The sequence below is a fragment of the Gilliamella sp. B2824 genome, assembly GCF_026536245.1.
In the GTDB taxonomy this organism is placed as follows: domain Bacteria; phylum Pseudomonadota; class Gammaproteobacteria; order Enterobacterales; family Orbaceae; genus Gilliamella.
In genome coordinates this window covers 57,672-173,014 of record NZ_JAFNON010000004.1, presented here as the reverse complement: position 1 = coordinate 173,014, position 115,343 = coordinate 57,672, and the positions used below count along the sequence as shown (strand labels likewise).

The 115,343-nt window shown below is 34.5% G+C and carries 101 protein-coding genes and 5 tRNA genes (2 of these 106 cut by a window edge); 50 read left to right on the top strand and 56 right to left on the bottom strand.

What is annotated here, in order from left to right; genetic code table 11:
- On the top strand, nucleotides 1-862 hold the 3' portion of the coding sequence (locus tag J3U56_RS05590; RefSeq protein WP_267344227.1) for a sugar diacid recognition domain-containing protein. The gene continues 293 nt to the left of window position 1, outside the view; the window shows 862 of its 1,155 coding nt (coding positions 294-1,155); the start codon falls outside the window, past its left edge; the stop codon is at nucleotides 860-862.
- A 31-nt stretch (nucleotides 863-893) separates the two neighbouring features.
- Here the strand turns inward: J3U56_RS05590 and J3U56_RS05585 are convergent, their stop codons facing one another.
- Nucleotides 894-1,085, bottom strand: a complete 192-nt coding sequence (locus J3U56_RS05585) for a hypothetical protein (protein ID WP_267344228.1) — start codon at nucleotides 1,083-1,085, stop codon at nucleotides 894-896.
- 981 nt (nucleotides 1,086-2,066) lie between these two features.
- Here J3U56_RS05585 and J3U56_RS05580 point away from each other — a divergent pair.
- The 3 genes from J3U56_RS05580 to J3U56_RS05570 all read left to right on the top strand — a co-directional run bounded on the left by J3U56_RS05580 (nucleotide 2,067) and on the right by J3U56_RS05570 (nucleotide 3,985).
- A complete protein-coding gene (locus J3U56_RS05580) occupies nucleotides 2,067-2,252 on the top strand; it encodes a S24 family peptidase (RefSeq protein ID WP_267367000.1) in 186 nt (61 codons plus the stop codon).
- A 246-nt stretch (nucleotides 2,253-2,498) separates the two neighbouring features.
- Complete coding sequence (locus J3U56_RS05575; protein WP_267366998.1) at nucleotides 2,499-3,470, top strand: hypothetical protein; 972 nt, start codon at nucleotides 2,499-2,501, stop codon at nucleotides 3,468-3,470.
- A gap of 41 nt (nucleotides 3,471-3,511) precedes the next feature.
- Nucleotides 3,512-3,985, top strand: a complete 474-nt coding sequence (locus J3U56_RS05570) for a hypothetical protein (RefSeq protein WP_267366996.1) — start codon at nucleotides 3,512-3,514, stop codon at nucleotides 3,983-3,985.
- Between the two features lie 611 nt (nucleotides 3,986-4,596).
- Here the strand turns inward: J3U56_RS05570 and J3U56_RS05565 are convergent.
- Nucleotides 4,597-4,670, bottom strand: a tRNA-Cys gene (locus J3U56_RS05565).
- 405 nt (nucleotides 4,671-5,075) lie between these two features.
- On the opposite strand from J3U56_RS05565, the gene atoD reads away from it, so the two are divergent.
- The 12 genes from atoD (at nucleotide 5,076) to J3U56_RS05505 (ending at nucleotide 17,446) form a co-directional block, all read left to right on the top strand.
- Complete coding sequence (gene atoD, locus J3U56_RS05560; RefSeq protein ID WP_267366994.1) at nucleotides 5,076-5,732, top strand: acetate CoA-transferase subunit alpha; 657 nt, start codon at nucleotides 5,076-5,078, stop codon at nucleotides 5,730-5,732.
- 11 nt (nucleotides 5,733-5,743) lie between these two features.
- Nucleotides 5,744-6,400: a 3-oxoacid CoA-transferase subunit B gene (locus J3U56_RS05555; protein WP_267366992.1), complete on the top strand. Its 657-nt coding sequence runs from the start codon at nucleotides 5,744-5,746 to the stop codon at nucleotides 6,398-6,400.
- Nucleotides 6,401-6,406: 6 nt separating this feature from the next.
- Nucleotides 6,407-7,753, top strand: a complete 1,347-nt coding sequence (locus tag J3U56_RS05550) for a TIGR00366 family protein (protein ID WP_267344231.1) — start codon at nucleotides 6,407-6,409, stop codon at nucleotides 7,751-7,753.
- 23 nt (nucleotides 7,754-7,776) lie between these two features.
- Complete coding sequence (locus J3U56_RS05545) at nucleotides 7,777-8,958, top strand: acetyl-CoA C-acetyltransferase (RefSeq protein WP_267344232.1); 1,182 nt, start codon at nucleotides 7,777-7,779, stop codon at nucleotides 8,956-8,958.
- A gap of 195 nt (nucleotides 8,959-9,153) precedes the next feature.
- Nucleotides 9,154-10,974, top strand: a complete 1,821-nt coding sequence (gene atoS, locus J3U56_RS05540) for a two-component system sensor histidine kinase AtoS (RefSeq protein ID WP_267366990.1) — start codon at nucleotides 9,154-9,156, stop codon at nucleotides 10,972-10,974.
- 14 nt (nucleotides 10,975-10,988) lie between these two features.
- Nucleotides 10,989-12,383, top strand: a complete 1,395-nt coding sequence (locus J3U56_RS05535) for a sigma-54-dependent transcriptional regulator (RefSeq protein ID WP_267366987.1) — start codon at nucleotides 10,989-10,991, stop codon at nucleotides 12,381-12,383.
- Nucleotides 12,384-12,689: 306 nt separating this feature from the next.
- A complete protein-coding gene (locus tag J3U56_RS05530; RefSeq protein ID WP_267332641.1) occupies nucleotides 12,690-13,529 on the top strand; it encodes a MurR/RpiR family transcriptional regulator in 840 nt (279 codons plus the stop codon).
- 279 nt (nucleotides 13,530-13,808) lie between these two features.
- A complete protein-coding gene (locus J3U56_RS05525; RefSeq protein WP_267344235.1) occupies nucleotides 13,809-14,240 on the top strand; it encodes a PTS sugar transporter subunit IIA in 432 nt (143 codons plus the stop codon).
- A gap of 10 nt (nucleotides 14,241-14,250) precedes the next feature.
- On the top strand, nucleotides 14,251-14,724 hold the full coding sequence (locus J3U56_RS05520; RefSeq protein ID WP_267332639.1) for a PTS system mannose/fructose/N-acetylgalactosamine-transporter subunit IIB: 474 nt from the start codon (nucleotides 14,251-14,253) through the stop codon (nucleotides 14,722-14,724).
- Between the two features lie 44 nt (nucleotides 14,725-14,768).
- Nucleotides 14,769-15,563, top strand: coding sequence for a PTS mannose/fructose/sorbose/N-acetylgalactosamine transporter subunit IIC (locus J3U56_RS05515; RefSeq protein WP_267332638.1), 795 nt, complete (start codon nucleotides 14,769-14,771; stop codon nucleotides 15,561-15,563).
- Complete coding sequence (locus tag J3U56_RS05510) at nucleotides 15,560-16,375, top strand: PTS system mannose/fructose/sorbose family transporter subunit IID (protein ID WP_065635003.1); 816 nt, start codon at nucleotides 15,560-15,562, stop codon at nucleotides 16,373-16,375. The genes J3U56_RS05515 and J3U56_RS05510 overlap by 4 nt, the downstream gene beginning before the upstream one ends.
- 9 nt (nucleotides 16,376-16,384) lie before the next feature.
- Nucleotides 16,385-17,446 (top strand): tyrosine-protein phosphatase, encoded by a 1,062-nt coding sequence (locus tag J3U56_RS05505; protein WP_267366985.1) that lies wholly within the window; start codon nucleotides 16,385-16,387, stop codon nucleotides 17,444-17,446.
- A gap of 142 nt (nucleotides 17,447-17,588) precedes the next feature.
- Here the strand turns inward: J3U56_RS05505 and J3U56_RS05500 are convergent, their stop codons facing one another.
- The 8 genes from J3U56_RS05500 to uvrA all read right to left on the bottom strand — a co-directional run bounded on the left by J3U56_RS05500 (nucleotide 17,589) and on the right by uvrA (nucleotide 28,088).
- Nucleotides 17,589-20,660, bottom strand: a complete 3,072-nt coding sequence (locus tag J3U56_RS05500) for an FAD-binding and (Fe-S)-binding domain-containing protein (RefSeq protein WP_267366983.1) — start codon at nucleotides 20,658-20,660, stop codon at nucleotides 17,589-17,591.
- A 119-nt stretch (nucleotides 20,661-20,779) separates the two neighbouring features.
- Entirely contained in the window at nucleotides 20,780-21,391 is a 612-nt protein-coding gene (locus J3U56_RS05495) for a YiiX/YebB-like N1pC/P60 family cysteine hydrolase (RefSeq protein WP_267332635.1), read from the bottom strand.
- An 88-nt stretch (nucleotides 21,392-21,479) separates the two neighbouring features.
- Nucleotides 21,480-21,896, bottom strand: coding sequence for a DUF4878 domain-containing protein (locus tag J3U56_RS05490; RefSeq protein WP_267332634.1), 417 nt, complete (start codon nucleotides 21,894-21,896; stop codon nucleotides 21,480-21,482).
- Nucleotides 21,897-22,042: 146 nt separating this feature from the next.
- Complete coding sequence (truC, locus tag J3U56_RS05485; RefSeq protein ID WP_267366981.1) at nucleotides 22,043-22,750, bottom strand: tRNA pseudouridine(65) synthase TruC; 708 nt, start codon at nucleotides 22,748-22,750, stop codon at nucleotides 22,043-22,045.
- A 21-nt stretch (nucleotides 22,751-22,771) separates the two neighbouring features.
- Nucleotides 22,772-23,590 (bottom strand): pyridoxal phosphatase, encoded by an 819-nt coding sequence (locus J3U56_RS05480; RefSeq protein ID WP_267366979.1) that lies wholly within the window; start codon nucleotides 23,588-23,590, stop codon nucleotides 22,772-22,774.
- Nucleotides 23,591-23,681: 91 nt separating this feature from the next.
- On the bottom strand, nucleotides 23,682-24,287 hold the full coding sequence (gene recR / locus J3U56_RS05475) for a recombination mediator RecR (RefSeq protein ID WP_267332631.1): 606 nt from the start codon (nucleotides 24,285-24,287) through the stop codon (nucleotides 23,682-23,684).
- Nucleotides 24,288-24,498: 211 nt separating this feature from the next.
- Nucleotides 24,499-25,098, bottom strand: a complete 600-nt coding sequence (plsY, locus tag J3U56_RS05470) for a glycerol-3-phosphate 1-O-acyltransferase PlsY (RefSeq protein ID WP_267332630.1) — start codon at nucleotides 25,096-25,098, stop codon at nucleotides 24,499-24,501.
- 149 nt (nucleotides 25,099-25,247) lie between these two features.
- The gene (gene uvrA, locus J3U56_RS05465; RefSeq protein WP_416380298.1) at nucleotides 25,248-28,088 is read right to left on the bottom strand and encodes an excinuclease ABC subunit UvrA; all 2,841 of its coding nucleotides are present in this window, start codon (nucleotides 28,086-28,088) and stop codon (nucleotides 25,248-25,250) included.
- Nucleotides 28,089-28,409: 321 nt separating this feature from the next.
- Between uvrA and J3U56_RS05460 the strand changes: the two genes are divergently transcribed.
- The gene (locus J3U56_RS05460) at nucleotides 28,410-29,147 is read left to right on the top strand and encodes a cyclase family protein (RefSeq protein WP_267344305.1); all 738 of its coding nucleotides are present in this window, start codon (nucleotides 28,410-28,412) and stop codon (nucleotides 29,145-29,147) included.
- 104 nt (nucleotides 29,148-29,251) lie between these two features.
- Here the strand turns inward: J3U56_RS05460 and J3U56_RS05455 are convergent, their stop codons facing one another.
- Both J3U56_RS05455 and J3U56_RS05450 read right to left on the bottom strand, forming a co-directional pair.
- Entirely contained in the window at nucleotides 29,252-30,190 is a 939-nt protein-coding gene (locus tag J3U56_RS05455) for a sugar kinase (protein WP_267344307.1), read from the bottom strand.
- 27 nt (nucleotides 30,191-30,217) lie between these two features.
- Nucleotides 30,218-30,688, bottom strand: a complete 471-nt coding sequence (locus J3U56_RS05450) for a YhcH/YjgK/YiaL family protein (protein ID WP_267344308.1) — start codon at nucleotides 30,686-30,688, stop codon at nucleotides 30,218-30,220.
- 715 nt (nucleotides 30,689-31,403) lie between these two features.
- Between J3U56_RS05450 and J3U56_RS05445 the strand changes: the two genes are divergently transcribed.
- Together J3U56_RS05445 and J3U56_RS12120 are read left to right on the top strand one after the other, a co-directional pair.
- Nucleotides 31,404-31,838: a hypothetical protein gene (locus J3U56_RS05445; RefSeq protein ID WP_267366975.1), complete on the top strand. Its 435-nt coding sequence runs from the start codon at nucleotides 31,404-31,406 to the stop codon at nucleotides 31,836-31,838.
- 977 nt (nucleotides 31,839-32,815) lie between these two features.
- Complete coding sequence (locus J3U56_RS12120; RefSeq protein ID WP_416379713.1) at nucleotides 32,816-33,112, top strand: hypothetical protein; 297 nt, start codon at nucleotides 32,816-32,818, stop codon at nucleotides 33,110-33,112.
- Nucleotides 33,113-33,471: 359 nt separating this feature from the next.
- On the opposite strand, the gene J3U56_RS05435 is transcribed toward J3U56_RS12120, so the two are convergent.
- A complete protein-coding gene (locus J3U56_RS05435) occupies nucleotides 33,472-33,804 on the bottom strand; it encodes a DMT family transporter (protein WP_065634991.1) in 333 nt (110 codons plus the stop codon).
- 930 nt (nucleotides 33,805-34,734) lie between these two features.
- Nucleotides 34,735-34,810, bottom strand: a tRNA-Lys gene (locus J3U56_RS05430).
- 237 nt (nucleotides 34,811-35,047) lie between these two features.
- On the opposite strand from J3U56_RS05430, the gene J3U56_RS05425 reads away from it, so the two are divergent.
- Nucleotides 35,048-35,719 (top strand): OmpW/AlkL family protein, encoded by a 672-nt coding sequence (locus tag J3U56_RS05425; protein ID WP_267344312.1) that lies wholly within the window; start codon nucleotides 35,048-35,050, stop codon nucleotides 35,717-35,719.
- A 50-nt stretch (nucleotides 35,720-35,769) separates the two neighbouring features.
- On the opposite strand, the gene J3U56_RS05420 is transcribed toward J3U56_RS05425, so the two are convergent.
- The 7 genes from J3U56_RS05420 to J3U56_RS05390 all read right to left on the bottom strand — a co-directional run bounded on the left by J3U56_RS05420 (nucleotide 35,770) and on the right by J3U56_RS05390 (nucleotide 45,476).
- A complete protein-coding gene (locus J3U56_RS05420) occupies nucleotides 35,770-38,628 on the bottom strand; it encodes a valine--tRNA ligase (RefSeq protein ID WP_267366970.1) in 2,859 nt (952 codons plus the stop codon).
- A 182-nt stretch (nucleotides 38,629-38,810) separates the two neighbouring features.
- Nucleotides 38,811-39,656: a pantoate--beta-alanine ligase gene (gene panC / locus J3U56_RS05415; protein WP_267366968.1), complete on the bottom strand. Its 846-nt coding sequence runs from the start codon at nucleotides 39,654-39,656 to the stop codon at nucleotides 38,811-38,813.
- An 18-nt stretch (nucleotides 39,657-39,674) separates the two neighbouring features.
- The gene (gene panB, locus J3U56_RS05410; RefSeq protein ID WP_267366966.1) at nucleotides 39,675-40,517 is read right to left on the bottom strand and encodes a 3-methyl-2-oxobutanoate hydroxymethyltransferase; all 843 of its coding nucleotides are present in this window, start codon (nucleotides 40,515-40,517) and stop codon (nucleotides 39,675-39,677) included.
- Nucleotides 40,514-41,356, bottom strand: a complete 843-nt coding sequence (locus J3U56_RS05405; protein ID WP_267332611.1) for a Rossmann-like and DUF2520 domain-containing protein — start codon at nucleotides 41,354-41,356, stop codon at nucleotides 40,514-40,516. The genes panB and J3U56_RS05405 overlap by 4 nt, the downstream gene beginning before the upstream one ends.
- Before the next feature lie 293 nt (nucleotides 41,357-41,649).
- On the bottom strand, nucleotides 41,650-43,188 hold the full coding sequence (locus tag J3U56_RS05400) for a hypothetical protein (protein WP_267366963.1): 1,539 nt from the start codon (nucleotides 43,186-43,188) through the stop codon (nucleotides 41,650-41,652).
- Between the two features lie 338 nt (nucleotides 43,189-43,526).
- A complete protein-coding gene (locus J3U56_RS05395; RefSeq protein ID WP_267348181.1) occupies nucleotides 43,527-43,982 on the bottom strand; it encodes a DNA polymerase III subunit chi in 456 nt (151 codons plus the stop codon).
- Between the two features lie 12 nt (nucleotides 43,983-43,994).
- Nucleotides 43,995-45,476: a leucyl aminopeptidase gene (locus J3U56_RS05390; protein ID WP_267366961.1), complete on the bottom strand. Its 1,482-nt coding sequence runs from the start codon at nucleotides 45,474-45,476 to the stop codon at nucleotides 43,995-43,997.
- A gap of 138 nt (nucleotides 45,477-45,614) precedes the next feature.
- Between J3U56_RS05390 and lptF the strand changes: the two genes are divergently transcribed.
- Together lptF and lptG are read left to right on the top strand one after the other, a co-directional pair.
- Nucleotides 45,615-46,715, top strand: coding sequence for an LPS export ABC transporter permease LptF (lptF, locus tag J3U56_RS05385; RefSeq protein ID WP_267332607.1), 1,101 nt, complete (start codon nucleotides 45,615-45,617; stop codon nucleotides 46,713-46,715).
- Between the two features lie 12 nt (nucleotides 46,716-46,727).
- Entirely contained in the window at nucleotides 46,728-47,792 is a 1,065-nt protein-coding gene (gene lptG, locus J3U56_RS05380; RefSeq protein ID WP_267366959.1) for an LPS export ABC transporter permease LptG, read from the top strand.
- 723 nt (nucleotides 47,793-48,515) lie between these two features.
- Here the strand turns inward: lptG and msrB are convergent.
- Genes msrB through msrA form a run of 3 tightly spaced genes read right to left on the bottom strand, consistent with a single transcriptional unit; the run spans nucleotide 48,516 to nucleotide 50,077 of the window.
- Entirely contained in the window at nucleotides 48,516-48,953 is a 438-nt protein-coding gene (msrB, locus tag J3U56_RS05375) for a peptide-methionine (R)-S-oxide reductase MsrB (RefSeq protein ID WP_323849451.1), read from the bottom strand.
- A gap of 54 nt (nucleotides 48,954-49,007) precedes the next feature.
- Nucleotides 49,008-49,526 carry a cytochrome b gene (locus J3U56_RS05370; protein ID WP_267366957.1) on the bottom strand — a complete coding sequence of 173 codons (519 nt, stop codon included), beginning with the start codon at nucleotides 49,524-49,526 and terminating at the stop codon, nucleotides 49,008-49,010.
- Nucleotides 49,526-50,077: a peptide-methionine (S)-S-oxide reductase MsrA gene (msrA, locus tag J3U56_RS05365; protein WP_267332604.1), complete on the bottom strand. Its 552-nt coding sequence runs from the start codon at nucleotides 50,075-50,077 to the stop codon at nucleotides 49,526-49,528. The genes J3U56_RS05370 and msrA overlap by 1 nt, the downstream gene beginning before the upstream one ends.
- 149 nt (nucleotides 50,078-50,226) lie before the next feature.
- Between msrA and J3U56_RS05360 the strand changes: the two genes are divergently transcribed.
- Entirely contained in the window at nucleotides 50,227-50,499 is a 273-nt protein-coding gene (locus J3U56_RS05360; protein ID WP_267332603.1) for a DksA/TraR family C4-type zinc finger protein, read from the top strand.
- Between the two features lie 62 nt (nucleotides 50,500-50,561).
- On the opposite strand, the gene J3U56_RS05355 is transcribed toward J3U56_RS05360, so the two are convergent.
- Nucleotides 50,562-51,203: a DUF421 domain-containing protein gene (locus J3U56_RS05355; RefSeq protein WP_267366954.1), complete on the bottom strand. Its 642-nt coding sequence runs from the start codon at nucleotides 51,201-51,203 to the stop codon at nucleotides 50,562-50,564.
- 470 nt (nucleotides 51,204-51,673) lie between these two features.
- Between J3U56_RS05355 and J3U56_RS05350 the strand changes: the two genes are divergently transcribed.
- Nucleotides 51,674-52,210: a DUF2165 domain-containing protein gene (locus J3U56_RS05350; RefSeq protein ID WP_267332601.1), complete on the top strand. Its 537-nt coding sequence runs from the start codon at nucleotides 51,674-51,676 to the stop codon at nucleotides 52,208-52,210.
- Between the two features lie 97 nt (nucleotides 52,211-52,307).
- Here J3U56_RS05350 and J3U56_RS05345 read toward each other — a convergent pair whose 3' ends face one another.
- The 3 genes from J3U56_RS05345 to J3U56_RS05335 all read right to left on the bottom strand — a co-directional run bounded on the left by J3U56_RS05345 (nucleotide 52,308) and on the right by J3U56_RS05335 (nucleotide 54,428).
- Nucleotides 52,308-53,057 (bottom strand): SDR family oxidoreductase, encoded by a 750-nt coding sequence (locus J3U56_RS05345; protein ID WP_267366952.1) that lies wholly within the window; start codon nucleotides 53,055-53,057, stop codon nucleotides 52,308-52,310.
- A 22-nt stretch (nucleotides 53,058-53,079) separates the two neighbouring features.
- Nucleotides 53,080-53,787, bottom strand: coding sequence for a carboxymuconolactone decarboxylase family protein (locus tag J3U56_RS05340; RefSeq protein WP_267366950.1), 708 nt, complete (start codon nucleotides 53,785-53,787; stop codon nucleotides 53,080-53,082).
- 146 nt (nucleotides 53,788-53,933) lie between these two features.
- Entirely contained in the window at nucleotides 53,934-54,428 is a 495-nt protein-coding gene (locus J3U56_RS05335) for a cupin domain-containing protein (protein WP_267332598.1), read from the bottom strand.
- 176 nt (nucleotides 54,429-54,604) lie between these two features.
- Here J3U56_RS05335 and J3U56_RS05330 point away from each other — a divergent pair, with 176 nt between their 5' ends.
- Together J3U56_RS05330 and J3U56_RS05325 are read left to right on the top strand one after the other, a co-directional pair.
- Nucleotides 54,605-55,510: an AraC family transcriptional regulator gene (locus J3U56_RS05330; RefSeq protein ID WP_267366948.1), complete on the top strand. Its 906-nt coding sequence runs from the start codon at nucleotides 54,605-54,607 to the stop codon at nucleotides 55,508-55,510.
- 311 nt (nucleotides 55,511-55,821) lie between these two features.
- On the top strand, nucleotides 55,822-56,199 hold the full coding sequence (locus tag J3U56_RS05325; RefSeq protein ID WP_267332596.1) for a carboxymuconolactone decarboxylase family protein: 378 nt from the start codon (nucleotides 55,822-55,824) through the stop codon (nucleotides 56,197-56,199).
- 285 nt (nucleotides 56,200-56,484) lie between these two features.
- Here the strand turns inward: J3U56_RS05325 and J3U56_RS05320 are convergent.
- The 3 genes from J3U56_RS05320 to erpA all read right to left on the bottom strand — a co-directional run bounded on the left by J3U56_RS05320 (nucleotide 56,485) and on the right by erpA (nucleotide 57,226).
- Nucleotides 56,485-56,560: transfer RNA gene (locus tag J3U56_RS05320), tRNA-Gly, on the bottom strand.
- 17 nt (nucleotides 56,561-56,577) lie between these two features.
- Nucleotides 56,578-56,665, bottom strand: a tRNA-Leu gene (locus J3U56_RS05315).
- A gap of 222 nt (nucleotides 56,666-56,887) precedes the next feature.
- Nucleotides 56,888-57,226 carry an iron-sulfur cluster insertion protein ErpA gene (gene erpA / locus J3U56_RS05310; protein ID WP_267332595.1) on the bottom strand — a complete coding sequence of 113 codons (339 nt, stop codon included), beginning with the start codon at nucleotides 57,224-57,226 and terminating at the stop codon, nucleotides 56,888-56,890.
- A gap of 156 nt (nucleotides 57,227-57,382) precedes the next feature.
- On the opposite strand from erpA, the gene hemL reads away from it, so the two are divergent.
- Both hemL and bcp read left to right on the top strand, forming a co-directional pair.
- Nucleotides 57,383-58,696: a glutamate-1-semialdehyde 2,1-aminomutase gene (gene hemL / locus J3U56_RS05305; protein WP_267344341.1), complete on the top strand. Its 1,314-nt coding sequence runs from the start codon at nucleotides 57,383-57,385 to the stop codon at nucleotides 58,694-58,696.
- Nucleotides 58,697-58,744: 48 nt separating this feature from the next.
- Nucleotides 58,745-59,221, top strand: a complete 477-nt coding sequence (gene bcp / locus J3U56_RS05300) for a thioredoxin-dependent thiol peroxidase (RefSeq protein WP_267332593.1) — start codon at nucleotides 58,745-58,747, stop codon at nucleotides 59,219-59,221.
- 21 nt (nucleotides 59,222-59,242) lie between these two features.
- On the opposite strand, the gene J3U56_RS05295 is transcribed toward bcp, so the two are convergent.
- Nucleotides 59,243-60,331 carry an AI-2E family transporter gene (locus tag J3U56_RS05295; RefSeq protein ID WP_065633015.1) on the bottom strand — a complete coding sequence of 363 codons (1,089 nt, stop codon included), beginning with the start codon at nucleotides 60,329-60,331 and terminating at the stop codon, nucleotides 59,243-59,245.
- Between the two features lie 55 nt (nucleotides 60,332-60,386).
- The gene (locus tag J3U56_RS05290) at nucleotides 60,387-61,907 is read right to left on the bottom strand and encodes a helicase HerA-like C-terminal domain-containing protein (protein ID WP_267366946.1); all 1,521 of its coding nucleotides are present in this window, start codon (nucleotides 61,905-61,907) and stop codon (nucleotides 60,387-60,389) included.
- A 108-nt stretch (nucleotides 61,908-62,015) separates the two neighbouring features.
- Between J3U56_RS05290 and J3U56_RS05285 the strand changes: the two genes are divergently transcribed.
- Nucleotides 62,016-62,231: a YdcH family protein gene (locus J3U56_RS05285; RefSeq protein ID WP_267332591.1), complete on the top strand. Its 216-nt coding sequence runs from the start codon at nucleotides 62,016-62,018 to the stop codon at nucleotides 62,229-62,231.
- 358 nt (nucleotides 62,232-62,589) lie between these two features.
- On the opposite strand, the gene mgtA is transcribed toward J3U56_RS05285, so the two are convergent.
- Complete coding sequence (gene mgtA, locus J3U56_RS05280) at nucleotides 62,590-65,298, bottom strand: magnesium-translocating P-type ATPase (RefSeq protein WP_267348185.1); 2,709 nt, start codon at nucleotides 65,296-65,298, stop codon at nucleotides 62,590-62,592.
- Between the two features lie 696 nt (nucleotides 65,299-65,994).
- Between mgtA and J3U56_RS05275 the strand changes: the two genes are divergently transcribed.
- A complete protein-coding gene (locus J3U56_RS05275; protein WP_267366944.1) occupies nucleotides 65,995-66,693 on the top strand; it encodes a hypothetical protein in 699 nt (232 codons plus the stop codon).
- Nucleotides 66,694-66,756: 63 nt separating this feature from the next.
- Here J3U56_RS05275 and J3U56_RS05270 read toward each other — a convergent pair whose 3' ends face one another.
- From J3U56_RS05270 to hutW, 8 genes are all read right to left on the bottom strand, one after another.
- Nucleotides 66,757-68,649 carry a DNA topoisomerase III gene (locus J3U56_RS05270; RefSeq protein ID WP_267366942.1) on the bottom strand — a complete coding sequence of 631 codons (1,893 nt, stop codon included), beginning with the start codon at nucleotides 68,647-68,649 and terminating at the stop codon, nucleotides 66,757-66,759.
- 15 nt (nucleotides 68,650-68,664) lie between these two features.
- Nucleotides 68,665-69,432: a GNAT family N-acetyltransferase gene (locus J3U56_RS05265; RefSeq protein ID WP_267366941.1), complete on the bottom strand. Its 768-nt coding sequence runs from the start codon at nucleotides 69,430-69,432 to the stop codon at nucleotides 68,665-68,667.
- Nucleotides 69,433-69,468: 36 nt separating this feature from the next.
- Nucleotides 69,469-70,470 (bottom strand): zinc transporter ZntB, encoded by a 1,002-nt coding sequence (zntB, locus tag J3U56_RS05260; protein WP_267344349.1) that lies wholly within the window; start codon nucleotides 70,468-70,470, stop codon nucleotides 69,469-69,471.
- A gap of 82 nt (nucleotides 70,471-70,552) precedes the next feature.
- Nucleotides 70,553-71,329, bottom strand: coding sequence for a heme ABC transporter ATP-binding protein (locus tag J3U56_RS05255; RefSeq protein ID WP_267332585.1), 777 nt, complete (start codon nucleotides 71,327-71,329; stop codon nucleotides 70,553-70,555).
- Nucleotides 71,330-71,345: 16 nt separating this feature from the next.
- The gene (locus J3U56_RS05250) at nucleotides 71,346-72,335 is read right to left on the bottom strand and encodes a FecCD family ABC transporter permease (protein ID WP_416379528.1); all 990 of its coding nucleotides are present in this window, start codon (nucleotides 72,333-72,335) and stop codon (nucleotides 71,346-71,348) included.
- Nucleotides 72,336-72,381: 46 nt separating this feature from the next.
- Nucleotides 72,382-73,020, bottom strand: coding sequence for an NAD(P)H-binding protein (locus tag J3U56_RS05245; protein WP_267332583.1), 639 nt, complete (start codon nucleotides 73,018-73,020; stop codon nucleotides 72,382-72,384).
- Nucleotides 73,021-73,028: 8 nt separating this feature from the next.
- Complete coding sequence (gene hutX / locus J3U56_RS05240) at nucleotides 73,029-73,529, bottom strand: heme utilization cystosolic carrier protein HutX (RefSeq protein WP_267344353.1); 501 nt, start codon at nucleotides 73,527-73,529, stop codon at nucleotides 73,029-73,031.
- Nucleotides 73,530-73,557: 28 nt separating this feature from the next.
- Nucleotides 73,558-74,958, bottom strand: a complete 1,401-nt coding sequence (gene hutW, locus J3U56_RS05235; protein WP_267332581.1) for a heme anaerobic degradation radical SAM methyltransferase ChuW/HutW — start codon at nucleotides 74,956-74,958, stop codon at nucleotides 73,558-73,560.
- 226 nt (nucleotides 74,959-75,184) lie between these two features.
- Here hutW and J3U56_RS05230 point away from each other — a divergent pair, with 226 nt between their 5' ends.
- The 5 genes from J3U56_RS05230 (at nucleotide 75,185) to J3U56_RS05210 (ending at nucleotide 82,442) form a co-directional block, all read left to right on the top strand.
- On the top strand, nucleotides 75,185-76,036 hold the full coding sequence (locus J3U56_RS05230; RefSeq protein ID WP_267366940.1) for a heme/hemin ABC transporter substrate-binding protein: 852 nt from the start codon (nucleotides 75,185-75,187) through the stop codon (nucleotides 76,034-76,036).
- A 104-nt stretch (nucleotides 76,037-76,140) separates the two neighbouring features.
- Nucleotides 76,141-78,444: a TonB-dependent receptor domain-containing protein gene (locus tag J3U56_RS05225; RefSeq protein ID WP_267366939.1), complete on the top strand. Its 2,304-nt coding sequence runs from the start codon at nucleotides 76,141-76,143 to the stop codon at nucleotides 78,442-78,444.
- A 687-nt stretch (nucleotides 78,445-79,131) separates the two neighbouring features.
- Nucleotides 79,132-80,382, top strand: coding sequence for a nucleoside permease (locus J3U56_RS05220; RefSeq protein WP_267332578.1), 1,251 nt, complete (start codon nucleotides 79,132-79,134; stop codon nucleotides 80,380-80,382).
- Nucleotides 80,383-80,452: 70 nt separating this feature from the next.
- Nucleotides 80,453-81,487 (top strand): ADP-ribosylglycohydrolase family protein, encoded by a 1,035-nt coding sequence (locus J3U56_RS05215; protein WP_267332577.1) that lies wholly within the window; start codon nucleotides 80,453-80,455, stop codon nucleotides 81,485-81,487.
- On the top strand, nucleotides 81,465-82,442 hold the full coding sequence (locus tag J3U56_RS05210) for a PfkB family carbohydrate kinase (RefSeq protein WP_267366937.1): 978 nt from the start codon (nucleotides 81,465-81,467) through the stop codon (nucleotides 82,440-82,442). Before J3U56_RS05215 ends, J3U56_RS05210 begins: the two co-directional genes overlap by 23 nt.
- Before the next feature lie 168 nt (nucleotides 82,443-82,610).
- Here J3U56_RS05210 and J3U56_RS05205 read toward each other — a convergent pair whose 3' ends face one another.
- The 4 genes from J3U56_RS05205 to dusA form a co-directional block, all read right to left on the bottom strand.
- Nucleotides 82,611-83,348: a GntR family transcriptional regulator gene (locus J3U56_RS05205; protein WP_267332575.1), complete on the bottom strand. Its 738-nt coding sequence runs from the start codon at nucleotides 83,346-83,348 to the stop codon at nucleotides 82,611-82,613.
- A 573-nt stretch (nucleotides 83,349-83,921) separates the two neighbouring features.
- Nucleotides 83,922-83,998: transfer RNA gene (locus J3U56_RS05200), tRNA-Arg, on the bottom strand.
- A gap of 449 nt (nucleotides 83,999-84,447) precedes the next feature.
- Complete coding sequence (gene rep, locus J3U56_RS05195; RefSeq protein ID WP_267348194.1) at nucleotides 84,448-86,466, bottom strand: DNA helicase Rep; 2,019 nt, start codon at nucleotides 86,464-86,466, stop codon at nucleotides 84,448-84,450.
- Nucleotides 86,467-86,568: 102 nt separating this feature from the next.
- Complete coding sequence (dusA, locus tag J3U56_RS05190) at nucleotides 86,569-87,549, bottom strand: tRNA dihydrouridine(20/20a) synthase DusA (RefSeq protein ID WP_416380288.1); 981 nt, start codon at nucleotides 87,547-87,549, stop codon at nucleotides 86,569-86,571.
- 62 nt (nucleotides 87,550-87,611) lie between these two features.
- Here dusA and J3U56_RS05185 point away from each other — a divergent pair, with 62 nt between their 5' ends.
- The gene (locus tag J3U56_RS05185) at nucleotides 87,612-87,983 is read left to right on the top strand and encodes a DUF5362 family protein (protein ID WP_267332572.1); all 372 of its coding nucleotides are present in this window, start codon (nucleotides 87,612-87,614) and stop codon (nucleotides 87,981-87,983) included.
- A gap of 81 nt (nucleotides 87,984-88,064) precedes the next feature.
- Here J3U56_RS05185 and bamE read toward each other — a convergent pair whose 3' ends face one another.
- Nucleotides 88,065-88,508, bottom strand: coding sequence for an outer membrane protein assembly factor BamE (bamE, locus tag J3U56_RS05180; RefSeq protein WP_267332571.1), 444 nt, complete (start codon nucleotides 88,506-88,508; stop codon nucleotides 88,065-88,067).
- Nucleotides 88,509-88,718: 210 nt separating this feature from the next.
- Between bamE and J3U56_RS05175 the strand changes: the two genes are divergently transcribed.
- Nucleotides 88,719-89,330 carry an FKBP-type peptidyl-prolyl cis-trans isomerase gene (locus tag J3U56_RS05175; RefSeq protein ID WP_267332570.1) on the top strand — a complete coding sequence of 204 codons (612 nt, stop codon included), beginning with the start codon at nucleotides 88,719-88,721 and terminating at the stop codon, nucleotides 89,328-89,330.
- 50 nt (nucleotides 89,331-89,380) lie between these two features.
- Here J3U56_RS05175 and J3U56_RS05170 read toward each other — a convergent pair whose 3' ends face one another.
- Nucleotides 89,381-90,577: an MFS transporter gene (locus J3U56_RS05170; protein ID WP_267366935.1), complete on the bottom strand. Its 1,197-nt coding sequence runs from the start codon at nucleotides 90,575-90,577 to the stop codon at nucleotides 89,381-89,383.
- A gap of 129 nt (nucleotides 90,578-90,706) precedes the next feature.
- On the opposite strand from J3U56_RS05170, the gene dapB reads away from it, so the two are divergent.
- The 5 genes from dapB to J3U56_RS05145 all read left to right on the top strand — a co-directional run bounded on the left by dapB (nucleotide 90,707) and on the right by J3U56_RS05145 (nucleotide 99,266).
- Complete coding sequence (gene dapB, locus J3U56_RS05165) at nucleotides 90,707-91,528, top strand: 4-hydroxy-tetrahydrodipicolinate reductase (RefSeq protein ID WP_267332568.1); 822 nt, start codon at nucleotides 90,707-90,709, stop codon at nucleotides 91,526-91,528.
- Nucleotides 91,529-91,538: 10 nt separating this feature from the next.
- Nucleotides 91,539-92,039, top strand: a complete 501-nt coding sequence (tadA, locus tag J3U56_RS05160) for a tRNA adenosine(34) deaminase TadA (protein ID WP_267348202.1) — start codon at nucleotides 91,539-91,541, stop codon at nucleotides 92,037-92,039.
- A 525-nt stretch (nucleotides 92,040-92,564) separates the two neighbouring features.
- Nucleotides 92,565-93,104, top strand: a complete 540-nt coding sequence (gene hpt / locus J3U56_RS05155; RefSeq protein ID WP_267332566.1) for a hypoxanthine phosphoribosyltransferase — start codon at nucleotides 92,565-92,567, stop codon at nucleotides 93,102-93,104.
- Between the two features lie 674 nt (nucleotides 93,105-93,778).
- Entirely contained in the window at nucleotides 93,779-95,461 is a 1,683-nt protein-coding gene (locus J3U56_RS05150; RefSeq protein ID WP_267344383.1) for an autotransporter assembly complex protein TamA, read from the top strand.
- A 1-nt stretch (nucleotide 95,462) separates the two neighbouring features.
- Nucleotides 95,463-99,266 carry a translocation/assembly module TamB domain-containing protein gene (locus J3U56_RS05145; protein ID WP_267366933.1) on the top strand — a complete coding sequence of 1,268 codons (3,804 nt, stop codon included), beginning with the start codon at nucleotides 95,463-95,465 and terminating at the stop codon, nucleotides 99,264-99,266.
- Between the two features lie 156 nt (nucleotides 99,267-99,422).
- Here J3U56_RS05145 and J3U56_RS05140 read toward each other — a convergent pair whose 3' ends face one another.
- Complete coding sequence (locus J3U56_RS05140) at nucleotides 99,423-100,361, bottom strand: hypothetical protein (protein WP_267366930.1); 939 nt, start codon at nucleotides 100,359-100,361, stop codon at nucleotides 99,423-99,425.
- Nucleotides 100,362-100,562: 201 nt separating this feature from the next.
- Nucleotides 100,563-101,267 (bottom strand): tRNA (5-methylaminomethyl-2-thiouridine)(34)-methyltransferase MnmD, encoded by a 705-nt coding sequence (gene mnmD / locus J3U56_RS05135; protein WP_267366928.1) that lies wholly within the window; start codon nucleotides 101,265-101,267, stop codon nucleotides 100,563-100,565.
- 90 nt (nucleotides 101,268-101,357) lie between these two features.
- On the opposite strand from mnmD, the gene J3U56_RS05130 reads away from it, so the two are divergent.
- The 6 genes from J3U56_RS05130 (at nucleotide 101,358) to J3U56_RS05105 (ending at nucleotide 106,929) form a co-directional block, all read left to right on the top strand.
- Nucleotides 101,358-102,089 (top strand): 1-acylglycerol-3-phosphate O-acyltransferase, encoded by a 732-nt coding sequence (locus tag J3U56_RS05130; protein WP_323849477.1) that lies wholly within the window; start codon nucleotides 101,358-101,360, stop codon nucleotides 102,087-102,089.
- A 3-nt stretch (nucleotides 102,090-102,092) separates the two neighbouring features.
- Nucleotides 102,093-102,872 (top strand): methyltransferase domain-containing protein, encoded by a 780-nt coding sequence (locus J3U56_RS05125; protein ID WP_267348211.1) that lies wholly within the window; start codon nucleotides 102,093-102,095, stop codon nucleotides 102,870-102,872.
- A gap of 863 nt (nucleotides 102,873-103,735) precedes the next feature.
- Nucleotides 103,736-104,662, top strand: coding sequence for an ADP-glyceromanno-heptose 6-epimerase (gene rfaD / locus J3U56_RS05120; RefSeq protein WP_267344372.1), 927 nt, complete (start codon nucleotides 103,736-103,738; stop codon nucleotides 104,660-104,662).
- Between the two features lie 10 nt (nucleotides 104,663-104,672).
- Nucleotides 104,673-105,716 carry an ADP-heptose--LPS heptosyltransferase RfaF gene (gene rfaF / locus J3U56_RS05115; protein WP_267366925.1) on the top strand — a complete coding sequence of 348 codons (1,044 nt, stop codon included), beginning with the start codon at nucleotides 104,673-104,675 and terminating at the stop codon, nucleotides 105,714-105,716.
- 6 nt (nucleotides 105,717-105,722) lie between these two features.
- Nucleotides 105,723-106,685 (top strand): lipopolysaccharide heptosyltransferase RfaC, encoded by a 963-nt coding sequence (rfaC, locus tag J3U56_RS05110; RefSeq protein WP_267332559.1) that lies wholly within the window; start codon nucleotides 105,723-105,725, stop codon nucleotides 106,683-106,685.
- A 43-nt stretch (nucleotides 106,686-106,728) separates the two neighbouring features.
- Nucleotides 106,729-106,929, top strand: a complete 201-nt coding sequence (locus J3U56_RS05105; protein WP_065635099.1) for a YaeP family protein — start codon at nucleotides 106,729-106,731, stop codon at nucleotides 106,927-106,929.
- Here the strand turns inward: J3U56_RS05105 and J3U56_RS05100 are convergent.
- From J3U56_RS05100 to J3U56_RS05075, 6 genes are all read right to left on the bottom strand, one after another.
- Nucleotides 106,922-108,325 (bottom strand): heavy metal sensor histidine kinase, encoded by a 1,404-nt coding sequence (locus J3U56_RS05100; protein WP_065635100.1) that lies wholly within the window; start codon nucleotides 108,323-108,325, stop codon nucleotides 106,922-106,924. The two genes, J3U56_RS05105 and J3U56_RS05100, sit on opposite strands and share 8 nt — an antisense overlap.
- On the bottom strand, nucleotides 108,312-108,998 hold the full coding sequence (locus J3U56_RS05095) for a heavy metal response regulator transcription factor (RefSeq protein ID WP_065635101.1): 687 nt from the start codon (nucleotides 108,996-108,998) through the stop codon (nucleotides 108,312-108,314). Before J3U56_RS05095 ends, J3U56_RS05100 begins: the two co-directional genes overlap by 14 nt.
- 361 nt (nucleotides 108,999-109,359) lie before the next feature.
- The gene (trmA, locus tag J3U56_RS05090) at nucleotides 109,360-110,457 is read right to left on the bottom strand and encodes a tRNA (uridine(54)-C5)-methyltransferase TrmA (RefSeq protein WP_416379537.1); all 1,098 of its coding nucleotides are present in this window, start codon (nucleotides 110,455-110,457) and stop codon (nucleotides 109,360-109,362) included.
- A 295-nt stretch (nucleotides 110,458-110,752) separates the two neighbouring features.
- Nucleotides 110,753-110,881: a hypothetical protein gene (locus J3U56_RS05085; RefSeq protein WP_267366923.1), complete on the bottom strand. Its 129-nt coding sequence runs from the start codon at nucleotides 110,879-110,881 to the stop codon at nucleotides 110,753-110,755.
- 102 nt (nucleotides 110,882-110,983) lie between these two features.
- Nucleotides 110,984-111,325, bottom strand: coding sequence for a hypothetical protein (locus tag J3U56_RS05080; RefSeq protein ID WP_267344379.1), 342 nt, complete (start codon nucleotides 111,323-111,325; stop codon nucleotides 110,984-110,986).
- A gap of 17 nt (nucleotides 111,326-111,342) precedes the next feature.
- Nucleotides 111,343-112,722, bottom strand: coding sequence for a hypothetical protein (locus J3U56_RS05075; protein WP_267348215.1), 1,380 nt, complete (start codon nucleotides 112,720-112,722; stop codon nucleotides 111,343-111,345).
- 620 nt (nucleotides 112,723-113,342) lie between these two features.
- On the opposite strand from J3U56_RS05075, the gene srmB reads away from it, so the two are divergent.
- The gene (srmB, locus tag J3U56_RS05070; RefSeq protein WP_416380296.1) at nucleotides 113,343-114,665 is read left to right on the top strand and encodes an ATP-dependent RNA helicase SrmB; all 1,323 of its coding nucleotides are present in this window, start codon (nucleotides 113,343-113,345) and stop codon (nucleotides 114,663-114,665) included.
- Between the two features lie 109 nt (nucleotides 114,666-114,774).
- Nucleotides 114,775-115,343, top strand: the 5' portion of a protein-coding gene (locus tag J3U56_RS05065; protein WP_267332554.1) for a peroxiredoxin C. It continues 34 nt past the right edge of the window; 569 of the gene's 603 nt are visible here — the first part of the coding sequence; it begins with the start codon at nucleotides 114,775-114,777; its stop codon lies off the right edge, out of view.

The window sequence follows — 115,343 nt, the reverse complement described above, 5'->3', positions numbered from 1 at the left end:
GACTAAAATCACACAATTTGCTCAGTTAGTTTGCATGTCAGCCGAAATGATGATGGAACAAGCGCAATTACTTAATCAATTATCACAAGATAATCGCTTAAAAGAAGAATTTATTTTATCCGTAATTCAATCAGAGAATACTGTAGTAGATGTGACAGAATGGAGCAGAAAACTCAATATCGATCTTTCTTTACCGTACGTTGTTGTGATTATTGAGGTTGATAGCGGTCAACTAGGCATACAAACTGCCATGAGTGAATTACAATATATACAAAATGAGATAATTAACATTACTAAGAATAATCTTGTTGCAATAAAATCATTAACAGAAATTGTCATGTTGATGCCGGCACTGAATAAATTTAATCGTTGGGATCTTGCTAGTCATAAACAAAAATTAGAACAATTAGTAAGTCATATCAAATCTTCCAGTAAATTCCTAGTGAGAATTTCATTGGGGAACTATTTTCATCAAAATAAAGATAGGATTGTCCGTTCCTATCAAACAGCTAAAACAGCGCTGTTAGTCGGTAAACAAAGGATGCCACAATGTCGTAACTTTTATTATCAAGAACTTATTTTACCTGTATTACTTGATAGCTTAAATCAAGATTGGCAAGCTGAAGAGTTACTATCACCTTTGAAAAAATTACAATTAGAAGACTCTAATGGAGTACTACAAAAAACACTTTCCACTTGGTTTTGTCATAATTTACAATATAACAAAACTGCAGAAGCATTATTTATTCATCGCAATACATTAGAGTATCGTTTAAATAAAATTGCGGCTTTAACAGGATTTAATTTGGCCAAATTTGACGACCGAGTGTTACTTTATATTGCCCTGCAACTAAATAAATAGATGCTATAGGTTCAAATTTAATAAAAAATGATTAATGATTTGGACCAATTAAAGGTAAATATTCTTGCCAACGATATTCTCTAATTGGCATCGGTTTAGCATCTTTGAAATAGAGAACTAAAGCGGGTTTAATGCCATTCCAATTATCGACAAATTCATAATGAATAAGCATACCATCTTGAATTAATTTTTTTGCTTTTGCATGATAATTGAAATATGCCATAAGTTATTTTCCTTTCTGTGGTCAATAAGATTGTATTTAAATCAAAACGCATCAAAATTCACTAACAGTTTTAACTATAACTTCTATTATTTTCAGATTGTTAATAGCAACAAACAAAATAACTTAGATCTAAGAAAATTGATGAAAACTCATTCTTTAGCGATCCAATCAGATTAAAGATATTAAAATTATCAATATTCTTTTTAAGAAAGAATAAACAATGCGCTACAGATATAATTGATAACAATGAACGTAATTAAATTTTACCTGTAATGATCAATTTTCGGTTACCACCCTTTTTTATTAGCGACAATAAGTTAAATGGCTAAAACGAAAACGAGTCCATAAATATACCATGCCCCTAATGGAGCGGCTATAAAGAAAAAGCGTAAAACATCCACACAGCTAAATCTAATGCCACAAACGCCTTGGTGCAAATAAGTTTTTTTATATCAATTAATAATTTTATCTATAATCTTCTTTCGCTTTTATCAATTAACCTAGCTTTTTTATTCATCTTATATCATCAATAATCGCTTTGACATAGTTACCAAATTTTTTTTTTCATTAAGCTACTCGAAAAAATAATTACTTTTAATATAAAAAAAGAAATTAGTTGAAAGAGAATCTAAAAGATACCTTAAATTTCATTACAATAAGTTGTTCGTCATTGCAATGACCCGTTGGCATTATTATTGATGACGATGTTTTGCATAGCTTTGCGCGGGTAGCACATCGTCACTTTACCTCGTGGCAAAATTCTACCATTGAATAAATTAATAGCTTCTTGTTGAATACCAAATCTATTTATGGCTTCATTTAAACCATCCCCCTTTTTCCCCTCTTTACATCGTGTTAACTAAAGTAATAATGTAAAAAAACACGGTACTTGTATGAAATTTCTCTTGCATCAAAGTGTAATATGGCATGGTTGTTAATTGGGAAAGAAAAAGCGTCAAAAAAATGTACAAGTTATGAATTTTGAGAAATTCAACTAGATTTGAATATATTATAATCTTAATAGAGTTATTAGATAAAGCATTTGCATTACAGAGCAAGGGCTTTTCAATGAAGCCTGAATTTAAAGAAAGTGATATTGTTATTATTTACCCTACTATTAAAACAACGCCTAGTGATTTTGTAGTAACAATGAAGGGAAAATCCTAAGCAACTGTTAAAAAATATAGAAAACTGGAATATAATGAACACAAAAAAATACACTTTGAGCTAATTGTTCTAAATTAATGTTATACAATTATGAGTACATTAAAACAATAAATTAGAATTATTGGGAAAATGGTTGAGGGATATTTAGAAGAAAAAGATAGTCGCTTCAAATGGAGCGAGGTAAAAAATTCGGCGTTTTTTTGACACAATAAAATAGATAACTTTAATTGGATATGGGAAAGAAAAATGGCAAAAAATAACACAATAAGCAGAACAATGTATTATCATCGATTTTGTTGGATTGATATTGACGATAAGGAAAAACCTGATTTAAATCTTCAGGAAACATTAAAAAAAATTCTTGAGTCAAAAACGAATACACTTTTACGAAAAATTAACATGGATGATAAAGAAAGTTATATTACAAAATCCGAGTTTGGTAAACTAGTCAATGAAAGACTTGAAGAAAAAGATATCTTACTTTTACATATAGCGTTTTACGAACCTACATCAACAGCCAATACAGTGCCATCACCTTCCGAAGAAATAACTGTAGAAATAGACTCAATTGAACCACCCAATAACCAGAATTGGATGGATGGAGGTGCATGTATTTTAGTTTATGAAAACGATATAATTAGCTGCCCATGTACAATGGGAATTTCAGCCGCATTTAAACATTTAAAATTATTAATAGCAGATAATTTCAACTTAAATCCTTCATGCATGAGATTTATGCCAACTGCAAATGAGGATAAAATTAAATTAATAAATAAAGATGGCGTGTCTTACATTAATTTAAATATAAATTTATATAAAGCATCACTGGAATATGCAAAAGAAAAAGATCGCAAGACTAAAAATCAAATTGCGTTAGGTATATTAGATGCATTGAAAAGCCTTTTTAATCGAAATGACGAAACTAACATTAAAGAATTAGCAAACATGAAAGTCGGTTTGACCTTTAATTTAAACCATAAAGATAAACAAATATCATCTAAACAGTTATGTGAGCTAGGAACAGCTTTTGTAAATGATGAAGAAGATGGTTATTCTATAAAAACACGATCTGGGAATACAATAACTTTTGATGATTTAAAGATAAAAAAATCTGTAAAAGTTGATAGAAATGGTAAAACTATGAATACGATCAGCGCTTGGGATTGCCTGAAAAATTATTATGTAGAACTTGAAAAAAGTGGTATTATTAACAAATAACACTGTACAAATAAACAGTAACCATTGGTCAGGAGGTTACAGTGAATATAATGAAATTTATACTAACCATTTCATTGAGTGCTTTCATGTCTTATTTAGGCAAGGATTATATAATTAATAATTCAGATGCTATTAATTTGCTGGTCAGTTTGTATTCAATACTAAGTGGTTTTCTAGTAACTATTATTACAATTATTGGTGATCCATCTGAAATTTTGAGCACAAAAAATTGGCGTGAAGCTTTTTATATGATAAAAAAGCCATCTACTCAGCTAATTAAAGCTTGTTGTTTATTTTATTGTTATTTTATAACGTTAATTTTGCTATTCATCAGTATGATTTTGCCAGAGTATGGCTCCTCTATTTTTAAACTTTTATTTGAATATGCCTACATATTTTTTGCCAGTTTGGCGTTGATTTGGTCTTTTGGTTTACCTTTAATGTTAGTACAGTACCAAACATTAAAACTTGAATCAGCATTACAGAAAAAACGGAATGAAAATAACTTACAATAATAAGCTTCTATCTCCCCCCATCCCATGCGGATTTTTTTATATCTGGAATCCGCATAAATATTTTCTTAATTTAAAAATAAATAGTAAAAAAACAGTCAAATTAACAGTTTTTAGCTGTGACAAGGTTTTATCAAAACAAATCAACTTAATAACAAAATTAAACAAGAATGTTAGTTATTTAACAAGTTGATAAGATTTAGAACAAATATTCTAATGTGATCGCTATTAAAGATTAGGAAAATCGAAACAATTATTTAAACAAAATTGATGAAAGTCAACCACCTCAACAGTAAGCTAATGATTAGGGAGCTTTTATCGACAAGCGATATAATTTAATAATATAAAAACATATCATTTTGCTATAGTTAATGAATGTGTGATGCCATCAATAAAAATAACAAGCATACTCACAACATAAAACAAGACCTAAAATTAAACTCAATCAATCACCAAAACAAGTTAATACCTATGACAGAAATGTCAAAGTTACACCGATGTTAAACCCACTCATAAAGAAGATTTATTCTAACTGTATATTCTAAGTATATTCCAAGTGTTTTAATTTTTTGAGTGATTAATTATTTAATTTATTGATTTTCTGGATGTTTTAATGGAGGCGCGTCCCGGAGTCGAACCGAGGTAGACGGATTTGCAATCCGCAGCATGGCCACTCTGCCAACGCGCCGTAGGGGTCTATCTGAATAGGTGGCAAATATTAGCATTGCCTTGTTTAGACGTCAAGTTTAAATAGACTATAATTACAGCAGTCATGTGTTTTGGGGTTAAATTTTTAAAAATAGAATTTATCTGTGAAAAAAGATACGCAATAACGTATGTTTTAAAAAATAGTGGCTAGCCCATACCGATGCAGTTCTTGGTCATTTTTCCATTCTTTACTCACGCAATAAATTTTGCACTTATATGCAAATTATTTCCTAAAGTCACTTTTATTTTCAATATAAAAATCAGATTAAATACTTTTGAATCAAATAAATAAATTAAATTCCTATCCTCTTATCTGATGTGGTATGGCATTTGCAATTGAAATTGTAATAACAACTATTTTGGTTTTATACCATGGAGGAAATGGATGAAAAAAAAATTAATAAACTCAGAACAAATTAAAACGCATTTGAAAGATGGCATGTCAATTATGTTTGGAGGATTTATGGGATGTGGCACACCTGAAAAAATCGTCCAAGTCATTTTAGATTCAGGCGTGAAAAATTTGACTTTAATTGGTAATGACACCGCCTTTGTCGATACTGGCGTTGGTCCGTTAATCACCAATAATCGCGTAAAAAGATTAATCGCCTCACATATTGGTACGAACCCTGAAACCGGAAAAAAAATGATTGCAGGTGAAATCGACGTTGAATTAGTTCCACAAGGTACGCTTGCTGAAAGAATTCGTTCTGCCGGTGCTGGTTTAGGTGGCGTATTAACCCCAACTGGTGTTGGAACAATCGTTGAAGAAGGTAAGCAAATTTTGACCATTAATGGGGTTAAATATTTGTTAGAACTCCCTATCCATGCCGATTTGGCAATTATTCAAGCTTATCAAGGCGATTATAGCGGTAATCTTGTTTATCAATACTCAGCTCGCAATTTCAATCCTTTAATCGCAACAGCCGCAAATACCGTAATTGCTCAGGTGGATAATTTACTCGAAATTGGTCAAATCGACCCAGATGCCGTTATGACGCCAGCAGCACTTGTTGATTACATAGTCAGTTCTGATAATTAAGGAGAATCATAATGGATAATAAAGAGTTAATAGCTAGACGTGTCGCACAAGAACTGAAAGATGGCGATGTCGTTAATTTAGGAATTGGTTTGCCAACTCAAGTAGTGAATTACTTGCCGACAGATGTTCATATCACGTTGCAATCGGAAAATGGTTTTTTAGGCTTAGGACCCAAAACAATTGATCATCCAAACATTGTCAATGCCGGAGGACAACCTTGTGGCATCATCGCAGGTGGTGCGACATTTGATAGTGCATTTTCTTTTGTATTAATTCGAGGTGGTCATGTTGATGCATGCGTGTTAGGTGGTTTAGAAGTTGACCAAGATGCCAATCTAGCCAATTGGATGGTACCCGGCAAAATGGTACCCGGAATGGGCGGAGCGATGGATTTAGTCACAGGCGCTAAAAAAGTGATTATTGCCATGGAGCACTGCACTAAAAATGGCGAAGCAAAAATATTACGCCATTGTACTTTACCACTCACCGCCAAAGGAAAAGTAAACATGATTGTTACCGAACTTGCGGTATTTGAGTTTCGCAATGGCCAGCTTTACTTAATTGAAATGGCAAATGGAATCGATTTAGCCACAATCAAAAGTAAAACACAAGCTGAGTTTTTAATTGCTGAAAAGTTAAAAACCATGTCAATTGGTCATGAGGAGTAATGCAATATGATCTCTCGATTATCAAAATATACCACGAGTTTAGTTAGCAAATATCTACCTGATCCACTCATTTTTGCATTATTACTTACCTTTGTTATCTTTTTTATGGCATGGGGATTAACCGATTCACAACCTCTTGGCTTAGTTAAAATGTGGGGAGATGGTTTTTGGAACCTACTAGCATTCGGTATGCAAATGGCACTGATTGTTGTGACAGGCCATGCTTTGGCAAGCTCTCCCCCAGTTAAAGCCATTTTAGTCTCAATTGCTTCATTGGCAAAAACCCCAACACAAGCAGCCATGCTTGTTACTTTTGTTGGTTGTATAGCCTGTATTTTAAATTGGGGATTTGGATTGGTTGTAGGCGCTATGTTAGCCAAAGAAGTGGCAAGACAAGTGAAAAATGTTGATTATGGTTTGTTAATTGCATGTGCCTATATTGCTTTTATGACTTGGGGGGGCGGTTTATCAGGCTCGATGCCATTAATGGCTGCTACGCCGAATAATCCTGTTTCTCACTTTATGGTATCAGAAAGTAATCCTCAAGGGATTATCCCTATTTCACACACAATGTTCTCGGCAAGTAATATTTTTATTACAGTCATGTTAGTCATTTGTTTACCGATCTTAGTACGTTTTATGATTCGTAAAGATGATTCGATTCATACTGTTAATCCAGAATTACTGGCTCCTGAACCTGATTTTCAGAAAAAGATCGACCGCAAAACAGCAACAGCAGCTGAAAAATTAGAAGAGAGCAAAATATTATCGTTATTGATCGGTGTACTAGGGATTAGCTATTTAGCCATCTATTTTTACAATCATGGCTTTAACATTACCATCAACACGGTCAATCTAATCTTCTTAACTGCGGGGATCTTATTACACCGTACACCAATGGCATATATGCGCGCGGTGTCTAATGCAGCTAAAAGTACCGCAGGAATCATCATTCAATTTCCATTCTATGCAGGCATCCAGTTAATGATGGAACACTCAGGTTTAGGTGGATTAATTACGGAATTTTTTATCAATATTGCTAATAAAGATACCTTCCCAATTTGGACCTTTTTCAGTTCAGGCATCATTAACTTTGCTGTGCCTTCTGGCGGTGGGCACTGGGTTATTCAAGGACCGTTTGTCATTCCTGCTGCGCAAGCGTTAGGTGCAGATTTAGGTAAATCAACCATGGCCATTGCCTATGGTGAACAGTGGATGAATATGTTACAGCCATTCTGGGCTTTACCTGCTCTTGCAATAGCGGGATTAGGGGTACGAGACATCATGGGCTATTGCATGACAGCCTTAATCTTTACTACTCCAATATTTCTCATCGGTTTGTACTTTTTTTGATTACCAATAAAAGGATGTAAATTATGAAAAAAGCAGTAATTGTTAGCGCCACCCGAACAGCAATAGGCACTTTTAATGGTTCATTAGTATCAGTTGGTACTATTGAATTGGGTGCAATTGTCATACAAGAAGCGTTAAAACGCGCAAAATTAGACGCCAATTTAGTTAATGAAGTGATTATGGGGAATGTATTACAAGCCGGTTTAGGACAAAATCCTGCTAGGCAAGCAGCGTTAAAGGCAAATATTGCTAATAGGGTTCCTGCTTTCACCGTCAATAAAGTGTGTGGTAGTGGGTTAAAATCAGTTGAATTAGCCGCACAAAGTATTTTGGCCGGTGACAACGATATCGTCGTTGCCGGTGGGATGGAAAACATGTCACAAGCGCCCTATTTAATCAACAGCAAAGCTCGTTGGGGATTAAAAATGGGAAATGCCGAACTCTATGACACTTTAGTTAACGACGGTTTAACTTGCGCAACGCATCATTACCATATGGGAATCACAGCAGAAAACGTTGCTCAGCAATATAATATCACTCGCCAAGAGCAAGATCAGCTTGCGTTACGTTCTCAACAGTTAGCCTCTCAAGCAATTAAAAATGGAATGTTTGTTGATGAAATAGTGCCAGTAACCGTGAGTAGCCGTAAAGGGGATATTATCTTTAATCAAGATGAACATCCTAAATTTGATGCCAGTTTAGAGGCATTAACTAAACTCCGCCCTGCTTTTAAAAAAGACGGTACAGTGACTGCCGGCAACGCCTCAGGTATCAATGATGGTGCCGCCGCATTAGTTATCATGTCGGAAAGCAAAGCCAAGGAGTTAGGGCTAAAACCATTAGCATATATCCGTAGTTACGCATCAGGTGGAGTTGCTCCTAGTGTTATGGGATTAGGACCGGTGCCCGCAACTCAATTAGCGCTACAAAAAGCTGGACTAAACCTTTCTGATATTGATTTAATCGAAGCTAACGAAGCCTTTGCCGCTCAGTTTTTAGGCGTTGGTCGAGAACTCAATCTTGCTCTTGATAAAACCAATATCCATGGTGGAGCTATTGCACTTGGTCATCCTATAGGGGCAAGTGGTGCACGCATTTTAGTCACTTTACTTTACTCAATGATTCATCATGATAAGCAATTAGGTCTTGCAACCCTATGTATTGGTGGTGGATTAGGCACTACGGTCATTATCGAACGTTATTGAAAATAAAGACAATCTAACATGTAAATAATTAATAATTAGATAAAAATTGGTGGTTTAGGCGATCATTCCTATTCCACTGACCTTGTGAGCACGAGTGATTTAATGCATAATCACTTACAGGAATAACAATTAAATTTAAGATAAATATATAACAACTATTAAAAATAATGGATGATTAAGGATATCAAAGTATTTATGCCGTCTAGTTTTTTCAAAAAATTATACCCCGATAAAATTAGCGCGCGTATCTTTTTATTGGTTACGTTACTTTCTTGCTTTTCTATAATTATCTTTGCCGTATTAATCGACAAAGAAGGTCGCAATCTTCTTAACCAAGAAAAAAGTCAAAAGTTATACGCTATTAGCCAAATGCTTGATCTATTATTGGATGATGCTTACCATAAAATTGACACAAATCTTTCTCATCAACAGCAAATCGAACAAATAAATCAATATCTTTCACCTAAAATAGAACCGCTCTTAGCCAATATGCCTAAAATTGCTGCTGGCTATTATCATAAACAATTAGATGCAATTGTTGTCTATGCCCCTAAATCAGCTTATGGAAACAATGTAGGCAAACCAATAGCTGCTTCGCATAAAGGGCGAGAAGTAATGAATAGCGGTCATAGTATGGTTGATATTGGTAAACAAGTCAGAGGCAACATCATGAATGCCATGATACCCATTGTGCGTGATAATCAAATTTTAGGCTATATTTGGGCAAATGAAACGATTGATGACATTGAAAAACAAACTTTCGTTTTTGATAAAAATGTGATTATTATCAGTATCTTGTGCATGTTAAGTTGCATTTTAATTGCTTGGATTTTATCACAAAAACTCAATTCGGATATCGATGTCATTAAACATGGATTGCATGCATTACCCTTTGATCTTACCTTACATCTGCCTGCGATACGTGGCGAATTAAATGAAATTGTCACTGGCATAAATAATCTTGCCGAAACATTGAGTAAAACCAAAACAATCAATGAACTAATCTTAGAAAACAGCTTAGACGGAGTCATTACTATCGATATTAACGGTGCAATTACCATGCTTAATCCTGCCGCTGAAAAAATGACCGGATATCAATTAAAACAAGTTTTGGGTAAGCCCTACTCAACATTATTAGATGATAAAGAGTTTAAAAGTCCACTACTTGATACTTTATATAACGGCATTGATCATAATAGTGTGGAAGTCGACTTTCCGGTGTCAGGTCAGGTTATCAAAATTTCGTCTAGCACCAGTCACTTAAAAGATCATCAAGGCAATATAATTGGCGCCTTAGTCATTTTTAAAGACATTACCGAACAAAAAGAGATTGAAAAATTAATACAACAAACAGAACGACTTGTGTCATTAGGCGAATTAATGGCAGGTGTTGCCCATGAAATTCGTAATCCTTTAGCGGCAATACGCGGTTTTGTGCAATATTTGCAAAACAATATCAGCAATAGCGAAAAGTCTGAATACATCACAATTATTCTCAACGAGGTGGATTCAATTAACCACGTGATACAACAATTACTAGACTTTGCAGCCCCATCAAAAAACTTTTATAGTTCAATCAATATCAACCACTTAATTGAAGAAGTGTTAATATTGATAAACACTTCACACCGTTCAAATAACATTGATATTGAGCTTTCGCTTGACCACCAGTTATCTACCTTATATTTGGATAAAGAGTTAATTAAACAAGCATTATTAAACTTAATTATTAATGCCATTCAAGCAATACCAGCGCAAGGCATTATACAAATCTCGACAAAATTATCGAATAATCAAAAGTATCAACTGATTTGTATTAAAGATAATGGTGAAGGTATTCCCGAAGCACTATTTAATAAAATATTTAACCCTTTTTTCACCACAAAACTATCCGGTACTGGTTTAGGATTGCCCATAGTACAAAAGATTATTGCCTCTCATAAAGGTAAAATCACAATTAAAAATAATGTGAACAGTACAGGTGTTACTGTTGAGATCGCACTACCTATTAATTAAAAATTAAGGATCCTATGTCAGAAAAAATTTTAATTGTTGAAGATGAATTAAATTTACGAAAGTTATTAAGTCTTTTGTTATCAGAACAACATTATCAAGTTGTTGAAGCAAGCAATAGTGAAGAAGCGATCGCTATCATCAAACAACAACACATTGATCTTATTTTGTTGGATAATCGTCTACCAAAGATGAGTGGTCTTGAAGCATTAAAAATAATTAAAACAATAAATCCTGATATCTATGTTATTTTAATGACAGCTTATGCCAGTGTCGACACTGCTGTTGAGGCATTAAAACTCGGTGCTTATGATTATATTGTTAAACCATTTGACTTAGACGAACTAAAAGCGTTGATTTGTCGTACACTTGAATTTAGTCAAGCGCAAAAAAATGGCATTTCGTTAGTGCCACAAATTGAATTAGCCAATTCTGATAATAAAGAGCATATATTAACCAATAGTTTAAATATGATGGAGTTGTGCCGTAATATCGCAAAAGTATCTCAAACCAATACCACCGTCCTGATTACCGGAGAAAGTGGCACAGGTAAAGAGTTAGTTGCGAAAACAATTCATTACTACAGCACCCGATCAACAGGTCCATTTATCAAAATCAATTGTGGTGCTTTACCTGAAACATTGCTTGAAAGTACCCTATTTGGTCATGAAAAAGGGGCATTTACTGGCGCTTATCAGCGTCAAATTGGTTTATTTGAACGTGCGCACCTTGGCACGCTATTTTTAGACGAAGTTGGCGAAATGTCGACTAATCTACAAGTAAAATTACTACGAGTTATTCAAGAAAAAGAGTTTGAACCGCTGGGTGGAAATAAATTAATTAAAAGTGATTTTCGACTAATTACAGCAACCAATCGTAACTTACAAAATTTAGTTGAAACAGGAAAATTTCGACAAGATCTGTTTTATCGTTTAAATGTTATGAGTTTAGATTTACCGCCATTACGCGAAAGACAAAATGATATCATGTTATTAGCACGCTATTTCGCTAACCAATTTTGCCACGAACAAAATAAAGCCTTATTGGATTTTTCAATTGATGCGGTAGAAGCACTAAATCAATACGCATGGCCGGGTAACATCCGTGAATTAGCCAATGCCATTGAATATTCGGTGATTATGTCAAACGGATTATTTATCTATGCTAACGATTTACCTGCACAAATAAATGCCAATAAAAACATGCATGATTTAACGGTGAATTTTAAAGATTCTGACTCACCAAGTACCACCTTAAAAGACAAAGTGAAAAATTACGAAAAAGAGCTAATTATTAACGCATTAAAACGCCATAATGGTCATCGTGAAACTACCGCAAATTCGTTAGGTGTTAGCAAACGAACGTTACTTTATAAAATGCAAGAATATAAAATATTTGAAAAAATACACTGATTATTAAATACATTAGCATATCTCGCTAATTGTTACCTTAGTAGCAATATTTTTAAAGCGCTTTATCAAATGCTCATCTCATTTTCGCTTTCAGTTAACAATAAGATAAAATCAAAATAATTTGCATGAATATGATTAAGTGGTATTTTACCCATCAACAGCATCAATAAAACTTATTTTATCGAGTGCATCAACGTGAAATAATTAAATCACATTTAGAATAGATAAGATTTAATTATAAATTTTTCAAATTTATACACTAATTTTGTATACTCAAAATATGAGATTTGAACATTGAGGTGGGTAATGATTGATTTAAAACTTAGGGAAGTGAAAAAAGATCTGTCCGCAAAAGAACTTGCTGTGGCAACGTTTATTCAAGCAAACACCGATGCATTAAAAAATATGAGCATTCAATCATTAGCTAAATTAAATCAAGTTAGCACCAGCACCATTTTGCGTTTGTGCAATAAATTAGGATATAGTGGTTTTAGTGATTTTAAAGTCGATCTTATTTCTTCCCTCCCCCGAAAACTCAACACCGATGTGTTACAAGATGACATCAATCTTAATGATTCCCTGCAAGATGTGAATAATAAAGTCCAATCAATGGAAAAATCATCAATAGATGAAACCCACTCGATGATTAATTTGGAATCATTAAATAAAGCTATCGACCTAATCATAGATAGCAATAAAATTATTATTTTTGGCGCAAGTAGCAGTGGATTAGTTGGTAAGGAATTAGAATATCAACTCATTAAAATAAAAAAAGATGTCAGCTGTCATTTCGATTCCCACATTCAAAAAAGTATTGCTAATAATTTAGACGGCAATGATTTAATTATTATTATATCGCACTCAGGTGAAACACCGGAATGCATAGATTTACTTAAGTTAGCTCAAAAAAACAATGTACGTTCTATTGCAATAACTAAAATGGGACAAAGCCAGGTATCATCTCTTGCTGAGGTAATTTTACATACCACATCAACCGAACATGTTTCTCGCTTAATTCCTATTCGATCCAAAATATCACAAATTTCGGTAATCAACATGCTAGTCACGAATTTGTTTATACGTAAATATGATGAACGCTTGTTACAACAAATCCTACACCGTGAAGAACGAAAATATCCACATTAATAAAACAATGATCAAACAATAAACTAATGTTTGATTAGCCTACCTAATTAATCACTATTAATCATATTGATAGTGAATTTTATCACTTCAACTATGCCACTATCTAAATTGCAATTTACCAAGCCCAAAACACTTTTTTTTATAAATATGATCGAGTTCACAAATTTTTAAAAATCTAAAAAAAAGAGATGACTTACATCGCACATAGATGTAATTTTATTACTAAATATAAAACACATAAAAGTAATATTATTACTAAAAAGCTAAAGGAAATAGATGATGCAAACACAAATACCAATCATTCTTGCCAGTCATGGCCCGTTTGCACAAGGTGCACTTGAATGTGCCGAAATGCTGATGGGTAAACAATCAAACATGCAAGTGATTTCGGTTTTAATCGATAGCAATATTGATAATTTACGCCAACAAATGCAAGAAAGTTATCAAAAATTAAATAATGGTAAAGGTGTAATTATTTTAGTCGATATTCTTGGTGGAACACCATGCAATCTTGCTAGTGAACTTTTATTAACTCATGATGATGTATTGTTGTTTTGTGGCTTTAACATTCCTGTATTACTTGAAGTTTTAAACAATCGAGAAGAAACACTCACAGACGTTAAACAAGCTATTGAAGAAACCTTCCCACAAAGTTGTATTGACGTTAGTCAAGTACTCAATTCTCATCGTGAACAATCTAATGAGCTGTAAGGAGAACACCATGCCAATTAATGTAGCTAGAATTGATGATCGCTTAATCCATGGACAAGTAATTACTACTTGGGTAAAAAATTACGATATTGAACAAGTGCTGATAATCAATGACAAGGTCGCTGCGGATAAAGTACAGCAATCAGTACTAACCATGTCAGCACCGCCAGGATTAAAAGTATTGGTTTTCGGTGTTCAACAATTTATTGATATCTTAAAAAAGACCCCTATCAAAAAACGTACTATGCTTTTATTTACCAATAGTATTGATGTTAATGCCTTAATCGAGGGCGGACTTGAGCTAGAAAAATTGAATGTTGGTGGTATGCGCATGCAAGACGGGCGTCATCAATTATCAAGAGCGGTATCTGTTACGCCTGAAGAAGAACAGGCTTTTAGAAATATTATCGCGAATAATGTTGAAGTTGAAGTCCAAATGGTACCAAAAGATCCAGTAGTTGATCTTAAAACTTTACTTAACTGATTTTCGCTTTTATCGCTATGACTAATCAAATTGGAGGTTAACTTATGTTAACACAGGCTATTCTTGTCGCCATTTGGGCGGGAATTTGTTCGATGGATGACGTCGGACCACAAATGCTACGAAGACCATTATTAACCGGTACGGTAGCTGGAATTATTATGGGAGATATGGTTCAGGGACTTGCCATTAGTGCTACCCTAGAATTAATGTGGATGGGTATTGGCAATGTAGGGGCTTATTCAGCGCCCGACATTGTTGCAGGCGCAATTATTGGTGTGTCTTTAGGGATTACAACAGGTGGTGGTATTGCAACAGGAATTGCACTTGGCGTGCCGGTCTCTTTACTGTGCCAACAATTACTCATTATTTGGCGTTCGTTTGCTTGTTTCCTTAATCCATGGGCAGAACGTTCTGTATTAAGTGGAAGTTATAAAGGCCTAGCTAGAGTTCACTTTTTTTCAACGCCTGTCTGGTTTTTAATTCGAGCTGTGCCGTGCTTTATTGCGATTTATTTTGGTAGTGATTTAGTTAAAACCATTCTTGATGCTATTCCAAAGAGTATTATTGACGGCATGGGCGTTGCATCAAAATTAATTCCAGCGGTCGGTATTTGTATCTTATTATTAATGTTGTTAAAAGGACGCATGTGGTTCTTCTTTTTACTTGGTTTTATGTTAACGACTTATTTGAAGTTACCCATTATTCCAATCACCTTTATCGCCCTTGCCTTTGCTGTGCTTTATGACATGGCGTCAAGTGGTAACAGTAATAACAATAACGCCGAACAATCAGATAATAAACCTGCATTAAATAATACTGAAGAGGACTATGATCTATGAGCACTCAACATAAAATCACTAAAAAAGATCTTAATCGTATCTTTTGGAATCTGCAAACCATGTCTTTTTCTTATAACTATGAAAAAATGCAGATGATCGGATTCGCCCACTGTATGACGCCGGTATTAGAACGGCTTTATCATGATGCTGATCAAGAAACCCGTGTGCGGGCTATGAAACGCCACTTGGAGTTTTTTAACACGCAAATTAATGCTGGTGCATTAATATTAGGTGTAACCGCTGCAATGGAAGAAAAAACCAGCGAAGATGAAAAAGAAGCCGTTGTATCGGTTAAAGCAGGCCTGATGGGACCCTTTGCAGGTCTGGGTGACAGCTTACTAAAATTTACTTGGATGCCAATTTGCGGCAGTATTGGCGCAGCTTTTGCCTTACAAGGTAACATTATTGGTCCGATTTTAATGTTTTTGATTTATAACCTGGTGAATGTACTATCAAAATACTTTTTTATTCATTATGGTTATAACAAAGGGGTTGATCTCATAGAACAATCTAAAAATTCTAACATTATTCAACGAATAAGTAATCTAGCTAATGTTGTAGGTGTTATGGTTTTGGGTTCATTAATTGCAACAACGGTAAAAATATCCACGCCACTATCGATTAATGTCGGTGAACAATCCATAAAAGTACAAGAGATGTTTGATAAAGTCATGCCAAACTGTTTGACCTTACTTTTTGCCTTGGCTACATTCTTTTTAGTTAAAAAATTTCAAGGAAAATATACCGTTACTTTGATTTTAGGTGTCATGGTAATTGGCGTGATATTTTCAATGTTTGGTATATTAAAGTAAGGATGAATCATGATTACAAAAACACAAATAGCATCAGTTATCCGCAATAAAGTTGGACAATTAGAAGTCTCGTTTAACATTGATCAAAACCAACCTGTAGATTTATATTGGACTGATGAAGCTAATGCCAACTCTGTACATAAAACGTTAGTGAGTAAAAACATAAAAAGTCCTTTTACTTTTGATGACCCATTACAGGGTAAAAAACGAATTTATTTAATTTTGACCATTGCAGGAAAAGATAACTTCATATTTGCTGAAAGAACATTACCTATAACCGGACTAAATAATTTTCGTGATTTTGGTGGCTACCTAGGTGCATCAGGTAAACGTGTAAAATGGGGACAACTTTATCGTTCTAATCATTTATATGGTTTAAAGCCGGATGCTGAACAATATATCAAAGCATTAGGGATTAAAACGATTATTGATTATCGAAGCATAAACGAAATCAAAACCAGCCCAAATACTTTTGTCGGTGAAAAACATACCTTCCATTTAGATGCATCAGCACAAACAGCCGAACTGGCCGCACAGTTTGCCGCCGATCCAAGTGATGAAGATCGTGCATTAGTTGAAAGTGTTATTCGAGATATACCAAAAGAGTTGGTCAATGGCGAAGGCAAACAAGTTCTAGAACAATATCGTAATTTTGTAGTAAGCGATAAATCTAAAAATGCTTATCGGCAAATGCTCAACGTTGTTTTAGATGCCAATAATAGCCCTAGCATTCAGCATTGTCGTGGCGGAAAGGACAGAACAGGTTATGGCGTATTATTAATTCAAGTCATGCTTGGTGTGAGTGAAGATGACATCATTTATGATTACATGTTGACACACGATAATCGCTTAGAAAGAAATAAAATTAAAATGGCGGCTTATCGCAAGATTACCGATAATGAAGATGTGCTTGGTTATCTGCTAAGTCTAATTGATACTCGAGAAAGTTTTGTAATTGAAATCCTCAATACCATGAAAAAAGTAGCAGGAACGCCAAGTAATTATATCAAGCAAGAGCTTGGTTTTACTGATGAACACTTCAAATTAATGCAATCTATCTACTTAGAATAATTCATTAACAAATAACCAATAGAAAAGCGCAATTTTATTGCGCTTCTTACAATTAATTTAAGGGCTATTTTGCATTGCCCTACTCACTTAAATTTACCATTCATCAATGAAGTTAGTTATGCTAAAGCATGACAATGATACATTAAGTTAAACAATTAAACGAAACCAATTCCAATAATGCCTGCACAGGGTGTTTTAAACTATAGTTATCAAAGCGCTTAACTTGGCTGCGACAAGAATAACCCGTTGTTAAACAAAATTGTTTAGGATATTTTTCAAGTGCTTTTTGCCAAGATAATTGATACAACTGTTTCGATGAGTGCAAATTATTAACTTCATGACCATATGTACCTGCCATACCACAACATCCAACACTAATAGGTTGTAATTGTGCGCCAAACTGCTTGAAAATATATTGCCACTGTTGATTACTTGCTGGTAATTGTGTCGTTTCGCTACAGTGACCAAGTAAAAACCATTGTTTATCACCATTACTGATTGTGATATTAGGTTTTGAAATCTTAGTTAAAACATGCGTCAGCCACTCATGTGACAGTAAAACACTAAAATCGCCTAACTTATCTTGTAAAATCAATTTATATTCATCACGGTAGCAAAGCACTAAAGCAGGATCAACGCCAACCATTGGAATATTTAATTGCGCTATTTGCGATAACACATCAGAAGCATTTTGAGCAGTTTTGGCAAATTGTTTTAAAAAGCCTTTTATATGCTGAGCCTTACCATTAGGGACAAAAGGCAATACAACGGGTTTGAAGCCTAATTTTTCAATCAAACACACAAAATCAAATACGACTTTTGCATCGTAATAGGTTGTAAAGGGATCTTGCACCACTAATACATATTGCGCTTTTTCAGTCGCCGATAAATTCTGTAAATATTCTAATTTAACATTTGCGCTAGGATGCCCAATTAACTGTTTTTTTAATGTTGGAAAAGACAACATTGGTAAACTTGCCATTCCAACTGTTTTATTAGTCAGGTATTCTGTCACCGACATTTTCATAAAAAAATTAAAAAAACGTGGGGCACGAGCCATTATTGGTAAATAGGATTCAATATTACCAACTAAATAATCACGCATTGGTCTTAAATAACGGGTGTGGTAAAGTTGTAAAAACCGAGCCTTAAAATCAGGTACATCTATTTTAATCGGACATTGTGTTGAGCATGCTTTGCATGACAAACAATGGGCCATCGAATCTTTTACCTCGTGAGAAAAATCATATTGGCCAAATTTGGCCTGTAAAGTATAAACAAGCTTTTTAGCAAAACTGACTAAACGACTCTGTTCCTTGGGTAATAATGTATTAAGTTCATCTTCTTTAACACCCAATTCTACCATCAAACGTAGCCATTCTCGCACTAATGCTGCCCGCCCTTTCGGTGAATAAATACGGTTTTGAGACAATTTCATTGATGGACACATTGGACTATTAACATCGAAATTAAAGCAAAGACCATTACCATTGCATTCAGTGGCACCATGAAATACGCGTTTTACACTAATTGGAATTTGTCGATCATAAAAACCACGCGTGACTGATTCAATACTTATCATGGGGTCATTACTATTTAATGGTGCACAAATTTTACCTGGATTGAGACGATTATCAGGATCAAATGCTGTTTTGATAATACGAAGCCCATGATATAACGTTTCGCCAAAAAATGCTGGGCTATATTCGCTACGAAAACCTTTACCGTGCTCACCCCAAAGTAAACCGCCATACTTAGCCGTCAGCGCCACAACTTGATCCGAGATTTGCTTTACTAACTTTTCTTGCTGTGGATCACACATATCTAAGGCGGGTCTAACATGTAATACCCCAGAATCGACATGTCCAAACATACCATATGTTAAATTGTGGCTATCAAGTAATGCTCGAAATTCATGAATATAATCGGCTAAGTGCTCAGGAGGAACACATGTATCTTCAACAAAAGGAATCGGTTTACGCGCCCCTTTAGCATTACCAAGCAAACCTACTGCTTTTTTACGCATTGCATAAATTTTTTCAATTTCGCCAAGTTCGTGACATGTTTGATAGCCGATGATGCCTGTTGAATGATCTAACATAAGTTGATCAAGAATCAGGCATAACTTATCCATTTTCCCTTTGACAAAATCAAAATCATTACCAGCAAATTCAACAATATTAATACCTTGCATCTGATGATTATCGACCTCTGTAATTAGGTCCTTAATGGATTGCCAAATAATATCTTCTTTGGCTAGACCTAAAACTTTTGAATCCACTGTTTCAACAGATAAAGCGTCTGCTTTGACTAAAAAGGGAGCATTACTTAGCGCGGATTGAAATGAATCATATTTGATATTAATTAAAAATCGATATTTTGGTAATGGAATAATATTTAATTTAGCTTCTGTGACAAACGCTAATGATCCTTCACTACCTGTTATGATTCGTGTTAAATCAAACTCAGTCAAATTATCATTAAAAACATGTTTAAGATCATAACCGGTCAAAAAGCGATTTAATTGAGGAAATTTATCTAAAATCAATTGACGGTTATTTTTGCAATAATCAAAAACAGAACGATAAATAGAAGAATCATGCGCTAATTTTTCGATTTCGGTTAGATTTTTTTTGCCTGTTTCAAGTAATTCACCAGTAATTAATACCGCTTTGAGTGCCAAAACATGATTAGATGTTTTACCATATATCATCGAACCTTGTCCTGAAGCATCGGTATTAATCATCCCGCCAATGGTTGCCCGATTACTGGTTGAAAGTTCTGGTGCAAAAAAATAGCGATAAGGTTTTAAGTATTGATTTAATTGATCCTTAACGACACCAGCCTCAACCCTCACCCAACCTTCTTCAATATTGAGCGCTAAAATTCGGTTCATATAACGTGACAGATCGACAACAATACCACTGTTTAATGACTGCCCGTTGGTGCCTGTTCCTCCACCCCTTGGGGTAAATTTTATCGTTTTAAACTCATCACGTTGAGCTATACTTGCTAGTAATTGTACATCATCAGTTGAACGAGGAAATAAAATAGCTTGAGGCATCAATTGATAGATACTATTATCTGTCGCCATGCTAAGGCGTGATGCATAGCTGTGTTCAATATCACCTGTATAAGCAGAATTTTTAAGCGCTATTAGATAGTTAAGTGTTACCTCATTTATTTGAGGCGAGATGGATAATCGAGGAATCATAATAAATCTGCTATCAACAATTGATTTTTTACACAGTGTAATTCAAGCTGAATATATCGTCAAAGCATGTTGATTTATTATACAATGCTCATTATTTAATTTAGTTATGACTAGAAACTTTAATTGACTTCAGGGTACTTATAGATCCAAGTAATATTAGGATAATTAGCAAACGCATTTGGAAATAAGTAAATGCCCGTTAATAACGGAACATGTGAATACGTCCATTCTGGATTAAAATCAGGTTGAACTTTAACAATGGAATCAAAAAGCAGTGTAGTGCAGTACAAATGGGGGTGATCACGCGATGCTAATACAAATTCCTCACCCTTTTTCGTTAAAATATCCTCAACAATTTGCTGCTTTTGTCGATCTGACAAAAAATTAGGTCTGGCTACCGCATATTTTTCGGCAAACTCTGGAGTGATAAATTCGGCTAAACTAGAAATAATGACTTGGTTTGGATAGTTAATATCATCACTTGTTGTTGCGTGAATAATTTTAACTTCAGGCTCGATAGATATTATCATACCAATATGTGAAAAATCCCCACCACTAACCTGATTAACAATAAGACTATCAACTTGAATCCCTTTTCTAAAGATCCAATCGCCCACTTTTACTGAAGCTGTTAATTGACGATTTACATCGGCAGTAGCAACCGGTACATTGGTCAAAACCAACTTCGTCAATATGATAAAAATTATAGGAAAAAAGCGAACATATTTCATCAAAACCAATTCCTAATAAAAAAGGGTAAATACGCTTTACCCTTTCTTATTGTATTATCACAATATTGATTATTCAATCATTGATAGACTAGTTAAAATTCATCAACCATTTACCATCAATTTTTATTAAACTTGCACTCCCACCCTCTTGTTGCGTTTTATCTTTGAAAAAGACAGTGGTTTTAACTTTTGCCATCGTTTTATCTTCATTGATATATTCAGCAGGGGAAGCTTGAACTTTATCAACGCCACCATGTGCTTGAGCCAATTTTTGTGCTTTATCTATGACTTGTTGCATTTTTGATTTAACTAAGTCTTTCATATCAAAATTTTTGTTAGTTTTATCTTCTGGTAAATACATTAGATTGATAACAGTCTCTAGATCACCGCTATAAACAGCTTTAACACAATTTTCGGCCGTTCTTTCTGGTGATTCTTCGGAAGAACATGCAGAGACTATAAGAGCAAGTAAAAAGACGCTAAAGAATTTCATTACTAATTTCATTGTTTCATTTCCTTACAGGGATAATTTAAAATGTATTAAACTGTTAAGCCATATTGCAATAATAAATATGGCTCATACTTACGAAACATACTAACGTATTTATCTAGATGAATCAAAGGTAAAATAAACAATATACTTAATATCAGCTATTTGAAATTAAGAAGCATATTTTGCCAACTTTGATCTAATTTAGCTTCAATCACTATCGGTTGTTGTGTGATAGGGTGAATTAACGCTAAACAGCTAGCATGTAACATTAATCGTTTAATACCAAAATAGTCAGTGAAAGCTCTATTTTGATGAAGATCGCCATGCTTGCTGTCGCCTAAAATGGGATGAAAGATATGTTTCATATGACGACGTAATTGGTGTTTTCGACCAGTCTTAGGTTTTAACTCTACAAAGCTATATCGTGCTGTTTTAAATTTTCCAACACTGACAGGTATCTCAATTTTGCTAATCGCACGATAAAAAGTTACAGCATCTTGAGCAGGTTTATTACGTTGCGCAAACTTATCGGCAATTTTATCGATCTCTTCAATCAAGGGATAATCAATCACTGCTTCACCATCGACATAACCACGAACTATTGCATGATAAGTTTTTTCAATTTGTTTTGAGTTAAATTGTTCTGACATTAGACGCGCAACGTCATTTGATAATGCAAATAATAATACACCAGAGGTTGGTCTATCTAACCGATGTATAGGAAAGACATGCTGCCCAATTTGATCCCTTAGTGTTTGCATAACAACAACGGTTTGTTGTTTGTCTAACCAGCTACGATGTACCAACCATCCTGAAGGCTTATTAATCGCAATTAAATCATTATCTTGATAAAGAATGTCGAACACAATCAATATTTACCACGTTACTTATAAAAAGAGTTTTTTCAATTCAGTTGCAATACTTGGGCTGTTATTATCACCAATTGCATAATTGGCATGTGATTTAACTTCATCATCAGCATTTCCCATCGCGATGCCCAATCCTGCAATCGTTAGCATACTGATGTCATTATAACTGTCACCAAAAGCAACAATTTCGTTTAAATCGATTTGCTCATGTTGTGCCCAATGAGTAAGTCCATTACCTTTAGTATTGCCTTTGATCGCAACATCAGCACGATTCGACCAAGACCATTCACACGAAAACTGATCAAGTTTGTCCACTGCTTGCGAAAATTGCTGTAATGCGGGTAAATTATGACTACTTGTTGCAAATTTAAATATTGATTTAGACTCTTCAATCACCTTTGCAAAACTATCGACCTTTTTAATTTCAGGCTGTAAAAAAGCAGGTAGCGCATTAACCCATTTAAAAAATCCTTCCAGATGATCGTCTAAAACTTCATAAGTCATCATTTTATCAGTGTAAATCAAAGTATGGATACCATAATGATTAACTAGATTTAACAATATATTAGCTTGATCTTTAGTCATTGGTTTTGCCGCTAAAGTTTTATGATTTTCGAAATCATAAAGATACGATCCGTTGCAACAAATAGCCGGCGTTGATAAGTTAAGTTGATAATAATAAGGATAAATAACTGAATGATGGCGACCAGAAACTAAAATAACTTTTATACCTTTATCACTGATTTTTTTTAGTACATCAACTGTTTCTGGTAAAATTAGGCGATTACTCGCCAATAATGTGCCATCCATATCAAACGCAACCGCTTTATACTTCATATCTATCCTCTTGTGTTTATACCATTTAACCTTAAAGTAAATATCCAATCGTTAATTTTATACTATAAACAATCTTACTAAATAAATAAGATTAAAATTCTATTTTTTGACGACCAATAAATGAATGAGATAGTGTTGTACCATCTACCATTTCAAGTTCACCACCAACCGGAACACCATGAGCAATGCGCGTAGCGATAACATTAAATTCAAGACACATTTGCGCAATATAATTAGCTGTAGCATCACCTTCAACAGTCGGATTAGTAGCTAAAATAACTTCATTTATTTGCTCTGTTGATAATCTTTGTTTAAGCAAATCAAGACCAATATCCGTTGGTCCAATACCATCAAGCGGTGATAAATGACCCAATAAGACAAAATAGCGTCCACTATATTGTCCCGTTTGTTCAATAGCAATGATATCAGCCGGTGTTTCAACCACACAAAGCTGACCACTACTTTGCCGGCGAACATTAGCACAAATATTACAAATATCTTGTTCAGTAAAAGTACGACACTGCTTACAATGGCTTATATTAATCATAGCTTCATGCAATACATGCGCTAAATTTATACCACCTTGTCGATTGCGTTGTAATAAATGAAAAGCCATTCGTTGTGCTGATTTTGGTCCTACGCCTGGCAAGCAACGCAAGGATTCCATTAATGATTCTAGTAATGGGCTAATTTGCATAAAATAATTTAGTAACCAACAATTTATTATTTATATTCATCATACCTTGTTTCTATTATTGATTAAACAAGATATGTTCTATTGATTTAATTAACGATTAATCAAATTTATTCAAAAATGTGTAAGCAATTTTTCTAATAATTTATATTTTATAAGTCATAATATTGTTAAATTCAAAACAAATTAGCAAACATTCAATACTGTTTTTCAACTATTTTAAATGTTTACGATAAAGACTTTTAGGCTCAACACCTTTAAATAGTCTGGCAATGTTACTGCTATGCCGAACAATAATTAGGCATGAAAGCATCGCAACAGGCAAGGTGAGTTCAGGTTTAAATAACCAAACATAAAATGGCGCTAAAAGAAAACCAACAATAGCAGCAACAGAAGAATAACCGGTGATAAGTAAGACAATAAGCCAAGTTAAAATAAAACAACCGGTAAAATCTAACCCAATTGGGACCATCATCCCCAAAGCTGTCGCCACGCCCTTTCCACCGCGAAAATGAAAAAAACAAGGAAAAATATGACCCAAACAAGCAGCAATACCAATTATGCCTAAAAAGAAAGGGGAAATACCAAGCCGATAAGCAATATAAACAGGAATAGCACCTTTTAGCATATCAAAAACTAACACAAATACTGCTGGCAATTTGCCACTAATGCGCAGTACATTTGTTGCCCCCGGATTATGAGAACCATGTAATGAGGGATTTTGTAATTGCATAATACGACTAATAATCATCGCACCGGATAGTGATCCACATAAATAGGCAATAATGATCATCGTTACAATTTGTATTATCAAAATGCCATCCCTCATAATTTTTAATGATCCAAGTAAAAACAGGTAATGCCGCATTGGTATTAACTGCTTTATGCGGCATTAAATTGTTAATAATACAAATTATACTTAAGTAAAGAACTAATCCCTAATGTCATTATTAACAAACAACTTTAACTCTTTTTTTGCTTTTCTAATAATGGTTTTAAATATTGCCCAGTATAAGATATTTTCGATTCAGCAACATCTTCTGGTGTACCTTCGGCAATTATTTGACCGCCACCACTACCACCTTCAGGCCCCAAATCAACAATCCAATCGGCAGTTTTGACAACATCTAAATTATGTTCAATAACAACAATGGTATTGCCTTTATCCCTCAACGAGTGTAACTGTGCAAGTAACTGTCTTACATCTGCAAAGTGTAAACCAGTAGTTGGTTCATCTAGAATATAAAGTGTGCTACCAGTATCTCGCTTAGATAACTCTTTTGCAAGTTTTACTCGTTGCGCTTCACCGCCGGATAATGTTGTTGCTGACTGGCCAATGGTAATATAAGCAAGGCCAACATCAATTAAAGTCTGTAATTTGCGTGAAATCATCGGTACCGCATCAAAAAATTCTCGACCTTCTTCAACAGTCATGTTGAGGATTTCGTTAATCGATTTACCTTTGTATTTGATTTCTAATGTTTCTCGATTATATCGTGCGCCATGACACTGATCACAAGGTACATAGATATCGGGCAAAAAGTGCATTTCAACTTTTATTAGACCATCACCTTGACAAGCTTCACAGCGTCCCCCTTTTACATTGAAACTAAATCGACCTGGATTATATCCTCGTGCACGCGCTTCAGGTACGCCTGCATAGAGTTCACGAATAGAAGTAAAAAATCCAGTATAAGTTGCAGGATTAGATCGGGGTGTACGACCAATTGGGCTTTGATCAATCGCAATCACTTTATCAAAATAGTTAAGCCCTTTTATTGCTTTATAAGGTGCAATTTCACTCTTTTCTGCACCATTTAACTCATTTTGTGCAAGTGGATATAAAGTATCATTAATCAAAGTCGATTTACCCGAGCCAGACACGCCAGTAATACAGGTAAATAAGCCGACAGGAATATTTAAGGTAACATCTTTAAGATTATTACCGGTTGCACCAATAAGTGAAAGTATTCGTTTTTTATCGACTTTAGTCCGATTTTTGGGAATTTCAATTTTTTCTTTACCAGATAGATATTGACCAGTTAATGAATTTTTACAGTCCATAATCTGTTTTGGTGTACCTTGTGCAACAACTTCACCACCATGCACACCAGCACCGGGGCCAATATCTATCACATAATCGGCCGCCATAATGGCTTCTTCGTCATGTTCAACGACAATAACGGTATTACCTAGGTCACGTAAATGGGTCAACGTATCAATTAAACGGGTGTTATCTCGTTGATGTAAACCGATTGACGGTTCATCAAGAACGTACATCACGCCAACTAATCCAGCACCAATTTGACTAGCTAGTCGAATACGTTGTGCCTCACCACCCGATAACGTTTCGGCCGAACGTGACAAAGTCAAATAATTTAATCCAACATTAATTAAAAATTGTAGACGATCATTAATCTCTTTCAGTATTTTTTCAGCGATTTGCGCACGTTGACCAGTTAAAGTTAGCTTATCAAAAAAATCTTTGGCTTGTTGTGTACTTAAATCACTAATCGTTGGCAAATTAGTATCATTAACATAGACATGCCGTGCTGTGGCACATAATCGAGAACCACCACAGCTTGGGCAAGGACGATTACTAATATATTTAGCCAGCTCTTCACGAATAGTTTGCGATTCGGTTTCTTTATAGCGGCGAGTTAGATTATTAATAATCCCTTCAAAAACATGTTTACGTTTAACTACATCACCACGATCATTAGTGTAAACAAATTGAATTTCGGTATTACCAGAACCATTTAATAAAATATCTTTTATTTTTGCCGGTAATTTTTCATAAGGAGTGTCAATATCAAACTTATAATGCTCGGCGAGTGATGTTAACATCTGAAAGTAATAAAAATTACGACGATCCCATCCCTTAATTGCGCCAGCAGCCAATGAAACCTCGGGCATTTGCACAATACGTTTTGGATCAAAGTATTGCTGTACCCCTAAGCCATCACATTCAGGACAAGCACCGGCTGGATTATTAAACGAAAATAATCGAGGCTCAAGTTCAGAAATGCTATAACCACAAATTGGACAAGCAAAATTAGCTGAATATAGCTGTTCTTCGGCTTTTGGATCATCTAAATTGGCAACTTTTACAATACCATTTGTTATTGAAAGTGCGGTTTCAATAGATTCAGCTAAACGTAATTTTAAATCATCGCGAATACGAAAACGATCCACCACGACTTCAATCGTATGTTTTTTCTGAAGTTCGAGTATTGGGGGATCAGATAGATCATACACATCACCATCAACTCGAACACGGATATAACCACTGGCTGCGAGCTGCTCAAACAGTTTAACAAATTCACCCTTACGTTCAGTAACAACGGGGGCAAGCAACATATAACGGTTTTCAGATGGCAACGCCATAATACTATCAACCATTTGCGAGACTGTTTGCGCAGCTAAAGGTAAATTATGATTTGGGCAACGTGGTTCACCGATACGAGCAAATAAAAGTCGTAAATAGTCATAAATCTCAGTGATTGTCCCTACTGTTGAACGCGGATTATGCGATGTTGATTTTTGCTCAATCGAAATCGCTGGTGATAATCCTTCAATATGATCCACATCGGGTTTTTCCATAAGCGATAAAAACTGACGAGCATAAGCCGACAACGATTCAACATAACGGCGTTGTCCTTCTGCATATAAAGTATCAAATGCTAACGACGACTTTCCTGAACCAGAAAGTCCGGTAATCACAACTAGCTTATCTCTAGGAATGATTACATTGATATTTTTCAGATTGTGCGTTCGCGCACCACGAATATCGATATCTTTGATTGACATAGATCTCTTCTTAAAGTGAGTTTTTAGACGAATTAGGAAAAAATTAACTGTATATTATACCAGTAACATTTGATTAAATATACTACTATATAGATCAATAGTGTCGGTTAGCAAAATTTCAATCATATTAGCCAATAATTCTTAATTAATTAGCACGAATAAAGCATTTTTTGCCTCTTACTGTGCGTATTCAAACTTTTTGGTAAATAAATTAGAACTAAAAATTATATTTTTATAACTGAAAATTATTAGTTTAGAGAATTTACTCACCTTACAATAAACCAATCATACGTTTTTTTAAAAAAAGGAGCTATTTTGAATAACGAAGTCTTGCAAGCATTAAATTTATTAAAATCGAAAAAATGGGTAGATTTAACTCATGCATTCGATCACAATTCTCCCCATTTTTTTATGTTTAAACCTGCTGAAATAAAAACGCTGTTCGATCATAGCGACGGCTTTTTAGCACAGAATTTTAGTTTCGCTGGTCAATATGGTACCCACTTAGATGCACCAATTCATTTTGTTCCTAATACTCGGTATTTGCATGAACTTGAATTACAAGAATTAGTATTACCATTAATCGTAATCGATCAATCTAAACGCGCAGAACAAGATCCCAACTTTTCTTTTTCTAAAGATGATGTTTTAGCTTTTGAAAAACAACACGGACAAATTGAAGCGGGTAGTTTTGTCGCACTGCGAACAGACTGGAGTAAGAAATGGCCTTCACAATCAGCAATGGAAAATAAAGATATAGAAGGAAACAATCAAATTCCAGGCTGGGGAATTGATGCATTAAAATTTTTATTTGAAGAGCGTAAAATTAAAGCTATTGGTCACGAAACGTTTGATACTGACTCTGCGAAAGCATTTCGAGAAAATAATGCGTTAAAGGGTGAATACTATGTTTTAGAGCAAGATACTTATCAAGTTGAGTTAATGACCAATTTAGATCAATTGCCAACCAAAGGAGCAGTTATTTTTAATATCGTAGCCAAACCCAATAATGCCTCAGGTTTTCCGGTACGTTCTTTTGCAATATTGCCCTAATCTATTTATTTAACCCTAAAAATTAGCATTTAATATTTTATAACTAATATATTAATTTACGTTATTGTGGTATAAAAAACGGTCATTATTGACCGTTTTATTGGCTAATTTTCAATTAATGTCGGCGTAGCATCCAAAGGAATAATAGCCCCACGATACTGAATAACAGTGCCGGCAACAAGGTGCCCTTGCAATGCTGATTGCGCAGGATTTTGCCCACTTAAACGTGCACCCAAGTAACCGGCACTAAATGAGTCGCCTGCAGCCGTCGTATCAATCACTTTTTCTTTGGCTATTTTATTAGCAGGTACATCAAAACGTCCTTCGGCTGATTCGATAATACAACTATCGCTACCACGTTTAATCACAATTTCTGTCACACCAAAGTTTTTAGTACGGTCAATGACTTGTTCATATGGTAGTTTGCCCCATAATAGATCTTCGTCATCTAGCGTTAAAAATGCAATATCGGTGTAAGATAGAATATCGGCATATACGCTACGCGCTAAATCAAGACTACGCCATAAGCGCGGACGAAAGTTATTATCAAAAATCACTTTACCACCATTGGCTTTAACGCGTTTTAATAAATCCAATAATTTCAAAATACTTTCAGCATCTAATATGGCGATACTAATGCCACTCAAATAAACATATTCATAGTGAGCTATTTGCTGGGTGATACTTTCAGTTTGAGTCGTCTTTAACCAAAACTTAGCCGCTGCATCATTACGCCAATAATAAAATGAGCGTTCGCCATGTTCATCGGTAACAATCGAATAAAGCCCAGGCATTTTGTCAGACATTTTTTGCACAAGATCGGTTTGGATCTGCTCTTTTTGCCAGCTATCAAGCATCTCTTGACTGAAAGGATCAGTTCCTAATCCAGTCACATAGTGAATCGAAAAATCTTTATTTTTTAATAAACGAGATAAATAAACCGACGTATTAAGTGTATCGCCTCCAAAGCTGCGGGTTGTTGAATCTTGTTTTATCGAAAGTTCAATCATACATTCGCCAATAACAGCGATTTTTGTTGTCATAGTGCTACCTAAAATCCTTACTTCTATTTATAAATAATCCAATGCGATTTTTACCACAACTTTTCGAACCGTTGCAATCTTATTATCGACAGCACAAAGCGGTTTATGCACTTCATTAGGTAAAAAAACAATAAAATCGTTCGGTTGTAATATTAACATGGTTTCTTCTTTTGGCGTCTCGATAAAAGCAATATCATTTTCAGCGATTTTATCATCTAAAATTTGAGTATAAGGAGGCAAAGTAGAAATAGCCATCCCTTCTTGACCCGCTAAAACAATTTGCACATCAATATATTTTTTATGGTATTCAGGCTTTGCTTCATGAATATATCTTGATGAATTATCAGACACCATAAAAAACATATTATCACCGTCAATATCATAACGACCAACAGGGGTATTGCTATTAACATTGTCTTTTACATATTCAATGGATTGTTTTATTTTGGCGGGCAAATAAGGGACTAATCCTAAATGATTAATATTACCTAAAATCATACTCAATGATCCTTAACTGAGAAATTGGCACAATACCTGATACTTTCATTATTTGGAATAATGGCATCGGATAGAATAGCGACTTAAATTTTTATGAGTATATACTTAAGTCACCTATTTTTGTAGGGGTATTATGAATAACTTTTTTACTCTCTTTTATGTTTTTAATAACTTGATATATTTTTCGGTAATTACACAAGGAAAGTGAATGAAATTATCATTTCCAAAAATAACTCGTTATGATGATTAAAATTCAAGTCTAAAATAATATCATTTATCTAATTCAGACAATTAATCAAAACTGAACTTAATGCTGTTAGCGATCGATATAATAAAATATTTAGTGCGAAAGATTACCGATATTTTATCTATTGGTTATCTGGATAGCGATAATCAAATTTTAACTCGATTGAGTATTTATCACATTGATACGCAAGTACTTGATTTAGCTTCTACTTAAAAGCTATCGTCATCAATATTTGCAATAATCTGCCAACACTTTATATCATTAATCTTTTATGATTATAGATAATGAAGATATTTTATAGCACTTTGTATGTTGCGGTTATTTAACATTTGAGAATCAAGGTCAATAATATTTACTAAGTAAAAATAGGCTTGCTTAAAAATCGCTACAAATGGGCGAGAGCTTATCAATTTTGTCTTTGAACTCGCTCTAAGCTAAGCTGCTAGGTAGATAGAAAAGGATGATTTTATGACTAAAATAGTGGAATTATGGCACAAGCAACAATTGCCAATTAAAGACGGTATTTATTTTGCCAGTGGTCAATCTATTGCGCTCAATGCGGTATTTTTTCCGCAATTATCAATTCAGATAGGTGAACAATTTGACCTTGATGTTATTTTAAATAACGACGCCGATAATTTAACCAATATTGATATTTTCGATAAAATCATCCTTGCTAATGATGATCAATGCATTATAGGAGAAGGAAGTTATGGTTCAGAAGGTTTTATTGCCTATCTATCGGCTAATCAGGATTTAATTTGGGTGATATATTTTGAAAAATCGAATCCTTTTATCAAAGTATTACCATTAACTGACCAATCAATTATGGTTGAATCAAGCGCCAATTTTCAATTGATTATCGAACTGGCTAATCCGGTCAATCTTAAATTAATAAAATAAATTACAAATTAGCTTTATTTGAGCTAAAGGTGCTCAATTATCTATCAATAAAATGAACAGGATATATGGTATTTCAATTGTAAAACAATTGATTATAATGAAATAACAATCATTCTATAAAAGAATAAAAAATGAGTCAATTCTCTAAATTATGCCAAGACTTAGATTTCCCCTTTATTGATACCTTTAGTCAAGACTGGAAATATGAAGTCCCAATTAAATATCGAACGTCTGAGTGGTTAGCGAAATATTTATACGTTTATCTTAATAATAATTACTCAACGGTACAAAAACAGATACTCATGAATTTGTGTCTTAACATATGCAATGATTTATTATCTGAAAATCCTAACCAAAACAATCCTATAATTTTTCAATTATTGAAGGTACTCTATAGCCATTATCAACTACATTGGCAGCTAATTCATTATTGGGCGGCAACAAATCAACCTTTAGACAATTGCTTTGCTTTAACCCAAAAAATAAGAGAATTACAACAAACATATTTTATTAATGCTAAAGAGTGGCTTGCGTTAAATCAGGCAGAACAAGATCTATTAACCGCTAAGAACAATTTTCGGCAATGTCCAGATTTTTTAGTGCAGCTTCAAATCGCCCTGAATTTATCATCGCAACAAGTTGTCGCATTAAGATTAATCGGTGAGGGTAAATTAAAGGATGATCAGCTAAGCCATTTACTACCAAGCATCATTGCTATCGCATTAGATAATAAGAATGATAACTGTATTCTTGCACAAGACATTTTAATAAAGCTCAAAAGCAATCCCTATATTAATCAGCAAATAATCAATCTATTAAATGATTATATTGATGATCATGATCAAATTATCTACCGCAAAATGGTGCAGCTATTGGCTATTTTAGATTTTCCAGATTTAACCAATCGGTTAATGAATCGCTGTAAAACGAGTAATAAAACTGAAATTGTTCAAATTTATAATGATTTTACCAAACAGATAATCAATCAATCTAACCGCCTATCGGACGATGAATTAAACCTAATTCAAAACCGATGTGATAGTGCAACACCTGGTCCATGGCAATCGTACGTGGAAGGTCGTGATCATAGCAGTGGTAGCAATTTTATTATGACGGGGAATGAACACGAGCGTGGTGAGGATATTGAACTAATTGGTGCAACAAATAACGATCAAGACTTTATCGCCCATGCAAGACAAGATATACCTAAGTTAATTAACGAAATCAGACGATTAAAGCAGTTCATCGCCCAAAACATGCAGCCTAAAAAATGAAATTAGGTAAAATCATTATGCCTTTGCTAGCTTAACCCGAGAACGTTTAAAAAAGAAAAAGAATTGGCAAAGATAATTTATCTAAAAAGGCACTTAACGCTATGAATCATGACAACTTGCAACTAAATAGCCATTTAGATACAAGACGGTTAAGTATAAAATCATTGAAATAACTATTTTCAGAATGAAAAATCAGTGTTTTTAGCAAAGGTAACAAAATAGAATATCACGTGATGTTTATCAAAGATCTCATTAAACCAGAATAAAACTTGTCATCGAATCTTATTTCATCGTTTTATCCCTATTTAATCAATGAATTTTTGCTGGTGACTCAGTGGTCAACCAGCAACTTTTTTCCATCAATGCGCTGCAACTTTTGAAAAAAGATTAATAATGACCACACCAAACATAATAAATCCCATACCAATTAAAGCGGCAAGATCTAATGTTTGTTTCATAAATATCCAGGCAATTAAACTAATAAACACAATCCCAATTCCAGACCAAATTGCATAAGCAATACCGACAGGAATAGTTTTTAAGGCCAATGAAAGAACATAAAACGACGCACTATAACCAATAATGGTAATTATTGAATACAACAAATGCGTAAAGCCGTTAGAAAGTTTTAACGAAGAAGTTGCAATCACTTCACAAATAATCGCAATAAAAAGTAATAGATATGAATTCATATTATGACTCATAAGTTGGTTGAAATAAAAAATGAAGACTCACCACAAATCTTAGTGTAAAAATGATCAATAAAAACTCAATAATCACACAATTCAGGAAAAAATAGAATAAATGCTGTGGTATAAGGGGATCAGAAAAGAGCTATTTAAAAAATACCGATTAAACATACAATGTTTATCATCCACCCAACACCTTGATGTAATATATCACTCCTCAATAATAAAGTAAAAAGTTAAAAGAAAGCGGATTACATTTTAGTATATTACTTTTCGAGTGATGAGTAGCTTAATGTAATTATCAATTTTCATTGATTTATACAGTTGATTCAGTACTTTTTATAAATTACGCTAAACCAATTAATATGTTATATCAGCACGACAATTGCTCATTATTTTTTTAAATTACAGACATCTAACTAAAAGATTTCGGTAGCCTATTTAATCTCATACATAGAACAAATAGTTCAATTAAATACCTGTACTTCAATTAGCATTCAATACTATCATCTTACAGCATTATCTCAAAAAAGGTTCAGCTACTAAGCAAACACAAAAAACTTAATAATGAAAAAATTATGCTAACAATGATAAAGCCGATTAATAATTTACCAACCTTGTAATAAAATTTATTTTCCTGATTTTCCCGCTTCTTTCTATTGAAACAGAGCAGAAAAATACCTATGAGAAGAATCGGTAAATAGATATACCAAAAACAAAACGGTGCAGCTATTACAAGAATTAGAATTGCTTGACCTGTAGTGAGTGAAAACATCTGAAATTTATATACTTAAATGATTATAACGTGCCATTGAGAATCATCAGAAATCTATGATTCAACTTTATAAAGGAGAAAGAGTATATGTAACGTCTTAATAAATCAATAATTATTTTTTAAGAAGCGTTATCATCGTTTTGGATGACGCTGGTAAATGGTGGGTTGTGAGGGGATCGAACCCGCGACCAATTGATTAAGAGTCAACTGCTCTACCGACTGAGCTAACAACCCACGAAAGAATTGGAGCTATTGTATATAAACTTAATAAACAATGCAAATTATGATTGGCATTTTTTTAAAATGTGAACTAAATTGCAGAATTATCAAATTTATTATGATATTTTTTTAATATTAAAAGAGTTATACTAATAAAATAATTTTAGATATAAAATCTGAAAAACATTAAATAAAATTCCATTTTTTGCATATTTATAAATTATGGATTAGAAGTAAAACGAGGAGGCAAAAATGAAAATATCTTCTATTGCAATGCTCATGTCAATGGGTTTAGCAAGTTCTATGGCTTATGCACATCATGCAAATGAAATCATCGTCCGTGGTGGTCCTGTTTACGTTCACCCAAAAGATTCAAGTGATCATGTTAAAGTAGGCGGAGCCAAAAGTGATTTAAAGGCTAAGGCAGATAAGGACACACAGCTCGGTTTAAACTTTCAGTATATGGTGACTGATAATCTTGGTATTGAACTACTCGCCGCAACCCCATTTAGTCATCGTGTAAAACTTGGAGGGGGCAACTCTACTGGTTTAGCGGGTGCTCATCTTGGTAAAATTAAGCATTTACCACCAACATTAAGTGCTGTATTTTACCCACTTGATAGTAGCTATGAGTTCCAACCTTATGTGGGATTAGGCGTTAACTATACTTTCTTCTTTGATGAAAAACTGAGTGGCGATGCTAAAAATGCAGGTTTTCATGGTTTAGATTTGGATAGCTCTTGGGGATTAGCTGCGCAAGTTGGTGCTGATTATAACATTACTGAAAATTGGCTTATCAATGCTCAATTACGTTATATCGATATTGAAACTAAAGCTAAAACTCATTTAGGTGATACCAAAGTAACGGCCAAGTATAAACTTGATCCATGGGTTGCCATGATTGGTGTTGGTTATAAATTCTAATATTATCAGGTCTAAAAAAACTCTCGTAACAACGAGAGTTTTTTTTCAAACTAAAGACTTTTTATTGCTTCATACTGCTCTTGTAATTTAGCTTTGTCAGCCACATAGCCTTGTTGTTTTTCTTTCTCTTTAGCCACTACAGCTGCTGGTGCTTTATCAACAAAGCTGGCATTGGAAAGCTTGTTATCAATACGTGCAATTTCGCCTTCAATGCGAGCTATTTCTTTTTCAAGACGAGCTAGCTCATCATCTTTATTGATCAAACCAGCCATTGGAATAAGTAACTCTGCACCATCAACCAATTTGGTTACCGATAATGGCCCTGCCTCACCTTCATCTAACAAGACGATTTCGGATAATCTTGCTAAAGACTCAATAAATGTGACATTGTCACTAATAATGCGATGCACAGTCGGCGATGCTTTTCTGATCAATAATTGTAACGGTTTGCTTGGTGCAATATTCATTTCAGCACGAATATTGCGAACAGCGATAACGGCATCTTTAATCCAATTGATATCAGCAACTGCTTCATTATTAGCTAATTTGCTATCAAAGGCAGGCATTGGTTGTAACATAATAGTATCTGCTTTGATGGCCATTAATGGTTTTACACTTTGCCAAATAGCTTCAGTTATGAATGGAATGATTGGATGAGCCAAACGCAAGAGTGCTTCAAGGACTGTTACTAACGTATGACGAGCTGCTCGTTGTTGATTTTGCTCGCCATTAGCTAATACTGATTTGGTTAACTCCAAATACCAGTCACAGAACTGATTCCAAGTAAATTCATATAAGATATTAGCCGCTAAATCGAAACGATAAGTATCAAATGCTTCGCGGTATGTTTTCACCGTTTGATTAAACTCCGCTAAGATCCATTTATCCGCTAATGAATACTCTAAATCACCACCTTTAAATCCACAATCGTGATCTTGAGTGTTCATTAATACATAACGGCTAGCATTCCATAGTTTATTACAGAAATTACGATAACCTTCTAAACGTTTTAGATCCCAATTAATATCACGACCAGTGGACGCCAGTGCGGCTAAAGTAAAACGTAATGCATCGGTACCGTGGGCTTCAATGCCATTAGGGAACTGTTTTTCAGTACGTTTGGCAATTTTTTCAGCAAGCTGTGGTTGCATCATGTTACCAGTACGTTTTTCTAATAAATCGGCAAGTGATATTCCATCAATCATATCTAAAGGATCAATAACATTCCCTTTAGATTTTGACATTTTCTGCCCTTCTTCATCACGAATCAAGCCAGTTACATAAACTGTTTTAAAAGGTACTTGAGGTTTGCCATGTTCGTCTTTGATGAAATGCATCGTCATCATAATCATTCTTGCGACCCAGAAGAAGATGATATCAAAACCAGTTACAAGAACATTAGTTGGATGGAAAGTCGCTAAATCATCGGTCTTTTCTGGCCAACCTAAGGTTGAGAATGTCCACAGCGCTGATGAGAACCAAGTATCAAGTACATCATCATCTTGTGATAACTCGATATCAGCAGATAGACCGTTTTCACGGCGAACTTCAGCTTCGTCACGACCAACATAGACATTACCTTGATTATCATACCAAGCCGGAATTCGGTGTCCCCACCATAATTGGCGCGAAATACACCAATCTTGGATGTCATTCATCCATGAAAAATACATGTTTTCGTACTGTTTAGGTACAAATTGAATATCGCCATTTTTTACAGCAGCTATTGCTGGTTCAGCTAAGACTTTAGCGCGAACATACCACTGATCGGTTAACATTGGTTCAATGACCACGCCACCACGATCGCCGTAAGGAATGGTGAGATCATGTGGTTCAATTTTTTCTAAAATACCTTGAACTTCACACTCTGCAACAACTAATTTACGTGCAGCAAAGCGTTCTAAATTTTGGAATTGTGTCGGAATATCAGTTGAGTAAGCGGTGCTTGACTCACCATTAGTATCAAATACTTCTGCTTGCGTACGAATCTCACCATCAAAGGTAAAGATATTAATCATCGGTAGTTGATGACGACGCCCTACTTCATAGTCATTAAAGTCATGAGCAGGCGTAATTTTTACACAACCCGTACCTTTTGTCATATCCGCATGTTCATCCCCAACAATAGGAATACGACGATTGACAAAAGGTAATATAACAAATTTACCAATAAGATCTTTATAACGAGGATCTTCAGGATTAACCGCCACCCCAGTATCACCAAATAGTGTTTCAGGACGAGTGGTTGCGACAACAAGATAATCTTTACCATCTGCCGTTTTTGCACCATCCGCTAATGGGTAGCGCAAATGCCACATTGAACCTTTAACTTCACGATTTTCAACTTCAAGATCTGAAATTGCCGTGCGTAATTTTGGGTCCCAATTTACTAAGCGTTTACCGCGATAAATCAAATCTTCTTGATAAAGTCTTACAAAAACCTCTTTAACAGCATTAGAAAGGCCTTCATCCATCGTAAAACGTTCACGATCCCAATCAACCGAATCCCCTAAACGTCGCATCTGTTTAGTAATGCTACCACCTGATTCGGCTTTCCATTGCCAAATTTTTTCGATAAAGGCATCTCGACCATAATCATGGCGAGTTTTATTTTCTTCAGCGGCAATTTTACGTTCTACCACCATTTGGGTAGCAATACCTGCATGGTCAGTACCTGATTGCCAAAGCGTGTTATTACCTTGCATACGGTGATAGCGAATTAGTGCATCCATAATGGTCTGTTGAAATGCATGTCCCATATGCAAACTACCCGTTACGTTTGGTGGTGGAATAGCAATGCAATAGCTAGGCTGAGATTTGTCACCATTAGGCTTAAAGTAACCACTTTCTTCCCAATGTTGATAGATAGGTTGTTCGATTTCTTGTGGATTATAAGTCGTATTTTTCATAATAAAGGCATCAATCCTAATTCAAGGCATAAAAATGGCTATTATTCTACAGTAAAAAGACATAACAATAAATTGCTATACGAATAAAGTCGTTGATTAAATCGATTTTCCGAGACGGGTAGAATATGTTAAAAAAAAGATCGCCGGTCGATAAGCGATCTTTTATCTCAATAAATTGATTGTTAATGATGATAAATAAAATTATCGATCAATCGAGTTTTACCAATATAAACCGCTAAAGCGCATAGTGTATCTTGTGTTAACTGCGATACGGGTTTTAATGAACTAAGATCGACAAATTCAATATAATCAATTTTAGCAAGTGACTGTTGTTCAATAAGTAATTGCATCGCGCTAAGAATGGTCGCTACTGATCTTTCCCCTTGAGCGATCATAGTATTAGCAAGTTCTATCGATTGATAAAGACAAACGGCTGCTTTGCGCTCATTATCAGTCAAATAGCTATTGCGCGAACTCTTAGCCAATCCATCACTTTCACGCACAATCGGACAACCAATAATTTCGATGGGAATATTGAGATCTTGAACCATTCGTTGAATGACGGCTAATTGTTGCGCATCTTTTTGTCCAAAATAGGCGCGATCAGGTTGAGTAATATTAAATAGTTTGGTGACAACTGTACAAACACCTTTAAAATGTCCCGGTCGCTTTTTTCCACAAAGCGCATCAGTTAAACCATTAACATTGACATAGCTATTGAAATACGCGTCATACATTTCATCGGCGGACGGACAAAAAATCAAATCAACGCCCATTTGCTGACAGGCTTTTTTATCTCTTTCTAAATCACGCGGATAGCTAGCTAGGTCCTCTTTAGGACCAAACTGCATTGGATTAACGAATATTGTCACAATCACTCTTTGATTATCTTTTTTAGCGCTAGCCATTAAGCTTTGATGACCTTCATGCAGATATCCCATGGTCGGCACTAAACCAATACTTTCGCCATTGTTACGCCAAGCTTTAACCTGATCGCGGACTTCATCGATAGTGGTTATAACTTTCATGTTTATTATTCTTCCAAGCTAGTTTGAAAATTCAGATTTGAGTTTAGTCATGATCTCATCACCAATAGCAAACTCATGAATAGGTGCAGGGAATTGTTGCTGTTTAACTTCTTGGCAATAATCCGCAAATGCCTGTTTCATTTGGTCCCCCATTGGGGCAAAAGATTTAACAAATTTGGACGATACACCATCATACATAGATAACATATCTTGATAGACTAAAACTTGCCCATCACAACCATGACCTGCACCAATCCCAATAGTAGGAACGCTAACAAGTTCAGTTATGAATTTAGCTAAATCGGCAGGTACACATTCGAGTAAAATTGCCGCAGCACCTGCCTGTTCAACAGCTAAAGCATCTAAAATAATCGCTTTCGCTGCTTGGTAATTTTTACCTTGTACTTTGTAACCACCCAATGCTAATACTGATTGTGGCATTAAGCCAATATGAGCAATAACCGGTATAGAAGCTTGCGCTATCATTTTGATATGTTCGCAAAAAGCCTGCCCACCTTCAAGTTTAACGGCTTGAGCATTGCCTTCTTGAATCAATCGACCAGCATTATACACTGCATCATAAACAGAAGCATGGTAAGACATAAACGGTAAATCGGTTACAACTAAAGCCGTTTTAGCCGCTCTAGCAACAGCTTTTGAATGATGAATCATATCCTCCATGGTGACCGATACAGTGCTATCATATCCAAGCATAACCATGCCTAGGGAGTCTCCAACTAACAGACAATCAACACCACTTTCATCCATTAGTTTTGCGGTAGTATAGTCATAAGCTGTCAACATCGTAATTTTTTGTTTATTTTGTTTATATTTTTGTAAAGTAAGGATAGTATTTTTCAAGGTAACAACTCCAATTCTAATTGTCGATAGTCCTTATTGGGATGTTTTTGTCGACTAATATTAAGCAAAATAGTCGATAATTGTTGATAAATTGGTTTGAGCTCATTTGGCATTGCCATCATATGTTGCTTAATGGTTTCAATATCGTTACGCTCTACAGGTCCAGTTAATGCATCAATGACACCCGCTTTACAAATGTTGTTAGCATTACCAAGAAATAGAGGATGCCAAGCTTGTTCACTAAACTCTTTATCTAATCCACATTGATTAAGTAAATCTACACCTATTTGTACCAGAGCTAGCACTTGATTACTTAGCATGACACAAGCAGCATGATATAGTGGCTTTTTATTTGCTGAAAGAATTGCCAAGCGATTAGGTAATAGCGCTAAAAAACGTTGTAATTGGTCGATAATAGCTTTATTTGCTTCGAGTGTAAAAGAGACGTCCGACATAGCATTATAGCAATCGAACTTATCATAAATAGCGTATAAAGGGTGTAATGAAAAAGCAAATGGATGCACAACTTTATTTTGCTGAAATATGTGTGATGTCAATAAGCCACTACAATGGCCAATCCATTTATTGGTAATAGGTAATTGACATAAATCATGCCAAACAGAAGCAATTTGACCATCAGCTACTGTCACCAATAAACAATCGCAATCATTCACTAAATCAGCTAAAGATGAATAGGCATAAGATTGAGTAAAATCACTTGCTTGTTTGGCATGTTCATAAGTTCGGCTATAAAAGCCTGCAACTTGCAAACCAGATAAACTAAAATATTTCGCTAGTGTGCACCCAACTTTACCTGCTCCAATAAAACCAATAATCATATAAATACATCAATTTTAAAATGATCTGCATTATAACTGAATCGCCTTAATATTCAATGCGATTGATATAATCGACTCTAATAAAATTTCAATCACTATCTAATTGAATGATATGGCATTGAGTTGCTAGTTATTCTTTGATATTTTGTCAAATAAAACCACTAATTTAGGTTATTTTTTAAGCTAAAAAAATTGGCAAACCTAATATCGTAAAACGATATTAGGTTTGCCATTATAACTTTATAAATAGAGCATTTATTTTAAGCTAATTATACAATTTAAATAAAAAATAATTACGGCGTGACGCATCCTGTTAAATAATTAGGCTCTTCATCACCTCGATTACCTATAACGCCATTTCTTGCATCCACAACATAATGATTTTGATCACTTCTTAAATCCGATGTCCAATAATAAGCACCTCCAAAATAGGGATCATGATAATTATCCCAATCACTACCAACATAATAATCATTCGTTACACTTCCCCATTCAGAAAATAAGCCACCCATCCACTGTCCACTACTATTTCGGTAACTAATTAATCGTCGATCTACTTCTTTCACACCCGGTACGCCATTATTCCAATTAATATTATTACCACTTCCATCGGTTACTCGATTCGAATTGGTCAAATCCAAAACCCCTGGTAATCGGTAACCTCCATTTAATGAGTTACATCTATTTTCTGAATTCAAATAACCCCCTGAGGCACCAGGAATACCAATATACCAGCGCGATATCGTAAAGGTATAAAAAACGATAGATTTATCTCTATTCGCATATAATCTAAATGTGGAAGGTGTAAATACGCCACCATTACTCGATAAAGATGGACCTTTTAGGGTTACACGCAATAAACCGCCATAATTACTCAAACTTAAACTCACACCACTACCAGACACTTGTCCAACGCTACTCCCATTGATATTTATTAGTTCATCAGCAGATAATCCAGCAACTTTCAAATCAAAAAATAAATTATTTGATCCCGTTGTTGGAAAGTTATTTTGTGGATTGTTAGGATCATAAGAATAAAATCCTTTTCCATACTTCCAATTATCTCCAACATCTTCTTCGCTCGCTAAATTGGGTTTTGCATAGCAAAATTTTGCAAGTGAATCAACGTTCGGATAAAGATAATAACTTTTACTTCCACCTTGAAACATACTAGTATTTGGTATGCCATATTGTGTTGATATAAACCCAACTACGGGTGTAGATAGCGTCAACTGGTAAGGTGCATTACAGCCTTCTAATTCACTATTGAAATTACTTTTTACAAAATCAGTTATGTTATTTCCCTCATAATCATACCAATTTAACGCTATATTCCCAGTAACCGCTGGTTGACCATCACCATCTCTGTCCCCCCAGTAATTCGATGCAGTAATAATCTGTGTTAATGACTGTTGTGGATAACTTGAGTTTTCATTAGGAGGTGAAACAAACGTTTTAATATCAGAAAACTTTGCTTTACCTGTAACAAGCTGAATAGGATTTGATGAGGTTGAAACATCATTATCAGGCGCGACTTTTGTGCCATCGGGCAATATTATTCTTAAAAGAGGGGTAATATCAGTATCTTTGGTTAAGCCGTTGAATGATATATAAGGGGCATTACCTTTAATTGCATTAACCGATTGTGCTGACAAAGCCGAAGTGTGATTGATAAAAGTAAATAGACTTAAAAATAATAATAGATTTTTATTTTTTAAAAAGTTGCCAAGTATTGATGAATTATTGGCTGGCTGGCTGGCTGGCTGGCTGGCTGGCTGGCTGGCTGGCTGGCTGGCTGGCTGGCTGGCCTCTAATCCCTTATATTTTAACATATTAGCATATCCTTTTCTATTTTATTTACTTTTTTTATTAATTTTTAATTAAGATTAATAATCTGCGAAAGTATAAATAACTGCAGATGGCTGAGCAACAAGAAATCTGAGATATTTGTTAAGATTTGTTAACTTCAATCATTATCAATCTTCACCAAAATAACGGAGAGTAAACAAAATAAAAAGATAATAAACATCTGTCATTTTCTTATATAAAATGACAGAATAACAAATAGATGATAGTAAAAAAGTATTAAATTTTCATCAATACAAAACGCGAATTAGTGATGTTAATTACCCAATTTTTTATATAGTTTAACGAGTTAACTCAGTATTTTTTATTCACATAACACAGGGATAGTTTTCAAATTAAACCCCGCATCTTTATAAGATTTGTATCTTTCTCGTGCAAGCGATTTTAATCGCTCATCAATCGGAACAAAATCTATAATATTATGGTAAACAGCAGAAAAATCAGGAAATTGCTCTTGCAAGTTAATTAAGATTTGTCGATTACCATTACTGCGCTTTTGCGGCCAACAAATTTCAACAGGTGATCCGCCTTTCATGCCTTCACCTGCTAAATTATGGGGTACAAAATTATCTGTATCTAATTGCCAAAGATACTCATCAATTCTCTCTGCTTGCGTCTGATCATGACAAGTTACAAGTATACGTTGATTGTTTTGATATGCTTCAACAATTTTTTCACAAGCAAGTTTTTCATGATATAAAATACCTGATTGATCTGCTTGTGTCTGGTTTTGTAAAAGATAGAAAATGACTTTTTTCATAATAAAATGAATTTACTGAGCCATTAAATATTCAACTAACATCGCCACCGGTCGACCAGTCGCACCTTTACTCGCGCCAGATTTCCAAGCGGTTCCTGCTATATCTAAATGCGCCCATTGATATTTTTCAGTGAATCGAGACAAAAAACATGCAGCAGTAATCGTCCCACCATCGCGACCAGCAGCATTCACAATATCAGCACACGTTGATTTAATTTGATCTTGGAAATTATTATCAATTGGCAACGCCCAAGCTTTATCATCAACGTTATTTGATGCAGTAACTAATTGAGCAACTAATTGTTCATTATTACCCATCACACCAGTATAATGATGGCCTAAAGCAATAATACAAGCCCCAGTTAATGTTGCAATATCGATAACAGCTTTAGGTTGATATTTTTCAACATAGGTTAGTACATCACATAACACCAAACGACCTTCTGCATCGGTATTAATCACTTCAACCGTGATACCTGACATAGTGGTTAAAATGTCCCCAGGGCGGTAAGCATTACCATCTGGCATATTTTCACAACCCGCCATGACACCAACTACATTAATAGGTAGTGCTAGCTCGGCTACGGCTTGCATCACCCCATAAACAGTTGCTGCACCACACATGTCGTACTTCATTTCGTCCATACCGGCAGCGGGTTTAATTGAAATGCCACCTGAATCAAATGTTAATCCTTTACCAACTAAAACATAAGGTTGAGCATTTTTGTCTTTGGCACCGTTGTATTCAATAACGGTCATAATTGATTCGTTCTCTGAACCGCGACCTACCGCTAAATAAGCATTCATATTTAATTTAGCTAACTCTTTTTCGCCTAGGCACGACACGTTTAAAGATGTGTGCTTTTTACCCAATTTTTTACCTTGTTCAGCTAAATATTGGGCATTGCATACATTAGATGGCATATTGGCAATTGTTTTAGTTGCATTAACCGCTTCTGCAATAATTTGACCTTGTACTAAATAATTTGTAATAGATTTAAGCTGTTTTTTATCACTGGATACTAATGTTATTTTATTTAAACTTGGTAATGGAGATTTTTTTGATTTGAATTGATCAAAATTATAAGTTATATCGTTAATAATTTGGGGTAATTGCTTAACGATATCGTGATTAATGGTTGAGCAAATCGTTAATAAATCCCAACTAATATTTTTAACTTTCTTTTCAATTAATGTTGTAATAACGGCTTTAATTGTAGTTTTAGCTCGAGCTAAATCGAACTCTTTTAATTTACCACATCCAACAAATAATAATTTTTGTTTTAAATTATTTGAACCAGAATATAAAAATGCCGTTTTACCCAGTTCACCGCTGATATCTTCTGATTTAATTAATTGCTGAATAAAACCATTAGTAGCATCATCAACTTCTTTCAATATTGCAGACTTAGTTTTGTCGTCGTTAACAGCAATAACTAAACATTCTGATTTTTGATCTGTGATAGTAAGGCTATTTTTAATTAAAATTTCCATAAGGATTCTCTTATATTATATTCGTTGTGATTACTAATATTTTATCGGTTCATTTGGGGATAGCAACAAAAAGATAACTAAACAAAACAAATCAGATTATAATAGGCAAATTTATAGAAACGTTTAGATAGGTTAAATGTGATAATTCGTCGATATTTAGTTAAAGAAACATTAAAAACACAAGGGGCAATACTGTTTATTTTGTTATTAATTTTCTTTTCACAAAAATTAATTAGAATATTATCCAGTGCTATTGAGGGCAATATTCCACGTGATTTGATTATGCCTTTACTGGTTTTAGGTATTTCTAATATGGCCGATTTAATTTTACCTTTGAGTCTTTTTCTTGGCATTTTAGTGACTTTTGGCCGGTTGTATTCTGATAGTGAAATGGTTGCTATGCAAGCTTGTGGTGTAAAAAAGAATTTAACCTATCAAGTTGTATTTTTTCTATGTATATTGACTTGTGCATTAACCTCAATAAACTGCCTTTGGTTTGGGCCTTGGTCGAGTCTTAAACAAGATCAATTAATTGAAAATGCTAAAATTAATCCTAGTTTAGCGGGGCTTTTAGCGGGTCAATTCCAACAAACACCAGATGGTAATTCAGTCATTTATATCAACAGCGTCAATAATAATGCCTTAGATAAAGTATTTATTGCACAAATCAATCCTAAGAACAACCAACGACCTTCAATTATTATTGCTAATAAAGGTAAAACCGGTCATGATGATGATGGTAACCAGATTATTACATTAGAAGATGCCAATCGTTATGAAGGTACGGCGCAGTTAAAAGATTTTCGGATATCAAATTTTCATAATTATTTAGGCATTATAAAGCCCAAAGAGCTGGATTCTATTGATGATGAAAAAACCGATGTCCAACAATTGAGTTTAACAAATTTAATCCAAACTAAAACACTGAAAGCAGAAGCTGAATTTTATTGGCGACTAACACTTATTATTTCTGTCCCACTTATGGCATTTTTAGTTATACCGCTAAGTGTTTCTAACCCTAGGCAAGGTCGCTTGGCACAAATTTTACCCGCCCTATTGCTGTATTTGATTTATTTTCTATTAGCAAGCTCTATTAAAGCAAATGCCGGTAAAGGTCGATTAGATCCCGCCTTATGGTTTTATATCATTAATTTAATTTATTTTATAATAGCTTTGTTTTTAAACTGTTGGGATAACTTATTTATGCGTAAACTTCGTTTAAAATATATTGCATCATAAAGGAGAAAAAGGATGTTTTCGATTTTAGATCGCTATATTGGTAAAACTATTTTAAGCACAATTGGTATTTGCCTATTTTTATTAATTAGCTTATCGGGCATTATACGTTTTATCGACCAATTAAGAAAAATAAAAGTTGACTATGATGCTTTTGCTGTGGGTATCTATTCTTTATTAATGGTACCAAAAGATTTAGAGATTTTTTTCCCTATGGCTGCATTACTAGGTGCATTAATAGGTTTAGGTATATTAGCGTCTCGTAGTGAGCTAATTGTCATGGAAACGTCTGGATTTAGTCGTTTTAAAATAGCATTAGCCGTGATGAAAACAGCATTACCATTAGTGATTTTAACAATGGCGATTGGTGAATGGGTTGCTCCCGTGAGTGAACAAACTGCTCGTAATATGCGATCTGAAAAATTATATGGAAATTCATTAATGGCGCAACAAGGTGGTTTATGGGCAAAAGATGGCAACGATTATGTATTTATCGGCCATGTCAATAATGATAACTCCATTTCTAATATTGATATTTATTCAGTAGATAATAATAAATTATTATCAATTACTCACGCCGAAAGTGCTGTATTTAAGGATAACATATGGACTTTATTGCAAATTGAAAGAAATGAACTAACCCAACCAAACAAAATAATTGGTAATAATATGGTATCGATGCCATGGAAAACAAACATCACACCAGACAAACTTAATATTGTTGCTTTCGATCCTGATTCACTATCTGCTTCTGGACTTTACCAATACGCCCAATATTTAAAAAGTTCAGGTCAAGACACTAAATATTATGATCTACTTTTCTGGAAAAAACTTATTAAACCGATTTCTGTTGCAGTCATGATGTTATTAGCACTTTCGTTTATTTTTGGGCCTTTACGTAGCGTATCGATGGGAGTACGTGTCATCATTGGGATAAGTTTTGGATTTATCTTCTATATTGCCGATAATCTTTTTGCACAAGCAAGTATCGTTATGGGTATCTATCCTGTGATAGGATCAATGTTAACCAGTTTAGTTTTTTTAATTATCAGCTATGTTTTATTTAAACGTAAGAATTAGCTAGCAATTTTTATATTGTTCATCCTTAATGATAGAGATAACAAGTATTTTAAAAAATATTTTTGCGCATCATTCAGTAAACACGTATGCAAAATATTTAAGCTTTTTATCTCTATTTTAATCATCTCATTGTAGCTTTGTTATAAAGAAAAACTAAAAATCATAACATTGCTTTCTCCTAATTAGTAAAAACAAAAAATTATTAAGCCAAAAACTCATCAGCATTGCGCTAAAAATATTTATCTTGATATCAGTCAATATTTAATCCAAAAGTTAACAGGATAATTCTATTTCAGAATTAAGCTTTCCTATTCACATATGTTATTAAAGTATAGTCGAAACCAGTGAGCACGTTTAAAAAACAGAACAATTGCAACAGAAATGCTTTCGCTATGGATTAAACATGAGTATTAACCGAAAATTTAGTAAGATTTAAAATCTAGTCATCAAAATAGAATGATGCTAGTAAAGTTAAATAGACAACGAGATATCGTAATAATCACTTTTATGCTAATTTATCTTTATTAAGACACCCATCATGTTGATCTTCATTGTTAGTATTTGAGATGTTATTTTAAAAAAAAGCATTTAACTGATAATCTAAATTGCTTTAATGGTTTTCGATAGCGAATGTATTGACAAACCTATCTAATAAAATTGATTACAAAAAAGCTGAAAATCCTACCAATCGTCGATACGATGATAGGATTAAAATTATTCAAATTACTCAAAAAGCGGTAAGTATTGACCATAACCTGCTGCTTGAAGTTGTTCTTTCGGTATAAAGCGTAAAGCGGCAGAATTGATACAATAGCGTAATCCTCCTAATGATTTTGGACCATCATCAAAAACATGACCAAGATGGGAATCGGCTTTTAGTGAACGCACTTCAGTACGATGCATGCCATGACTTTGATCTAGTTTTTCAATAATGCTTTTGTTATCAATCGGTTTACTAAAACTTGGCCAACCACAACCAGAATCAAATTTATCTAAGGAGGTAAATAATGGCTCTCCCGAGACTATATCGACATATAAACCATCTTGGTGATTTGCATTGAATTCATTTTCAAAAGGCGGCTCAGTACCATTTTGTTGAGTAACATAATATTGCATCGGACTCAATGCTGACACTGCTTTTTCTTTCATTAACTTATTCATAATGCACCTAACTATTTTAAAGAGTTAAACATCAATTAATGGTAAAAATTGGCTTTACAGCATCGATTGTAATACTTTATCTTTCATCCCGAAATAATGATACAAGGCTCCTGCAATATGTAAAACCAAAAATATTGCTAACAAATAGCAACCTAACAGATGAGCACGATGAAAAAACATATACCCCGCGTTTGGCATATCGATAGCAGGAATTGAGATGACCCCAAAAACATTAAGATCATGACTACTCATCAAATACCCCGACAATGGAATTAAAAGCAATAAAATATAGATAAATCCTTGTATTGATTTTGACAAAATTCGTTGTAATTTTTTATCATAGGGCAAAACATTAGGTACGTCCTGTTTGATGTTGATATAAATGCGCCAAATCGTCAATAAAAATACCACTAAGCCAAAAGATTTATGCAGTAAATAAATAGAAAACATTCCGCCTAAAAATTGCGACAAAGTGATTTTAAATAGTAACAGTGATACCACCATACAAACCAATATCGCAGATAGCCAATGGTTCCATTTTTGACAAGCACTATATTGAGGATAATTTTGCATTATTTATTCACCTTTGGACTGTTTTTATCTAACCAATGTTTGGATATAAAGTGAGAACGTCCAGAGAGTTGATAATAACGGTCATAATGTTGTGATTGTTTTTTATAGTAGTTTTGATGATACTCTTCTGCTGGATAAAATACGACAGCAGGTTCTATCTTCACTTGAATAGGACTAGAAAATCGGTGACTGTCTTCCAATGCCTGTTTAGATTCTAGCGCGAGTTTATGCTGAAATTCATTATGATAAAAAATAACGGGACGATAAGAATCGCCTCTGTCAGCAAATTGACCGCCTGCATCAGTTGGATCAATTTGTTGCCAAAAAATATTCAACAACGTTTTATAGCTAATTTTTTTCGGATCAAAAGTGATTAAAACCGCTTCGGTATGACCTGTATCACCTTGACAAACTTGTTGATAAGTAGGATTAGCTACTTGCCCCCCCGTGTATCCTGACACCACATCAATTACACCTTCATATTTATCAAAAGGTTTTACCATACACCAAAAACAACCACCTGCAAAAGTTGCTTGTTCATATTGTTGCATATAAACCTCCAATTAAACGATATTAATTAAAAGCGTTGCCAGTTACATAATACCACCATTACTGCAAACATCTCTATTATTAATCACTTTTTTTTACTTGAAAATGATTAAATTATCACCATATTGAGTTGTAAGGGGGGAATTCCATCATGGCAAGTGGCTGGGCATCGGATGATGCAGTTAATCAACAAATTGAAGGTACTATTGCAGATGCAATAGAAAACGCAAGGCGTCAATTAAATCAAGGTTTAGAAAGTGCTCATTTTTGTATTGAATGTGGCGATCCTATACCCGAAGCACGGCAATTAGCTTTACCGGGGGTTCAATATTGCTTAGTTTGCCAGCAAAATATAGATAAAACTTTAGCTAAGACGGCAAATTTATATAATCGACGTGGTAGTAAAGATAGCCAATTACGTTAGAATTTATTAAGGTGGATAGTTATTTATCCACCTATTTATAAAATAAATTCAATAAATTATGCTTATTTATTTACTTTATCGTAAGGATAAATAATTAATTTATTATCAAACCATTCAGCACAGAAAATGTCTTCTGATTTTTCATAACCCTGTTTCTTAATTTCCTCTTTAACCCAATCTTCGTTTTTATTTAATTCTTTCAAGTTTTCTTGGCTTATTTTTCCTTCCTCAATCACAAGTACGGCGATATCTTTTTCACCTTTTTTGATAATAGTTAATGATCCATTCAATTCGTACCAGACATGTTTTAATTCAGTAAAAGTACAAATTCCCTGTATATTGATTAAGGTTTCAAAATCTCTAACGGGTAAATTGGCTTTGATAAAATTATCGGTTAATAACTTCCCATTTTTAACTAACCGAATAGGCGTACCATCAATCGCATCTCTTAAATGTGAATTTTTTGATTTAATAAATCGAATTAAAACTAATAATCCAGCCCAAATGGCGACAAGTCCAGAAGCTTGTAAAGCAGAGACAGTTGGACTAAGTAAAGCACCACCAACAAGCGCACCAATGACCATACTCCCAACCTGATCTAACTGAGACATAGGGGCAATTTGACTTTTACCAGACAATTTGACATAAATAAGTAAAATGACTAAGGCCAACAAAAACTTGGGGGCCATCTCTAATAAATACATACCTAACCTCCAGACACACTTTGTAATATTATGTAAAAAAATAAAAGTTACTGAATCTTTAATGGGTTAAAATCGATTTACTTGATAGGTATAACTTGCTAATTAATTTGAAAATAAAATGACTGATTTAACGAATAACATCACTAGTCATCTTTTACTATTTGCATGATTGAGAAACATAGTTTCACGCTTAAATATTTTGACTAAGCGAGCCCAGTCATGCTACTAATAAATAAAAAAAATAGCAACATTAGCTGTTATTAAAATGTTTCTATCAATGTTCAACTCTTCGTTTTTTTATTTTAAATACCTGATAATATTTCTTCGATTAATCCGAGTATATATCAGGCTTGTCACTAAATCATTTGTTTGTATTGATTTGTCAATTACCTAAGTGTAAATTGTGACGTTCTAGTGTCAATAACAGTGCGTGATTGACAAATTTTATTGAATATTAAAAAGGTTTGGATGTGAAAGATTTATTAAATTTAATTGGAATTCAACAACTTTTAAAAGCAACAATTGCCTTTACCGTTGGTTTTTTTTGTGTATTGGTCGGATATGACAATATTATTGATTTTAATACTAATTATGCCTTTGTAAAAAGTGTATTATCGATGGATACGATGGAACCATTTTTTTCGGGAAGTCCTGCTATGACGTCTAGAGCGATCAGTAATACAACGCTCCATTTAATTGGATATTGGGTAATAATTATAGGTGAATTACTTACCGGTTTAGTCTGTCTATTTGCTTCGCTTTATATGTTTGCATCCATCAACAAATCTCGATTTGTGAATGGACAAGTGATTTATTTAGTTGGTGCAACGCTAGCCATTTTAATTTGGTACTTTGGTTTTGCTGTCATTGGTGGTGAATATTTTTCCATGTGGGCTAATAAAATGAACGGGCAATCCAAAGCTTATACATTTGCAACATTTATCTTGATCACTGCGCTGTTTGTTTATATGCCTTTATTAAAAAAAGACGATAAACTATCGGATTGAATTCAAACCAACTTTTTATATAACGATATGGATTTTTACGCTTTTTAATTTTAATTAAAGCGTAAAATCCATATCAAAAAATAGCCTGTTAACTTAGCTAAACTTGCTGACAACTAGGACGAATGATAATCTCATTCAAAGTAGTATCTACAGGTGAATTAATAGTAAAAGCAATCACTTGAGCAATGCGTTCTGGAGCAATAGCGACTTGTTGATAAAGTTTATCAATAGATGGCTTAATATCTTGGTCGGTAATAGTATGAGTAAGCTCAGTTGCAATTGCGCCAGGTGATATTACACTGACTCGTATATTACTCTTTGCCAAGGCTTCTTCTTGTCTTAAACTATCGCTAATAGCTAACACCGCTGATTTTGTTGCACTATAAACACCACCGCCAGGATGAGTTAAATGCCCTGCTATAGATGAAATATTAATAAAATGACCTTGTTTCTTTTGTCGCATCGGTAATAATGCTGCGGCAATGCCATATAAAGTACCTTTAATATTAACATCGATCATTTTTTCCCATTCATCGACTTTTAATTTATCAAAAGTTGATTGTGGCATTAAACCGGCATTATTGATCCAAACATCAATTTGACCATATTCATCCAGCGCTTTTTTCGCTAACATATCAACGTCATTTCGTTTTGTCACATCCGTTAATTGATAAGTCGCAATGCCACCAGCAGAAAAGATCTCAGCAACGATTTTCTCAAGTTTATCTTTACGCCTTGCGCCTAATACAATTTTATTACCTTGGGCTGCAAGTAATTTAGCTGTAGCTTCACCAATACCACTCGATGCACCTGTTATGACAATAACCTTTTGTGAATTTTGCTTCATTATTTGTCTCCTTAACGCCTGTTTATTTCAAAACATTGACGAATGCCTGAGCTAATACATCAGCTTGCTCATTACCAACTTTAGATTGTAATATATCTCTAACTTCACGGATTTGAGCTTGAGTTAAACCTATGTTCATCGCCATATGTATGTGTGATTGAAGTTGACTATCAACACCACCAAGGCTCGCTAATGCAGCAATAGTTGCAATTTCACGGCTTTGATAATCAATATTATTACGTCCAAAAATATCACCAAATAAGTGAGCTTTTAAAAACTGATTAATCGCGGGAGCAAAATCCATCAAGCCGCCAGAAACAGGCTGTCCGACTAAATAAGTCTGAATCTCGGTACCTAACTGCAAACTGGTTTTATTAGTGGGTAAGGGATCAGGCTCTTTCCCCATCACATCTATAATGCCGTTTTGATGACGTTCATCCAAAAGTTGCTTAAAAGTTCCAATAGCATTTAAACTACGCGGAAAGCCAGTGTAAGCATACATTTGAACAAGTACTTCTTTAATTTCGTTTATCGTTAAACCATTATCTAATCCTTCCATTAATGACACTTTTAGCTTAGGCATATCACCTTGAGCGGTAAAGGCTGCAATAGGAATAATAAATTGTTGTTTTACGGTTAATTGATGGTTATCCATAGTTGATGCCTCACAAATTGTTGATAAACTCCATATCATAAAAAAAGAAATAATGACACGAACTATTTTTTGCATAGTGTTTCCTGCTAAAACAAGCTAAGCAAAATAAAAGTGACTACCATACGGTCACTTTTATACTTAAAAAATTACGTATAAACTAATAGTATAAACATTGATTAATGATGCAAATGAATAAGTTAACTTCACTATTTGCTCAATAATTACTTTTTATCGTAATATTGTTCATCGGTCACTTTTTCTAACCATTCAACATTTTTACCATCCAGTTCCTCAACCACGGAAAGATGAGTCATAGCATTGTGTGGTGATGCACCATGCCAATGTTTTACACCCGGTGGGCAAGTAATTACATCTCCAGGATGAATTTCGACAATAGGACCGCCCCATTCTTGAGTAAAGCCAACACCGGAAGTGACGACTAAAGTTTGCCCTAATGGATGAGTATGCCATGCTGAACGAGCACCGGGTTCAAATGTCACATAAGCGCCAGAGGTCCGAGATGGACTCGTAGCAGGAAATAGAGGATCGATTCTTACATCACCTGTAAAAAATTTATCTGAGCCTTTGATGGAAGCCTGTGTACCATTTTTGGTCACTTTTTGCGACATAGCATTATTCTCCTTAGCGTAAATTCGGATTGAAAAACAAGTCACAATCATTGTTGTGATTAATAATGTTATTGATAATTTTCTCATAACAATCCCATTAGTTAATTAAAGATTATCTATGCGTTACTATAAACATATCAATTAATTATCAATAGACACAATTCTATTAAATTCTTGCCTAATAATTTCAGTTACAATATTATTTTTACTGATAAGCTTTAAAATAGTTCTCACTATGTTTGGGTGAATGTTAAGGAAATCTAATGAAAAGAAGCGATCTAAACAGTGAACTGACCACAATAAATCAGCAAGTAAAACAACATATGTTACGATGGGCTCAAACTGCGGGTGACTACCCTACTGCGATAAATGGTTTGGGTATTTATCGCCGTGACATGACAGATTATAACGAAAACTGCTTCTACCAACCACTAGTATCTATTATTATTCAAGGGAGTAAACGCTCGTTAATTGGCACCGAACAACACATTTATGGTGAAGGCGATTATCTCGTTACCTCAGTTGATATTCCAGCAGTAAACTCTATAACAATTGCATCGCAAACAAAACCGTTTTTATCCCTTGCCTTATACCTTAATACGCAAATTATCAACCAACTCATCACTGAGTATCCACAGTTAGCCAATATTAAAGCCATTGCTTTCAAAGGAATTAGTATAAAAAAAGTTGAATTAGACATACTCAGCGCTTTTTTTCGATTGATCCAATTACTCGATAAGCCTGAACAAATTTCGATATTAGCCCCAATGATTATCAAAGAAATCCATTATTTACTGCTTATTGGACCTTTCGGGCAACACTTGCGTTCTATCAATACAAAAGGCACACAAAGCCATCAAATTGCTTCAACAATTGATTGGCTAAAAAATCACTATAAACAACCCATTACTGTTGAAGCATTAGCCGAAAAAGCCAATATGTCATTAGCGACGTTTCATCGACATTTTAAACAGGTGACCACGCTAAGCCCATTACAATATCAAAAACAATTACGTCTTTATGAAGCTCGTCGTTTAATGTTGTCAGAAAATTATCATGCTAATAGTGCCGGACTTGAGGTCGGTTATGAAAGCCAAACGCAATTTAATCGGGAGTACAAACGTCTGTTTGGTACATCACCCCATAAGGATATTAAAAATCTTCAGTAACCCAAAAAGGGTAACTTCTAAGCTTTTGTCCAATACAAACAACATTTAGTTTATATAAACTAGCGGTTGCATAAATCTGTAACATCAAAATCGCAATTTATCAATATTACCTTGCGATAGATCATAAAAAATAAATAAAATGGATATACGATGATAGATTTAGACACATAAAATAGCGCTAAGCAGTATTCAGTATATGTAGGCTTAAGCTAACTGCTAAGCGATTAAATGGCTAAAAATCTTTCATACATGATAAAAACGACAAAAAATCCCTCATCAATTAAATAATGAAGATTAAAAGGAGTATTTAAATGACTCAATCAAGACATGAAAACGGACTTAACAATATTGAACAACTATACGGTGAATTAGGTGCAAATGGACTAACACAAAATGCTCAACTTGCACCTAAATTTGATGAATATATCTGTGATTTTGCTTATGGTGACATTTATAGTAGAAAAAGTTTATCTTTACTACAAAAACAATTAATCACCATTTCTTCGTTAATCACGCAAGGATGTGTTGAAGATGAATTAAAAATGCATATTCACGGAGGACTTAATGCCGGATTAACAGAGGAACAAGTTTTAGATATTTGTGTGCATTGCTTGCCTTATGTTGGCTTTCCTAAAGTCACCAGTGCATTAAAGACGGCTCATCAAGTTTTTAATGAACGAAAAAAATAAACAATAATCTATTAACGTTTAATCATACACAGGCATAAATATTTCTATTGATTTTGACCAATAAGATTATCAGTTTCTTGCTAAATTTTACATAAGCAGAGACTGATAACAACCGATTAGCCAAACTTCATTCATTGGAATTTTACGCTGGCTTACAGTTTGATAATCAAATTAGCATTAAATTTATTTGAGTTGTTTTTTAAACACTTAAAATAAAAGAAGAAATATACCAAGTGTTATTTTAATTTATGCTTATTGCTTGCTTAATCGATAAAAATTTATATTTGGAGCGGGAAACGAGGTTCGAACTCGCGACCTCAACCTTGGCAAGGTTGCGCTCTACCAACTGAGCTATTCCCGCATGAGACGTGTTTTAAATGGTGCCCGGGGCGAGACTTGAACTCGCACGGCCAAAAAGGCCGAGGGATTTTAAATCCCTTGTGTCTACCGATTTCACCACCCGGGCTCAAAACTAATTACTTAAATGTAAGTGCGTTTTGAATGCTGTGCATTTTACCCATCTTAATTTTCACGTCAACAAAAAAATCAAAATAATTGATCAACTGCTCAATGTTTGTCACATTTTTAAAGAATATTTAATCTTCTACATCAAAATTGAACAATTTTACTCATTAAACATTATTTAATTCAACCTGACAAAATAAAATGGATAAAGAATAATGACAATTTAAACACTAAACGATGAGCCACAGCCACACGTAGTTGTTGCGTTCGGGTTATCAACAACAAAGCGTGAACCTTGTAAGCCTTCAACATAATCAATAGTGCCACCAACAAGATATTGCAGGCTCATGGGATCAATCACCAATGCAACACCATTTTTTTCGATGGCTAGATCATCTTCATTGACTTTTTCATCAAAGGTAAAACCGTATTGAAAGCCACTACACCCCCCACCGGTAATATATACCCTTAATTTAAGATTCGGGTTTTCTTCTTCTGTTACTAATGATTTGACTTTATTTGCTGCGGCATCTGTAAAGTTAATCGGTAAAGCATCGCTCATTTTTTTCTCCTAATTTAATTGTTGTTATTATATACCTTTGCTACAACAAAATACAAAATGGAAACTGCTATTCGATAAATTTATTCTAATCATCTTGAATTTAAGTTCATTTTATGAATAAATACTGCAACAAATTTTTATCAAAAAAACATGATTATGATAAATAAATTCAAATCTGAAAAATGTTACAAACAAGCCTTATCGGTTATGCCAGGTGGCGTTAATTCACCGGTTCGAGCATTTAATGGCGTTGGGGGTACACCGCTATTTATTGAGCGAGCCAATGGCGCTTATATTTATGATGTCGATGACAAGGCCTACATCGATTATGTTGGTTCATGGGGGCCAATGATTTTGGGTCATAACGATCCAGATGTTGCGAATGCCGTTATCCATGCGGTACACAACGGATTAAGTTTTGGCGCACCAACCGAGATTGAAACTAAATTAGCGACGCTTGTCACCGAGCTGATGCCTTCAATAGAAATGCTACGAATGGTGAATTCTGGAACTGAAGCCACAATGAGCGCTATTCGTCTTGCTCGAGGTTTTACCGGTCGAGATAAAATTATCAAATTTGAAGGCTGCTACCATGGACATGCCGATTATTTACTTGTAAAAGCAGGTTCTGGAGCGCTTACATTTGGTCATCCGACTTCCCCAGGTGTTCCAAATGATTTTGTTAAGCATACACTTGTATGTGATTATAATTGTCTTGAATCAGTAAAAAAACAATTTGAACAATACCCTAATGACATTGCCGCCATAATTGTTGAACCGGTTGCAGGAAATATGAACTGCATACCCGCCAACAAAGCATTTTTACAAGGCCTTCGAGATCTTTGTAATCAATACAATAGTTTATTAATTATTGATGAAGTCATGACTGGTTTTAGAATAGCACTTGGTGGTGCGCAAGAGTATTATGGTGTAACGCCAGATCTAACTTGCTTAGGCAAAATTATTGGTGGAGGAATGCCGGTTGGTGCATTTGGTGGTCGTGCAGAAATAATGAATCAACTTGCACCGACAGGACCAATTTACCAAGCAGGAACACTGTCTGGTAATCCGGTAGCGATGGCAGCAGGATTTACTACCTTAACCAAGTTAACCGATGTCGGTATTTATGATGATCTTGATGAAAAAACAACGATGCTAGCAAATGGCTTATTATCGGCAGCAAAACAATACGATATTCCTTTAGTCGTCAATCATGTTGGCGCAATGTTTGGATTATTTTTTACAACTGCTGATGAAGTAACCACTTATCAAGATGTAATGAATTGTGATATTGAATTATTCAAAAAATTCTATCATTATATGCTCGAAGAAGGCATCTATTTCGCTCCTTCGGCCTTCGAAGCTGGATTTATGTCACTTAAGCATTCTAATACAGAAATCAATAAAACCATCGATGCAGCAACGCGTTTTTTTAGCAGCATTAGCAAACAAAAAAACAAAGAGTATTAATACTACTATCAATGAAAATATTAAACTATTAACATAGGTAACAAACATATGGTTAATCCACTAAAAGAAGGTGAAAAAGCACCTCAGTTTTCGCTACCAGATCAAGATGGAGAATTAATAAGTTCGAAAGATTTTAAAGGTCAACGTATTTTGATTTATTTTTATCCAAAGGCGATGACACCCGGTTGTACAGTACAAGCCTGTAATTTACGTGACGCTATAGATGAGTTTAAAAAATACAATGTGGTGATAATTGGAATTAGTACTGATAAGCCAGAAAAATTATCACGCTTTGCTGAAAAAGAATTATTAAACTTTACGTTGCTTTCTGATGAAAATCATGAAGTTTGCCAAGCTTTTGGTACGTGGGGTGAAAAAGAGTTTATGGGTAAAAAATACGATGGCATACACCGTATTAGTTTTTTAATTAGTAAAGATGGCAAGATTGAAAAAGTCTTTGAAGATTTCAAAACTAGCAACCATCACGAAGTGGTTTTAGATTATCTTAAAAACCACGCTCAATAATTTAAAAAGCAGATTAAATCATTAATCTGCTTTCTCTTGCTTTACTTCATTAGTATTTAATTCTTCGGTTTTTGGCCAGGCATTAATAATAGCTTTGACTAACGTCGCTAAAGGTATAGCAAAAAATATTCCCCAAAATCCCCATAATCCACCAAATACTATTACAGCGACAATAATGACTAAAGGATGAAGATTAAGTTTTTCAGAAAACAGACATGGCACAAGCAAATTACCATCTAATGCTTGGATTAAAACATAAAAGAAAATCAAATACCCAAATTCAGCACTAATGCCCCATTGGAAAAGGGCAATTAAAACAACTGGAATACTTGAAATAATAATACCAATATAAGGCACTAAAACAGAAAGACCAACAATTACTGCAAGCAATAAACCATAATCTAAACCAAAGTACCAAAAAGGAATATAAACACACACCGCTAAAATAATAATATGTAACACATTACCTACAATATAATTAGATATTTGCAAATCCATTTCAGCAGCAACTTGGTTTAAAATGCTACGATTTCTTGGTAAAATTTTAGAACAGTATCCCCATATTTTAGTTTTATCTTTTAATAGAAAAAACATCATAATAGGTACCAGTACTGCATTAATAACTACCGATACCAACCCGAATAACGACACTATTGAAAACTGCAATAACGAATTACCTGTTTGTACAAACTTATTGGTAATACCTTGAATAATTGAATCAAACAGCCCAACATCAATCAATTCAGGATAATGTTGTGGCAACGAAGTGAGAAAGTTATTAGTAAAATTCAACATATTTGGAATATTGGTAATAAGACTCACACCTTGTTGCCAAACTAACGGAACTAAGATCATAAATCCTGCTAAAACAATCAAAATAAAAACAAGTAAAACAATGATAACCGCTAATGTTCTTGGGACCTTTCTTTTGTTCAGATAATTGACAGGTGTATTGAGTAAATAAGAAAGCACGATAGCAATTAAAATCGGTAACAATATTTTATTGAAAAAATAGATGATAAAAAAAAGAAAAATGATCACAGCCATTAATGAAACAACATGGGGATCACTAAATCGCCTTTTATACCACTCAATAAACAACTTTAACATGCAAATACTCCTAATTTTGCTTTCTAATTGTAACCAATCATCGTTTTTAGTTTAGTTACTTTTTAAATCCACCCAAAATCCCACGGGTAATTTGTTTGCCAATTTGATTCACAACTTGTCTGGTTGCACTTTTTACGACTTGCTGTGCTAATCCATCGTGTTGTCCGCCTTTTGGTCCTTTGCTACCAAAAATCAAAGAACTCAGCACATCCATTATGCCACCATGGTTTTGTTGGTTTGCTTCAGTTTGATCACCTTGTTGTTTAGATTCAAATTGGTTGGTAGTTGAATTATTAAAGCTAAAACCAGCCTGAATTTTTTCATAAGCAGACTCTCGATCGAATGTTTGCGAATATTTTTTATAGAATGGTGAGTCATGGATGATGGCAGCTTGTTTATCTTCTGGCATAGGGCCCATTTGTGAACAGGGTGCAATAACAAATGCACGTTCTACCATATTGGGGCGACCTTTCTCATCGAGAAACGAGATCAATGCTTCCCCAACCCCAAGTTCCATAATGGCTTTTTCTGTATCAAAACTTGGATTAGCTCGCATTGTTTGAGCTGCAACCTTAACAGCCTTTTGATCTTTAGGGGTAAAGGCACGTAACGCATGTTGCACTCGATTACCTAATTGACCAAGTACTGTATCGGGTATATCGGTAGGATTTTGCGTCGCAAAATAAACCCCAACGCCTTTAGAACGAATTAAGCGCACCACTTGCTCTATTTTTTCGAGTAATGCAGGTGAAATATCATTAAATAGTAGATGCGCTTCATCAAAAAAGAAAATAAGTTTAGGCTTTTCAAGATCGCCAACTTCGGGCAGATGCTCAAAAAGTTCTGATAATAGCCATAATAAAAACACCGAGTAGAGTTTTGGCGAATTATATAATTTTTCTGCAGACAAAATATTTACAACGCCACGCCCTTGATCATTGATTTGCATTAGATCTGCAATCTCAAGCATAGGTTCACCTAAGAAAAATTCTGCTCCTTGTTGCTCAAGCGTCAATAAACTACGCTGAATAGCACCAATCGAGGATGCAGAGATATTACCGTATTGAGTTGTAAATTTTTTTGCGTTATCGCCAATAAACTGAATCAGTGAACGTAGATCTTTAAAATCAATTAAAAGTAAACCGTTATCATCAGCAATTTTAAAAATAAGCTGTAACACGCCCGCTTGGGTATCATTAAGGTTCAATAATCTTGCTAGCAGAATCGGTCCGATATCAGAAACAGTACTGCGAACAGGTATTCCCTTCTGAGCAAAAACATCCCATAATTCCATAGGACAGGAATCGGGGGTCCAGTTTGAAACGTGAATATTATCTAAGCGAGCTTGTAATTTAGGCGTCAAAACCCCTTTTTCACCAATACCAGTTAAATCGCCCTTAACATCGGCTAAAAAAACCGGCACACCAATTTGTGAAAAGCTCTCGGCCATTTTTTGCAACGTGACGGTTTTACCTGTTCCAGTCGCACCTGTTATCAAACCATGTCGATTTGCCATTGAAGCAAGAATAGACAAATCTTTACTATCACTTTTTGCAATAACAATCGATTCACTCATGGATTAATCCTCATAAAAATTGCTATTAAAACAACTAAGAATATTGTAAGCTGAAACAGCAATAACTGCTATTATTATTATTTTATCGAGTAGAAATAAGGAGTTACTATGTTCCCAGAATATCGAGAATTAATCTCAAAATTAAAAAGTACTGATTTACACTTTCAAAAATTATTTGATGAGCATAATGAATTAGATCAAAAAATTAAAAACATTGAATCAGGCATTGCTGTCGATACAACTGAAATGTTAGAAACATTGAAAAAACAAAAATTAAAATTAAAAGATGAACTTTATGAAATACTAAAAAAAGCGTCTGACTAGCAAATTGAATCTATGTTTCGAATACATCGATTGTTGAACTTAAAAAATAAACCCCAGATTTTGGGGTTTATTATAATACTATCTACGATATGATTAGCTACTTTTCACCAATTGTTCTTGTGTTTTTTTCTGTTTACGGCTTTTAATTAGCATAATTGAATTTTTATGTGGTGTCTTCATGTATATTTCCTTCTTATTATTGTTATATAATCTAATTTTATAATATAGTGGTTTTATTTAAAAAATCAACCTTTGTATTTATAGTCCCAAACGACGAGTATTTAGGCTTTACATGGCTTAATTGAATTGATGATATAAGTGATGTAATACTTACATCACTTATATTGACATAATAAATTTAAAACCATTGGCCAAAACGTTTTATATAAATACGTTTCATTAATTGAGCCACACAACAGTAACTAAATAGCGTTGCAATTAGCCAAGGAAAATATGTCCACGGTAAAGGCTCAAGCCCAATTAGGCTCCCTAGCGGTGAAAAAGGTATATAAATACCAATAGCCATAATAAATAATGTCATCACTATCACAGGGAAAGCGGCTGTGCTTTGTACAAAAGGAATTTTTTGCGTTCTAAGCATATGAACAACAAGCGTTTGGGAAAGTAACCCCTCTATAAACCAACCGGAATGGAATAAAGCCTGAGCTTCAATGCTATTCGCACTAAACACAAACCACATAAGAGCATAAGTGGTAATATCAAAAATAGACGATGTTGGCCCAATCCAGATCATAAAGCGTCTAATATTTAACGCATCCCATTTTCGAGGTTTTTGTAAAAACTCTTCATCCATCTTATCCCAAGGTAATGATAATTGCGAAATATCATATAATAAGTTTTGAATTAATAAATGAATCGCGAGCATGGGTAAAAATGGTAGAAATGCACTAGCCACTAATACAGAAAAGATGTTACCAAAGTTAGAACTTGCGGTCATATTTAGGTATTTCATAATATTACCGAACGTTTCGCGTCCACAAATTACACCTTCTTCTAGTACAAGTAAGCTTTTCTCAAGCAAAATGATATCGGCTGACTCTTTAGCAATATCAGTAGCTGTGTCCACTGAAATACCAACATCGGCATCACGCAGTGCAGGTGCATCATTAATCCCATCCCCTAAAAACCCAACCGTATGACCATTATCCTGTAATAATCGAATAATACGTGATTTTTGTAGTGGCGTTAACTTAGCAAAGATTGTGCGTTGTTCTATTTGTACTTTGAGCTGATTATCATCCATTTTTTCAATTTCAGTTCCTAACAATGGAATCCCTGGCTCTAATCCCACTTCGCGACACACTTTAATAGTGATAATCTCGTTATCGCCTGTTAACACTTTAACGGCAACACCATGTTCATTTAATGCTGAAATAGCTTCATATGCGCTCTCTTTTGGTGGATCTAAAAACGTCAAAAAACCACGAATTGCTAATGCTTTTTCATCTTGCACATTGTATTGATTTTTTGTTTCGCCTACGGCAATATTTTTTACACCAACGGCTAATACTCTAAATCCATCTTTATTATAATTATGAGCAAGTTCAATCAGCGCTTGTTTACGGTTATCGTCTAATGGTAAATATTCACCATTTTCATAAACATAACTCGAAATAGACAGCATCTCTTCAACTGCCCCTTTACAAATCATTAAATGACTATCATCAGCATTTTGTACCACAACGGATAAACGGCGACGGACAAAATCAAACGGCAATTCATCAATTTTTTTATAAAGGCCAACACCCACTTTTTTAACACTAGTTTTTTCTTCAGCAAAACGAATGATTGCTTTATCCATCAAGTTTTTCATTCCACTTTGATAGTAGCTATTGAGCCATGCCAGTTGTAAAACAGAGGGATCAACCTGCCCATTAATGTCTAAGTGATGTTCTAAAATGATTTTATCTTGTGTTAATGTACCTGTTTTATCTGTACATAAAATGTCCATCGCTCCAAAGTTTTGGATGGCATTTAAACGTTTTACCACCACTTTTCGTTTTGCCATGCCAACCGCACCTTTAGCTAGATTTGCACTAACAATCATTGGTAACATTTCTGGCGTTAACCCGACAGCAACAGCTAATGCAAATAGTGTAGCTTCGCCCCAGTCCCCTTTAGAAAACCCATTTATTAAAAGGACAATTGGTACCATAATAAGCATAAAACGAATCAGTAACCAACTTACACTGTTCACACCTCGGTCAAATGAGGTTTCAGCGCGAGATCCAACAATAGATTTAGCCAATGAACCAAAGTGGGTATCTGCCCCAGTAGCCACAACAATTGCTTTTGCCGTTCCACTCACTACATTGGTTCCCATAAAGCAAACATTGTTCACATCAAGAATATTACCTTTAGATATATCTGCTTGATTAACCTGATCACTATTTTTTTGTGAAACGGCGCCTAATGTATCGTATTTTTCAACGGGAATGGATTCACCGGTTAACACTGCTTGACTCACAAATAAATCACGAGACTCAATTAACCGAATATCAGCCGGTATCATGTCACCAGCCGACAAATAAACAATATCCCCTGGCACGATTTCATTCAACGGAATTTCGTAATGTTCAGGATTCATATCTTTATGTGGACGCCTTAACACGGTAGCGGTTGTGCGAATCATCGATTTTAATGCTTCCGCTGCTTTATTCGATCTGAACTCTTGCCAAAATCGTAATAAACCACTAAGTGTCACCATCGTTAATATGATAATAATACTTGTTAAATCGGTTTCTTCACCTTTTTGTAAAGGTAACCAATAATCAGTAATAAAACTGACAATGGCTAAAATTAGTAATACAAAAATGAAAGGATTATTAAAAGCCATCAATAATTGCACAATAAAAGAAGGGACTTTTTCTCGTGCGACTTCATTTTTTCCATATTGTTCGATTCGTTCTTTCGCATTTTCTTGCGTTAAGCCAGAGAGGCTGGTTTGATATTTAGACAAAATAGTTTCAAGACTATTTTGCGCCTCTTTAATTGCTTTCACGCCGACTTGATTTTCGTTATTTATATTTGATGTATGTTTTGTCATCTTTTGTACCTTAACTCATCATTTTTTGACAAAAAGATCCCGTCATCTAGTTGGCAAATCAACTATAGACAATCAAAATTTGTGAACAACCATAAATTTATTGCATAGCAAAACTAACCTTGTAGGTTGGTATGTCGCAAAAATTTATTAGTAATAAGAAAATTAAATGTGTATTAGATACAACTCGGTGGTTCTAAATGTTTTTCAGACAGATATAAAACACATAGCATATGTGTATGTGCGCAATGATGTTTTGAATTTATGTGATAGCGTGTAGAAAAATGCATATCGTTCACCGTTACCGTTTATCAATTTTCGGCTTGTGAACTGAAAAAATGAATATTTAGACAGGTCATTAACCGATGGTGATTTGTTTTAATTTGTCTCCCCAGCTGTTGGGGTGACCCGAATGAGCGTCCATATTTCTCCTGTAAACTGAACTAAACCCTTTGCGTTTCAACTTTCCCTAACCCTCATTTTTAACCACCTAATAGTTAAAAAAGTAAGAAAAGCCCAAAGGCGGGCAAGTTATACGCTTTTAAAAAAAAGAAGTCAACCTATTATGGCAAATAATGGCTTTGAACGCTTAAAAACAGCACTTATTGCCTTAACTGCAACAATTTTAGTGTAGAATTGATACACGTTTTATCCATAATCCGTTACAATATGATAACTGTTTAAACTAGGATAAATAGAATGGAATTAAGTACATTATTTAATGATAATTGGCTCAACTTAATCGTTATTTTTGCACTATCAATAATTGCGTTTGTTTTCAAAAAAAAACCTAAAAGTAACTATTTTGAAAATATTATTAAGTACACTGATATTTTAGAAAAAACACCACAGCCACAATATCAAAAAGACTATTTAAACAATATTAAAAAGAAATTACTCTGGGAAAAAGTATGTTTTTATCGTTCAGGCAATCGTAACAAGGAGAGAATTGCTATATCCTTAATCAATAGTGATATTTATAACATTATTGATTTAACACAGTTAAATTCATTAACCCAATACTTTGCTATTGAAAAAAATAAAATTTACCCTTTAAAACTTTTTCTCGTTAAAGAATTTGTTGTGAGCTGTATAGCTGCTGTTATTGCTATTATTTTTGTACTATCTAATCTCAACACTATTTTTAAATCACCTGAAATTATTAGTGTAATCATTGCTATATTAACCATTTTTATCATCACAATTATTATTAGCCAATTTATTGTGCCTGTAATAAAAAGACTCAATATGCTTAGATTGATTCTTAAGGATAACGATTTCCTTAATCGAGCCAATCACCAACTTGCCGTTATTATTGAAGATGATCAAAAAATCAATATATCCATTGCCGAGCAAGTTTTTGTTCAAAATGAGCAAGAGAGCGATAACAATAATTAAAAATAAGTAATATGTCACACTGACAAATAACCGGATTTAAGTATCAGTTTTAAATCAAGAAAATTAAGATTGAATATTTAATCGACTATTTCTGAGTTGCTCAACTAAATTCACCAGTGATGAATTTAGTTGACACATAAATTCCTGATAAGAAAATTCCTTTTTACTTATTTGATCTAATTGTAATTCCCAATGGGCCGTCATATCTGGCATAGACATTGTTTCTGGAATTGAAAGTATCAAATTCCGGCCAACTTGCGTTGATCGAATAGATTTGCCTTGTCGAGTTAAAAATTGACGCTTAAATAAAAGTTCAATGATGCCAGCTCTAGTTGCTTCAGTGCCTAATCCATCTGTCTCACGCAATATTTTTTTTACTTCAGGATCTTTGACAAATCGCGCAATACCAGTCATAGCAGAAAGCAACGTAGCATCAGTAAATGGCCTTGGTGGCACAGTTTGTTTGTCCACCAGTTCAGCATCAATACACTGCACACTATCACCTTTTTTTACTAATTTAGTCAATAAAGGGCTATTTTCACTACTCTCTAATTCCCCTTCATTTTGACTATTTTTAGTGCTGAATAATACTTTCCATCCCTCATCAATCATTTGATTAGCCTTCGCAATAAATTTACCACCTTCAATATCAACATCAATTTGTAATTCTGCATATTTATAAGCCGTATAAAATTGAGCCAGATACTGCGTTGCAATAACTTGATAAACCGATTGTTCATGATCTGATAAATTACTCATTGTGACTTTGCGTAAAGTAGGAATAATGGCATGATGAGCTTCAACTTTTTTATCATTCCAAGCTTTAGAACGTAGTGTAAAATCAGCATTATCCACAGCAGTTTGCAGTTGTGGACAATTATTTTCGATAGCAGATTTTACGCCATTAATCTGCTTTAAATGATCTTGGGGTAAAAATCGACAATCAGATCTTGGATAGGTAATTAATTTATGTTTTTCATATAAAGATTGGCAAATATCTAATACTTCTTGAGCACTTAATCCATTTTTTTTAGCCATCTCAATTTGTAAAGCAGATAAATTAAATGGCAGTGGTGGAGCTAACTCTTTCTTTTTATTACTTACTTTATCGATAATGCCTGTTTGGTTTTTTATTCTTTGACAAACGTTCTCAGCCAATTTTTTAACTAATATTCTCCCCTCCTCATCTTGATAAGGGGAACAAGCCTCACTCGGTTGCCATTTGGCTTTAAAGATCTCTTTATGTTTAGTTTCTAAAACGGCATAGACTTCATAAAAAGATTTAGGAACAAACTGTTCAATATCTAAATCACGCCTTACCACTAAACCTAATACAGGCGTTTGTACACGCCCAATTGATAATACACCTCGGTAACCATTGCGTTGCCCAGCTATAGTACATAATCGGCTCATATTAATCCCATAAAGCCAATCAGCTCGAGCTCTTGCTAATGCCGAGGTCGATAAAGGAATAAAATCTTGGTTACTACGTAACTGTTCCAACGATTTTTCTACAGCACTAGCATTTAAATCACTAATTAAACAACGTTGAATAGTTTTACGTTTCTCTGGTAATAATTGACAATAATTGAGCACTTCATCAACCAGCAATTGCCCTTCTCTATCGGGGTCGCCAGCATGCACTATTTGACCGGCTGATTTAATCAAATCGACCAATATATTGAATTGTTTTTCAGTACTGCTTTTTGGTGTTAATAGCCATTTTTCGGGCACAATAGGCAAATCAGCGATGGTCCATTTTTTATAACGTTGATCATAGGCTTCCGGAGTAGCTTGTTCCAATAAGTGACCAATACACCAACTGACAATATCCCCATTGCTGGCTTTAATAAAACCATTACCTTTTTGATGAGGCTTAGGTAACACATCAGCAATGGCTCTTGCTAAACTTGGTTTTTCGGCAATAAAAAGACGATAGAATTGATTAGATTGCATAATACGTTATATTAATCATGAATGCCAAATATGATAAGCTTGATAAGATTTATTTAGTATAAAACCTAGTTTAGTCGCCATTTTTAAAGACGCATGATTATGTGCATCCCATTTGGGTGATATCTGACGTTCCAGACAGGTTAAAATTAACTTTGCTGAGCAAATCAAACCAAGACCTTTCCGTCTGTGTGGCGCTATTGTGTCGACTTCTATTTCAATACAATTATTATATGCCAAATAAGAAGACGCCCCAGAAACAATAATATTATCTTTCAAAATAACATATCCTAATCCATATTTTCTAAACTCAGAATAAGCGTTAAAATTGTTGCATAAGTCCTTAGACCATTCAAGCGAAGTAATCTGTTGATAATCATTTTCATCAATTGCTTTTAGTCGATAACCTTCAGATAGTTGTGAAACGATAGCTTGTAGTTTTTGGCGTTCAAATAATGGTTCAGAATAAAAACTATAACGGGTGAATTTCTCATAACAACTGGGATATGTCCGTTCTATCAAACTTTGCCAAGTTTGATCATCTGCAATAACAATAAAATAATTGTTACCATAAATTGTTGGAATATAGCTGAGCATATCCTGATTGGGGCAACCTGCACAAAAAAAGAAACAACCAACATTCACGACTGCAGAGTTGGGTTGTAAAGCGTTATCAGTGTATGCATAACCAATATTGCCTTGCCAATAAGCCTGCAAAAGGGATTGATGAAATTTTTTAAATAATGGCTTGATAGCTTTAACATCGGTAACGTTATGAAAGTTCACCATCATCTACCCTGTTTGACTAAAAAATTCACTGTTTTACCACCATTTTTTGCATTTAAGCCATATTACCGATCCAATACAAATCACAATAATTATTAACACTAATCCTAGAAAGGACCAACTCTTTTCACTCATTGGAATACCCGCTAAATTTACGCCTAATAAGCTTGTTAAGAATGTAATTGGCGTAAAAATAATGGTAAATAGAGACATTAAATAAATTCGTTTATTGGTCGATTCAGCCAAAAAGCTATTAATTTGTTCCATAATTGATGCCAATCTTAATAAACAACTGTCAATATCAGATACATAATGGCTTTGCTGATTAGAAATATCATGTAAACGTTGACGGTCATTGTCATCAATCCAAGATATTCTTTCTGTTGAAATTTTTACAAAAATATCCCGCTGTGGTGATAATAAACGACGTAAAACAATCAGTTGTTTACGTACTCTTCCTATCTCTTTATGGGAAAAAATATGCTGATTTAACACCAAATCTTCAAGTTTAATAATTTTGTTGTGTACACTATCAAAAGACAAATTAACTTGATCACTAATCAGTTCAGAAACTTGAATCAGCCAATCAGCAACATCGACAGGCCCTATCCCTTTTTCTAAATTATCTTTTAATTGAAAAATAGCATCAATTTGCTGATGTCTAGAGGAGATGATTAAATTATCAATAATATAAAAGCGAAATGTTACAATTGGGTCAGGCAATTCATTTGGTGTGAAATTAACCCCTTTTAGCACAACTAAAATCCCTGAATCAAAACGAATTTCCTTTGAAATCTGATTAGGTTTGATTAATTCGCTTTTGACTAAATCAGGAATTATCGTAGTTGAGTGTATCCAATTGATTGTTTCAGGCTTAGCAAAATCTAAATGAATCCAACAGGGTTTTTCAACCGATGCTTCACTATTTTCATCTAAGCTTACAGCTTTGCCTTTGCCATCTAATTGACAACTAAAAATAGGCTCAGATGCCAATAAGTGAGCAACAGGAATTGATTTTGGGTTGTTAAATTGATCCATAAGCTACACCTGTAAATTAATTTTAGATAATTATATACCTAAACCAATATAAAATGCAGTGATGAATAATAGTTATTTCTATTCAGGGTGTTAAATAAATTTGTGGCACAACCTGATTTATTGGATGCGGATATATTCCTAATTCAACGCCATACCAATGTTTAATGTTATTGACAGTTATCACCTCTGCTGGTGTACCTTGTTCAACTATCTTTCCTTGATTAAGTAATAAAATCTTATCCGCATATAAAGCAGCTAAATTAAGATCATGTAATATACAACACACAGCTAAATTTTGTTGCTTGGCTAATTTTTTTAATAACCTTAAAGTGTGCTGTTGATGATATAAATCGAGCGCTGAAGTCGGTTCATCTAAAAACAGTAATTTTTCTCTTGGCGTAGGTTGCCACAGCTGGGCTAACACTCTTGCTAATTGAACACGTTGCTGTTCACCGCCGGATAAACTACGATAATCGCGATCGGCTAATTTTAAACAATCAGTTTGCTCCATGGTCTCAAATATAGCTTGCTCAACATAGTCTTTTCCGTAAGGCGCACGTCCCATAGCAACGACTTCTTTAACACTGAAAGGAAAGGTAAGTTGACTATGCTGTAGCATCACCGTTCTAACTTTCGCTAACTGTTTTGCCGACCATTGGTTTAATGGTTTATTAAGTAAAAAACACGCGCCAGATGATGGCTGCTGATACCCCGTTAACAGCCTTAACAAAGTCGATTTACCCGCACCATTGGGGCCAATAATAATGACAATTTCACCAGCATTAATGGTCAAAGAAACCTCATTAATAATAGTTTTACTGCCATAAGCAAATGTTAAATTATTTGCAATTAACATCATGATCTAATTCCATCTGTTACTTCTGCCTTAAAATCAGCCAAAGAAAATAGGGACCACCAATGAGGCTGGTGAACAGTCCAACAGGTATTTCAGCTGGGGCAATCAAGGTTCGAGCTAGTGTATCGGCCAATAATAACAGGCAAGCGCCACCAAGTGCAGAACCCGGCAGTAACCATTGATGATTGGCCCCCATCCGTAAACGAATCATATGTGGAACAACTAAACCAACAAAAGCGATAATACCACTCACGGCAACAGCTGTGCCTATCAATAATGCACAAAGTAATAATAAATATTGCTTTATACGAAGGACATTAATACCTAGATAGTGCGCATCTTCATCACCAAGCTGCAAGATATTAAGTTGATAAGAAAGTTTAAAAATACAAATTAATGCAGGAACAATTAGAGACATAGCAACGAGTACCAAATCCCAAGAGCCTTTACCTAAATGTCCCATTGACCACAAAGATAATTGTCTTAATTGAGATTCATCACTAACATAGCTTAAACAGCCCATTACAGCCGCAATAATTGCATTAATTGCTACACCTAATAAAACCATTTTAGCTAAATTACATTGTTCGTTCAGGCTATAAAGATAAATCAGCAAGCAAATAAAAAAACTGCCGATAAAAGCGGCAACCATCTTACCGTAAAGCATCATAATAGGTGGAAAAATGGTTGGAAATAAAATCGATAATCCGACCATTAAACTTGCGCCACTACTAATTCCAAGTAGACCTGAATCCGCTAATGGATTTCTGAATAACCCCTGCATCACCGCACCCGAACTGGCTAATGCCATTCCCACAATAACAGCTAAAATTATGCGAGGTAAACGAATATTGAGCCAAATATTTAATATCGGATCGTCAAATGACATTGTTGCAAGTTGGGTAATGGGAAATTTAAGTGCGCCAATGTTTGCCGCAAAAATAATCAACACACAAAGGATAACCAATAATGCCCATAATATTATTCGTTGACTAACATTACGCACCAACTTACCTCACTGATAATATCAACTTGATCGTATATATTTATATGCATTAATTATGAACGGCCAGATGAGGATCAACCACACTATATGCACAATTATCAAATTGCTTATTTTCTATTTTGGTTAAAATCGTATTAGCTAGCTCTGCTCGATGGATAAAGCCATGAACTTCCTGATTAAAATAACATTGAGCGCTATAAGTAATTTCGCCATTACGTAGTCCGCCTGGTCGTAAAATCAAATACGACAACGAACTTGTTTGCAACCACACTTCAGCTAATGACTTTTCTCGAACGGCGTGACCAAAGGCTTGTTTTGCCCTAGCAGATAACGTGTTCCACGAATCACCACAGCCTAAAGAAGTGACCAAAACCATGTTGGTAATACCTGCTTGCTCTGCACAATCAATAATCTTTCGCTGTGCTGTATAGTTACCTGTTTCACCACCTAAAGTTGAAACAATAACAGAGTCAGCACCAGCATGTTCAAACATAGCGTTTAACAAAGTAGTATTCGTTGCATCGCCGACATAAGTTTCAATACCTTGTTGCGAAAGCTGTTTGGCAAAATCTGCATGCCTAACTAATACAATACAACGCCAGTCAGGATGACGTTGTCTTACCAACTGTGCTAGTTGGTAACCCGTACCTTGATTTGGGCTTACCCCAAAAATAAATAATGTTTTCATAATATGTTTTAATTGAATTTTTGCATCAAAGCTCTAAATTTTTCTAGTTGATCGGCTTTAAGTTGATGATTTTCATCACGACCAACAAATATTTTAAACATCGACTGTCCCAAATGATTTAAAAAAATCATCGATGCTGTCGACATCTTCATAAATTTTCGTTCAATAAACGCAATATATTGACAATGTTCAGCTTTAATATGACCACTTAAACCTTTTTGATGGCGTAAATTAAAATATTTTTGACTATGTGTGCCAGGCGGTAGCTCACCTGAAATTTCAGCAATAATATCACCTGTATGAATCAAAAACATTACATCACCCCAAGTTGTTACTTCATCCCAAATAGCATCGAAATGATCACCATCAACAATTTTAGCTTCTGGCATAGCTTGAATGACTTGCGTTAAAGTAACTTGATAGTCTTGTGCAATTTTTTCTAGCAAATCTTCTGGATTAGTTTGCATATAAGTTGCTAAGTGAGTTAAATGTGTTTGTTTATCTACCATAGAAGTATCCTTATTGATGTGATGTTATTTAGACATGTTGTTTATGATTAACCGATTTTGACATACCCTGCATTGCTTTCATAGACTGTCTAGCCGTTGCCATTTTTTGTTGCAATTCAATATGTTCTGGATTATTCAATTGTAATAATAATTGTTGTAAAGCTTGAAGAATATTACTTGACCAATAACGTCCCGATAAAGTTAATTGCAAACAATGTGCTTGATTTTTTAATAGACCAACTTGGTACCATTGTTCAATTAAGGGATCGAATAATTCGGCATGATCGGTTAAACCATTTAAATCAATTCTACCCTTTTCAATACCTGCTTGTAATTTATATAACCAATCGCCAATTAAAGGTTTACCTGTTAACATCATTAATGGTTTTTTACCTTGATCGAGCTGCGCATAATAACTTGCTAAATCACGATTAAGCATAAAAGAGTGCCCACCTAATCGTCCACCCGCACACGAGCCGTAAGCAAAAAAATGAGAACCTTGCTTTATCAGAAAATTATATAAATTACGTTCTCGACTGGTTTTAGACCAATGCGCATTAGTTAAATGATGCCAACCTTGTTTTTCAAGATACTTTGCGCCTTGTTGATATAAATCGCATTTATCAGTAACTGAAGGTAGCTCAATACGTTTATTTTCAACGCCCTTAGCTAAAGGAGTGGTTGGCAGTAAATTAAGGGCATAAAGATCAACCCCATCAATAGGTAGATTATCGACTATTTCTAAATCTTGTTGCCAAGTTTGATAAGTTTGGTTAGGTAATCCAAACATTAAATCACAAACTAACGCGACACTATCTCGAGCTGCTATACGCTCAAAGCCATCAATAATTTGTTGTTTAGAAGATTGACGACCTAATTTTTGCCTAATATCCGTATCGAAAGTTTGCACACCAATCGAAAAACGATTGGCTCCAGCTTCAATATAGCTATCAATGCGATCATCATCAAAATCAGAAATGCGCCCTTCTACAGTAATTTCACAATCGGGAGCTAAGGGAGCAAATTGCTTAAAATAGCGAATGACTCTAGCCAATTGACCTGCAGCCAAGGCTGATGGTGTACCACCACCAAAATAGATTGCATGAATCGGGGCCGATTGCATGGCATTATTGGTAATTTCTAACGATATCTCGTGTAAAAGATAGTCAACATAGGTTTCGGTATTATGCTTACGTAGTGGATTTTGATAAAAACCACAGAATTGACAATGAATATCACAAAAAGGCACATGCACATAAATTAACCTTTTTTTACCTTTCAATTCAGATAATTGAATATTTTCCCATTGCTTTTCAATTAAGTCTTGGTCCAGCGGTAAACTTGCTTGTAAAGGCATTACTGCCCAACGATTTTTAAAAGGTAAAACGGAATTCGCAGCAAAAAAAGCACTCACATCTAACGATTTCATAACGGCTATGTGTAAATAAAATTTGCCAAGATTAAATAATAATTATTATCATTTATCAATATTTTTTATTAATTTATTTTATAATTAATTGATATTTATTTAATTTTTTTGCTAAAAAAATGTAGTAATTAATAAGATTTATAAAATAATTTATATGACAATATTGATAATAGTTATCATTTTCACTATATTACTACCCTCAATACCGAGACACAGGGAGTGTTAAATGTTAAAAAAAATTATGACAAAAGTAACTGCGTTACTATTCATCTTTGTTTTCAATTGTTTGATTAATTATAGCTTTGCTAATGAAAGAATCGTTATTGCAGGGGCAAGCTTAACTGAAATTGTTTATGCCCTAGGCGCTGGTGAGCAAGTTGTTGGTATTGATAAAACGAGTACCTATCCTGAATCAGTAAAAAATCTACCTCAAATTGGTTATTGGAAATTATTAAATATTGAAGGAATTTTATCTTTACACCCCTCTCTTTTTATCGCATTTAAAGATATAGAACCTGATAATATCTTTGCTCAAGTTGCCAATGCTAAGGTAAGTGTATTGGCGTTAAACCGAATCCCTGGTACTGTTGATTTACTATATGAAAATATTGATAAAATCGCTGATAAATTAAATAAAAAAACCGAAGGACAGCAATTAATCAATAAAATTAAAACCAATCTTTCACAAATCCAAAAAGACATTTCCAATCATCATAAAAAAACAAAAGTGCTTTTCTTAATGAGCATGGCTGGGACCAATTCAGTTGCGGGTAAAAATACAACAGCGGATGCGTTAATCACGATTGCTGGCGGTGAAAATTTAGCCACACATACAAGTTATAAAAGTTATACCCCTGAATCGCTAATTGTGATGAATCCGCAGGTTATTGTATTTAATACCCACTCTATTGAACAGTTAGGTGGTTTAGACAAAATCAATACTATCCCAGGTATTACAGAAACAGATGCTTACAAAAATCACCGTATAACTGTTGTTGATGATCAATATCTTTTTGGGATAGGACCAAGAGTTGATGAGATTACAAAAATTTTATACCAAAGCTTCTATCCAAAATGAAGTTCATCCTGATTTTTATATAAATTTTAATAATGTTTGACAACAAATTAGAAGCAATTGAAGTGAATCATTTTATTTAATTTACTAAGTCTAAAAGGATTACAATGTTCAATTTTACAAATTTAAAAAAAACCAGCACGTTAGCTTTGGGTCTGACTTTTGCAGTCCCGAGTATTGCCGCTGAAAAACATGATGACGATAAAATTAATGACACGATGACTGTCACCGCGCATGAAGCATTCAAAAAACCGGGCACAAATACTGAAATTTCTGAACAAGATATTAGACGTGATGGCGGAACAAATTTTGGAACAATCATGCGTTATCAACCCCTGATTTCGGCTTCAGGCACTATTTCGGGTTCAGGAAGTGGAAAAAGTAGTTGGGATAGAGGTGGATTTACCGGTTATAACATCCGCGGTTTGGATGCAAACCGCGTATCGATTGATATTGATGGAATGCCTTTACCCATTGCACAAGGGCGCGTAAATTCAGTCGGTCGGGCTGGATTTGGTTCTTATGGTATCGGGCGTGATTATATTGATACTTATATGTACAATAAAGTTGATATTCAATCAGGTGCAACCTCGGTTGGTAATCCTAATAATGCTTTAGGGGGTTCTGTTTCATTCCAAACAAAAACAGCGAGTTACTACTTATACCCAGGTAAAACAAGTTATTTTGGTTTCCAAAATAACTACGATTCAGCAGATCATAGTTATCATCAAGGGCTAACCATGGCAGGTGGTGATGATTATCTTAATGGTATATTAGTTTTGAGTCGTCGTGATGGTCAGCAAACAAGAAATCATGGGGATTCTATTAGCAGTTATCCTGAAAATTGGCACTCTAATTCCATTTTAGCCGGTTTTGGCTGGCAAATGACCGATGAACATTTATTAAATACAACCATCGACTTTAATAGTAAAACAAAAAATTCACATTACGATACATGGGATAGAACAGGTAGCAAGATTGAATCTTTGGATCACCAAAGAAGTAAAAATAATCGCTTCAATTTATCTATCAAAGATCAGTGGCGCCCAACCGACCTTAGCTGGATCGATATATTAACGACCCAATTAAGTTATCAACGTACTAATGTTTATGATGATACTGATTTACGTCATAAAACTAAAGGAAACTTTAATACCCAAACCAACTATAACACTAAGACTTATAACTTTATTACAACATTATTAAAAAATTACGAAAATCAAAAAATTAGTGCGGGTTTAAATGCTAAATGGGGTAAAGACGAATCACCGTTTTATACTTCTGCTAAATCTGAAAATAGTAAAATCTTTCCTGATGGTGACTATACCAAACCTCAAGCCGATAGCCGTTCTTATCAATTAGGTGGATTTGTTGAAGACCGTATTAGCTTTAACTATAACGAAACAAATAACTACTATTTGGTTCCGGGCATTAGAGCGATATATCAAAACACTAAACCGCGTAATTTGGATAATATGTCTGTAACGGGTATCAACTCATCTAATTTGAGCAAACAGTACAGTGATAATAGCGATTTCCAAATTTTACCATCACTTGCATTGATGTACGATATTAATCCTGATTTTACTGCCTACTTACAATATAAACGTAGTGCGCAAATGCCGAATCAAAATCAATTATACGGTTCTTATTTAGCTCATAGTAAGATGTATGTTTTAGTTGGTGACTCTAACCTAAAAACCGAAACAAGTAATAACTTTGAATTAGGTTTAAAAGGACATCCGGTTTCAGGAATAACGTTATCATCAGCCGTATTCTATAATCGCTATAAAAACTTCATTGCCTATACTCGATATAAAAAAGATTTTGTCGGCACGGGTAATCGTATCGTTTATCAATCTGAAAACCGCGATAAAGCTTATATTTATGGTGCCGAACTAAGCAGTGAATTTAATTTTGGCACATGGTCTAATGCGGTAAATGGTTTAAGTGCTAGATTCGCAATCGGCTATAACCAAGGTAAATCAAAATCCAATTACTTAGGCGATAAAAATGTCGAAATGGACTCTGTTGCGCCATTAAAAAGCGTTATAGGTCTAGCTTGGGATGATCCAAATAAATTTTATGGGGTTGCCATTACAACAACGCTGCAAAAAGGGAAAAAAGCGGAATCGACTAATCGCGAATCGTATGGAAATGATGGTAAACCGATCACTGACTCAAAAGATGAGTATTTTAGAGTACCAGGACATGGAATTATCGATCTTACCGGTTATGTCAACATTAGCAAGAATGTTAAATTAAGCGGGGGTATTTACAATCTTACCAATCAAAAATATTGGGATTATTTGAGTAATAATAAGCTATATAGCACCTCTGATCATAAATATCTTGATATGTTTACAGCACCAGGGCGAACCTTCCAATTAGGTTTAGACATTGATTTTTAATCCCAACAATAGTTAGTATCAAAGTCAGGTTAAACCTGACTTTGATTACTTTTACAGTAATAAATTTAAAATTATGCACAATGCGAATGTATAAAAACTGAAAATTATATGATTTACAAATATCGATAAAAATAGTTAATGGCACAAAATAGTCTACCTATCGATTCAAACAATTATGTAGATTTTTCATTCTATGTGCTAAAAAATAGACCACACAACAGATTTTACACATAGAAGATAGACTTTTTATTATTATGAAGGCTAAGTAACAGCAAAATAAAAAGCGAATTAACTTACAGACGTTTGAGAGAAGAGTCATTATAAAACTATTTAATTGCAGCTAAAATGATTGGTTATAAAGGTTATATAAACATTTAATCCTTGCTAAAAGTTAGCTAAAAATACGTATAAATTGCTCAATCAAGTAAGCATTACTCATATTCCATCTTATAGTATCGATAACAAGAAAGTTTATTTTAAAAAATAAAAAACGATATAAGTGATTAATATTCAAATAAAATTATCTCTATCCTTTTATATTGTTAATAACGAATTTAAATTTATTTTGCTAAAAAAATAAACAATTCTTACTAACTTCGAATTCCTGTGTTAATATTGTCGCGATGCAATACCTTTATATAACCTATAGATAATTGTAACATACAAGTGGAGTTCATTTATATGAATATGAATATGAATAATATAAAGCTTTCTTCTATGATGTTTCTTGAGTGGTTTATTTGGGGCGCGTGGTTTGTGCCTTTGTGGCAGTTTTTGAGTTATCATGGTTTTTCTGCTGCGCAAATTAGTCTGTGTTATGCAACGACTGCAATGGCAGCAGTGATTTCTCCAATCATTATTGGTTCGATTACAGATCGTTATTTTGCAGCACAAAAAGTGTTAGCTGTGTTATGCCTACTCGGTGCACTTTTAATGTACCTTGCAGCACAACAAACAACTTTCAACCTATTTTTCCCTATATTATTTTTATATGCTTTAACTTATATGCCAACTGTGGCTTTAACCAATACCATTGCTTTATCAAATGTCAGTGATGCAGAACGTTACTTTCCACGTATTCGAGTATTAGGCACAATTGGCTGGATAGCATCTGGCGTTGTATGTGGTTTTTTACCAACCCTGCTAGGCTTTGGTGATATTTCGAAAAGTAATATTCCGCTCATCATCACGGCTATAAGCTCTGCCGTATTAGGACTATTTGCATTTATGTTACCTAATACACCACCAAAAAGTACTGGCAAAATCAGCTTAAGAGTAATTTTAGGCTTAGATGCTATTATTTTATTAAAAGATAGAGAATTTAGAACATTTACACTATGTTCATTTTTGTTCTGTATTCCACTTGCTTTTTATTATACTTTTTCAAATGGTTACCTTACTGAAATAGGCATGACAAATGCAACTGGATGGCTATCCCTTGGCCAAGTTTCTGAAATTCTATTTATGCTTTGTCTTCCTCTCTTTATCAAACGATATGGTATAAAAAATGTATTGATGCTCGGGTTAATAACCGCAGGCATACGTTATGGCTTGTTTGTCTATGGCGGTGTGGATAATCTGTTTATTTATAGTTTGTTATTTATTGGTATTTTACTCCATGGCGTTAGTTATGATTTTTATTTCGTTACCGGCTATGTCTATGTTGATAAAAAGGCTCCATCACACGTTCGAGCCTCTGCTCAGGGATTATTTTCACTTTTCTGCTTAGGTTTAGGAAATTTAGTTGGTTATAACTTAGGTGGAACAATGATGGAATACTTTTTCAAATATGAAACACCTGAAAATGGTTTAACTTACAACTGGGCTGGCATGTGGGGCTTTGGTGCAATAATGATTGTGGTCATTGCAGTAATATTTCTTCTATTTTTCAGAGAAAAACGTGAAATTGAACCAATTAGAGTTGATCAATTGCAATAACATTGATCTCGTATTTATGCTGGTAATAAATCACTTTACGAGTAATTCATAGAATAAGATAGAGGATATCATGTCAATTTCTAAGGAAAATAAAATATTAGGTACGTTCTATGGACAAGCCATTGGCGATGCAATGGGAATGCCATCTGAACTGTGGCCTAGAACAAAAGTACAGTCCTATTTTGGATGGATAGATACTTTTTTACCAGGTCCGAAAGAAAATAATGCAGCCTGTTATTTCAATCAAGCTGAATTTACTGATGATACTTCAATGGCACTCGCGCTTGCAGATGCCATTATTGAGTGTAATGGCCAAATTGAGCCAAACACTATTGCCAATAATATAATGAAGTGGGCACAAAATTTCGATGCATTTAACAAAAATGTCTTAGGACCAACTTCAAAAATTGCACTTAATCAAATTTCGCAAGGCAAATCAATTGATTCATTAGAAAATAATGGAACAACAAATGGGGCAGCAATGCGTGTATCGCCACTAGGTTGTTTGTTGCCGGCAGATAATTTAGATGATTTCATCGAACAAATTACGCTTGCTTCAAGCCCAACACATAAGTCAGATATAGCCATTGCTGGCGCAGTCACTATCGCATGGGCTATATCTAAAGCAATAGATCATTGTAGTTGGCAACAAATTAAATTAGGTTTAGCAACGATTGCTGATATTGCTCAAACACGAAAAATAACCACGTTTAGCCCTTCAATATCAAAACGAATTGAGCTGGCACTTAATCTGGCTGAAAAGCCAGGGGGCGTTCAGTCTAAGCTGTCCGATATTTATAATATTGTCGGTGCTGGCACCAGTACACTTGAAGCCGTTCCCGCTGCATTAGCAATAGTTGAAATTGCAAAAACCGATCCTAATCAATCAGCCATACTTTGTGCAAATCTTGGTGGTGATACAGATACTATTGGTGCAATGGCGACCGCAATTTGTGGTGCACTAAATGGAGTTGAAAGTATCAATCCATTATGGATAAAACAACTTAATGAAGCTAATCACTTAGATTTTACACACTATAGCAAAGAGTTTTATCGTTTAAGACAGATAAAGGAGTCAGCTAATGGTCAACCAACAGCTCATTAGGCAAATTGAGTGTTTAACAACTAAACGGCAAATTTGTCTTATTGGCGCTGCCGTTATTGACTTAGTGATGCAAACTCCTTTTATTCCCAGTTCAGGTGGTGAAGTTTTGTTATCACAGCAAGAAAAACATATAGGAGGATGTGCCTTTAATATTGCATTAATGCTAAAACAATTAGGTATGCAATCATACAATGCGCTACCTATTGGAACGGGTATTTGGGCAACACAAATTAGCCAATTAATGCAACATCATCAGATTGTATCAGAGTTTACTCATCTTGAAGAGGATAATGGCTGGTGTTTGGCGCTGGTTGACCCCACAGGTGAAAGAACTTTTTTTACTATTGAAGGTATTGAAAGTACTTGGAATAAACAATTACTTGCTAATCTTCATATAGAAAAAAACGCAATAATTTATTTATGTGGTTACCAATTATCGAGTAAAACAGGATCTGAAATTCTCGATTGGGTAGAATCTCTTTCTCAACCTTTTGACCTTTTTATTGATTTTGGTCCAAGAATATCAACGTTAAATTCCGAAATTTTTGAACGGTTATTCGCTTTAAAACCCATTATATCGGTCAATCGACAAGAGGCTGAATTTCTTGGTCTTGACAGTAAATCTAGCAATTTTAAAGATGCTGTACAAAACTTTGCCCATAATTGGTTTACCAAGCATCATACACCAATCATTATTCGATTAGATTACGAAGGTGCCTACGTTTATCAAAAAGAAGAACAAAAGTGGGTGGATATATTTCCAGTCACAGTAATCGATACAATTGGTGCAGGAGATAATCATGCAGGAGGAGTGCTTGCTGCTTTATCAGCTGGTTGGTCTTTATCCGATGCAGTTACATTAGGCAATGCAGTTGCATCTTACACTGTTGGTCAAAAAGGTGCGGACTGTTCACCAACCAGGCAACAACTTATTAAACATATAAAACAAGAATAAGTGAACCGTTTTTAAACAAATTTTTTATTCATTCGTTACTAGACATAACAATCGCAAAAAGACAATCGGGGGACTTATTCCCCCTTTTTAATGCGCCAATTTGACTATAATCTAATTTTTTACTCGATAATAAGATAAACACAGTTAAATCTAATCAATCCAATATGCTTACTCTTCTGTTGTAAAGACATATAAATCACTTCGGCAGTGACAAATGCTATATTCAATAGGAATGTAATTTTCATCAAAAACCTGCTGTTTGATAATCAATACAGGTTCAGACTTTTCCACTGACATCACTTGCATAAACTCTTCATTCGGTGCACTAGCACATACCCAGTTTTTAACATGCATCGGAATAATGTTATGTGTCTGGAAAAAGGTATATAAAGATGTTTGTACATCATCAATATTATCAATAAGTGCTTTAGGAACATAGGATTGTTCAATCGATACAGGATAGTCATCAATATAACGAATACGTTTTAGAATAAAAACATCTTCATTTAAGTCAACGCCAAGATACCTTGCTATTTCTGGACTGACGTTACTTAATTGTTTATTAACCCAAATTGTGTTTGGTTTCTGACCTAATATTTGAATTTGTTCGGAAAAACCTTTTAGACTTTTGAGTGAATATTCGAATGAACCATTCACATAGGTACCATAGCCTCGTGCACGAATAATAAATCCGTCATTTTCTAATATTTCTAGAGCCTTACGTATAGTAATTCTCGAAATATTGAGTTGTTGAGTAAACTCCCTTTCACTCGGTAAAAAATCACCTTTCTTCAATGTTCCTGAAGTAATTAGCTTAACAATTATTTCAACAATTTGTTGATATAAAGGTAATTTAATACTTTTATCTAATAGTCGATTTAAGTTAGAGATTAAATTATTGCTCATTATTTCCTCATTACTAATGATACGCTTTTATTAAGACTATTTGGTTTTCTTTACGATCACGTATAATTATTAACTAAACATAAAATATGTTTAAAAATCAAGGGATCAATAGCTATCTATGAAATAAATAAAACCTAGCTTTACCATTATTTGGATGATAATGATTAACTTAAGATGCTTTATTAAGTTATTTTCAAGTAAATTATTTATAGTTAATAATGATATAGCAAAATTTTAATGCACTAGAGTGAACAAAAAATAAAGAATTTATAAATAGCTAAATGCTTTTGTTAGTTTACTCAAAACAATTAAAACACGTTGTAAATCGATACCATTTATGAAATCAACAATATTAAAAATTTGAGGCGTATATCATTAAGTTGTTCCATCAAATTTAAAAATATTTTTTTACTTTGCGAAATCAAGATTTACTTAATGCACTAGAATGGTAAAAATACAAAACTATTTACCTAGATTCTAATTAGATGCAATAACGCTTTATTCAAAGTATAGATCACAGAAAACCAACTTTTAAACTAGTACGAGACAACTATTTATTATCAAGAATTCTTATGGCGTCCCCTACAGGATTCGAACCTGTGACCTACGGCTTAGAAGGCCGTTGCTCTATCCAGCTGAGCTAAGGAGACAATGATATGTTTTGTAGAAAAGACGCTGAACATTATATAAAGCTATTTTGATCCGTCAATGATTTTTAATGCTTTATCTAGTTAGGTTGACAAAATATCATCAATTCTTCCATTTCTTGAACGTTATCAGTCATAATTCATGGTTTATAATAAAATCATATTATAAAATATAATTTAAAAATATCTATTGTAAAAACAAGCTAACTTATTCTTATTTTATTGGACATAAATGACCCAATAACCCGTAATAACTTTCTCAAAGATTATAATAATAATTTATTCGTTTTACTAACTGGTTTTATTAAAAAATGTAAATTAGCCTACAGTGGGTAGCGCCCCAGACAAAGTTAGCATGTAGGACTACCATAGTTAACCCCAAAAAGCATTAAACGAGTTTATTTACAAACCATTAAATGAATTAGCTTTTATATTTTGGATAATATTCAGGGTTATTGTTTGGCGTTAGCAATTTGAGCTTTGAGCATAGCTAATCTACTTTGTCCTTGTTGCATTTTTTTTTCGGGAGATAATTCAGTTGATTGATCTTGCCATGCTAAATCATCTTGAGGTAACTCTAATAAAAATCGACTTGGTTCAACATACATTGTTTCCCCAAATTGTTTGCGTTGGCGACTAAATGAAAACGTTAATTCTCGTTGAGCACGCGTAATTCCAACATAAGCTAAACGGCGCTCTTCTTCAATATTGTCTTCATCAATACTGGTTTGATGCGGTAATAGTCCTTCAGACATACCAACAAGGTAGACATAGGGAAATTCTAACCCTTTAGATGCATGTAACGTCATCAACTGAACTTGATCTAACTCTTCTTCCGATTCATTACGTTCTAACATATCTCGCAAAGTAAACCTAGCTACAGCTTGCTCAAGCGTCATTCCTTCATCAAGATCATCACCTTGCAGCATATCATTTAACCAGCTCACTAACTGCTCTACATTACGCATTCGCATTTGCCCTGCGGTTGGTGAAGCTGATGTTTCATAGATCCAGCTTTCATAATGAATACCATGTATGAGTTCATGAATAGCATTCATAGGTTCACTATGTGATTGCTGAATTAGTGTGTCAAACCATTGAATAAATAATTGTAAAGACTCCATTCGTTTACCGGATAACACTTCTGTTAGCCCCATATCATGACTTGCTTGAAATAAACTAACACCGCGATGATTTGCCCATTCCCCAAGTTTTTGTATCGTCGCTGGACCAATTTCTCTTTTTGGTGTATTGATAATGCGAATAAAAGCATTATCGTCATCCGGATTAGTAAGTAAACGTAAATAAGCCATTAGGTCTTTAATTTCAATACGAGAAAAAAACGAAGTACCACCTGATATACGATAAGGTATTCGATACTGCATTAGCATCTTTTCAATTAAACGCGCTTGATGATTACCTCGATATAAAATGGCATATTGACCATATTGGCTATTATTAGCAAAGCGATGAGCAATCAAATCATTAACCACTTTTTCAGATTCGTGCTCTTCACTATCGGCCGAAATCACTCTTAATACTTCACCGTAACCATGTTCCGAAAACAGTTTTTTTTCAAAAATATGGGGATTATTTTCAATTAAAATATTAGCCACTTTTAATATACGTCCTGAAGAGCGATAATTTTGCTCTAACTTAATCACGGCTAATTGAGGAAAATCTTGCTTGAGTAACACTAAATTTTGTGGACGAGCACCTCGCCAAGAATATATCGATTGGTCATCATCCCCAACAACCGTAAATTTAGCTCGGTTACCCACTAATAATTTGATAAATTCATACTGACTAGTATTAGTATCTTGATACTCATCAACCAGTAAATAGCGTACACGATTTTGCCATTTTTCCCGCACTTCTTGATTGTTTTTTAATAATAAAGTAGGAAGCAAAATAAGATCATCAAAATCCAAAATACTACATGCTTTTAATTGTTTTTCATAAAGTTGATAACAATGGGCAAATAACTTTTCTTTGTTAGTTTGAGCTCTTGCCATAGCGACAGTTGCATCAATAATATCATTTTTCCAATTCGAAATGGTTGATCGCAATTGGTTAATTAAATCTTTATCACCTTCTAGCCATTGCTGAGTCAGTTCTTTTAGTAAGGCAATTTGATCATGATCATCAAATAATGAAAAATTAGCTTTAATACCGAGATGGTGATACTCTCGACGCACAATATCAAGACCTAAAGTATGAAAGGTCGAAATTTTTAACCCCCGCGTCTCTTTTTTAGTCAAAGACAAAGCAATCCGCTCTTTCATTTCTCGCGCAGCTTTGTTGGTAAACGTTACCGCAACAATATGACGAGGTAAATACTCTTTAACGCGTATTAAATACGCGATTTTATTAATAATAACACGAGTTTTGCCAGAACCAGCCCCAGCTAAAACTAAGCAAGGTCCGGATACATATTCAACCGCTTGTTGTTGACTTGAATTTAAACGCACTGATTTTGACCATTAGAAAAATTGGCATTTAGTATATACTGTTTTTATAACTCGATACAAATACCGATAATTAAGCTTTTTTTAATGTTTTTTATTCAAAAATTAATGAATAAAGGCCAACGCCTGTTCAACGACTTCAATCCCCGCACCTTTTTTATGAGCATTTTCACTGAGATAACGACGCCACTGTTTAGCACCTTTACGACCATTAAAAATACCTAGGGTGTGACGCATGATATGATTTAATTGTGCGCCTTGGGTCAATTGCTGTTCGATATAAGGGTATAAAGCTTTTATAGCTGATATAGCTTCAATACTGGGTTTATCGATACCAAAAATTTGGGCATCAATTTTAGTCAGTAACAAAGGATTTTGGTAAGCTTCCCGGCCAACCATCACTCCATCAACAAATTGTAAATGATGTTTGATCTCATCAATTGTTTTTACGCCACCATTTAGCGCAATAGTTAGTTGTGGATAGTCGCACTTTAATTGATAAACACGAGCATAATCTAATGGAGGGACTTCACGATTTTCTTTTGGACTAAGCCCCGATAACCATGCTTTGCGAGCATGAACAATAAAGGTATTAGTAAAAGGTAAAAGTGTATCAATGAATTGGCGTAAAAAATCATAACTATCTAAATGATCAATACCAATTCTTGTTTTGACCGTAACGGGAATATCAACCTGATCTTGCATCGCCGATACACATCTTGCCACTAAATCAGCCTTGCCCATCAAGCAAGCGCCAAACATACCATTTTGCACACGGTCAGAAGGACAACCAACATTAAGATTAATTTCGTTATAGCCTCGTTGCTCAGCTAATTTAGCACACTTTGCAAGTGCAACAGGATCACTGCCACCTAATTGAAGGCATAAAGGATGTTCAGCTAAATTAAAATCTAAATAATCACCCTTACCAAATAAAATCGCGCCCGTTGTTACCATTTCGGTATACAACAATGTTTGCTTAGTTAATATGCGATGAAAATAACGGCAGTGCTTATCGGTCCAATCAAGCATTGGTGCTACCGAAAAGCGGTTTAGACAAAAATTAGCCAAAAAAAACCTCGACATGAATATAAAAGTTGATATTCTATCTACCACTTTTAAATAGTGCAATAATATAAGGAATGAACATGGATATAAATGAAACAAATAAAATTTCATTTCAATTAACAGAAGTATTAAAAAAACACATGAATTTTATTGCAGGAATACAACAAGTTTTTGGCGTAATTATGATCATTACTGGCGCGTTAACCTGTTTAGGTATTATCACTGCTATAATAGGTATTCCAGAAATTATCGCTGGCGTTAAACTGTTTAAATCAGGCAGCGCAATTAAATTAACAACCTATGGAAAAAAAGAGCAAGATATGGTGGCTTCGCTTGAAAATTTATATGGTTTTTGGAAGTACTCACTGATAACCTTTATTATTTCTATCGTATTTACAGTGATATATTTGGTAATGATAGTCAGTTATCTTAGTTCAAATATGTATTACTAGTGACTTGCCATACTTTATTAAAAATAAACATTGAAATTTTTAGGATAAATACTCACCTCGCTATTTAGCGAGGGGAAGTATTTATTGAGAGTCAGATTCTGATTTCGCTTCTGCACTACTTTGCTCATCATCTGATTTAATATCAATAGGATCGGATATCTGTTGTTGATTCATTTCTTCTAACGATTTAGAACCTTCTAACTCTGTCGCTTTAATATCCGTGACAATACCCATTTCGTTAAAGTAAACAGTGTAATTTCTTTGGCTTACTTGACCATGCTGTGGTTGTTGTCGAAATACATAATACCAAACATTATCACCAAAAATAGAGGTTAACATTGGTGATCCCATGATAAATACAACCTGATCTTTAGTTTGACCTGTTTTTAATAGTTCAATTGCCTCTGGTGTTACATAATTACCTTGATTGATATCTGGTCGGTAAACCCAACGATCAACGACCGAACAACCAGTTAATAACACACTAGTTACAATGACAAGCGAGGTAAATTTACGAAACTGCATCTACACTTAATCCATTTTAGAAATTTAATAATGACTATTATCGCTGATATTTTGGCTAAGTGCTAGCCAAATTAACAAATTCTTTGTTATTAAGTGATGAAATGGTCATTATTTACGACTAAAACAAATTACTTCTTGACTTTTATGCGCGTATCTACAAACTTATAAACTTCTTTATAAACCTTATCTACTCATCATTAAAGGTCAAAAATGAAATTAGAAACTATCGAACAAAAAGCCAGCTATGCAATTGGCTTACAAATTGGACAACAATTAAAAGAGTCAGGATTAAAAAATTTAGAACTTAATGCGTTAAAATTGGCGATGGAAGATGTGCTATCTGGTAATCAACCCGCATTACCATTGCAAGAACTACATGATGCGCTTCGTCAAATTCATGAACAAGCCACTCAAGAAAAGGCTAAACAAGCAGAAAAGATTGCACAAGCAGGTAAAGAATTTCTGGCACAAAATCTAAAAAAAGAAGGTATAAAGTCGACTGAATCAGGTTTACAGTATCAAATTATTACCGAAGGTAATGGCGCTTTACCTAAAGCAACCGATCGCGTACAAGTACATTACACAGGACAATTAATTGATGGAACTGTGTTTGATAGTTCAGTTGAACGTGGACAACCTGCTGAATTCCCAGTTAATGGCGTGATTCCTGGCTGGGTTGAAGCATTACAATTAATGCCAGAAGGCTCAAAATGGCGATTATACATTCCACAAGAGTTAGCTTATGGCGCACATGGTGCAGGTGCATCAATTCCACCGTATAGTGCACTTATTTTTGATGTCGAGTTATTAAAAGTATTATAAAAAACATGGACGCTTGCTCGCGTCCATTTTTACTTATCAATCTGTCCGATCTATTTTAAGTTTTTAGGTAGAAAATAGGAACTTAATGCAGCCATAAGTAATAAGATGCTCGCTGCACCAAAAGCGACTAGATGGGTATGTAAATTATCATATGCCCAACCACCCAACCATGAACCTATCATGGCACCGATTTGATGACCTAAGTAAGTTAATCCTGAAAGTAATCCAACAATTTTTACACCATAAATATCGGCAGTTATTGCGCCCGATGTAGATAATGCGCCCGCCCAAACTAATCCACCAACAGCCGCGATAGTAAAAAGCTGCCATTTGGTCGATGCTAATACCAACGCAATAAAACCGATTGCGCGAACCAAATAAACAAGCATCAAAATGTTTTTACGTTGCACAATATCAGATATATAACCCAGCACTAAAGTACTAAAAATGGCAACTAAACCTATCAAGCCAATTCCTGTAGAACTGGTTACCGAATCAAACCCATGATCAACCAACATTGGGACGCCATGCGTACCTAATAAATTCATACTAAATCCACAAGTAAAAAGCCCAAAACTAAGTTGCCAAAAAGGACGTGTTTTTAAGACATCAATAAGTTTGATATCAACCGGTTGAGTTTGCACTGCCGCTTGTTCTCTCTGGTCGATAGCGGCGTGATTATCTTTCATAATAAACAGTGCAATGGGCATAGCTAGAATCGTAAAAAATACTGAAAACGCCACTAATGTATTTTGCCAACCATATAACAGAATAAAAAAGGCAAATACAGGTAGCATCACGGCAATGCCCGCCATACTGCCTGTTGATACAATAAATAGTGCAAACCCTCTTCGCTTATGAAACCATTTCGCCACAATAGGCGTAAAACTGACCGCACCAACAAATGAAGTACCAAATGACAAAGCAATACCAAACGAAAAAAGAAAGTTCCAATAATCACGAGACATTGCTGACCATATTGTTGATAGAATAATCATCACCGTACCAAGTAACAACACAAAGCGCGTACCATATTTCCCCACTAAGTAGCCGGCTATCGGCATGGCAATACCCGAAAACAACATACCAATAGCAATAATGCCTGAAAGGATACTACGACTAAAACCCAGATCATTTGCGATAGGTAGAAAAAACACCCCCATACTCATTCTCAGTCCACTTGATAGCAGCGTTAAAAGTGCAGCTGCAATAACTATGTTCCAGCCAAAATACCATGGACATCTCATCATTGCCTCCTATCACGTTTTCTTAAAAACAACTTTAAAAAGTATATAATTTTGAATTATGTATAACTTTTTTATTTTCCGCTATAATATTTATTTATCTAAATCTAAAAAAAAGTTAAGGATAGTTATATGTCAACAAATATGATTCGTATTGCAATCGCAGGCGCTGGTGGCAAGATGGGACGACAGCTCATCCAAGCTGTTTCGCAAATTGACGGGGTTACCTTAGGTGCGGCTTTTGAGCGAAAGGGCTCTTCATTGGTTGGTAGTGATGCGGGAGAGCTTGCAGGAATCGGGGTTTGTAACATAAAAGTCACCGACAATTTAGAACAAGCGAAAGACAAATTTGATGTATTAATTGATTTTACGCGTCCTGAAGGTACTTTATCCCACTTAGCTTTTTGTGTAGCACACAGTAAAATGATGATAATTGGTACCACTGGATTTGATGAAGCGGGTAAACAAGCCATTGCCGATGCAGCAAAAAAAATTGCTATTGTATTTGCCGCTAATTTTAGTGTTGGTGTTAACCTTGTTTTAAAACTACTGGAAAAAGCCACTAAAATTATGGGCGATTATACCGATATCGAAATCATTGAAGCACATCATCGTCACAAAGTTGATGCACCATCTGGTACAGCACTTGCCATGGGTGAAGCAATTGCTGATGCACTAGGTTGTCATTTGAAAGATCGCGCTGTTTATTGTCGTGAAGGTCATACTGGTGAACGGCCTAAAGGTGCTATTGGCTTTGCTACTATTCGCGCAGGTGATATCGTTGGCGAACACACAGCTATTTTTGCCGACATTGGTGAACGTGTTGAAATAAGCCACAAAGCTTCTAGCCGTATGACTTTTGCTAACGGAGCGGTGCGTGCTGCATTATGGCTTGCTAAACAGCCTGTCGGTTTATATGACATGCGAGATGTATTAAATTTGAATGATTTGTAATTGTATTGCTATGTCTGATGAATATTGGATGCAACATGCATTAATGCTTGCCAAACGCGCCGAATCTATTGGAGAAATCCCCGTCGGCGCAGTAATCATTGATGAAAATAATCAAATAATTGGCGAAGGCTTTAATCATTCCATTATTAAAAATAATCCGACTGCGCATGCTGAAATTATGGCAATAGAGCAAGCAGGACTTTTATTAAATAACTATCGTTTGATTAATACCACCCTTTATGTCACCTTGGAACCCTGTATTATGTGTGCAGGCGCCATCATTCATAGTCGTATAAAACGTGTCGTATATGGAGCAAATGATTTAAAAACGGGTGCGGCGGGATCGTTTATTGATATCCTCAATTATCAAGGTCTTAATCACTACGCCGAAGTCACAGGCGGAGTTTTAATGGATGAATGTAGTGCAATATTGAGCAATTTTTTTAAAAAACGACGCTTACAGAAAAAATTATTAAAGCAATCACGTCTAAATAATGCTGAACAAGGATAGATGTTGTTGTTAGTTGAATAAATAGATTTTGCTAAACTTAAAAAAGTGCAAAAAATAAAAAAATATTAATCGATTTGCATCAAAATGGAATCAAATTTTGCCGATTTGAGTTTTATTGATACTAAGCAAATTAACGTTATTGCGTACTATCCAATAAATTTTTAATATACTCAGCCTACAAAGCAATTATCCTCACTCATATGATTAATTAAATGAGTAGTTGGTCAAAACACTATTATTTCATTTTTTTACAAAGTTTTTAAAGGGTTTAGAGTAAATCTTTTACCCAAACAGATAAAATACCCATACAAAATTCTCACAATATACAATAGCCAAAATTGCACAGTAGCAAAAATATAAAGCTTCGGTTTATTATCATTAAATGAAAATATCTAATCCTCATATCAGCTAATCTTATATTTATTCTAAACTTTCAATAAAAAATGTGGTTAGTTGTTCTTTTTATCGAGGAATATTGTTAGAATCTAAAACGATATTTTTAGAAAATTAATTCGAGCACTATTCATGAAAAAGCATACCTTAGAAATGATGATATCTGCACAAGATATCCAAAAACGCGTTTTTGAACTTGGACAACAAATCAGTAAAGACTATCAAAATAGCCAAAATGAACTCATTTTAGTCGGTCTTTTGCGGGGATCATTCATCTTTATGGCGGATCTAAGTCGTGCCATCACTGTTGGACACGAAGTTGATTTTATGACAGCATCAAGTTACGGCAATGCTGTAGTAAGTAACCGAGATGTTAAGATATTAAAAGACCTTGATGAGGATATACGTGATAAAGATGTTTTAATTGTTGAAGATATTATTGATACAGGCAATACCTTAAGTAAAGTTATGGCAATATTAAAATTGCGTCATCCCCGCAGTATTGAAATTTGTACTTTGCTTGATAAACCTTCTCGTCGTGAAGTATCGGTGCCGGTTAAATATATTGGATTTTCTATACCTGATGAGTTTGTCGTTGGTTATGGTATAGATTATGCACAGCATTATCGCCATTTACCTTATATTGGGCAGGTCACATTAATTGAATCTTAATCAATAGTTTATTAACATCAATAATGGGTAGAGCTAAAATATGTCCCAAACTAGCTTACATTTTCAATCGATAAATTAAGATAGTCCCATAATTTGAGTTGACCGGCATGAACCAGCAAGCTCACTGGAGATCAAATATTGCCGGTTATCAATTTCATCAAGTATCGATCAATTTTATTAAGATCATCACCTCACATCATTATTATTGGCAATTTAAAAAACCGATTTCTCTCTGCAACAGATAATAAGGCTTATACTAACAACCTTATTACATTTTATATTGAAAATATATCTTTTATCTCGACATTTTGTCATCTCAATAGCAAAACGAGAATGACCAGAAAAAAAGTCGTACTCTAACTTGATTTAAAGTAGGTCAAGTTGCTTAATTCACGCAACTACACGGCTGAGTTTTGCCATTTCAAATGCGAATAGATTATCAATGTAGTTAAACAACGCAACAATAGATAAATCATTACTAACCAGCAAAGCACTTCTAGTCGATAATTTAATGCTTTTTTACTTAGCTTATCATAGACGATGATAAGCTTAATATGATAAATTTGTCATCCAAACGAATTCGAAAAATTAACCTAATATAGATAGTATTTAAAATAATCAATCTTATCGAGGTATACGTGTCACGATTTTCCCGTTCATTATGTCTAGTTTTGATGATAACCACAGCGTCTAGTTATGCTGATATGAAATTATCCATTAAAGGGTTATCAGGAGAACTGGCTGATAATGTCGATGCGCGTATTTCGTTAATTGAGTCCAATAAAATTAATAATACGCCCAATTTTAAACGTTATTTTGAAAGTGAAGTTCAAAAAGCGCTACGCGCTTTAGGTTACTATTCCCCTACTTTTGACTATGACGAACAAGATCCTAAAGTCTTAAAAGTAAAAATTACACCAGGTGAACCCGTCATTGTTGAACAACTCAATATTAATATCACGGGTGAAGGTCAACATGATGAGGATTTTAAAGCGTTACTTAACAATAATCTGCCCAAAATTGGCGATGTGCTCAATCATGGTATCTATGAGTCATTCAAAAAAGCATTACTCAATTTGTCGCTCGACAAGGGGTATTTTGATGCCAATATGACTAAACACCAATTAGCCGTCTCAAATTATGAACATCAAGCTTTTTGGAATATTGATTTTGATACGGGTCAACGTTACAAATTTGGTAAAGTTAGCTTTCCCGATGCCAAAATTCGCAACGATTATCTAGCTAACATAGTGCCATTTAAAGAAGGTGATAGGTATACTGCCGAGCAATTATCGTTATTGAATCGGCGTTTAAGTTCAACTAACTGGTTCAATTCAGTTGTTGTGACCCCCGATTTTCCTCACTTAACAGCAAATAAAGAACTCCCGATCGTTGTCGCAACGTCACCTCGTAAAAAGAATAATATGGACTTAGGACTGGGTTATTCAACCGATAATGGCGTTCATGGAAAAATTGGTTGGAATAAGCCGTGGATAAATAGTCGTGGGCAAAGTTTTCAAAGCAATCTTTCGTTATCGTCACCAGAACAAACAATATCCATGAGTTATAAAATTCCCTTAAAAAAATCTCCATTAGAACAATATTACACGATCCAAGGTGGTTACAAAAAAATTGATAATAATGATACCTACTCGCGCTCTTATACCTTTGGGGTACTACGAAATTGGGATCATTTTGAGGGTTGGCAAACGGCTTTAGGTTTGAACATGTTGCGAGATAACTTTACCCAAGGTGATTCAAGTTATAAAACCTTTTTATACTATCCTTCTGTGAGTTTATCGCGAATTCGTAGTGATGGTAATTTATTAGCCATGTGGGGCGATTCACAACGGTATTCAGTTGAAGCGGCGGCAGATGCATTGGGTTCAGATATCAATTTAGTACGCTTTCAAGCGCAACAAACTTGGATCCGGTCATTGCAAAAAACACATCGATTTATTGCTCGAGGTAATTTTGGTATTATTCAAGCGAGTAATTTTGATAGAGTACCGCCATCGTTTAGATTCTTTGCTGGTGGTGATCGTAGTATTCGTGGCTATAAATATCAATCTATTTCCCCTGAAGATAAAAAAGGCAAGTTAAAAGGCGCCTCAAAGTTGATCACCGGCTCAGGTGAATATCAATATAATGTAACAGGTGCATGGTGGGGAGCTGTATTTGTGGATACGGGTGAAGCAATCGATAAAGTTGATAAAGCAAAATTCTATACAGGTACAGGTGTTGGCGTAAGATGGGCATCTCCTGTTGGTCCGATAAAATTAGATTTAGCCACCCCATTAAATAGGAAAGATAAAGGCTCTATTCATCTCTATATTGGTCTAGGAAGTGAATTATAATATGGCAGAAAATTCTATTAATTCGAATCAATCTAAAGCCTCGCATAACCGACATAAATGGAAAAAGCGTAGTGTTGTCATATTGTCTATTTTTATCTTCTTGATAACATTTGTCATTGTCATGATTTACACCAGTTTAGGCGTAAAATTGACAATGTTTGCGCTTAATAAATTTTTGCCTGAATTAAAAATCGAACAGGTAGACGGCACTTTTCATAATTTACATATCAAAGGGCTTTCTCTTAATTTGACTGGTGTTAATGTGTCAGTTGATGATGCATCACTTGAACTTTCAGGTTCATGCCTGATTCAAACAGTAGTGTGTTTAAAACATTTTAATGCTGATGGAGTCAATGTTAATGTTAATACGCAAGAAATTGAAAGCTCACCTGACGAAGTGGTTGATAATACCTCGCGTTTTACAATAAAAACCCCCTTACCTATCAAATTACAATCCACTCAACTCAATAATGTCAAAGTGAGTGTTGATGATATGCAATTTGGTCTATCAAGCTTTAATGGTAAAGCAACGTGGGTCAATGAAAAAATTTATGTTTACCCTACTACTGCAATGGGACTTTATGCGATATTTGCTGATACACCTTCAACCCCGATGCCAGCGCAAAAAAAAGAAACCAGTTTAGCTATTAATGAACAGATTAATCAATTATTTAATCAACCGCTAATAAGTTCATTACCTCAAGTTAGTATTCCTTTAGATATTAATGTAACGAGTTTATCTGGAAATGATTGGTTGTTACATATTGGAGGTGAAGATTATCACTTCAATCAGGTCACAATAAATACCGATATGGTAAACAATCACATTGTTGTAAAAAAAGTGGATACAGAGATTAAAACCCCTTATGCTAATGGTCACGCCTTAGTATCGGGTGAAATTACTCTCGGTAATGATTGGCCAATTGTTGCCTTAGTCAAAGCTGATACCGAGCAAAATCATTTTAATGGTCAATTTTCTGGAAAATTACTGGGTGAATTATACACTCACACTCGCTTAGATGGGCTAAACCAATTTGATCTTGATGGCCATATCAATTTTATCGAAAAATATTTACCAGTAATGACCAAACTTAATGGTAAACACATTCAATGGCCAATTGAAGGGACAGCCCAATATCAACTTAACGATTTTAATTTAACGCTGGGCGGTAACGTTCAGCAGTATGATTTAACAGCAAAAGGATCGGTAGCCGGCGAAAATATTCCCGCAACCACATTCGATGTGGCCGGTAAAGGTACAAATCAAGATGCAACTTTAGATCATAGCAGAATTAAATTACCGCAAGGCAACATAGACCTTGCTGGTCACATTAGTTGGCTAAAAGCGTTGCAATGGGATACTAATATTAAGCTTGATCATGTCGACATTACCAAAGAACTCCCTGATTATCCGATTCTATTAAATGGTCAACTTAAAACAAGTGGAAGCTTAGAAGGTGATAATTGGCAAGTGAATATTACCGATCTACAACTCAAAGGTAAAATAAAACAAGCTGATTTTGCAGCTAATGGTAATATGTTTGTTGATTCGAATCAGTCTTTATCGGCAAATAATCTCGCTATTATGTGGGGGAAAAATCAAATTAGTGTTGATGGTTCAACCCAAAAAGCGAATTTAAATGCCAAACTGAATTTAGCGTCGTTAGGATTACTGTTCGATGATATACAAGGGGCAATTGTTGGTAATATCAGAATGAATGGAACAAATGCAAATCCCATTGTTGACTCGAATTTGACTGTCACTGCATTAAGTTTAGGCAATATGTCCATTGCTAAGGCAAACTTAGCCGGAAAAATTCAATATCAAAATCAGTTAAGTGGTCAACTGAAACTAATTGGTGATAATATCCAATTAGCAAGCGAAACAATAAAAAAAGCCAATATCGAACTGACAGGTAACGAAAAGAAACATACATTAACGCTGGCGCTTGATGGACTTCCAGCATCGTTAAAGACAACCTTAACAGGTCAAATTGATAAAGATCATACTAAATGGACCGGAAATATTGCTAATGCACTGTTAAATTTAGATAATAATAACCACTGGCAGTTAACCAAACCGATATCATTATCTTATGATGTCACCAATCAGATCCCAACAATCGGGGCGCATTGTTGGCGTAATAATTATTCTAACCTATGTTTAGACAAACCATTATCAATATCAGCCAATAGCTCAAGCACAATTTCCCTTAAAGACATTGATTTGGCTAAATTACCGATACCCAATGAAGGGGATACTAAAATTACCGGAAGTTTAGATGGAAGAGTCGATATTAAGTTCAATGACAATAACAAAATTCCATCCATCAAAGCCAACATAAATAGTAATAAAGTTTATGTACAGCAAAATATAGGTAGTCAAACTTTACCCATCCCTTTTGATTTATTTAACATTAATGCTGAATTTAATGAACAACAAGCAAAATTAGATTGGCGTTTTAGTTTAAAGCAACTAGGTAAAGTAAGAGGTAATTTGATAATTGATGATCCAATTAATCAGAAAAAACTAGGTGGCCAATTAATTATTGATAATTTGGCATTAGCTCTACTCAACCCATTATTGGATAAAAATGAATATGCTAAAGGCGCAATTAATGGTGCCGTAAAATTTTCCGGTTCGCTTATCGATCCGTCTTTAACGGGTGACATTAACCTAAAACAAAGTGAAATCAAATCTAATCAGCTACCTGTTGATATTAATTCCGCTATGGTAGATATAAAATTAAATGGTAAATCATCAACATTAAAAGGAATTTTAACGACACAAGCCGGTAATATCAATATTAATGGTCATGCTAGTTGGCTGAATTTAAATAAATGGCAAGCTGAAATCACTGTCAATGGCGCAGCAATGCAAGTCACAGTGCCACCAATGATTGTGATGAATGTTGTGCCTGATATTAAAATTAATGCCTCTCAAGATGAATTAACGTTATTAGGTAAAGTCAGTATTCCAAAAGGTAAAATTACCGTTGATTCACTGCCACCATCGAGCGTGGATGTATCGTCTGACGAGGTCATGCTGGATAAAAATCGTCATCAGATCGAGCCACAAAAATTTGGAATGAAAATCAATAGTCACCTAGATATCGAAATTGGTGATGATGTTACCGTTGATGCCTTTGGTCTAAATGCTTCATTAAAAGGTAATTTAATCGCTACTCAAACAAATAAAGGATTGGATTTGCACGGTGAAATTCATATTCCAAACGGTCGATTCCATGCTTATGGGCAAGATTTAATCATTCGAAAAGGTGTCATTACCTTTTCTGGACCAACCGACCACGCTATGCTTGATGTTGAAGCCATCCGTAATCCGGATTCAATGGACAATAATAAAATTACGGCTGGCATTCGTGTTACTGGCTCGTCAGAAGATCCGAAAATCGAAGTATTTTCAGATCCGGCAATGTCACAGCAAGAAGCTTTGTCATACTTAGTGCGAGGTCAAGGGCTTGACAGTACTGATCAAAGTGACAACGATATGATGACAGCGCTATTAGTGGGGATTGGTACATCGAAAACAGGGAAATATATTGGTGATATAGGGAATGTTTTTGGCATCAAAAATTTGACTTTAGATACACAAGGGGCAGGCAATAGCTCTAAAGTAGTTGTAAGTGGCTATATTTTACCTAACTTACAGCTTAAATATGGTGTTGGTATTTTTGATTCGCTAGCCACTTTTACTTTACGTTATAGATTAATGCCAAGTCTCTACTTAGAGGCTACATCAGGACTTGCCCAAGCACTCGATCTTATTTATCAGTTCGAATTTTAGTATTAACTAATAAAAATAGTGTTAAGTTAATAATACTATTAATTAATAAGCGAAAGTCAGTGTTTATGAAAGCGTGGATTGATTGTATTTTACTGCAATGTTGCTATTGAATAAAAGCGAGCAGACCCCATGCTAAGCAGGGGGTCATTAAGGCGATTATTGTTCTAATTTTCCGTCTTCGAAAGGCGCATATCCAATACCTCTTTCGATGTAAGCATCTTTTACTTGACGGCATGGATAGGTTTGTCTAATTGTTTCTTCTAATTGAATTCCTTTTAAAAAATCTGAATTTTCAGCCTTAACTTGTTCTAGTTTATCGATGCAAGCATTATAAGTAGTCACAAATTCTGTATTGTTTTGAGTATAAAACTTGACAAGCTTGTTATGTTGATTTTGCCAAGCGTTATTCCAAGCAACTCTACACACCGCTAAAAGTTTTAAATCGTCAGCACAATAAATGGGCTCTTTAGCTTTAATTGTTTGCAGATCGTCGTTAGCTAATTCTTCAGTTGCTTTTTCTTGTAATGCTTCTTGCGCGATACTACAATTAGAAATAGTTCGTTTATCTAACTTACATAATGATGTCATTTTAGTTTTAAGTTGATCAAAGGATAATTGTTTCAACTCTTTTTTACCTTCATCAACTTTTTCTTTAAAAATAGTTTCCCATGCAACACATTTAGGATTACCGCTTGTACTTGAAAATAAAGCTTTTTTACATTCATCAATCTTTAAATACTCATCAATAACGTCAGTCCATGTTAAGCCATTAATTTGTTTTTGAATATCTGCCATTGCTGAATCAATGGCTTGTTTTTGCTCAGCTTCTTTACGCTGTTTCTCTTGTTCATCTTTTAATTGTTTGTCTTTCTTAATAGCACTTTCTGCCGCCAAACACTCTGGATTATTACTGACTTTTTCAGCAGCATTTTTATCTTTTGCCATAAAAGCTTTTTTAAAATCTTGGGTGCATTGTTCAAGTTTTTCGGTTGCTGCATCAATATTTTTTAGAAAATATTCTTCATTTTTTTCTTCACAACCAGCTAAAGCCATAGCGCCTATTAACGCCAGTGGTAATAGTTTAAAAGTTTTCATGTTTTCTCCTGTTCAACTTAAGTTGTACTTTCCTTATGTTATTAAAAAATAATCTATTGTTATATTTCAAGATATTATATCAATGAGTTTATAAATTTTAGTAAATTGTTGAATTATTGTTACCGTATTCACTTACCTTATTAATTACAAGATGATTGATAATAAATGATTATGACAATTTTATCTACTTAGCATAACTTATCATTTATAGCCAATTAGCATTTCTCGCTTTACCCCAAATCCTTTTTGCTTATTAACAACAAAGCCAGCACTCAGTAAATTACGGCGCACAAAACCCGCTGCGGTAAACGTTGCAAAACGTCCACCTGAACGAGTTAGCTTATAGCAAGCCTTAAACAAGGATTCAGACCACATGTCGGGATTTTTAGCCGGTGAAAAACCATCAAAAAACCATGCATCAATCAAAATATGTTGTTTAGTTACAAATGTTGCAAATTGTGCAACATCATCATAACAAACCGATAAATTCACATCTTGACTTAATATCGTGGATTGACTCAAATGCTCGCGCAATTTTTTTGCTAATGGCGCTAAAGGATGATCTTTTGCAATGACACTATTGTGTATTTTTTTCATTTCATCCATCGATAATGGATATTTTTCGACACTAAAAAATTGCAATTTTTTTAGTGGGTGATCGGGGTTGTGCTTTTTGAATTGTAAAAAATGATGCCATAAAACTAAAAAACTCAGTCCTGAACCAAAACCGGTTTCACCGACAATAAATGTGTGATGATTGTGTTGTAAAAATCGCAAATTAAGCTCATTGCCTTCAATAAATACATATGTTGTTTCAGCAACCGCACCATCAGTATTGAAATATACATCATCAAAATAACCAGAAATTGCTGTATTATTGTCCCAAATAATTGTCGATTTTTGCATAAATACCCTTAATGTGTGAAACAGACAAGCTAACTGTATATTAGCCTAGATTAAGTATATAATACGCGCATTAAACTTATGAGGTAAATTATGGTTTTTCTTTTTCGCTTAATTAGTGTAATAGTTATAGGGATTATTGTTTGTGTCTTAGGCATAGTTTTTTGTCTATTTAATCCACGTAATCCAAAAAATATTGCTCGATTCGCTCATCTTTTTAGCTTCTTTTTTAAACCAATCTTAGGGCTAAAAATTGATACACGTAAATATCCTGATATCGAAAAAATAGGTAGTTGCGTCTATATCGCCAACCACCAAAATAATTTTGATATGATTGTTGCAGCCGATATTTTTCAACCTAAAACAGTTACAGTTGGTAAAAAGAGTCTTGCTTGGATTCCTTTTTTTGGTCAGCTCTATTATCTCACCGGTAATATTCTAATTGATCGCAATAATAAAACTAAAGCGCATGATACGATTGCATTAGTTGTTGATGAAATAAAAAAACAAGGCATCTCAATTTGGATGTTTCCTGAAGGTACCCGTAGTCAAGGTCGTGGCTTACTGCCATTTAAAACCGGTGCATTTAAAGCTGCGATTGCCGCCGGTGTGCCAATTGTGCCTATTTGTGTTTCTGATACCAATTCGATTAAATTAAATCGTTTAAACAACGGCCATATGATTGTTGAGATGCTCGCACCGATCGAAACGAAAAACCTACGAAAAGAGGATGCTCGCACTTTAATGGAACAGTGCCATCAATTGATGAGTGACAAAATCGAACAAATCAATATGCAAGCCAAGCAACAAGATAATCAAAAATAATTTATGACTAAACAAGACCGTAACTTTGATGATATCAGCGATAAGTTTGCACAAAACATTTATGGCACAACAAAAGGAAAAATTCGTGAAGCGATTGTTTGGCAAGAGCTAGTTAAAATCTTAACATGTTACCCTGCCAATCAATCATTAAGAATTCTTGATGCAGGTGGTGGACAAGGGCAAATTGCTTGTCGATTAGCCCAAATGGGACACCAAGTCACGCTTTGTGATATTTCTGAGCACATGTTAGCTTTAGCCAAACAAAAAGCCCAAACTGAAAACCTTACGTTGAATTTCATCCATAGCTCAATTCAACAGCTCAGTAATTATGTTCATGAACAATTTGATCTCGTCATTTGTCATGCTGTTTTAGAATGGGTGGCAGAGCCTGTTGAGGTCATCGCATCTTTAAAAAAATACTTAAAACCTGAGGGTTATCTATCTTTGATGTTCTATAACCTTGATGCATTACTATTTAAAACTGTCACTCTAGGCAATTTTGGCTACACCCAATCAGGTCTTCGTAAACGTAAAAAAAAGACGCTTTCACCCGATTATCCAAGAAAACCTCATGATGTCTACACTTGGTTAACTCACCTTGGCTTTGTTATTACCAATAAAACAGGAATTCGAGTTTTTCATGATTACTTAAACAATAAATCCAAAGCTGAAAGTCATTTTGATCAATTACTTGAGTTAGAAAAACAGTATTGCCAAACTGAACCTTATCTGAGTTTAGCTAGATACATTTTGATAAGTGCAAAATTAAACAATGACGATTGAGTGATAGATAAAATATAGCCTTCTATCAGGCTATATTCATCTTCTAAAATAAGTATCATTATGCCTTTACAATTAATAAAGGTTCTGTCCGCACTGCCTAACAACAATTGGTATTGCTTTCGAAATTTCAATTTGTTCTTTTACTTCGACTCATCTAATCAGCAGTTAATTAGCCAACAAGCGTACTCTATAAATTTTACACAAACAATCAAGATTGCACGACAATTAGCCTTAATTAAAGGCTTTAGCAATGATAGTCAAAAAACTAAAAAATTTACGCAAAAACATTCTACTTGTTATCATTTTGGTGGCAACGTTGAACAAGTTTGGTTAACAACGCTTAAACATTTGCTGAATCGACATTCATAAAAAATAGATATTAAAAATAATACAACGCTTTTATAGGCAGGCAATGTTTGCTTTGACAAAAGCTGGGATTAGCGCTTTAACCGTTATTGATACAACAAATTCTTTTGTTGGTATTATTAATTATGATGTTATTTGAAAATGGCTCAACGGTTATCTCTGATTTACGCCATAAATACGTTTAAAGTGGCATATTAACTGACTGCATTATCAATAATAACCAATATACTAAATGCAGTCATAGCACTGACAAAACACTATAGCACAAATCAAATTACCGCTTTGCTAGTACTTAATGATCAGCAAAACGAGTAGAAATACTTGATATTTCTAATATCGAGTATAAATTACCCCATTTAGTTAGTTAAGTTGTCAATTGTTCTGTACAATTTAGTTACTAATGCTCAATGATGACTTTAACTTAAATGATTACTCGAAAATTTTTGCATAAATCGGTATCATAAGTAGATTAAATAGATTAGTTAAGGAAAATGATTATGATCGTAGTAACGGGTGGCGCTGGGTTTATAGGAAGCAATATTGTTAAAGGATTAAATAATCAAGGATATCAAGATATTTTAGTTGTCGACGATTTAACCGATGGAACTAAATTCGCAAATTTAGTCGATTTAGATATTGCTGACTATATGGATAAAGATGAATTCATTTCAGCTATCATTGCGGGAGAACAGCTCAATATTGAAGCGATCTTCCATCAAGGTGCTTGTTCATCAACAACAGAATGGGATGGCAAGTTTATGATGGAAAACAACTATGATTATTCGAAAGATTTGTTACATTACTGTTTAGATTTCAATATTCCTTTTTTATATGCATCATCAGCGGCAACTTATGGTGGACGTAGTGATAACTTTATTGAAGATCGCTGTTATGAAAAACCGTTAAACGTCTATGGATATTCTAAGTTTCTTTTTGATCAATATGTAAGAAAAATCCTACCTGATGCAACTTCACAAGTGTGTGGTTTTCGCTATTTTAATGTTTACGGACCACGCGAAAATCATAAAGGCAGTATGGCTAGCGTTGCCTTTCACTTGAACGAACAAATCCATAAAGGTGAAAAACCGAAATTATTTGTTGGCAGTGATAATTTTAAACGCGACTTTATTTATGTTGGCGATGTAGTTGATGTCAATTTATGGTTTTGGAAAAATAATATCTCTGGGATTTACAATTGTGGTACAGGCCGCGCCGAGTCATTCCAAGCTGTCGCAGATGCGGTATTAAGTTATCACAAAAAAGAGGAAATTGATTACATTCCATTTCCTGATCACCTAAAAGGACGTTATCAACGTTTTACACAAGCAGATTTAACTAAGTTTAGAAAAACGGGTTGTCCAATTGATTTTAAAACAGTAAGTGAAGGGACAACTGAATATATGCAATGGCTTAATGAGCAATAAAGGAAGTCAAATGAAAACGTTGATAATTGGCCCGTCTTGGGTGGGTGATATGATGATGTCACAAAGCCTATATCGAACTTTAAAACAACTTGATCCTAGCGTTGAAATCGATGTCATGGCACCCGCTTGGTGTCGAGCATTACTGAATAAAATGCCGGAAGTAAATCAATCGATTGCAATGCCTTTAGGTCATGGTGAATTTAATCTTATGCAACGTTATCATTTAGGTAAAGAGCTACGTAATAACAATTATGAACAAGCTTTTATTTTACCTAACTCGCTTAAATCAGCGCTAATTCCTTTTTTTGCTAAAATTCCTAAACGAACAGGTTGGAAAGGTGAAATGCGTTATGGATTATTAAATGACTTGCGCAAATTAGATAAGCCAGCATTTCCACAAATGGTCGAACGTTATGTTGCGCTTGCTTATCCTAAACAACAAATTCATTCAGCACAAGATCTGCCTAAACCATTATTGTGGCCAAAATTAGAGGTTAGCCAAGAGGATATAACCAATACTTTAACCCTGTTCAATATTGCAAACGATGAACCTTTAATTGGTTTTTGTCCCGGCGCTGAATTTGGACCGGCTAAACGATGGCCCGATTACCATTATGCAGCACTAGCCGATATGATTGTAAGCCAACATGCTAAAATTTTAATATTTGGTTCGGCAAACGATCGGGAAGTTGGAAATCAAATTATGGCCAAAATGACGCATAGTGATCAATGTATTAATCTTGCTGGCGAAACACAGCTTGAGCAAGCAATTAATTTAATTGCAGGGTGTAAAGCAATCGTTACTAATGATTCTGGTTTAATGCATGTTGCTGCCGCATTAGATCGACCTTTAGTGGCGCTTTATGGGCCAAGTAGTCCCGATTTTACGCCACCTTTATCCAACAGAGCAGAAATTATTCGATTAATCACCGGATATCACAAAGTACGTAAAGGCAATGGCGATCAAGGGTATCACCAAAGTTTGATCGATATAAAACCCGCTCAAGTGTTCGAAACGTTAATGAATCTCATCGTACGTTGTGAAAAAGAGTAACTAATCATGCGTGTACTTGTTGTTAAAACCTCTTCGATGGGAGATGTGCTGCACACACTACCTGCACTAACTGATGCAGCAAATTGCTTAACTGATGTTACTTTTGACTGGGTGGTAGAAGAGAACTTTGCCCAAATTCCCAGTTGGCATTTTGCGGTAGATACAGTTATACCAGTGGCAATCCGACGTTGGCGCAAAAATTGGTTTGCAAAACCAATACGGCAAGAACGTCACGCTTTTATTGAACAACTTCAACAGAAGCAATATGATGCAATTATCGATGCACAAGGGCTAATTAAAAGTGCGTTTTTGATTACACGCAAGGCTAAAGGCATTAAACATGGCTTAGACCGTCAAAGCATCAAGGAGCCCATAGCGAGTTGGTTTTACGATATAAAGCACCACATACCCAAGCAAATGCATGCAATTGAACGTGTTAGAATGTTATTTGCCCAAAGCCTTAATTACCCTATTCCAACCCTCACTGGCGATTATGCTATTGCTCGCCACTTTCTAAGTACTTTACCGAGTGATGCAGGACAATACCTTATTTTTTTACATTCTACAACGCGGGATGAAAAACATTGGAGTGAGGAGCAATGGCGAGAATTAATCAAACAAATTGAGCCAACAGGTTTAAAAATTAAATTACCCTGGGGGGCACCACATGAACAACAACGAGCAATTCGCCTTGCGCAAGGTTTTAACCATGTTGAAGTGTTACCAAAACTCTCATTAAATGATATTGCGACCATTATTGCAGGTGCTAAAGCGGTTGTTTCGGTTGATACCGGATTGAGTCATCTAACAGCAGCATTAGATAGACCAAATATTACGCTATTTGGTCAAACTGATCCTAAGTTAATTGGTGGTTATGGCAAAAATCAATACAGTATTATTTCGCCAGAAAAAAGCATGAAAACAATCACTGCACAGCACGTTTACCAAAAATTGACTGATTTGTTATAAATGAGTCAATCCATCATTGCTTAACTAAAAAGGGATAAAATTAATGAATAATTATTGTGAATTAATTCGTGAAAAATATGCACAAATTGGCAGCAATGAACTTGGTTACATTGAAGATGCGCTAAGTGCTGTTATGCAAGCACTTGATGAAGTAGCCAGCAACCAACTGGTTCCCAAAGAGTTAAGAGATAAAGCGGCTTACGCAGCCGCAAATTTACTAATTAGCGACTTTAATGTCACATAGCAGTGGGTAAATTAATAATAAACCGTGTAGATTGTTCATCAGACTCGACATAAATAGAGCCTTTATGCGTTTCAATTATTGATTTTACAATTGCTAATCCAATACCCGCTCCAGAAGCATCATTTCCATTACGATGACGAGATTCATCTACACGATAAAACCGGTCAAAAAGATGAGGTAAATGCCGGCTATCAATTTTCTTACCTGGATTAGAAATGATAATCTTCACACGTTTATCGGTGACTTGACTTAAAACAATTCTGATAATTTGATTTTCAGGCGTATAACGAATAGCATTGGATAAAATATTACTTATTGCTCTAGCTAGCATCATTTTATCACCTTGAATATGCGCACAATTACCTTCCAGATTAAAAGCAATATTCTTTTCATCAGTAAGGGGTTCAAAATATTCACACATTAAGCTGAGCATATTATGTAAGTCAATATCGATTAAATTTGGCACTAATTGACGATTATCAGCCTGAGCTAAGAACAGCATATCCGATATCATTAATGACATTCTTTCATACTCTTCTAAGTTAGAATATAAAATTTCTCGGTATTCTTCAGTTGATCGAGCATTATTTAACACGATTTGAGTTTGCGTAGTTAAGTTAGTAATGGGTGTTCGCATTTCATGCGCAATATCAGCAGTAAAATTACGCTGACGAAGAAAAACATCTTCCATCCGACTAAGCATATTGTTAAATGCGCGTACAAGGCTGACGTATTTGATAGGAACAGTCGAGGTTGAAATTCGATAATTAAGGCTTTTCATATTAATACGCTCAATTTTCTTAATTAAGCGATTAATCGGCTTTTGAGTGTAATATATCGAAATGATTGATCCAATTAGCGCAAGTACACAAGAGATTGCAATGAGGAGACCAAGCCCATTTCTTAATCGATTAATAAATTCCAATTGTAAATCACGACCAACAGCTACAATAGTCGTATATTGATTATGTGGTTCAACCATAACGCGTGAAGCGGCAATTCGATAAGATGATTTATCCATATTGGATATTGCTGTCGTATGCTCAGTGACTATCTTTTCAAATTCATCTGGTTTTAGAGCAAGCATTAAATTAGGACCACGTGTCCGATATAATATTTTACCAGAATCATCAATAATATAGACAAACAGATGATGATGACCTGTCAAAATTAATAATAAATTTTGAAAAAACTCATCACGATTATCATCAGGAGAATAATAAGTAAGCTCTCGTTCAATAGAAGAAATTACCGAATTCAATTCAGTGACATTTTGTTGAATCGAAAATTTTTCAAATGAACGTTCGATCAGATAACTAAAACAATAAAGTAACCCACATGTCAGTAAGCACACAATTAAGGGCAAACGAAATGAGATAATTTTAATCCGCTTCATCCAATACATCTAATTTATATCCCATTCCACGCACAGTATGTATTAATTTGGGTTCAAACCCAGCATCGATTTTATTTCGTAATCGCCTAATTGCCACATCTATCACGTTGGTGTCACTATCAAAATTCATATCCCACACTTGTGAAGCAATAAGCGATCGAGGTAAAACCTCGCCAGGATAACGTAAAAAATACTCCAGTAATAAAAATTCTTTATTAGTTAATTCGATTCTTTTATCCGCTCGCGTAACTGTGCGCTTAGGTAAGTCCATCACCAAATCAGCAATAGTAAGTTGATAATTGTTAACTTGGGGAACATTACGTCTTAATAATGATTTGACCCTCGCCAAAAGTTCAGCAAACGAAAAAGGCTTAACTAAGTAATCATCAGCACCTAAATTAAGACCTTTAACTTTATCATCAACACTACCCATTGCGGTAAGCAAAATAATTTGTGTATCTTTGCCTGCCTCACGTAAAGATTGGACAATTTTCCAACCAACGATATCGGGTAACATCACATCAAGTATGATTAAGTCATAATCTTCGGTCATAGCACGATGGTAACCATCTAAGCCATTATCGGTTAAATCAACAATAAAACCAGATTCAATTAAACCTTGGCGTAAGTATTCGCCTGTTTTATGTTCATCTTCAACAACTAACAATTTCATTTTGAGTATTTCCTTTATTATTTTAGTTGATTATCGAAATTGCATAATGCTGTAATAGGATATATGAAAAAACCAAATGACATCATGACAAATTAATGACTATATTGTAATTTTCATGTCACTAATTAGTTTGTTTGTCTCTGTTATAGTATGCACACAATGATTCATGAGGCTAGACATTATTGTTTCATTGTTTTATTTCCTTTCATCCATTCCTTGCAATTTAATGCAGCCCTAGTTTATCTAGGGTTTTTTTTATTAATAATAAAGAAAATAGCGTTCTGTTAACCAAACACCGATTCTTGCGTTGAAAGGTATGTGTTATTTTAACAAAATTAAAGCATTTTGGGTACGCAAAGAACTATTTTTTCTGTAGTACTACGCCCATTTCTATATGATCGGTATATGGGAACTGATCAAACATAGCTAAGTGTTTAATTTCATGTGTTGCGATAAGTTGTTGCAAATTTTCTTTTAAAGTATAAGGATTGCATGAAATATAGATGATTGTAGCGTAGTTTTTAAGATTATTGATGGTGCCTTGGTCTAATCCACCTCGTGGTGGATCAACTAAAACGGTCTGGCACTGATAACTGTCTAGATCAATGCCTTTTAATCGATTAAATTCACGCTCTTTTTTAATTGCGCAAGTAAACTCCTCGGCAGATAGTCTGGCTATCACTAAATTATCAATTTGATTAACCGCAATATTATGTTGTGCCGAATAGACCGAAGCTTTGGCAATTTCTGTCGCTAAAACTTTACGAAAGTTTTGTGCTAAAGCAACCGAAAAATTACCATTACCACAATAAAATTCAAGTAAATCGCCAGATGAACCTTTAGTCACTGAAATTGCCCACTCTAACATTTTGATATTAACTGCGGCATTAGGCTGAGTAAAACTATTTTCAACTTGACGATATTGAAATGTTTTATCCAGCACTGGCAAAACTTCATCCACATAATCAACATCAATTGAAATTTTTTGATTACTTGAACGCCCCACTAAATTGACATTAATTCCCTGATCGGCTAATTGTTGCTTTAACAATCTTGCTTGAGCAATCCAATTTTCATCGAGTTTTTTATGATATAACAACGTAATTAATAGTTGGCCACTCAACGTGGAAAAATAGTCTATTTGAAAAAGTAAATGACGTAATGATTCATTGTACTGTAAAAGTGGTAAAACAGCTTGCATGGCTTGATTAATAAGCTTTGTTGCAATAGGAAAGCTATCGATGCGAACCCGTTTCTTAGTTTTTTTATCATACATAATATGATAAAGATCTTCACCATTATGCCATATTCTAAATTCAGCACGCATCCGATAATGACTTACTGGAGAAGAATAAACTTTCAATTCAGGTAGCACAAAATCGCTAAAAAGTGTTTTTAGATTATTGATTTTGTTTTGTAATTGTCGGTTATATTGATCGTTGGAAAAACATTCAGTCATCTTCATTAAGTCATCGCTATTAGGAAAATATGATAAAAGAAATACTGCTCATCATCGCATAACTAATCAACTACCATAAATAATTCAATCAGGTGATTAATTAAAAACGCGATTTAAAAGCAGTAATAGTATGATTTAATAAAATCCTATTAATCATAACATATACATGAAGGCTGTTATAACAATAAACACATTATTAGCCTAGGATTTAGACATTTTACTTAAAATTTAATATAAATTTTTGTTATATATAAAACTGCATTGCTTGATCTATCCGTAATAAATCATTTTAAATTCAAACTCTTGAATTAGATTTTTCTTTAAATATCACATCGACTATTTTTGATACATAATCCTTTGTATGTTTTTTGCACTCTAAAAATTGCGCCAGTTCGCTACGCTCTCTGGAGGCAATTTTTATCATTAATCCTTTTCCTTAAACTGCTACTTGTTTCACGCTCATTACATGATCTGCTAACGTTCTTAATCGCTAGCAAATCATCAATTACGCATGATATATAACAAACTATTTTTCTTCTTCAGATAATAACTGTTTTAGCTTTCTCTCATACCAATCATGGTAAGATACGGGTTCAAACGACCAACTGTTAGGAATTTTGAAGCCACTATCGGTTACAATTAAATTAGTTATATCTAAATTTATTAAACTTTTTAATGGCATGCCCGCATTTAAAATTGCTTTATTTCCTAGCATTTTATATCGTTTTACTCGCACATTTAACGGTAAATCTAACTCTTTTAACGACAAATAAAGCGATACACCATAAAGCTGGACAAACATTCTTTCACGATAAAAATAAATATTATCAAAACGCTCACTCTGTTTTAATTTTTCAGTAATGTTCATTATCCTTTTATGACCTTCTAAAACGTTATACAAGCAACTCTTGCGCTTGTTGTTGTACTCCAAGAGGTATCAACGTCACCATAATTAGAATGAACATTAAATACAAGCCCCCCCGTAGTTTTATGATTAACTACGTAGTCACCGGTATACCAGTTACTGCCTGTATAATACTCATTATTTACCATCCCCCATTCGTTAAATAACCCGCCAATCCAATGCTCATTCCAATAACTGATTCTTCGTTGATAAACATTACCTTGACCAGGCAAACCCATCGCCAATCTCTCACCAGATACAATATCCTTACCATTTGCATTCGTTAAATCAAACACTTCAGGAAGTTTATAATTCCCCCCCAAAGTACGACAAAAAGCCTGACCATCATCAAAAAAAGTATTATCAGTACTTGGTTTTACTAAGTACCAACGCCAAATGGTAAATTGGTAGATTAGATTAGTTTTACTTTGATCGCTATAGAGTTTAAATGTTGAAACTGAAAACGACTTATTTGGCGAGTCTATAGCAGGCCCTTTCAATGTAATACGTACAGCATAATCACCTTCGCGACTGAGTGATAAAGAAATTCCAGTACCCGATGAAGCATTGACTGTATTACTATTTATTGCAATAAATTCATTTGCAGTTAGACCTGCCAATTGCATAATAAAAAAGAAATTATTAGAACCGGTTGTTGGAAAATTACTTGTGGCATCATTAATATTTTGCGGTTTAAATCCTCTATCCGGATCCCATTGCTCAGGGGGACCAGCATAATTGCCATTTTCATATATATCTCCTGGTTGACTTCCTTTACCAAAAACTAAATGAGGTTTTAAATAACACGCTTTTTTTACATTCGGAATAATGTAATAGCTATGACTTCCGCCCTTGAATGAACTCATATCCGGTATGCCATAGTTAGTCAATAACGCGCCATCATCGGCACTAAGTGTTAATTTATAGGGGGATTTACACGCATCTAACTCACTATTCGGATTCGATTTAATATTGTCTGTTATATCGACACCTTCAACATCCTCCCACTTTGCTTTCAAATAACCCGTGACAGTAGAAAGCTTATCCCCATCTGCATCACGCCAATAATTATTTGCTACTATTGCATTGGCTAACGGCATTGATGGATAACTAGTAAAAGGTAAATTGGTTTTGATATCAGCAAATGTTGGTGATGGTTTATCTATTACTATTGGAGTTAAAGAAGTTGAAGTATCTTCCAAAACGGATATTGCCTGATTATTCGGTAATATTAACGATAAGAGTGGTAATACCGTCGTTGAAGTTGTCTTTCCTTCATCAAAACTGATATAAGGACTATTACCATTTATTACCTGTGCTGTTTGTGTCGTTAAAGCATGTACCGGCTTTATCGATACCACTGTAAACAACACCAACAAAAATAGAGTGCATAAACCTGTTTTTACTATCCTCTGCCTTAAAAACGCTTTGAATAAAGAGATATGATTAAGCTTATTGATATAGAATAAATAAAGAGATGAATTTGAAAATGGATTTTTGTATAAAGAATGAAACTCTTGATAACAATTATTATCACTATTAACTAATAAAAACGATGCCCGATGCCCGATGCCCGATGCCCGATGCCCGATGCCCGATGCCCGATGCCCGATGCCCGATGCCCGATGCCCGATGCCCGATTAAGACCATATTTTAACATATTTTTACCATTCCTTGTAGCAGTATAACGGGTATTTTTTAAAATTATTCAACAATATATACTGTTAAAAAAAATAACTTCAATAACAATATTACGCTAATCGAATAATAATTTAATAATATACTAAATGATATGAATTTTTTTGTAATGTGTTTTTCCGTAAAGTTTTGTAAGGCGTTGATGACGCTTAAAGGTACATGTTGATGGACTGCAAATTATTTACTTTCCGTTCAACCATTAAGCATTGCTACGCTTTTATTGATTGTAGTTATAGGGATTGCCGCTATAATGTGTAACAAAATTTTAGCTAAAAAGATCATTATGACCGCACAAACTTTTTTAGATTTAGGATTAGATGAGATCTTAATCGAAAACCTGCAAGCACAAAATATTCATACACCAACAGCCATTCAGGCGCAAACTATTCCTGCCGCACTCGATGGTAAAGATATTTTAGGATCTGCACCCACAGGTACAGGCAAAACATTGGCTTTTTTAATCCCAGCGGTGCAACATCTGCTCGATTTTCCTAGACGCAAACCTGGTCCACCACGTATTTTAATTTTAACACCAACTCGTGAACTTGCCATGCAAATTGCAGAACAATCGAAGCGCCTAACACAATCAACGCATCTGAGCACTGCGACAATAACCGGCGGTGTGGCTTATATGAATCATGCTGAAGTGTTTAGCAAAAATCAAGATATTGTGATAGCGACAACCGGTCGATTATTACAATATATCAAAGAAGAAAATTTTGATTGCCGCGCTGTTGAAATGTTAATTTTAGATGAAGCTGATCGTATGTTAGATATGGGCTTTTCACAAGATGTTGAAACCATTTCGGCAGAGACGCGTTGGCGTAAACAAACACTTTTATTCTCGGCAACGCTTGAAGGTGAAGGATTGCATAACTTTGCCAGCCGTATCTTAAATGATCCAATCGAAATTAGTGCCGATCCTTCACGCAAAGAGCGCAAAAAGATCTTACAATTTTATTATCGAGCCGATGATTTAACGCATAAAGTGGCTTTATTAATCCATTTATTAAAACAAGACGAGTTGAAAAAAACCATTATCTTTGTGCGTAAACGTGAACGTGTGCATGAATTGGTGACTTGGTTACATCAAGCTGGCATCAATAGTTGTTACTTAGAAGGTGAAATGGTACAAGCCAAACGCAACGAAGCAATAAAAAGAATGAGCAATAATACCGTTAATATATTAGTGGCGACTGATGTCGCTGCACGCGGTATTGACATTGATGATATTAGCCATGTGATTAATTTTGACGCCCCTAAAACAGCGGATGTCTATTTACACCGCATTGGTCGTACGGCTCGTGCTGGCAAAAAAGGCACGGCGATAATGCTAATCGAAGCTCATGATAATGAGTTATTGCAAAAAATTGAACGTTACATTCAAGAACCGATTAAGTTAAGAACTATTGATGAATTGAGACCGAAAACCAAAGCCCCTAAACGCGTAACCAAGAAAAAGCCATCACAAAAAGCAAAATTAAAAAGTGAAACTAAAAAACAAGATGCAAAAAATAAAAAAATAAAATTGCGCCATCGTGATACTAAAAATAAAGGGAAGCCGAAAAAATCAATAAGTAATTTCGAACAAAAACAACAAAGTTAATAGTTTGAACTTATGAAATCAATTGCTTATAACGAATTGGACAAATAGCGTTAATTGCTATAATAACTCCCGTTGCTTGATTTATATTTTATTTGTTAAGGAGAAAATTATGACATTAGTCACTCGCAAAGCCCCTGATTTTACTTCAGCAGCTGTTTTAGGTACTGGCGAAATTGTAAACAATTTTAATTTAGCTGATCATATCAAAGGTAAATATGCAGTTGTATTCTTTTGGCCAATGGACTTCACTTTTGTTTGCCCTTCAGAAATTATTGCTTTTGATCACCGTTTAGATGAATTTAAAAAACGTGGAGTTGAAGTAATTGGTGTTTCAATGGACTCTGAATATGTTCACAACGCTTGGCGTAATACTCCACAAGATAAAGGTGGTATTGGTGAAGTCAAATTCCCAATTGTCGCGGACATTAAACATGCAATTATGCAAGCATATGGCGTTGAACATCCTGAAGCTGGTGTTGCTCTACGTGCGTCGTTCTTTATCGATAAATCGGGTATTGTTCGTCACGAAACTATCAATGATTTACCAATTGGTCGCAATATTGATGAAATGATTCGTATTGTTGATGCTTTCCAATTCCATGAAGAGCATGGCGAAGTTTGTCCTGCACAATGGACAAAAGGTAAACAAGGTATGCAAGCTAATCCAAACGGCGTTGC

Coding starts and splice junctions, on each gene's coding strand:
- J3U56_RS05445 (WP_267366975.1), top strand. CDS start 31,404: ATGACTAAAATAGTGGAATTATGGCACAAGCAACAATTGCCAATTAAA.
- J3U56_RS05480 (WP_267366979.1), bottom strand. CDS start 23,590: ATGAAGTATAAAGCGGTTGCGTTTGATATGGATGGCACATTATTGGCG.
- J3U56_RS05230 (WP_267366940.1), top strand. CDS start 75,185: ATGTTAAAAAAAATTATGACAAAAGTAACTGCGTTACTATTCATCTTT.
- J3U56_RS05370 (WP_267366957.1), bottom strand. CDS start 49,526: ATGCAAAATTATCCTCAATATAGTGCTTGTCAAAAATGGAACCATTGG.
- srmB (WP_416380296.1), top strand. CDS start 113,343: ATGACCGCACAAACTTTTTTAGATTTAGGATTAGATGAGATCTTAATC.
- J3U56_RS05505 (WP_267366985.1), top strand. CDS start 16,385: ATGATTACAAAAACACAAATAGCATCAGTTATCCGCAATAAAGTTGGA.
- J3U56_RS05450 (WP_267344308.1), bottom strand. CDS start 30,688: ATGATTTTAGGTAATATTAATCATTTAGGATTAGTCCCTTATTTGCCC.
- msrA (WP_267332604.1), bottom strand. CDS start 50,077: ATGCAACAATATGAACAAGCAACTTTTGCAGGTGGTTGTTTTTGGTGT.
- bamE (WP_267332571.1), bottom strand. CDS start 88,508: ATGCAGTTTCGTAAATTTACCTCGCTTGTCATTGTAACTAGTGTGTTA.
- J3U56_RS05390 (WP_267366961.1), bottom strand. CDS start 45,476: ATGGAAATTTTAATTAAAAATAGCCTTACTATCACAGATCAAAAATCA.
- trmA (WP_416379537.1), bottom strand. CDS start 110,457: ATGACTGAATGTTTTTCCAACGATCAATATAACCGACAATTACAAAAC.
- J3U56_RS05435 (WP_065634991.1), bottom strand. CDS start 33,804: ATGAATTCATATCTATTACTTTTTATTGCGATTATTTGTGAAGTGATT.
- mnmD (WP_267366928.1), bottom strand. CDS start 101,267: ATGCAAAAATCGACAATTATTTGGGACAATAATACAGCAATTTCTGGT.
- hemL (WP_267344341.1), top strand. CDS start 57,383: ATGATAAATAAATTCAAATCTGAAAAATGTTACAAACAAGCCTTATCG.
- J3U56_RS05545 (WP_267344232.1), top strand. CDS start 7,777: ATGAAAAAAGCAGTAATTGTTAGCGCCACCCGAACAGCAATAGGCACT.
- hutW (WP_267332581.1), bottom strand. CDS start 74,958: ATGAAATCGTTAGATGTGAGTGCTTTTTTTGCTGCGAATTCCGTTTTA.
- J3U56_RS05510 (WP_065635003.1), top strand. CDS start 15,560: ATGAGCACTCAACATAAAATCACTAAAAAAGATCTTAATCGTATCTTT.
- lptG (WP_267366959.1), top strand. CDS start 46,728: ATGTTTTCGATTTTAGATCGCTATATTGGTAAAACTATTTTAAGCACA.
- J3U56_RS05340 (WP_267366950.1), bottom strand. CDS start 53,787: ATGCAAAAAATAGTTCGTGTCATTATTTCTTTTTTTATGATATGGAGT.
- J3U56_RS05145 (WP_267366933.1), top strand. CDS start 95,463: ATGGCAGAAAATTCTATTAATTCGAATCAATCTAAAGCCTCGCATAAC.
- J3U56_RS05555 (WP_267366992.1), top strand. CDS start 5,744: ATGGATAATAAAGAGTTAATAGCTAGACGTGTCGCACAAGAACTGAAA.
- rfaD (WP_267344372.1), top strand. CDS start 103,736: ATGATCGTAGTAACGGGTGGCGCTGGGTTTATAGGAAGCAATATTGTT.
- rfaC (WP_267332559.1), top strand. CDS start 105,723: ATGCGTGTACTTGTTGTTAAAACCTCTTCGATGGGAGATGTGCTGCAC.
- J3U56_RS05405 (WP_267332611.1), bottom strand. CDS start 41,356: ATGATTATTGGTTTTATTGGAGCAGGTAAAGTTGGGTGCACACTAGCG.
- J3U56_RS05270 (WP_267366942.1), bottom strand. CDS start 68,649: ATGCAATCTAATCAATTCTATCGTCTTTTTATTGCCGAAAAACCAAGT.
- J3U56_RS05245 (WP_267332583.1), bottom strand. CDS start 73,020: ATGAAAACATTATTTATTTTTGGGGTAAGCCCAAATCAAGGTACGGGT.
- J3U56_RS05355 (WP_267366954.1), bottom strand. CDS start 51,203: ATGTATTTATTAGAGATGGCCCCCAAGTTTTTGTTGGCCTTAGTCATT.
- J3U56_RS05530 (WP_267332641.1), top strand. CDS start 12,690: ATGATTGATTTAAAACTTAGGGAAGTGAAAAAAGATCTGTCCGCAAAA.
- J3U56_RS05520 (WP_267332639.1), top strand. CDS start 14,251: ATGCCAATTAATGTAGCTAGAATTGATGATCGCTTAATCCATGGACAA.
- J3U56_RS05360 (WP_267332603.1), top strand. CDS start 50,227: ATGGCAAGTGGCTGGGCATCGGATGATGCAGTTAATCAACAAATTGAA.
- J3U56_RS05325 (WP_267332596.1), top strand. CDS start 55,822: ATGACTCAATCAAGACATGAAAACGGACTTAACAATATTGAACAACTA.
- J3U56_RS05205 (WP_267332575.1), bottom strand. CDS start 83,348: ATGAGCAATAATTTAATCTCTAACTTAAATCGACTATTAGATAAAAGT.
- J3U56_RS05420 (WP_267366970.1), bottom strand. CDS start 38,628: ATGAAAAATACGACTTATAATCCACAAGAAATCGAACAACCTATCTAT.
- J3U56_RS05175 (WP_267332570.1), top strand. CDS start 88,719: ATGAAATTAGAAACTATCGAACAAAAAGCCAGCTATGCAATTGGCTTA.
- J3U56_RS05215 (WP_267332577.1), top strand. CDS start 80,453: ATGTCAATTTCTAAGGAAAATAAAATATTAGGTACGTTCTATGGACAA.
- atoS (WP_267366990.1), top strand. CDS start 9,154: ATGCCGTCTAGTTTTTTCAAAAAATTATACCCCGATAAAATTAGCGCG.
- J3U56_RS05500 (WP_267366983.1), bottom strand. CDS start 20,660: ATGATTCCTCGATTATCCATCTCGCCTCAAATAAATGAGGTAACACTT.
- zntB (WP_267344349.1), bottom strand. CDS start 70,470: ATGGATCAATTTAACAACCCAAAATCAATTCCTGTTGCTCACTTATTG.
- J3U56_RS05425 (WP_267344312.1), top strand. CDS start 35,048: ATGAAAATATCTTCTATTGCAATGCTCATGTCAATGGGTTTAGCAAGT.
- J3U56_RS05290 (WP_267366946.1), bottom strand. CDS start 61,907: ATGAGTGAATCGATTGTTATTGCAAAAAGTGATAGTAAAGATTTGTCT.
- J3U56_RS05125 (WP_267348211.1), top strand. CDS start 102,093: ATGACTAAACAAGACCGTAACTTTGATGATATCAGCGATAAGTTTGCA.
- J3U56_RS05210 (WP_267366937.1), top strand. CDS start 81,465: ATGGTCAACCAACAGCTCATTAGGCAAATTGAGTGTTTAACAACTAAA.
- tadA (WP_267348202.1), top strand. CDS start 91,539: ATGTCTGATGAATATTGGATGCAACATGCATTAATGCTTGCCAAACGC.
- dusA (WP_416380288.1), bottom strand. CDS start 87,549: ATGTCGAGGTTTTTTTTGGCTAATTTTTGTCTAAACCGCTTTTCGGTA.
- J3U56_RS05400 (WP_267366963.1), bottom strand. CDS start 43,188: ATGTTAAAATATAAGGGATTAGAGGCCAGCCAGCCAGCCAGCCAGCCA.
- J3U56_RS05525 (WP_267344235.1), top strand. CDS start 13,809: ATGCAAACACAAATACCAATCATTCTTGCCAGTCATGGCCCGTTTGCA.
- J3U56_RS05275 (WP_267366944.1), top strand. CDS start 65,995: ATGGAATTAAGTACATTATTTAATGATAATTGGCTCAACTTAATCGTT.
- bcp (WP_267332593.1), top strand. CDS start 58,745: ATGGTTAATCCACTAAAAGAAGGTGAAAAAGCACCTCAGTTTTCGCTA.
- J3U56_RS05140 (WP_267366930.1), bottom strand. CDS start 100,361: ATGAAAACTTTTAAACTATTACCACTGGCGTTAATAGGCGCTATGGCT.
- J3U56_RS05550 (WP_267344231.1), top strand. CDS start 6,407: ATGATCTCTCGATTATCAAAATATACCACGAGTTTAGTTAGCAAATAT.
- erpA (WP_267332595.1), bottom strand. CDS start 57,226: ATGAGCGATGCTTTACCGATTAACTTTACAGATGCCGCAGCAAATAAA.
- panC (WP_267366968.1), bottom strand. CDS start 39,656: ATGAAAGTTATAACCACTATCGATGAAGTCCGCGATCAGGTTAAAGCT.
- J3U56_RS05100 (WP_065635100.1), bottom strand. CDS start 108,325: ATGAAGCGGATTAAAATTATCTCATTTCGTTTGCCCTTAATTGTGTGC.
- atoD (WP_267366994.1), top strand. CDS start 5,076: ATGAAAAAAAAATTAATAAACTCAGAACAAATTAAAACGCATTTGAAA.
- J3U56_RS05295 (WP_065633015.1), bottom strand. CDS start 60,331: ATGTTAAAGTTGTTTATTGAGTGGTATAAAAGGCGATTTAGTGATCCC.
- J3U56_RS05345 (WP_267366952.1), bottom strand. CDS start 53,057: ATGAAGCAAAATTCACAAAAGGTTATTGTCATAACAGGTGCATCGAGT.
- J3U56_RS05490 (WP_267332634.1), bottom strand. CDS start 21,896: ATGAAATTAGTAATGAAATTCTTTAGCGTCTTTTTACTTGCTCTTATA.
- J3U56_RS05575 (WP_267366998.1), top strand. CDS start 2,499: ATGGCAAAAAATAACACAATAAGCAGAACAATGTATTATCATCGATTT.
- J3U56_RS05515 (WP_267332638.1), top strand. CDS start 14,769: ATGTTAACACAGGCTATTCTTGTCGCCATTTGGGCGGGAATTTGTTCG.
- J3U56_RS05335 (WP_267332598.1), bottom strand. CDS start 54,428: ATGAGAAAATTATCAATAACATTATTAATCACAACAATGATTGTGACT.
- dapB (WP_267332568.1), top strand. CDS start 90,707: ATGTCAACAAATATGATTCGTATTGCAATCGCAGGCGCTGGTGGCAAG.
- recR (WP_267332631.1), bottom strand. CDS start 24,287: ATGCAAATTAGCCCATTACTAGAATCATTAATGGAATCCTTGCGTTGC.
- J3U56_RS05225 (WP_267366939.1), top strand. CDS start 76,141: ATGTTCAATTTTACAAATTTAAAAAAAACCAGCACGTTAGCTTTGGGT.
- mgtA (WP_267348185.1), bottom strand. CDS start 65,298: ATGACAAAACATACATCAAATATAAATAACGAAAATCAAGTCGGCGTG.
- J3U56_RS05095 (WP_065635101.1), bottom strand. CDS start 108,998: ATGAAATTGTTAGTTGTTGAAGATGAACATAAAACAGGCGAATACTTA.
- J3U56_RS05085 (WP_267366923.1), bottom strand. CDS start 110,881: ATGATAAAAATTGCCTCCAGAGAGCGTAGCGAACTGGCGCAATTTTTA.
- J3U56_RS05495 (WP_267332635.1), bottom strand. CDS start 21,391: ATGAAATATGTTCGCTTTTTTCCTATAATTTTTATCATATTGACGAAG.
- J3U56_RS05395 (WP_267348181.1), bottom strand. CDS start 43,982: ATGAAAAAAGTCATTTTCTATCTTTTACAAAACCAGACACAAGCAGAT.
- msrB (WP_323849451.1), bottom strand. CDS start 48,953: ATGAATAAGTTAATGAAAGAAAAAGCAGTGTCAGCATTGAGTCCGATG.
- J3U56_RS05330 (WP_267366948.1), top strand. CDS start 54,605: ATGAAAAGAAGCGATCTAAACAGTGAACTGACCACAATAAATCAGCAA.
- J3U56_RS05080 (WP_267344379.1), bottom strand. CDS start 111,325: ATGAACATTACTGAAAAATTAAAACAGAGTGAGCGTTTTGATAATATT.
- J3U56_RS05150 (WP_267344383.1), top strand. CDS start 93,779: ATGATAACCACAGCGTCTAGTTATGCTGATATGAAATTATCCATTAAA.
- J3U56_RS05455 (WP_267344307.1), bottom strand. CDS start 30,190: ATGACAACAAAAATCGCTGTTATTGGCGAATGTATGATTGAACTTTCG.
- J3U56_RS05255 (WP_267332585.1), bottom strand. CDS start 71,329: ATGATGTTAATTGCAAATAATTTAACATTTGCTTATGGCAGTAAAACT.
- J3U56_RS05105 (WP_065635099.1), top strand. CDS start 106,729: ATGAATAATTATTGTGAATTAATTCGTGAAAAATATGCACAAATTGGC.
- J3U56_RS05535 (WP_267366987.1), top strand. CDS start 10,989: ATGTCAGAAAAAATTTTAATTGTTGAAGATGAATTAAATTTACGAAAG.
- J3U56_RS05585 (WP_267344228.1), bottom strand. CDS start 1,085: ATGGCATATTTCAATTATCATGCAAAAGCAAAAAAATTAATTCAAGAT.
- J3U56_RS05130 (WP_323849477.1), top strand. CDS start 101,358: ATGGTTTTTCTTTTTCGCTTAATTAGTGTAATAGTTATAGGGATTATT.
- J3U56_RS05185 (WP_267332572.1), top strand. CDS start 87,612: ATGGATATAAATGAAACAAATAAAATTTCATTTCAATTAACAGAAGTA.
- J3U56_RS05285 (WP_267332591.1), top strand. CDS start 62,016: ATGTTCCCAGAATATCGAGAATTAATCTCAAAATTAAAAAGTACTGAT.
- J3U56_RS05170 (WP_267366935.1), bottom strand. CDS start 90,577: ATGAGATGTCCATGGTATTTTGGCTGGAACATAGTTATTGCAGCTGCA.
- hpt (WP_267332566.1), top strand. CDS start 92,565: ATGAAAAAGCATACCTTAGAAATGATGATATCTGCACAAGATATCCAA.
- J3U56_RS05220 (WP_267332578.1), top strand. CDS start 79,132: ATGAATATGAATAATATAAAGCTTTCTTCTATGATGTTTCTTGAGTGG.
- rfaF (WP_267366925.1), top strand. CDS start 104,673: ATGAAAACGTTGATAATTGGCCCGTCTTGGGTGGGTGATATGATGATG.
- hutX (WP_267344353.1), bottom strand. CDS start 73,529: ATGGTAGATAAACAAACACATTTAACTCACTTAGCAACTTATATGCAA.